Source organism: Proteus sp. GOKU (genome assembly GCF_015475555.1).
Lineage (GTDB): Bacteria > Pseudomonadota > Gammaproteobacteria > Enterobacterales > Enterobacteriaceae > Proteus > Proteus mirabilis_B.
In genome coordinates this window covers 2,249,187-2,364,529 of the sequence record NZ_CP034105.1, presented here as the reverse complement: position 1 = coordinate 2,364,529, position 115,343 = coordinate 2,249,187, and the positions used below count along the sequence as shown (strand labels likewise).

The following is a 115,343-nucleotide window of genomic DNA, read 5'->3' as shown; positions in this document are numbered from 1 at the left end:
AAAAAACCCTGCTAGTGCAGGGCATCGTTTCAAATTTTTTTTGCTCTTTTTTTTGCTTTCATTATTAACCTTTCATAACAATAATTCATAACAAAAAAACTAATTAATGAGAAAATTGCAATTAAAAAACTGAAATATGATATTAGAAAAAACATCCCAAGAAAAGGAAATATAAATGATAACAACTTAAACAATCCAAAAACTCTATACTTAAAAATTATTATTTTTATTTTGTCAAGTTCATCACCAGAAGATATAAATAATGAAAAAATAAAAAATGAGTTTAATGAAAGAGACATGGAAAAGAAGAATATTGATAAATATATTTCCACTAACTCAATCATACTGGCTGTTTTAAAATTAAAACTAAGCATTCCTATAAAAAAAGTTGCTGAAATTATTGATAAGGATGCTGATGATATAAAATAAAAATTATACTCCTTGTTTCTATAGTGCTCATCGGATAGCAGATCGATATCTTCTCGCACGGAAGGCGTATGTGAAAATAGCTTTCGATAAAGTTTTATACATTTATTTTTCATACTGTTGATAAATATTTTTCAGAATTACATTACTATGACTTTACTTCTTTATATAGTAAAACTCAATCACCCATACCCATTCGTTATTTACCCAGCTATCAATTCCATATATTGCAATCCATTCCACAGCAAAGTAAGAAGTATGTGCATTTAATTTCCCGTTAAATCCCTCGGCTTCTGCATCACTTTCGCTGATATTGTTTACTTGCTGAACCCAAACATCAGTAATTTCAATTTTTCCTTTGATATTACCGTCCTTGTTTGCAATGTTGATAATGTCGCCAATCTCACCATACGGGCAATCAACATCAACAAATCCATGCCGCCATGCTGCGCATACTTGCTCTGATAGTGTGTAACCATCTTGCCATGCACTAAGATAGCGTAACCCATCTTCGGTTACTTTTGGTTGTGGTTTAATTGGCCTGCGTGTCTGTGTTTTTCTGCCATCTATGACAGCCTTTAGCATTACATCGTTAAACTTGATTCTGTCTTTCATATTCATTCTTCCGCATTGCATCCTTACCAATAAACCATGACAGCCGTTGCTAAAAATGCACTTTTAACATCTTTGCTTGATTCATGGTAATACGCTGAATAACCAGGCTTGGGAACTGCTTTGAAATAACAAATATCTACCTTGTTGTGTTTTTCCCAAAATTGGCGGTCACTCTCATCTATTTCTCCAGACTCAATGGCTGAATTAATCACCTCGTTGGCGGTATGCTCCCCTTTCATTAGTAGCGTTTGAATACTATCGTTGCTAATTTGTATAATTGATGGATGTTTCATCGTCATTCCTCTTCATTGCATCCTTACACTGAGTTCTTTGGTTAACGGGTAGGGGTTAGGCGTTACTCACAAACTGACCAGCTTCATTACGCTTACGTTCGGTGTAACACTTAGGTGTCTCTCTTGATTGAGAACGTTTTTTCAACCACTCATCTACTTCTTCCGCTTCCCAAGCAACACAGCGCACCGACAAATACATACGCTTTGGAAAATCACCTTTCTTCTCTAAAGTGCGAATAGTTGAGCGAGAAAGTCCTGTTAGCTTTAAAACAGCAGGCATACGAATAGGGTTGATAGGTAATTTAATATTCATATTTAAACTCCTTGCGGAGCTGTATCGCTCCGCTTTAAATAGGATCACTGGTATTCAGGGCGCATATCATCAAGTGTGATAGAGAAAGACTCGTATAATTCATCACCAAGTTTTCTTTTGCTTGATTTTAGTAGCTTGTCTACTTTTTCAAATGCTTCTGTGGCTTCTGGTGAGCCAGATTCAGGAAGTGAGTTGATAGAAGCTTCTAAGGCATTACGTGCATCAATGCGGTGGTATGCCTGTACTGCTTTATTTTTTAATTCAGTAAACAGGTTGATCCCCATTTCATTTTTTAAGTTCTCAATTTCTGCACGAATATTTTTAGCTTCTTCGACAGTTTGAACATCATCAATAGCTAATCTAAATGCTTGCGCATCGAACTTAGGTATAAACTCGCCTTGAGCTTCTTTTACAGGTTCAGCATTATTTGATTGTTTCTGGGTAGTGATTTCATTAATGCTTACACGTTCTTTCGGTGGGGTGATGTCTTTAATCGGACGATCTTCAAGTTCTTCTGGTGTATACACACCTAGGATAACTTCAGGGCAATAAAGACGGGCCCAATATTTTACAGCGAGATACGCGATTTGTTGCTTAGGCATTGTTTTCCAAAGTGGTGAGTTTCTCGTCTGTACGTCAGCAAGGTAAACAGGCTCACCCCATGTAATTTCTTCTTCACCTCTTAAAATTGCACCGACTTCAATAAATAAACCCGATTCATCACGTTTATCTTTCATGCCTACAATCTTTTCCCAGTCGCCACCGTATTTGTAATGGAATCGACCTACAACAGCATTTGAACTGGTAATAACTGCATTTACTAATTGGGCTTCATAACCAAGCACACCATTGATGACATGAGTTTTTTGACCGACAACGAAAGGATCCATTCCCCAACGTGCGGACTGCATTGTGATAGCAAGACAATCAGATGGTTTACCTTGCAGATGTCTTGGCACCGTTGCTGTACCTGATGCCATTAGCTCCGCAAATTTGACAATACGGTCTAATGATTCAGGATTAAAAAGTAATGATGTGTTATTCATTACTGATTGATTTCTTTCGAGAGTTGCTACTTCTGACATAATATTTACTCCAAACGTGCGCCTGATTGTTCAAGCGCAGTTTTATTAAGCGACTTCGTTTTGCAGTTCTTCTAACTTTCTCTGCTCAAAGTCAGTGATATCGATAGTGAGAGTAGTGGTGATAGGCGCTGGCCAATATCCTGTATCCATAGCTTCACGGATATCACGCAGTGTCTTTTTGTACTCAGCACGACCCAGTTCAAGTAATTCAGGAGAGGCTTCAACGATAGCAACCCAGTGGTAATGCTCATCTTTGTTAACGAATATCCAGAAGAACTGATCCAGCATTGCTACATCACAATACATAGCTGCACTGATGTGATAATCGCGATTAATGATTTCTCTGCGGATCATGGATTCAATGGCATCTTGTTTAAATCGACCAAGTGCTACTGATTTGAGGTCAAAACCTAATCGGTTATTTTCTGTTTGAATTTCGATATCAGGACGAACACGAATTTCAAGACCAGTATCTTCATCAATGCCGTAGTAGCTCACTTCTGATACGCGGTTAGGGTGGTTTAATAAACTGGATGCTTCTTTGTGGTTCATAACAGCGCTACGCATGTTATTTGCCATTTCATAGTCAACGGTTTGAACATGAATTTTTGAATCATCACTAAGCCATTGGCTAATGATTTCATCTTCAAATACAGCATCAGGGTTCACTTCTTTAATAACCTGCATGAGGTCATCTTTTTTGACGGGTTTTCTAAGTGGCTCAGGCTTACTTACTTCTGACAAATATAATTCGGGGTTGATGTGGTGGTATATCTGCTCAAGTAATGCGTCGGTATTACCTGAGGTTTTCAATGGTGTTGGCAAAGTATCGTTATAGGCTTTGATACAGGCTTTCATTGCTGCACCTGTGAATTTCCCATCCTCTGGAATGGCTTTAAATTCATCGGGTAACTGCATGTATATCTGACCTAGCTCTTCGGCTTTTCCGCTGGTGGAAAGTTGCGGTGTCAGAGTGGCATTATGTTCTTCAATAATTGCTTTTAACTCATCTTGTGAGAGCTTCTTAGGCAACTTATTGTTGTATTCGTCAATCCATGACTTCATTGTTTCCGTTGTTGTAAAGGCACCCTCTGGAATAATTGGCTTAACACTGAATTCAGTATCAAACTTTTCAGGTTCCATTGTTAACGTGTGAAATGCGCTACCTAAGTCGAAACAACGCTTATTTTCACGCTCAATAACTTTTGTTACATGGCGTAACTCGTAATACATCAAACTAATACGAGCATCTTTTAACATCGAACTACTGATACCGTTTGAACTGTGATACACCTCGTTAGGAATATCGGGATAACGACCAGGTTCAAAATAAGCAGGTTGGTCATTTTCTTCCTGTGGAATATCTTCCGTTTCTTTGTGTTGACCGTTTTGGTTATTATTGCTGACATGAAAAATCACCTCGTCCTGAGGTACTTCCTTTTTTTCTACCTCAATTGAGGCGGTTTTTGGATTTATTAATGAGTTAAAGTGATTAACTCTATGACGAACGCTACGCATATCAGGGTTATCAATAAATGACATAATAGCGTTAACGATTTGCTCTTCACTGAGTTCACTGCTGATATTAGGAACCAATGAAAGTGCAAGTAGCGTGATATTAATAAAGTGGTCATATTGCTTAAACTCTTCTTTTTCAATATCACCATTGATATGAGCTGTTAGCGCATCTACTTGTTCGCTATCACTAATATCTTGGTTAAGTAAAAGAGCTTTTGCAATCAACACATTTAAGTGCTTAGTGTCTGACATTTTGTTTACCTACTAATTGTTCTGTTTGTAATGCGAGCTTTCTTACATAAGCCCACTCAATACCGGCTTTAAAATTGTCAAATGACTGTGACTCATTTAAGCCAGATAAGGTAAATACATGCTTACCGTCTTTGATATAAAAGATCATGACTAATCACCAAATTGGTTATGTCTGAGCGCATTAAAAAATCAGTCTCTTTTATCCATATTGTTAAAGAACAAATTAACCGTATTGGTTAACTTATGCTTTTAATAATAACCACAAATTAACCATTGTCAACCATGAAAAACAAATAAATCACCAATATGGTTATGTTTGTTTTTATCACTATGAAATTTAATGATTTATTAAGAGTAAAAAGAAGCCAAGATATGACTTCTTTTTAATGGAGAGGGTTAGTCGTGGGAGATAGGCTGGTTTTTATTAATGATAAATTCAATGAAGTTTTCAATAGCAGCTTGTTCGCTGGCGGGAAGTTTTGAATAGGCTCTTCTATCATAGTTAATAGTGCCTTTATCATTTTTAGGGATTAGTAATTCATAGGCTTGGCGACCCATTGCTTTTGCAATAGCATCAATGCTTTCAGCGGTGGCGCTGGCTTCACAATTGATAATGCGGTTAACCGTTGATTGTGCTAGCCCTGAATCGACAGAAAGCTTAACTCTTGATTTTATTCCATCATTTAACATGAATGTTGTGATGTTATCTGAGAGTATCTTGCCAATTTCAGTCGGAATATATTCTTCTTTTTCTGACTCCGCATGACCTTCTTTTAAGTGGTCTACATCCATCCAATATTTGCTAATTCTAGTCACATATTCAATTTTGCGTGACATTGGATCGGTGAGTTCACGATGACTTTTTAAATCTTTTGGTGATAGGTAACGAGAGATCATACTTGGTGCTACGCCTAACGCATCAGCCAGTAATTTTTGTTTGCCGTTGTAGTAGCGTTCAATAATATAAATCAGGTTATCTTTTCTAATTTCAGCAATGCTTTTCATTTCTCCAAGTCCTTTGGTGTCTATTCTTTATACAAATTTGATTAAGTTATGGTGTATTAAACAAACAAATAACCCTTTTGGTAAAGTACCTAAACGGTTACTATTATTTATTGGTTAATCAAATTGGTGAAATTATGGAAGTTTTCGACTTTAAAAAATTTTGGAATAGCTTAACGATTAAGCAAAGAGAAGCATTTTCTCAAAGAACGGGATATAGCCAATTGTATCTATCACATCAGCTACGCTATGCAAAACGTAAGCCTTCACTAAGTAAACTCAATAAGTTATATGATATTTGTGTTGAGTTCGGTGCAGATACAACCAGAGAGCAATTAATCAATTTCTTTATTCGATAATAATTCAAAGGCTGTTTATAGATAAGGATCACTTCGGTGGTCCTTAATTTTTTTATTGATAACCAATAAATCTTTTTAGGTTGATCTATTTTAAAATAATGGATAATCTTATTGCTAACTAATCATAGAAAAAGAGGTGATGATGAAAATTGTGACTAGAAAGCAAGCCATTGAAAATGGTCTAAGTCGTTTCTATACGGGAAAATTATGTAGACATGGTCATGATTCTGAGCGTTTTACCAGTAATGGTGTTTGTGTTGAATGTTCCGCAATTAATTCATCCAACTACAGAAAAGAAGTCAGCCGATTATTAAAGATGGCTCGTAATAGAAATATTGCTTATGAAGACAATATCAGGGGGTGATATGGCCCGTATCAGGACTATTAAGCCAACATTTTGGACTGATGAGGATATGGCTGAAATATCTGAGTCAGCGTGTTTATTGGCAATAGGGTTATTAAATTACGCTGACGATGAAGGCTATTTCAATGCTAATCCAAAGCTAATAAAAGCGGCTGTTTTTCCAATACGTGAAACCTCCCGTAGTATTCCGGTACTACTACAGGAGCTTTCCAACTGTGGCTATATCAGCTTATTTTCTGCCCAAAATGGGAAGCACTTTGGATTAATAAATAATTTCACAAAACATCAAGTCGTAAACAAGAAAACGCCAAGTAAAATCAAAGAGATGAACCTACTACCGTATGACTACGGTAGCGATACGGTAGGACTACCTTTAGGAAAGGAAGGGAAAGGAAGTATTAAAACAACTCTCTGTAACACGCGCGAAGGAAATTTGCCTGATGTGGATAATGCCATTTTAAATGACAGAGTTCCTGCTGGTGGTTTTAGCGTTGACGGTAAATTTGTGATGTTTGATGAATGGGAACCTGATAGCGATTTTTTACGTAAATCTGCTTTTTGGGGATGCACTTTAACAGAGCCAGTTAAACCAACTGAACTTGCCGAATTTATTACGTACTGGAAATCCGAGGGGAAAGCTAAACATCACGAACAATGGGAAATGGCATTGGCAAAAAGTATTAAATTCCAACGTGCTAAAGCGAATAACAGCAATACTGGAGTAAATAATAATGGCAAATCAGAATTTAAATTCGATCCAAACAGTGGCAAATCAAGAGCCGTACAACTCGTGGAACACAAAATCAGAGAAAAACATGGGCAAGAGTATCTCGACTCTTTGGCTACAAATGACGGAGTTCTATGGGGAGAAATGGACAAACAAGAACGGGACGGAACCCTCATTGATGTGGAAACGAGCACTCAGCGGATTGAATAACGATCAATTCGATTTGATATTTAAATTCTGCATTGAGCGTTGTAGCAATGGTAATCCGTGGCCACCAGAGTTATCTGATGTCATTTCAATGCTTTCTGACAAGCTGGTAGACACTAATGCTTTTGGAATTCCATTTGATGAAATGCTGAGAGATTTCAATAAATACCTAGCAAGACGATGCAATTACCATAGTGCTGAGATGTACCCATTTAGACATCCGGTACAGTATTGGATCTTCACTGACCTTAGGCAAAAGGTATACGACCTTAGGTTGACAGAAGCGGAGGTTGAGAAGCGATTAAATAAAATGATCCGTATGTGGTCTGAGCGAGTACAACGAGGAGAGGTAATACCTAAACCCACGTTAAGACTTGAAGATAAAACCAGACCGAGACCTGCATGGATGGATTTATTAGAAAATGCTGAAAAACGTAAACATAAATCGGCATGAGGTTTATTGGATATCAAAATTCTTAGCGTAATAAACACTGGTGAGTTTTATTTGTTATAGGTATGCGATTGGGTGTCTGAGTAGTGAAAACAGCGTATAGACGATTTGAGAGCGTTTTAAGTGGGTATGAGTTTAATTAAAAACTCTGTTTTTTTATACTTGAAAACATGACCAAATTGGATATATTAAGCGTAATGATTAATCTATTAAGGGTTATCGTATATGAAATTTATGCAGGATTTAGTTGTTGAAATATTACATGACAAGAAAAAACCGCTATCAGTTAACGAAATAACCGAGATTGCCTCAGAGCTTGATGGTAAGAAAAATCGCTCAACGACCAATTATGCGTTGATCAAGTTGATTGAATGCGCCGTTGTTGAGCGCAGAGCGGTAGTCGGAATTGGTTATGTATACACGCTAGCGCCTGATTACATGGAGCGTCTACGTGATTTAGATATCAAAAAAGAAGCCTCTCTAATGACCAAGAAGCCAGCAAAACCTACGGATAAGTATGTTATCTGTCAGAAAGGTTCACTAACCTACGTCAGAAAGAGCTTACCACCGTTACAGCATGGAAAGATTGCTGATATTCATAACCGTATGAACGCAATGCTGGTGGCGGTACGTGCATGAAACAGCAAATTTATTATATCAATCCTGTACCAAAGCCACGTATGACACAGCGTGACGCATGGAAGAAAAGACCCGTTGTCGTTAAGTACCACGCTTTTTGTGACGAGATGAGAGCTAACCATTTTACGTTACCGGAAAGCGGTGCTCACCTAACGTTTGTTATCCCTATGCCTAAATCATGGAGTAAGAAAAAACGCATTGAGATGAATGGAAAACCCCACCAGCAACGTCCTGATGTCGATAACCTGATTAAAGCCGTTATGGACGCCATCTTTGATGAAGATTGCAGGGTGTGGAATATCAGCGCGTCAAAGCTTTGGGGTGAGCAGGGAAAGATAGGGGTAACGTTACCTGAAAATACAGAAAATCATGAACTTATTACCATTCGTTAAGTTCGTGACTGAGTTAATTAATCGTTGAATGAGTTTGGGAAGAAATTATGAGTCAAGAAATTGATGCTATTAGACTTATTCAACAAATCAAACAATCGTGACATGTCACGCAAAGGCAAATGATGAAAATTAAAACCTCAAAACTAAAAGGATTAGCGCTTGATTGGGCGGTAGGTAAAGCCGTTGGCGTTGATGTTCGTATTTATAAAGAGTTTATTGTTGATGCTAATAACTGCGTATATAGCCCATCTAGCGACTGGTTAAAGTGTGGTGAGTTTATTGAGACTTACGCTATCGAACTTATCAATGAGATGTTGAGTAACGATTTCGGACATTATCAAATTGCATGGTCTGCTATCTGTAATTACTTACAAGATGATTATTACGATGGTGATACACCTCAAGAGGCAATTTGTCGTGCTACTGTCGCTGTGGTGTTAGGTGGTGAAGTCGATGTGCCAAAGGAGTTAGTAAATGGCTAAATCACCTGCTGAACGTAAGGCACTACAACGTAAGCGCCAAAAGGAGCTTGGTGTAACAAAGATTGAATTGCTGGTGGATAATCAAGAGCTGGAGATGTTACAGCGTAATTGTGTTCTGCGTAGGCCTGGTCGTGAACCGTATGATGTTGTTGAATACTTGCAGATGCTTATTCGTAAAGATGATGCCGAGTATAAACGACAAGCTGAGGAGCTATCTAAGCGCAAGTGTGAGCGTTGTGGTGAACAATTACCCGTTCAGCAATGCTGTTTATCTGGTGATGCTAAATGTTGGGTAACAAAGGGCTGGCGTGAAATGATGTTGAAGGTAGAATAAACTGATTACTATCAGATTAAGGTTTACTATGGAAAATATATATTGCATTTCAAATTTTTTTTCCGACCTGATGCTGGATGTGACTACTATGAGTAGCGATATTGATTGGGCAATCATTATTGCTATTATCTCACTGTGTTTCACTACAGTTATTGGTGTTATATCTATTTTTTATACTCGGGCATCACTTAGAACAACGCAAGAATCAATAGAGAAATCAGAAAAATCAACGATAGAATCTAATAATATAGCCAATAATACATTTAGAGAGATAGGTAAAATTACCGAGGTATCAGTAAGCCAGTTTGAAACTAAAATTAAAAATGAAATGAAAATCAAACTGGAGAATAAGAATAATACCATATTGGCGGTTAGAGATATAGCAAGTAATGTGGCTTTCAATCTACTTCAGCAATTATATTATATAACTGATTTATATGAAAAAAATGAAATGATTCACAGCGTGAATATAGAGAAATCAAAAGAAGGAAATTGGAAAACTGTAGTGTTTAATAGTAAGGACGGAACTGAAGTTTATACTATTCATAGACCTGAGATGCCAGAAATGTTTAATTATTCAGTATTAATTGAGGCGTCTAAAGTTGATAAGACTTTAACTGATTTATTGTTTGACTTAAATATGCAAATCTACGCCTTAAGAGATGTTATGAATAGTATTGTTTCTATTATAAAAAAGGATGATGTTGATGAATTAAAAGAAATGGTTACCACATTGTTAATTGCAAAACCTACTCAAGAAATAATACCATTATCGCTACATATAATTGATTCGTTAGATCTTGAAATGAAGAATAATTATAAATTTGGGTATCTCCGTGTAAAAAATGAGGTTCATAAATTTTATACGCGAGACAATGGTGGATTTTTTGTGAGCAATGTTAGTGGATCATCATTATGACTATCAAAAGACCAAGAAAGAAACCTGCACGACAGCCAACGCCTATCAACGACAAGATGGAACGTTTCTGTCAGGAATATATCAAATCCCCCGATAATCAAACTGATGCTGCAATCTCTGCTGGATATGCTTCTGGCAGTGCTTGCAAGCGCGCATCACAGCTAATGGCTGATCCCCGTATTCAAGAGCGTATCGCACAACTTATGCAACAGCGTAATAAGCGCACCAAGATGAGTGCTGACAATGTTCTCAAGCGCTTGGTCGATATGCTTGATGCGGATATTGCTGATATTCTCAATGAGAAAGGCGATATTAAACCAATATCTGAATGGTCACCTATTTGGCGTAAAAGTGTTGCTGCATTCGATATCATTGATATTGACGGTGATACACGCATTAAAAAAGTAAAGTTACTGGATAAAATCAAGGTGCTTGAACTGATTGGTAAGCATGTTGATATCAATGCTTTTAGAGACAGAGTACAGGTCGATGTAAATGTATCATTGGCTGATAAGTTGGCATCTGCTCGTAAACGTGCTCAGCAAGGGAGCGTTGAGTAATGTCAGAAGCTTTACAGAAGTCACCAGAAGAACAACTCATAGAAGATATCGCATCATTTACGCATGATCCATTAGGTTATGCGTATTACGCGTTTCCGTGGGGTGAAGCTGGTGGAGAGCTTGAAGAATACAATGGTCCTCGTCAGTGGCAAGCCGAAGCATTAAATGAAATCGGTGAACATCTACGCAATCCAAAGACACGCCACCAGCCATTGTTACTTGCTCGTGCTTCTGGTCACGGTATCGGTAAATCGGCATTTATTTCAATGATCATCAAGTGGGGTATGGATACCTGCGAAGATTGTAAGGTCGTCGTCACTGCCAACACTGAAAATCAGCTACGCACTAAAACGTGGCCAGAAATAGCGAAGTGGCAACGTCTATCACTTACCAATAATTGGTTTACTTGCACTAAGACAGCTATCTATTCAAACGATCCTAATCATGCTAATGCTTGGCGTGCTGATGCGGTACCTTGGTCAGAGAACAACACGGAGGCATTTGCAGGGCTTCACAACAAAGGCAAGCGTATTATCCTCGTGTTTGATGAAGCGTCTAACATTGCTGATCTGGTATGGGAAGTTGCAGAAGGGGCGTTAACGGATGAAGGTACCGAAATCATTTGGATAGCATTTGGTAACCCAACCCGTAACACAGGGCGCTTTCGTGAGTGCTTTCGTAAGTTTAAACATCGTTGGAACACCAAGCAGATTGATAGCCGTACCGTTGAAGGTAGCAACAAAGAGCAGATTAAAAATTGGGAAGAGGACTACGGCGAAGATAGCGACTTCTTTAAAGTTCGTGTTCGTGGTGTGTTCCCGTCAGCATCAGAACTACAGTTTATTCCAACAGGTTTAACCGATGAAGCCATGAAACGCATTGTCACACAAGCTGAAGTTGCTCATGCGCCCGTAATTATTGGTGTTGACCCTGCCTATTCTGGTATTGATGATGCAGTCATTTATCTACGCCAAGGTTTATTTAGTAAGTGCTTGTGGACGGGCTTTAAAACAACTGACGATGTTGTTATGGCAAAGCGTATTGCTGACTTTGAAGATCAATACAAGGCTGACGCTGTTCATATCGACTTTGGGTATGGTACCGGCATTCACTCTATTGGAACAAGTTGGGGACGCGTGTGGCGTTTAGTTAAGTTTGGTGGTGCATCAACAGATCCACAAATGCTGAACAAACGCGGTGAAATGCATAACAGCGTTAAGACATGGTTAAAAATTGGTGGGGCTATTGATGATCAGGAAACCGCAGATGATTTGTCATGTGGTGAATACAAGGTTCGTGTTATCGATAGCAAGATTGTACTAGAAGATAAAACAGAAATTAAAAAGCGTCTTGGTCGTTCACCGGGTAAAGGTGATGCACTAGCACTGACGTTCGCGTATCCAGTCACCAAAATAGATAGAAATTACTCCTCACCTCATTCTGGCGTTAATGTCAGCAATTCAGATTACGATCCATTCGCATAAAAAAAGCCCTCTGGAGTAGAGGGCAAACAGTCCTAAGGTAAAGCACGCTGTCGTGGTAACAATACCGAGAAAAAATGCAGTGGCATTGCATAACCAAAGTGGTAGTTATAATTTTCAATATTGTCAAATAACATGTATTATTAATTTAATATGCAATATTGGTTAATTATAAAGGTGTGTCGATATGTGTAATCCATTTGGCAATACTCCAAAAATTACAACTCCTCCTGCTGTTCAGGCAGCACCTCAAGAACAAGATGCGGCAGTAACGGGTAGTCGTGATGATGAAATGCGTCGTCGCCGTGCAGCCGCAGGTCGTAAGTCTACGTTACTAACAGGTGCGCAGGGTGCGACAAGTTCAGCATCCACCAGCGGTAAAACCTTACTTGGTCAATAAGGGGTGACTATGTCAACGCCATTGAAACAACAGCTACTGCAACAACTTAATCAGTTGGATACAGAGCGTAGCTCATTTGAACCGCATTGGCGTGAATTGTCAGATTTCACTCGTCCTCGTAGTACGCGTTTTACTGCGTCTGATGTTAATCGAGGTGATCGCCGTAATAGTAAGATCATTGACCCTACGGCATCTTTAGCTTCATCGGTGCTTTCCAGTGGCATGATGTCAGGCATTACAAGTCCTGCTCGTCCTTGGTTTCGTTTAGCGACACCTGATCCTGATTTAATGGATTATGGCCCTGTAAAACTTTGGCTAGAAACCACAGAACAACGCATGAACGAAGTGTTCAATCGTTCTAATCTCTATCAGTCATTACCGTTGATGTATGGTGATTTAGGTACTTTCGGCACTGCTGCAATGGCGGTTGTTGAAGATAGTCAGCGTATTATTCGTACCGTTCATTTCCCCCTTGGCAGTTATTACATTGCGAATAGCCCGAGCCTGAGTGTTGATGTTTGTTATCGCAAATTTACGATGACCGTTCGCCAGTTGGTAATGGAGTTCGGGATTGATAGCGTTAGCGACACTGTTAAATCAATGTGGAATTCAAGCCAGTACAGCCAATGGGTTGAAGTGGTTCATGCCGTATATCCAAACCTTGAACGACAATCAGGAAAGTTAGAGGCGAAGCACAAGCCTTTTAAATCCGTTTATCTTGAAGTGGCGGGTGATCACGAGAAAGTGTTACGTGAGTCTGGCTATGATGAATTTCCTATTATGGCGCCACGTTGGGAAGTGAATGGTGAAGATGTTTACGGCTCATCTTGTCCTGGTATGTTGGCGTTAGGTGGCACTAAAGCACTTCAATTAATGCAAAAACGTAAAGCGCAGATGATTGATAAGCTGACCAACCCACCTTTACAAGTACCAGCCTCATTAAAAAACCAACGGGTAAATACCATACCCGGAGGCATTAACTATCTTGATGAGGCCAATCCTACTAATAAAATTCAAACGATTTTTGATGTTCAACCCGTAGCATTGAAAGCACTACTTGAAGATGTTCAAGATACCCGTCAACTGATTGATACAGCTTACTTTGTCGATTTATTCCGCATGATGCAAATGGTGAATACGCGCTCTATGCCGATTGAAGCCGTTGTTGAGATGCGAGAAGAGAAGCTATTGCAATTAGGGCCTGTTCTGCAACGCCTTGATTCTGAGTTACTCGACAAGCTGATTAATCGCACTTTCTCAATCTTGGTAAACAAAAACTTACTTCCCGTTGCGCCTGATGAAATGCAAGGAATGGATCTAAAGGTTGAGTACATTTCTGTAATGGCTCAGGCACAGAAATCGATTGGCGTTGGCAGTATCGAACGCTTTGCTGGCTTTGTTGGCAATCTGGCAAGAGTTAAACCAGAAGCTCTCGACAAGCTTAATGCTGATGATGCTATTGATAATTATGCGTCGGCTATTGGTGTTTCTCCAACAATCGTTGCAACCAATGAGCAGGTACAAGCCATACGTCAACAACGACAAACACAGCAACAACAAATGGCACAGATGCAAATGGCACAGTCTGCTATTGATGGTGCTAAAACGCTCAGTGATACCAATCTTGATAATGATAGTGCCTTGTCAGTTATGGCTGGTGGAGGTGCTCAATGACACATCCATTTGATGCGTATGAAGACGAGAGAATTGCTCGCACTGAATACGATATTCAACAAAAAAATAGGCAAGAGAAAGAAGAACAGCAGCTAAAAGAAGTTATGTCCACAGAGGCTGGGCGTGCTGTTATTTGGCGTTTGATTTCTGACTCTGGCGTATTTCGTAGCTCTTTTTCTAACGATCCCTATGCAACTGCCTTTAGAGAAGGCGAGCGTAACTATGGGTTAAAAGTTTTCAATCAATTACACCAAGTTTGCCCTGAGCTTTATGCGCAAATGGCAAATGAAGCAGCTACACCAAGCGTTTAACAACGGGAGAAACAGTCATGAATTTATGGCAGAAACTAATCATGCGTCGCTTGTATAACGAGCAACACAGCGAGGGAGGTGAAGGCGGTGGCGGTACAGCAACAGAACCTACTCAAGAAACATCAGCAACAGATAAAAATGAGCCACCAGCAAACAGTGCTGATCCTAATAAAAGCACTGAAAAAGAGAATGGTGGAGAGCGAGGCAAGCCGGCTGATAAGAAAAATGATGCCAATAAATCAGATGTAGGTGCGCCTGAAAAGTATGAATTTAAAGCACCAGAAGAAGGTCAAGAGCTTGATAAAGGTGCATTGGAAGTCTTTGAGCCTATTGCTCGTGAGCTGAATTTAAACAACGAACAAGCGCAAAAACTGGTTGATGTTTATGGTTCTAAAATCATGCCAGCGATTAATAAGCAACTTGCTGAAGGTTGGCAAAAACAGACAGAGCAATGGGCTGAAACTGTTAAAGCAGATAAAGAGCTTGGTTCCGCTGAATCTATCGGTGCGGCACAAAAAGCAATGGATAAGTTTGGTTCACCTGAGCTGAAACAGTATTTAGAAGAGTCAGGACTAGGTAACCATCCTGAGCTTATTCGTATCTTTGCCAGTGTTGGCAAAGCAATGTCAGAGGACGGTCTTGTCACTGGCAACAGTAACGGCAGTAAAAGTGCTGCTGATGTTTTATTTGGATAACAAAGAGGAAATAACATGCCTGCTTTAACTCTCGTTGATTGGGCTAAACGACAAGGCCCTGACAGCAAGCAAGCGAAGATCGTCGAATTGCTGAATCAGTCTAATGAAATCCTTGATGATATGGTTTTCGTTGAAGGTAACTTACCAACGGGTCACCGTACAACCGTTCGTACTGGTTTACCATCTGCAACATGGCGCTTACTTAACTATGGTGTACCACCAAGCAAATCAACCACAGCACAGGTTACTGATGCGATTGGTATGCTTGAAACCTATTCTGAAGTTGATAAAGACCTTGCTAATTTGAACGGGCAAAAGAATGAATTTCTATTGTCTGAATCAATTGCATTCTTAGAGTCAATGAACCAGCAAATGGCTGAAACAGTTATTTATGGTGATGCTACGGTTCATCCTCAGCGCTTTACGGGTTTAGCTGCACGCTTTAACGATATGAAAGCAAAGAATGCAGTCAACATCATTGATGCTGGTGGTACTGGCAGTAACTTAACTTCTGTGTGGTTAGTCGTATGGGGTGAAAACACTGTTCACGGTATTTTCCCTAAAGGTTCTAAAGCAGGTTTAGAACAAAACCATTTAGGTGAAGTTACTTTAGAAGATGAGAACAAAGGTAAATACCAAGGCTTTCGTACTCACTTCCAATGGAAAAATGGTATCTCAGTTCGTGACTGGCGTTATGTTGTCCGTATCGCCAATATTGATTTATCCAAAATTGGTAAAGATCCAGAAAAAGCGGACACACTCGATTTACCAGACTTGTTTATTCAAGCAATTGAGAAGATCCCTAACCTCTCTATGGGGCGTCCTGTTTTTTATTGTAACCAGCAAATTCGTAGCTGGATGCGTCGTCAAATTAAAAACAGCAAAAACGTCAATATTTCCATGGCAGAAGTTGCCGGTAAGAAAGTTGTTTCATTCGATGAAATTCCTGTTCGCCGTGTTGATGCCATCTTAACGACTGAAGATCAGGTGAAATAAGTTATTGCGGTGTCGTTTAACGGCTCCGCTAACTTTCATTTATTTGGAGATAGTCAAAATGATTTTAGATAAAGAAACGCTTTTTTCACTGGATCAGGCGGTTACTGCATCTGCTGTAAGTAAGCAAATTATCGACTTAACGCCAGTGCATGGTGCATTTCGTGATATCGGTATTGGTGAGCCATTAGAGCTGTTTGAACAAGTGACTGAACAGGCTAAAGCAGCAGGTGAAGCGACTGTTCAAATCAAGTTAGAAACCGCTACAGACGATAAATTCTCTGATGCTAAATCTATCTTTGAATCTGTTGCTATACCAATTGCCGATTTAAATGCAGGTAAACGTATTGTGGCGAAAGTACCTCAAGGCGTTCTGAAGTATCTGCGCCTGCAATATGTTGTTGCAGAAGGGCCATTAACAGCGGGTAAGTTCACTGCGGGTATCAACCTAACTGTTGATGCTCATCCTATTTACGATGCTGCAACTCAATAAGGTGTGACATGTCACGATATAAGGTTTTAAAAAAATCATTTATCGCTGGGCGTCTACTTGAAATCGGTGAAGAGGTTGAGTACGACGGTATAGCTGGCAATAACTTAGCGTTAATTGGTGGCGCTGATGCTCGACTTAATACTCATAGTGTGGCTGATGGGGCTGGTGATAATACTGGTGAAGGCATAAGTAATATTGCTGTAAGCGGTTCAGGTGTGGCAATTGATTCAAGCCTTGATGCGCTTCGTGAGCAATATACCCAGCTATTTGGTAAAGCACCTCATCACAATATGGGCGCAGATAAAATGCGCACCGCAATAGATGAAAAGCGGAAAGAACTTGGGGTTTAACCCCCGATGATAAAGGGGGGCGAAAGCCCCTTTTTTATTGGAGATAAATGATATGGCCTCAGAAATTGAAATTTGCAATATTGCATTAAGTCGCATTGGTAATAGTCGTTCAATTAATAGCATGACTGAAGCCAGCAAAGAAGCCGTTCAATGCAACCTTCATTATGCGCAATGCCGTGATAGTGTATTGGCCGATTTTCCTTGGAACTTTGCAACTAAAAAGGTGGCATTAGCCAATACAAATAATCCTCCACCTAATTGGGCGTATGCCTATCGCTATCCTAATGATTGTCTAAAAGCCATTGGTATTGTCGAACCTCATCAAAAGTACCGTAGACCAGATACAGCAATCCATTTTCATGTTGGTTCAGATGAAAACGGGACTGGTCGATTAATTTTTACTGATCATCCAAGTGCATGGCTTGAATATGTTGCACGTATTACTGACGTCAATATGTTTGATGCGTTATTTAAAGATGCGCTTGCATGGCGTTTAGCGGCTGAATTGGCTCGTCCATTGGCATCAAATGCGGGTATTGGTGGTGAGGCATTACAAATTTACCAAGGTGTTATTAAAAGTGCGGCAGCACATTCATTAAGTGAGTCAGCAGAGCCAACTGATTATATTGATGAATTCACACTAGCGAGGTTGTCATAATGCCATTTAGTCTTATTCAACCTAGTTTTTCAGGCGGTGAAATTGCACCAAGCCTATATGGTCGTGTTGATCTTGCGAAGTATTCAACTGCACTGCGCAAGTGCCATAACTTTATTGTTCGTCAATATGGTGGCGTTGAGAATAGACCAGGCACACGATTTATTGCTGAAACAAAGTATCAAAATAAGAAGTCTCGCCTTATTCCTTTCCAATTCAGCACCGTACAAACCTATGCGTTAGAGTTTGGTGATCGTTATATTCGCGTATTTAAAGATGGTGGGCAGGTTCTCTATGCTGATGGTGAACATAAAGGCGAAGTGTTTGAATTAGCGACACTTTATAAAGAAGCTGATTTATTTGATTTGAAGTATACGCAATCAGCAGATGTTATGACGATTGTTCATACTGATTATCCACCAATGGAGTTACAGCGTTACGATCATGATGATTGGAAGTTAGTCTCCGTTGAAACCAAGAACGGTCCCTTTGAAGATATCAATACCGATAAGGCAATGAAAGTTTATGCCAGTGCAAGCACGGGGCAAATTACGTTAACGTCTACGCATGATATTTTTGGTACCGAGCAAATAGGTAAGCAGTTCTATTTAGAGCAACGTGATATTGATGCGGTTCCTGTATGGGAAACAGATAAAACAACCAACCTTAATGATCAACGCCGTGCTGACAGTAACTACTATCGTGCCAATAGTGGCGGTAAAACAGGAACACTAAGACCGTCTCATACTGAAGGAATGAGCTGGGATGGTTGGGGTGGTGATACAGGGATCCAGTGGGAATATTTGCATAGTGGTTTTGGTATCGTAAAAATTGAAACTGTTAGTGAAGATGGCAAAACAGCCACAGGAAAGGTGATCTCTTATATTCCATCCAATGCCGTTGGTGAAGATAATGCAAGCCATAAATGGGCGCGTGCAGTGTGGAATAATGTTGATGGTTATCCAAGCACCGTTGTTTATTATCAACAACGTTTATTCTTTGCCGGATCTCGTGCCTACCCACAAACGATATGGGCCAGTCGTAGCGGTGACTATAAAGACTTTGGGCGCAACAATCCTATTCAAGATGATGATCGCATTATCTACACGTATGCAGGTCGTCAAGTTAATGAAATTCGCCATTTGATTGATGTCGGTTCGCTGGTGGCATTGACCTCAGGCGGTGAATATCAAATCACAGGCGATCAGAACAAAGTACTTACACCTTCCAGTTTTTCAATGTCATCACAAGGTGCTAACGGCTCAAGTGATTTACCTCCAATCTCTGTTGCGAATATTGCGCTTTATATACAAGAGAAAGGTAGTGCCGTGCGTGATTTATCGTACTCCTTTGATGTGGATGGGTATCAAGGCACTGACTTAACTATGTTGGCAAATCACCTATTTCAACGTCACCGCATTGTTGATTGGTCATTTACTACGGTTCCATATTCTATTGCATGGTGCATACGTGACGATGGGTTAATGTTGGCTTTAACCTATTTACGAGAACAACAAGTTTTTGCATGGGCGCCACAATCGACAGAAGGGAAATTTGAGTCCACATGTTCCATCAGTGAAGGCAATGAAGATTCAGCTTATTTTATTGTTCAGCGCACAGTAAACGGTAAACAGGTTCGGTATGTAGAACGATTAGCCAGCCGTTTATTTACTCGTACAGAAGATGCTTTCTTTGTGGATTCTGGCTTAAGTTATGACGGTAGAAATACTGATATATCAAAAACAGCAACCATCACTGGTGGAGCGGGTGAGTGGAACTATCAAGAAAACTATCCATTAGTGATTTCAGGTGATCCTGTCTTTAGTGCTTCTGATATTGGTAGTGCCGTCAATATTCCTTATTTTGAAGATAATGAACATAAAGAGCTTCGCTGTAAGATTGTTCAGTATGTATCTGAAAATCAAGTGGTTATTTCTGCTAATCGCAATATTCCACCAGTATTACAAAATACGCCCACTACTGAATGGAGCATAGCCCGCTATCGCTTTGCTGGCTTAAATCATCTTGAAGGTAAGACAGTTAATATTCTTTCCGATGCTAATGTTTCACCGCAGGCCATTGTCACCAATGGTACAGTGGAAATTGATACGCCATCAGCCGTAGTACATATCGGATTACCTATTACCAGCGAATTAGAAACGCTTGATATCCATATCAATGGGCAAGAAACATTACTTGATAAGAAGAAGCTTATTAAGGTTGCCAGCTTAATTGTAAATAGTAGTCGGGGTATTTGGGCCGGTACTGAAAAAGAACGGCTATATGAGTATCCTCAACGTCAATTCGAGTTTTACGACAATCCTGTTGATGATGCCACAGGCATTGTTGAAATTAATTTAGATGCAGATTGGAGCAAAAACGGACGTGTCTTTATTAGACAGGTTGATCCTTTACCGTTAGCGGTGCTCTCTGTTATTCCGCGTATTGATGCTGGTGGTTTCTAATATGAAAAAACATCATGTACAAATCATTCCTGCTACTCATGAACATATTGTTCGTTTATTACCACATGTAAGACAAGCTGATGTTGATGAGTTCTACGCTATGTCAATGCAAACACCTGAGCAGGTATTACGACATGGCTTATCTGTTTCTACTAAAGCCTATGCCGGCATTATTAATAATGAGGTGGTGACTATTTTTGGTGTTGCTTCTGGCTCATTACTGACTGGCTTAGGTGTTCCTTGGTTGGTGGGTTCTAACTTATTAGAGCAACATCAGAAAACCTTTCTACGGCGCTGTAAACCCATCTTAAAACAGATGTTAGGGCAATACCCAACACTGATGAATTATGTCGATGAACGTAATCATATTGCTAAGGCGTGGCTCCATTGGTTGGGGTTTCAGATTGAAGAAGCAAAGCCAGCAGGTTTACTTCAGTTACCTTTCCATCGTTTTACATTGAGGGCTAAATAATGTGTGAACCAACAACATTAGCGGCTGCAGTGATTGGTACTTCTGCGTTGCAAGCATACGGACAATATACCGATGGTAAATTTCAAGCATCAGTGGCTAATCAAAACGCCAAAATTAATGAAGATGCTGCACTTGATGCAATTAATAAAGGAAACGCTCAGGCACAAGAACAGCGTAGACGTACTCGCCAATTAGCCGGCACACAGGCGGCAACAATGTCAGCCAGTGGCATTGATTTAAGTACTGCGGGTGCTTTAGATATTTTGGGTGATACTGCCGCAATGGGTGAGCTTGATGCGTTAACTATGGTAAATAACGCTTCTCGTGAAGCGTATGGCTATCGTATGCAAGCTGAGAATGATCGCCTTAATGCAAAAATGGCAAGACGTTCAGGCAACATGGGCGCAATGACAACGTTATTAACAGCTCCTATTCAAGCTTATGGCGCGTATCAGTTGGCTGGTGGTACATGGAGTCCGTTCGGTGGTGGTGGCTCAGGTGCTGCGAAAGCGGGTAAGACATTTGCTAAAGCACCAAAAGGATTTTAATCATGCCCAAGGTTCCTACATACGATAATAGAACGGTTATGCCTGAGCAGTTACCAAATAATGGGTTTTCTGTTCAATCATCACCTGATGCTTTTGGCGCTGGATTTGGTCGTGTTGGTGAGCAATATGTCGGTTTATTTGCAGAAGCAAAACAAAGAGCCAATGTTGCACTAGCGCAAGATGCATTATTGCAACTCCAAGACCATGCAGATGATCTGTTTAATAATCCTCAAACGGGTTTATACACGAAGCAAGGTAAAAATGCAGTTGGTCAATCTGATGAAATAATTTTCAATATAGAATCAAAAGGGCAAGAGTTAATGTCACAATTGCCTGAAGGTTCACAAGAAGATTTTCTTAAACAATTTAATGTGATTAAAAGACAGTATGCTAATCAGACTAAATCTTATGAATTAAAAGAAGTTCAATCATTTGAAACTAGTCGGAATGATGGGATTGTCGCTGGCTATGCAAAAAATGCTTCTGATAGTTTCAATAATCCTCAAGCTTTTATTAGTTTTATGACATTGGGGCAACATAGTATTGTTGAATTCAATCGTGCTCGTGGTATTAGCGAGGAAGAAATTTCAGCAAAAGTAGATAATTTTAACAATCAAGTTGCTTGGACTGCTGCACAGAATGCAATGGCAACTGATGCTATGGGAACATTTAATGTAATAGGTGAACCATCAGATATTGGTGGTGTTATTCGTGTTCCAAGTAATACATCAAATAGTTCTTCTGATCCTGATGATAGAAATGGAAGAAATAATAATCCGGGTAATATCAGAGTTTCTGATAACAAATGGGAAGGGCAAATAGGAGATGATGGTGAATTTGTTCGTTTTGCCACACCAGAGCATGGTGTACGTGCTTTAGGTAAAAATCTACTTACTTATCGCAATAACGGTATTGTTACGATAAACCAGATAATTAGCCGTTATGCGCCAGAAAAAGATGGCAATAAAACAGATAAATATATTGCTTTCGTCTCAGATAAATTAGGTGTTGATCCGAATATACCGATTGATGTTAGCAATATCGAAACGTTGAAGAATATCACAACAGCTATTATGCAAATGGAAGGAAAGCATAGTGTTACAGACGATCAAGTAAACACAGGTCTTCAAGCTGCACTAGGGTTTACTAGGTTACCACAACCAGAGGCGTCACAATACCAAACGCAAAGTAGGCAAATTACTAATACTAATAGCCCATGGTGGAATCTACTAACACCTATGCAGCAATACCGAATCAGAAAACAAGGTGAAGCTGCGCAAAGTGAAAGAAGAAAGCAGTATTCTGATGAAATATCTTTAATTAATAAAAATATTTATGCTGCTACAGATGAAGGGTTGCAGCCTACAAATGTTCCTAGTGAAGCTGCTTATACCAGAGCGTATGGGGAATATAAAGGTCTTAAAGCCTATGCGGAAGTGCAAGAACAATTGAAATATGGAAGCATAATTGCTGCAGCAAGAGAGGTTAGCCCTGATAGCCGCTCTGATATTTTAGAACAGAATAGACCTAAAGACCCTAACGCTCCTAACTTTGCTGCTCAACAGCAGAGATATGAAAAGATGCGTATTAAGTTCAATGAGTTTGATAAAGCATGGGAGGCTAATCAAGGTGCTCAAATGGTTTCAAATGCAATTAATTATGGCATTCCTCTTGATCCAAGTAGCAAAAGTAATAAAGCAGCCACCGATAGTTATTATGCATCTCATTTTGCTAACCTTAATTTAAGCAATGAAGAACAGGTAACAGGTGTTCTTAAGCTAGTTGGAAATACAGGGATTATTCCTACGCAATTATTATCCCATCTTAACGCTGCCGCTGTTACCCAAGATGCAAAAACAGTGTTGCCTGCCGCTGACTTTGTTAGTCGATTATATGAAACAAACCCAACAGCAATAACAGGTATGTCAAAAGAAAAGCAGGCATTTTATTTACAAGTAAATCAACTTAGAAGCGTAGGTGTAGATGATACAAAATCTGTAGAACATGCTTATAACTTAACATATAAACAAACAGATGATGTAAAAGAGCAGTTATCAAAAGATCAATCTTCTACTGATTATAAAAATAATCGATTGAAGTCAGCAAAAGGCTTTGTGAGTGATCTAGGGCAGATTTTTCGTATTGATCCATCTGCTACTGATAAGACTAATGAAGCAGCCTTATTTAGAAATGATTATGAATCTTTATATGACCTTAATTATCGAATTGCTGGTGGTAATGATGAAATCACCAAAAAGATGACCAATCAGCAAATATCAAGAAAATGGTCTATCACTGAAATAAACGGCAAAGCAGAATTAATGAAATATGCCCCAGAAGCATTATATAAAGGAGGGCCTGATGGATGGCAAGCAAAACAATGGGAAGAGGAGAAATGGAAATTAAAATATGGTGAAGAGCGTAAAAGCAATCAAGATATAGGATTCAGAGTAAATAACACAACAGGAGGAATTGATACTTCAGAGAATAAACCTAAACCCATAGTTGATGGTGAAATTATCTTAGTTGTCGATCATCTCACACCTAGGAATGGTGATTACGCCATATTTATTTCCAAAGAAGATAAGAATGGAATACCAACTTTACAGCCTTATCATGATGAATCAGGTTCTAAAATAAGATATAAGCCTGAATTAGAGAGTTATAAGCCATATCAAGATTTACTTGCAGAAGCCGCTGAATATGAAATTAAGCAAGATGCTAAAGGTCAAGCAAGGAGAGCATTCTATGATCGTCATGATGAGTTTGATAAGCAGTATGAACAAGCTCATGAACAACGTATTGAAAGGCAGAAAGAGCAATTAAGTAGCTATTTTTCTTGGGGAGGTAATGAATAATGCCAATTTATCCAGAAACAGAAGGACCTGCTAATAACTTTACGCTTCCATATACTAAAGGCTGGGATACGCCGTATGAAGTTGGAATTAACCCAAAACCTCAAGAAGAAGGCCCGTCAGTGATGGGCGCTGCATTTAGGAAGTATAATATACTTTCAGGGTTATTTAATCCTGCGCCTGATTTTGAAAGAGAGGATGATTATAACCCTTACAATGATCCTAATGAGTTAGATGGTTACAGAATGTGGGCTACAAAATTCGCAGACTCACGTTCTCCTCAAGAAACAGCATGGATAAAACAACAAATAGATAATGAAAATCAGGATAGACAGCATTTAGCTGAATCAGGTTGGCAAGGTACTCTAGCTTCTTTCACTGCGGGGTTATTGGATCCTATAACACTAGGAAGCCTGTTGATTCCAGGTGCGCAAGGAGGGCTTATTGCAAAAGCATCTACTACCGCAGCAACGGTTGGTCTAAGCACTGCAGCTAGTGAGTTTATATTACATCAGCAACAATACACTAGAACATTTGAAGAAAGCGTAATACATACAACTGCAGGTGCTATTTTGGGCGGTATGGTTGGTAGTGCTGGTCACTTGATAAGCGCAGAGGTAAAAAAGAGAGCTACTAATGAAATTAGTAACTCATTGGCTCAATCGCTCTCTGGTGGTAGTGTTGGCGCTCAAAGGGTAGCAGAAACAACATTAGCTCAAGAAGCAATGAAAGGACCGAATTGGGCTAATTCTGTCATGAAAATGACACCGATCGGGCGTTTAATGGATTCACCAGCCGTTACCTCTCGTAGAACAGCTCAGTTATTAGCTGAAAATAATTTCACAACAGCAAAGAATCTTGAAGGAATTGCGACACCTGCAGCTGTTGAAACTAAAATTAGAATGTGGTCACGTAATGAAGCTGCAGTCATTATAACTACCAATAGTGGCTATGCTAAATATCGTGCTGCTGGTGGAACAGGCAGACGTTTTAATTTTGCTGTTGAAGTGACAAAAGCAATGCGTAGAAATGATACAAGTGCAAACCCTGTTGTTCAGGAAACAGCTCGTGCACTGCGACCGGCTTTAGATAATGTGAGGGCTGAATTACAAGCTGTGGGTCTTTTACCAAGTGATTTAAAGCTTGTAGGTGGCATGAGCTACTTTCCTCGCTTGTATCGTGTAGGTGAAATACTTTCTAGACGAAGCGAATTTAAAAAAATATTAACGGACTACTGGTCAAGAAGCGAAAAGGCAGTTTTGGAAGACTTGGAAGTTGCTGCTGATGAAGTAATTAACAAAATTACTGGAGCCATGAGACCACAAGACTATGCCAATGCTTTTTCAGTTAAGCTACCTGGCTCAACTAAATCTCGAACTTTAGCGATACCTGATGAATTAATTGAAGAATTTTTGGAGAATGATGTCCGCTATGTTTTGCAACATCATATACGAGATGCTGCTCCTAATGTTGAGTTAACGCGTGCTTTTGGTGAATCTTCGATGGAGCGAACAATACGCAGCATCGAGGATGAATATGACGAACTCATGAAAGGTAATCCTTCGGTACTAAGAAAAGAACTTGAAACTAAATATGCTGATAAGAAAAATAACATGTCAGAAAAGGAGTATTTTAAATTTATTAATCAAGAGCTTGATGCAGCACAAAAAGAAGCTATTCAAGCGCTAGAAAAATCAGGTGAAATTAGACGCTTAAGTAAGTTGAAGCTACGTGATGTAGAAGACATCATGGCGATGAGAGATAGGGCTTTAGGTGTCTATAAACGTCCTGATAACCCTTCAAATGCATTTATTCGAGCTGGTAATGTTCTGCGTAATCTCAACTTCTTAACTATGCTTGGTGGGATGACTGTTTCAGCAATCCCTGATGTTGCTCGTGCCGTTATGGTCAATGGCTTTAGTAAAACATTTAACGTTTATGGTAAATGGTTATCTCGTAGTGATGTGTGGAAAGCTGGTAAGGAAGAGCTAAGAAAAATGGGCGTTGGTCTAGATGTATACTTATCAGACCGTAGTCGAGCAATAGCTGATTTGACAGATGGATATGCTCAACGTAGTGCCTTAGAGTCTGGTTTAGATTATATGACTGGTAAATTTGGAAATTTGACTCTAATGAATCAATGGAACTCTTTCCATAAGACAATAAATGGTATAAATACTGCGGATATTATTCTAGGGTCTCAGGCTTCTAATGCTAGGCTAGCCAAGCTAGGTATTGATGAAGGCATGCTGGGCCGTATTCAACAACAATTTGCTAAACATGGTGAAACAGTTGATGGACTGCGTATAGGTAATAGCAGTAAATGGGATGATCCTGTTGTTCGCGGTGCTTTTGAATCTGCCGTCATGAAAGACGTTAATAATACAGTTATAACTCCTGGTATTGGTGATACTCCATTATGGTCTAGTGGTCTGTTTGGAAAACATATATTCCAATTTAAATCGTTTATTTTTGGCTCATTTAATCGTGCAACAATAAGCGGAATACAGGCTGGAGATGCTCATTTTTATTACGGAATGGCTCTGCAAATTATGCTAGGTTCATTAACTTATGCGATTAAAAATACATTAGCTGGCAGGGATATCGATTGGTCACCCGAGAAACTTATTATTGAGGGTGTTGATCGCTCAGGTATATTAGGTCCATTAATGGAATTTAATAACATATTAGAGAAAGCCAGTGAAGGAACGGTTGGATTAGGTCCTATGATAGGAACAGGAACGCAATCACGCTATGCTAGTAGAGGCGTATTGAGTTCGATTGCTGGCCCTACATTTGGTACATTAGAAAACTTACGTGAGATATCGAGTGGCATTCTAAGTGGTAACTTTGATGATGGCCCGATCAGAGCAGCAAGACAAATAATACCAGGGCAGAATCTGCCTTACTTTACTCCGATACTTAATAAAGTTGAAGAAAATCTGAAATAAATTTATTAGAAAGCCGATATGTATCGGCTTTTATATACAATTTAATGGGGATATACCAAATCCAAAAATAAGCGTTTCACCTGATTTATCATAATAATTAAGTATTATATTTTTATTTTTCTCTCTTGCGGTTATGAATGGATACAGTGTTGAGTCTGGAAATAGAGGTTCACCATTTAGTTTTTTACAATACATTTCACGTAATGAATCCTTCATTAAGGAAGGTTTGTTAGCGATAAACTCTAAAAAATTAGTTGTTTCATCATGAGTAAACATTTTTAGTTTAATATTTAATTCTATTTTAGAATCATCACTATAAGCGATGAAAACATCGTAATTGTTATTCGGTTTTTCATCTTCTGGAAGTGGTATTACATATTCCTTAAAGAAATTAGCATTTGAATCAGTTAGAAAGATGCTTTCATCCTTTTTTATCTGTTCCCAGCCCATGTTTACAAGTGGGTAGCTAATTGCGCCTAATGCAAATACAAGTGAGTAAATTAAAAATTTTTTTGTTTTCATTTAGATTGACCCATGTAGTTTTTACACCACAATGTTAACCCATTTTTACTCAAACTATTACCTTTCCAAAACTTGTTTTATTTGTCACCATTATTGAATCAGGTTGAGGAGCAGATGAAATGAAAATAATACAATTAATTCTATGCTTGTTGTTAACAATGCCAATATATACGTTTGCATATGAAAAAGGCGAGCTATATGAAGTAAACGAACTAGGATGGGAAGTCGCAAGAACACCTGTTGCAGATTTATATGTATGTAAGCAATGTTCATCAATAGTTGAAGTCCAAATATCTTATGGACAGAAAATTGAAGGTAGTGATTTTTTTAAATCAAATACTGAATTTATTCAAGCTATGAAGACCCCGTCTGTTGCTGAAAAATTTATAAAAATAATGATAAAAGGAAGTGCACCAAAAATAGTTGATAGTGATATTGTTATGGTTAAAATAAATCCTAATTCACTAATAAATGGAAATAACTTTCTGAATTATTCTTTTTTTGTTAAAAATAAAATGCAATACCCTATTTTTGAAAATACTTATACTGGAATTTTCAATGGGAGAATATTAAGAATTAGTGCTAATTACTTGCTAGGAAAAGCCAGTGAAACAGATTTAGAGATATTGGAAAAATTTATATCTTCATTTAAACCAATTTAACAAAAGCACCAGCCTAAACTGGTGCTTACTTGTCACTATAATCGGCTAATCAAACTTTCTACATATTGATGGTGTGTGCGTATTTCTTGCATTGCACCATTCATTTCTAACAGCGATTCACGAACCCAACGCAGTGTTCTTTCAGCTTCATCAACGTTGTGACCGTCTTTTTTTAGATAGGTGAGGAGATTGTGTAAAACATCTTTCTTTGGGTTACGCATAAAATCATCCAGTAATTCGATGCGATTTTTACGAGTGCGAGGAAAGCTATATTCTTTGGCAACTTGCCCAGCAGGAATAAACTCACCTTCATGGATGGTGCGTTGTAACTGATCGACAAGTGCTATGAGGCCTTTTTTATCTGTTGAATTACCAATTGATAAATAACGTTCTTCTGCAAGTTCGGCTTCCATTCTATCGAATTCGGAAATATAAGCCTCTTTAAATTGAGCTGCTTTCTTTCCAGTAAAACCCATAACTAAAAATACAAATCCATTTTTAGTCATTTGAAAGAATGGTGTTTTCCTCATGGCTCCATTGCCTATTTTTAGGTTAATGGACATCTCCGCAAAATTGCGGTTATGAAATTCTGGTGAGCAATCAAGGTTGCGTATTTTCTTTAGAACATCATCATGGCGCTTGATAAAAAATGCGGCCACAGATTGAGAAGAGGTAACGGCTTGACCTTTGTTGTTAACAACGATTTCAGGATTTAAATTGATAGGAAACTGATTAGTCATAATGATTACTCCGTTTAGTTTGGGTAATCACCACTAGCAACGCCAATTACTGGTGGTGAACTGTATGGGGTTGGCGTACCAGCCTAAACGGATACTGGCGCATCTTTCGATGCCCCCACACAGCCCACCATTGAATAGGTGTAACTGTATTTCACATACAAAAAAACCGCTTGCGCGGTGTATGCGCCGTTTAGATAGATTCAGGACGCCAATCCCGACATCAGATTTTGCTGATGTAATATCACTATGGCGCATAAATAAGGAGTTGTAAATTACCAAAATGGTTATGTTATTGCAATTTTTTATTTAGTTATTGACCATAATGGGAGTGTGAAATGAGAATAGGGCGGATTAGTATGTAAGAAATATTAATGATATGAGATGGTGATATGTCAGCAGATAATGAACAAAAGAAAAAAGAGCTAATTGAATTCTTCAAAAAAGAAAAAGAGAAAAAAAATAGTAATTTTTTATCCAAAACAAGGTGGGTAGGGCTATCATTTATACCTGGAGTTAAGCAAGTAATACAATTTAAAAGTGATTTGATTGAATACCTAGATGGGAATGAGGTCTTAAGACTAGTTGAGTTCTTTTATGGCATAAATTATAAAGATAATCCCAATAAGTTACAGGCTCTTGGTCCTGAATATGCAGAGCAGATCATAGATTATGTAATGAAAGACACTGAGAATGATAAGTTAGAGTATTATATCAATCTTACTTTAAATATCTCCAATTCTGATTTTGACATTAAAGAAAGAAGAGAGATAACTAGAATTTTAAAATCTTTGAGTGTATATGATGTTCAATTAGCAAGGAAATATTATATATATAATAAATTTGAGATATCTGGATATCAAAATAAAAATGATAAACTAATTGAGATATCCTCTTCTACTGATGGTTTTGTGTTGAAATCAATTAATAATCTAGCATATAACGGATTGCTATATGAAGCAGCTAAAGGTAGAGCAGGTCAACAGTTTTATTCGATAACAGATGTGATGATTAAGTTTTTAGAGTTAATTTTTAAAAATAATGAATTATTGCCATCAGCTATTAATGAAATAGAAAAAGAAAAATATGATGTGTTAATAGTAAAAGAAAGAATATTGCAACCGATGACGAATGAGTATCGTGAAAATATTGAAATTAAAGAATTTTGTGATTGTTTTATAGGGAGATTTAGTAGTGATGATGTTAGAATATCAAGCATCTATTGGGATGAATGGGAAAAATATGAAGTAACAACAAGGCAGTTTTTATTTATTATTCCTGATGGTGATAACTTTAGAATCTATTCTTCAAGTGATGTAAATACACTTTATAGTTTTATTAAAGGAGATGGCATAAAATTAACAGCTTGTATGCTTTTGAATAAAAAAGATTATTTTAATACCTCATTAATTAAAGAGATCAAAGAGAATTTAAAATTTATTGGTAAAGACAAATACATATAATATGTAAATAGCACCGTCTAAGCGGTGCTTTACCTTACTTCTTAAGCTCAAACAAAATACATTCCACTAACGGTATTATATTTTTATTGCCTCTCATCTTTTGAACTATAAAGTTTCTCATTGCAATCAGTTCTACAAGTGGAGCTGATACATCATGACCATCTTCTCCCATCCTTGTTAAAAGTGCTTCAAGGTTTGATTTCGTAATTAATTTTTCAATCCCTTCATCGGTATTCACTACATCTGGATAGTTAGCTGGTGCAGGGTATTCATACTTCTTTTCCATTGCTAAAGTCCTCACTAATGAAAACGGTCACGCAAACTATAATAACGTAAATGCATTAAAATGTTTATCTAAATGGTTAATCTAATCATCCATTTGATAACCATTATTGCAAATATGGATATATTTTATAGTTAAACGTATCATATCCTCATTAACACCAGAGGAGATGGGCAATGACTGTATCTACTGAACTAAGCCATGAAGAGTATGTGGGCAATGGAGTAACAACGGATTTTGATTTCCGCTTCCGTATCTTTGAAAGCAGACATTTGATTGTTGTCGTTGCTGACAGTGATGGTAATGAAACAACATTAAAGGATGGTACTGATTACACTATTGTGGGAGCTGGTTCTTATCATGGCGGTAAGGTGGTTTTAAATAAACCATTAGCCAAAGACTGGAAGATATTATTAGAACGTGATTTACCTGTTGTACAAGAAACTGACTTACGTAATCAGGGGAAATTCTTTGCTGAAGTACATGAAGATGCTTTTGATTATCTAACAATGTTAATTCAAAAGGCATTGGTTTTTTTATCATTATGTCTGCGTAAGCCCAGTTATTTATCTAAATATTATGATGCTAAAAATAACAGGATTGAAAATTTAGGAGATCCTAAAAAAGAAGGTGATGCTACAAATAAAAAATATGTAGATGCTATTGTTAGTAATTCCTATGGAAAAACTTTACGGGTACGCGATAAAATAATAAATACAATTCCAGATACAAAACAAAGGTCAAATAAGATTTTAGCATTTGATGATAATGGCCAGCCAATAACTATATTGCCTGAAAAAGGAACAGCAAGTGATGTTTTGCTTGAATTAGCAAAAGATTCTGGTTCTAGTTTAATTGGTGATGTTAATTTTGATAATTTAAGTGAAGCTTCTGGTTTGCTAATAAATCAATATTTTAATCATGGAGATATATATGATGTATTTGTTGTGTATGGACAATCAAATGCGGTTGGGTACGCTCAAGATACTTATGGATTTCCAGATGTTATCGATGGTGCAATGTATTATGACTATAAAGATAATACTATAAAAAAAATAATTAAAGCTCTCCCTTATTCTTCAGGAAATGTAAGTACTGGTCACGCGTGGGCTGCGTTTGCTAATAAGTACATAAGGAAAACAGGAAGAAAGGTTCTAATTATTCCCTGTGCTAGAGGTGAATCATCTATTGTTGAACTATCAAAGCCATTAACCCCATCAAATACCGTCTATGATAAGATGATTAGCTCATTTAACTCCGCAATGTTTGTCGCAAATAGAGATGGTATATCAATAGGATATAAGTCATGTCTGTTTCACCAAGGTGAAACAGACATGACGCTAGGAACTAAAAAGCAGGAATATCAAGATACATTAGATCAACTAATTAGAGATATGCGCTCAGATATGGGGCTGAATAAGTGTTTTTTATATCGAGTTGGATGCCCTCAGAATAGAAAAGAAACATCTTGGTATGGTATACAAGCCGCTCAAGATTACCTATGCCAGTCTTACGACTGGATGGTGATGGCTTATTCTGGGTGCGGGACATTTACCATTGGCAATGGGTTATTACGAGAAGGAGTGCATTACACTCAAAATGGCTATAATATTATGGGGAATGAATCAGCCAGTGTTATTGTTGATTCTCTATTTAATAAAAACTCTTCCTCAGAATTTGAAACTGAAATGTATGGAACTCCACTGCTACCACAAGACCAAATATGGAGATATACGTATGGTAGGTTATTAGTTGGTTCTGACGGAAATTTAACGCTATTTGACAAGTCGAACACTGGTTACTCATATAGAACGATAAATATTTCTAGAATAGAAATGCTTGAAGATAAAGTTAGACTTTACTTACAAAGCAGAGCTAACTGGATACTTGGTCTTGATGTTGAAATGAATGAGGGAGGTAAGGTTTTTGGTGTTCAATGTTTCCCTACAGTTGCTTCTGTTGGGAATAATGAATTTGCTATAGATTTGTCTTTTTTAATGGATGTTTCATTTGCAGTTTCAAAAGATGGTGATTTGATGAGAGCACCAGATTTGAGCTCATCAAGCATTCCACCATTTGTCTCTGAAAATATAACAATAGACAAATCAAATGGTATCCTGATAACCCACGGAGGGATAACTGGATTTCCTGTGCTATTTGGGGTAAATGGCGGAACGGTGTCCATTTCTAATATTTCAGGAAAATCATTTGTTATTAGTAGTTCTTCTGGTGCTTTAATAACCCTGAATAGGATGAAAGTAAAACCAACATCACTACCGCGCTCTATGCAGGTTGCAATTAAAGCAATTATTTGTGAGAAGAAAGAATAATAGGTTCCATAACGAATCCTATTATTCTTAATGTTTTATACCACCTTCATTAAAGGTGGTTTTTTTATTTGTAATTTATCTTATTCATAATAAATTTAGTGAATTTTTCCGCACCGAACTTTGTGAGATGAGGTTTTATAATTATAGGATTATCATTTTCTATAATTGTACAGCTGAATTTATTACATTGTTCATCTCTCATAGAAATGAATTCAATGTTATCATATTGCAATGTTAATAATTTAAAAATTCCTTCAATATCAACATCTGTCCTTAAGCTATCTTTATCTTTACTCTCCATCTTTTCACATCTTTCAGAGTGAAGTAAATCAGATAAAAAATTGCTTTGCATTGTTTGTGAGTTTAACAAACAACTGTATGGATTATAACTAGGTTGATGATAATCACCTAAAATATAGAATTTTCTATTTTGGCCTTTGTTTTTTAAATTATCTAAAAATAATTTTATTTTATTTTCTGTTTGTACTTTATCTAATCCTTTTAAATACAAATCCCACCGTTGTGATATAATTACAGGCGAATCATCATTTTTAGCTATTCTTTCTAAGAATTTATTTTTCATTGTAATGCAATTTCTACTACCTTTATATGAATCATTGATCATTGTAGTGTTGCATGATTCATTAGAATATAATTCAAAATTAACACCATATTCTTTCATTGCTTCAACATACATTAAAGCAAAACTATCACCTGACAATATTATTTTTTTAGATGGTAAATTCTCGTTAAAATATAATATATCATTTTGCTTATCTCTATATAAAACCCATGGGTTATAGTAAAATTTATAATTCTTACTATATTCTTGTGTTTTTTTATCTATCCTTTGTGTTACTCCATCTTTAGCAATATATTGGCAAGCAATAAGAATAATAATATAGAATGGAATAATAAATACTATTTTTAGTCTTCTTTTCTCTATCAAATAATATGAAGAAATAGCTAAGATAAAAGTGATTGTTAAGTATATTATCAAACTTAGTTCTAAGTTTAATTTTTTAGTTATGACAAGTAAAGGCCAATGGAATAGATAAATAGAATAAGACCATAAACCAATTTTTTGAAAAATAGGATTACTTAATATGAAATTTTTTTCATAATTTATAGCTAATATTATAGCTGTTGCTACTACAGGAATTGATGCATAAAAACTAGGCCAAGGTGTATTGCTATCAAAAAAATATGAAGCAAATATAATTATAATTAGGCATAAAAAGAATAATATTTTTTTATTCTTTTCTGAAACCTTTGCTACAGGATATGCAAATGCTAATCCACCAGCCATCATTTCCCATGCTCTTGTGTGTATCATGTAATATGCTTGGCTTGGATCTATTTTTGTTATGACTGAAGACAATATTAGTGAAACAAAAAAAAGAAACACTAAAGACTTTCTAGTATTACTTGATGTCGTTATCTTACTGATTGCTAATATTATTAATGGATATATTAAATAAAATTGCCACTCAACAGATAATGACCATGTATGGAGTAAGAACTTCTCCATCGATTCAACATCAAAATACCCAGACTCATTGAAATATGTAATATTTGATATGAATAATAATGAGTCACGAGCATGAATACCTATTTTCTTATAATCATTTGGTTCTATCAAAAAATAAGATAGAAACACTAATATAAATATTAAAAGCATTAATGCTGGAATTATTCTTTTACATCGTGCTGAATAGAATTTAATAATGGAAAAATTGTTATTTTCAATACCTGTCAAAATAATAGAGGTCATTAAATATCCAGATATAACGAAGAAAATATCAACGCCAATGAAACCAGCAGGAGCTAGTGAATTGTCAAAGTGAAATAAGATAACTAGTAGGACAGCAATTGCTCTCATTCCATTGATATCTGTTCTAAATTTCTTTTTTTGCATAGTAATCTAAGGGTTAATTTGATATTTATGCAATTTTACCACTAATGTAAAAATAGGTCAGTAGTATATATTCATGATTTTTATGTGTTATGGGGTAAACTTCAATTTATTAACTTTTTTTGCATTTTTGTTTATCTCATTGGTTATGTATTATCATGACTATTCATTAATCACTGGTACTACACTCATGCAAGAAGATGTCTACACAAAAGCTGGGATCGGCACAACTGCTTTTCTTGGTTACTTCGCAGGGCTTCCAGCAGAAGTTGTTATGGGTTCACTGTTGGGGGCCATCTTCTTTACCACTGCAGCTACTGAATATAACTTTAAGCGTAGGTCTTTATTGGCCTTTCTAAGCTTCGTTTGTGGTCTTATATTCTTTAGCCCCGCAGCAACTATCTTTATTTCTGTTACTGGCCTTTTCGGTGTGAAACCGGAGCAATACGAAATCGAACATATCGATGCCGTAGGTGCTTTTGTTTCCGCTTTGCTTGTGGTTAAGTTAAGCGTAAAAGCATACGGAAGGGCTGATATACCGAAACAAGGAGGGCAACAATGAAATGCGAAACATTGCTCACTATTGTTAATGCCATCATCTGTACCGTCATATTTCTACGTGTGTTCTATTTTAAACGTGACGGCAGACAACACTGTAAAAAAGGTGGATGGTTAGCTTTCCTCATTCTTGCTTACTCTTCAAGCGTACCTATTCGCGCTTACTTCGATCCTAATTATCACGCTGATATCTACAACATCTTTGCCAATATCCTGATCTGCACAACGTTGTTGGTCAGTAAGGGCAATGTCATCAAGTTTATAAAGGGGTGAATATGTCATTAGTCGATAAACAGAATACGTTTACAGGTATGGTTGCAAAGCTGATCACCTTTGCTCAGCAGAACGGATATAAGCTGACGTTTGGTGAAGCTTATCGAACACCAGAACAAGCACAGCTTAATGCAAAGAAAGGATCGGGTATTAGCAACAGTTTGCATACTCAACGTTTAGCAGTCGATTTCAACCTATTTGATGCTAACGGAAAATACCTTACAGCCACCAGCGACTATAAAGAACTGGGTGAGTATTGGGAGTCATTAGGTGGAAGTTGGGGCGGACGTTTTAAAACTCGTCCTGACGGTAATCATTTTTCATTAGAGCATAATGGGGTTCGTTAATGAATAAAACCGTCATAGCGTTAATTGCTTTGGCTGTTTCCTTTACCGCTGGCTTTGTTGCTGGCGGTATTTATTTTGATAACCGAGCAATGAATAAACAGATTGCAGGTAATCAATTAGATGAAAAGGATGTGGCCACAAATATTGAACTGCGTAAACACGCAGACAATGAACAGCAAAATAGGTTGGAGATATATCATGAAGCACAACAGCATGATACGATACGCACAGATGCTTTGCTTGATCGTGTTCTTAATCACTTTGACAGGGTGCAGTTCTCAACCAGTACCACGAAAACAGAAGTTGCAAGTACCGATAACACCAATACCTGCCGAATTGAGAAAGCCAAAGCCAGTGAACTTTCTCGACAATTACGAGAAACACTTGAACGATATGGGCGTGAAGCTCAGCGTGCAGATGAAAACACCAGAACACTCAACCTTTGTATTTCAGAGCTGGAAGCAAAGGAAAAACTCCTCAATTCTTACCGATGAAAAAGTAGACAGATTTTATAATGACGGTATCGGTGACGGTGTTAGTGATATCTAATTTAATTATAATTTATATTTATCAGTGGGTTAAGTTACTAGAATATAATTGAGTGGGAATAAAATACCGTTTATCAGCAATAGTTGATAAAGGTTAAAAAACTAATAGCCATCAGTAAGTTACTGGTGGCTTTTTTGTATGCAACTGTACAATTTTAAAGTCAGTAATCACTATGGTGAAGTAGTTATATATTTATCAATACACAAATCTTTATTAATAAAAAAATCAAGACGAGGTACACTTAATCATTCTGACTCGACATGAATTACTCAATAACTTTTTAAGATAATGAATCTGACCTTGTTTTGAAGGTTGTTCCAATGATTTTTTTATTAACGCTTGCTCTGACTCAACAAAATTTTGCAAAACAACGTGTATTGCATCATCAATTTGCCGCCTTAATAAAAGAATATTCTCCTCATTATTGTTTTTAACAACGAGATTATTTAAATCAATAATATCTAAATTGATATTTCTACTTTTAAGTTCTTGTGCTAATTTATATGTAAGTTTTCGTTCTATCTTTAAACGAGAATGTAATTTCTTTGTAGATTGCAACATCGCGTAAAAAGCAATTGCAGTACCTAATAAACTTAGTATAGCAGGAAGAATGGTGATTAAATTCATTAACGTGAACTCCCATTATTAAAGTTCCAATAAGGTATACATTCAACAACATGTTTGTTATAGCGTTCACAAGTATGAATGCAGAATATTAGGACAATAGTAGTAATTGAACTTATTTTTACTAAAGGTAAAGTCTCTGTTGTATTACTAAGAATAAAACCAAAGGCCATAGAAAAAAGTATACTAATAAAAAAGCACAGGGAAAAAATAGCTTTATTTCTAGAAGATAAGCCAATAGATATCGAGTACATTGAAGCTGTAATAGTCAGAGTGGCGTCTGATGGATATCCTTGCATTTTCCATGTTTCCAAGAAAAGAGGTAACAAAGGAATTAACATGTGAAGAATAATACATGTAAGAAATTCTGTGTTCTCCTCACTTAATCCTTTAATTGCTTTTAATTCTTTCTTTTTCATAATATTTAACCAAGACTATTTGGTTGAATATTACAGTAAATTTCCACATGAAAAAATACTAGAAAAAGTAAAAATACATTTTTTAGCAGGATACAAGCATAATAATTTATTATAAATATAATTAAACCATCAAACTAAAATAACCTTCCTTAATTCTTTTCTTATATCCTCTTCAAACCATGTACTATTATCGATAATAACTATACTTTTAGTGTTATCTGCTAAAATAATTTTTGTCTTAATATCTCTCTTATTTAATAATATCTGTATATGTTGTAAATGGCGGCGTTTACCAGTAAACCAATGTCTATTAATGGTGAGTAAATTAATGGTGTCGGTATATCCGCATCCTAGCCATTGTTTTAAATTAAGTAATGCAATTTTGTTTTCTTTAGAAAAAGTAGGGTGAAGAAGATAAAACTGACTGCCAGCAGTTTGGGCATCATAGATATCTTGCAGAAAATCCTCGACACTTTCCCCACTGCCAACGATATCAATTTTACCCGTAAAGGTACCCACTAAATAGGCATTCACACCAACATAACAATGCTCTAGTTGATTATAAATAACATAACGCTCAGAGTTACAACGAATTATCCAAAAATCTTGTTTAGGCGATAACTCACAAGAATAAATAGCAAATCGCTCACCACAAGGTGATGAATGACAGTGATTAAGAACGATATCTTGTGCTTGTTGTGAGGTTATCATTTTAATTTGTAAACCACCTAATTACACATGGATAAAATGAGAATTTGACTAAGTTTGTATTGGCTTATGTCTGTGTTATAACCATAGAATATTAGTGTTAAGAAGTAAATTAGTGAAAAAGTCACAAATAAGGAGATAAGGATATCATGCATAATGAGATATTAAAAAAATTACCGCAAATAGAACAAGATCATCAAGTTAAACTACTTTATGTTGCAGAAAGTGGTAGCCGAGCTTGGGGATTTGCTTCAACAGATAGTGATTATGATGTGAGAGGTATTTTTATACACCCTCGCAATGCTTATCTTTCTATCGATAAACCTAAAGAAACCTTTGAATGGATAGAAAACAGTTGGTTTGATGTCGGCGCTTGGGATATTACCAAAGCACTGCATTTATTACGTAAATCGAACTGTATATTATTAGAATGGCTTCAATCACCGATAATTTATCAAGAATATCCTAATGTTCAAAAAGAGTTATTTGAGCTTGCAAAACTCTTTTATCAACCCAAAGTGATTGTTCATCATTATCGAGGAATTGCTAAAGTTGTGAGTGGATATTCTCCTGAAAATAACTCAAAGAATGAGATTAGTGTAGAGTCAATAAAATTAAAAAAATGGTTCTATCTATTACGTTCTCTTTTATCCGCTTATTGGACAGTAAAAACGGGTGACATTCCGCCTATGGAGTTGGATAAGCTGATAAAAATCTTAACTGTTGAAGAACAAAAAGCCATCGAAGAGCTAGTAGAATTTAAATCAGACAAAGATGAGCATTTTACTTGGGTTCCAACAGAAGCGATGCAACATCTAGTGATTTTTTTATGGCAAGAGACAAATGTTCAATTAGCAAAAAGAACAGTACCAGATAATGATATTTTAAATAATTGGTTTAGGAAGAAATTAGATGAAGCTGACCATTGAAGATATAAAACCTTATCTTTTATTTGAAAGTATCGCTGGAAGTCGTTCACATAACCTTGCGACGGAAACATCGGATACAGATATTAAAGGTGTATTTTATCTCCCTAGAGATCTTTTTTATGGGTTGGAATACACGACGCAAGTCAGTAATGAAACCAATGATATCGTTTATTATGAACTAGGACGATTTATAGAACTATTGTGTGCATCTAATCCTAATATTTTAGAACTACTTAATTCACCTGAACATGTGGTTATTTATCGGCACCCTTTAATATCATTAATAAAACCAGAATGGTTTTTATCTAAAACTTGTGTTCAAACATTTGTGCATTATGCACAAGGTCAGATTAAAAAAGCTCAAGGATTAAACAAAAAAATAGTAAATCCAGTCGAAAAAAAATTAAAAACTATTCTCGACTTTTGTTATGTGATTGAAGACGGAAAAACAATTTTAATCAATACTTGGTTAGAAAATCGACATTGGAAACAAGAACATATTGGATTAACAAAACTCGCCCATGCTCAAGATATTTATGCAATTTTTTATGATGATAAAGCGACTTATCAAGGAATAATAAAAAAAGAAAGTGCAAATGATGTATTGCTAAGCAGTATTTCTAAAACAGCAAAACTAGAAGGTTATCTTAGTTTTAATAAAGAAGGTTATAGCGCATATCGCAAACAATATCATGAATATTGGCAGTGGGTTGAACAACGTAATGATGTCCGTTATCAACAAAACATTGATCATGGACGAAGTTACGATAGTAAAAATATGATGCATACCTTTAGATTGCTTTATATCGCATTAGGGATCGCACAAGAAGGGAAAGTGAAGGTTTGGTGTGATAATCGAGATGAATTATTGGCAATTAAAACTGGTCAGTTTAGTTATAATGAATTATTAGAGCGTAGTGAAACACTTATCAAGAATATTGAGAATGCATTTCAACTAAGTACATTGCCTGATGAAATTGAGCCTTCAATCGCAGAAGTTGCACTTATAAATATAAGAAAAGAGCTTTATAAATAGTAAAAAAATAAACTGGCCTAGAAAACTAATATCCCTTACGTAATGTAAGGGATATGCTATTTTTAATATTTTAAGTATACAAACTGAATACAAAAATATTTATTAAATAGCGTTGGCGTATAACCATATTAATTGGTTGCAAGATACTCTGGATAAGCATCAGTTAACTTCATATAGATACGCTTATGCTCTGCTTTCTTTCTGAGATCCTGTTTTAAACAGACTTTAGCTGTGTTTTTTAACTCAGCAGGTACATTTTCAGCGTTTGTAGAGGCAATAATGGAAAAACGCACTTTCTTTTTAGACCGACTTAAATTATAAGGTAAACCTAAAATACGTCTTGCGACTCTGTTTGTTTTCACAACTCACTCCTTTTTTCATGTAATTTAGAGAAAGCCTGTTTATTATAACAGAAAATAAAAAGAATAAACTGTTGGTAAGTTTATTAATTTAGCATTAAAGGCTATTTTACCTATATATTTAAAATATATTCATGCCAATAAAATAAATATTTATATATTCCTTATTTAATTAACCATCTATATTGTTATTAGTTGAAATTAAAAATTTCTTTATTATAAAGTATATTTAAAATACCTGTATTAATTTAGAATAAGAAATTTAATTTAACATTAACAATAAGTTACTTGTCTAATAATTGAGATGATGTAAGGGGGTTTTATTTACAATTTATTATCATTTTTTGGAAAAAATATTAGAAAAGATGTCTCACTAAAAATTTAACATTGTTTTAATTTAAGGATGTATGGATCCAATTAAGATAACCTTTAAAACCATTTTCAATCGGTATTATAATTACTTCAGGAGTATCGTAAGGATGTATTTCGACAAGAGTATCAATTAAGTTTTGTTGTTTACTCTTTTCGGATTTTATCATCATAAGTATTTCATTATCTTCAATAATTTTATTATTCCAACAATAAATAGATTTGACTTGAGGGATTAAATTTACACAAGCAGCAAGTTTCGCATTGATGAGGTAGTGAGCAATTTCATTAGCGATGGTTTCATTTGGTGCTGTTGAGTATGCAATTATCATTGTTTTTCCTTTTTAAATTAATTTGATTTTTCATAGCAACAATAAAGGTTAGGTGATTTTAATTTTATCAAAATAAAACTTTTTAAAACTTAAAGCTAATATTTTTATTTTTAGCGAAATAAAACAGTATTTTCAAAAAAAACTTTCTCGATATGAACTGTTTACGGCATTATTAAGGGCTTTTTACGTATTATAAGGTTCTTGTAGTAAAGAAAAATATCAGGGTGCCGATATTATTAGTAGATTAATGAAATGTATCTATTTGTGTTATAAGGCTTAATTTTGCCAAAGGCATTTTTATCTTCAATAATATCTCTAATATAAAATAAACTAATTAGTCATAAGATTTATAAAAATTTGTGGGGTTTAAAATGGATAATAATTCGCTAAAAAACGCGAGTTTATTTGATAATGATCCCGTTCTCTATGCTGCATGGCTTTACTATCAGGACGGGCTCAGCCAAAGTGAAGTTGCAAATATAATGGGTGTTTCTCGTGTCACAGTAGTGAAATATTTGCATCTAGCTAGAGAAAAAGGATTCGTAAATATTAACTTGGATTCATCAGTATTTTCTACGATTGATTATGCCATAAGAATAAAAGCAAAATTCGATCTTAATAATGTGCTTATTTTACCTGATGAAGAAAAGAATAAATCGCAACACACTTTAAATATGAACAGAGAAAGATTAGCGAAGGCAGGAGCGATGTATCTTTCTCAGATAATTAATGACGATGATATTTTAGGTGTTGCTTGGGGACGAACAATTTATAAATTGGGTAATTATCTTCCACCCAAATCATTAAAAAACATCACAGTACTGCAAATGATAGGTGCAGTGGCACCACAGCCTGATTTTAAAACAACAGAAGCCGCCGCGTTAATCGCAAACAAGTTATCAGGGTGCAGTATTAATTTGCATGTACCTGCGGTGGTGTCTAGCGCACGTCTAGCAATGGAACTTCAAGCGGAGCCTATTATTAGACGTAATTTTTCAGCGCTGAATCAGTGTAATAAAGCTCTGTTTGTTGTGGGTAATACACGAGATGACAATCCTCTGGTAACAACGGGGGTTTTAACGAGCAGTGAAATGGCTCAATATCGTGATTTGGGTGCTGTGGGCGTAATTTGTGGGCGTTTTTATGATGCGCAAGGCAATCCTTTGGTTTCTGATATTGATCTTAGGATTATGGGAATAAGCCTTGCTCAATTAAGACAAATAACACAGCGACTTTTTATTGCAGGTGGCGTGGAAAATATTCAGGCAACAATAGGGGCGATAAAAGGAGGTTACGCCACTGATATTGTGATTGATGAAGTGACTGCGTTGGCATTATTAGAGTTAGATAATTAGTCATAAAATCCTCGTGAAAGCGAGGATTTGTCGGCAAACCACTATTTTAAGATCTACTTATCTCTGATAAAAATAAATATTTGAAGCATTTATTTTGATCAGTCTCTTTTGTAGAGCTTGCACATAAAGAAAAAGATAAAAATGATAAGTTGTTAACATTTTTCTCTTTTTTTATATGCGCCTCTTGCCTTAAACAGTTATATCATTCATTATATAAAAAATTATATAACGATAGTCAGGATCACCATTTTATGAAACGCCAATTGCTTGCTGGTTTAGGACTAGCATTAGGATTAATTTGTCATAATACATTTGCCGCTGAGCTTCATCTTTATGCAGGAGCTGGGTTAAAACAACCCGTAGAGCAAGTTGTAAGTGTATTTGAAAAAGAGACAGGAAATAAAGTCACTATTGAATATGGCGGTTCAGGTCAAATATTAACACGCTTTAATTTAACTAAGCAGGGGGATTTATTCTTTCCTGGTTCACAAGATTATGTGGAAAAGTTAGATAAAGAAGGGCAAGTCGTTAATCAGTATTCTATTGTTCGTCATATTCCAGTTATTGCTGTGCGTAAAGATAAAGTGGGTGATATTAAAACACTAGAAGATCTGGCGAATAGCTCATTAAAACTAGGAATGGGTGATGCTAAAGCTATCGCATTAGGCAAAAGTGGCGAGCAACTGATTGATGCGTCAGGTCAAGGCGATAAATTACGTGATAAAGTTGTTGTGCGCACTGCAACGATTAAACAATTGCTTATGTATTTATTAAATGGGGAAGTGGATGCCGCCATTATTGGATATGCAGATGCAATGAAAAACCAAGATAAACTTGTTTTACTTCCAGTTCCTGAAGGCAGCCCAGAAGAAGTGGCAACACTTGCTGTTTTAAAAACATCAGCAAATCCAAAAGAAGCACAATTACTTGCTGATTATTTTACGCGTGCTGAAGGGATAAAGGCTTTTACTGATTATGGTTTTCTTCCTGTAATTTCGAAACCATAGATTTTTTTCTCACATAAATTGTGTTTTTTCGCCACCAACTCACTGGTGGCTTTTTTCATTATTACAGCAAAATAAATATCTATCTTAAAAAGGAAATAACGTGTTTCGATGGGCATTAATTCCACTTTTTTTGTTGTTATTTCTGATCTTAGGATCGCTAATTGCACTAATATGCCAGCTTTCTTATGTTGAATTGAGGCAAGTCATTACTGATCCTGAATTCCATTTTGCTATTGGTATGTCACTTAGTACAGCGTTAACTTCTTTATGTCTGGCTATGATCCTAGGTGTACCAGCCGCATGGGCGATGGCAAGGATCCCTTTTAAAGGACATCGTTTTATTGATGCATTATTAGATTTACCCTTGGTGACTCCTCCATTAGTTATCGGTATCGGATTATTATTATTGTTAGGAAATCAGGGGCCTTTAACAGGAGTTTTTCCTGAGTTATCTCGCTCTCTCTTTTCACCATTGGGTATTATTATTGCTCAAACTTATGTCGCTAGCGCGATTATTATGAGAAATAGCCTCTCTGCTTTTAAATCTGTTGATCCTGCTTATATTCAAACTGCACAAAATCTAGGATTAACGCCAACAAAAACATTCTTCCTTATTGAGATCCCACTGTGTTGGCCCGCTTTGATGAGTGGAAGCATCATTGCATTTTCTAGAGCCTTAGGCGAATTTGGCGCTACGTTAATGTTAGCTGGTGCAACAAGATTAAAAACAGAAACGTTACCTATGGCAATTTATTTAAATATCGCCAGCGGAGACTTCACTCTGGCAATAGGTTGTGCACTTGTTCTTATCGCTATCGCGATTACTTTACTATTTGCGTTACATCGTTTGCAGCGAGAAAGGAAAATATCATGCTAGAAATTCGTTCATTAACAACGGGTATATTAAAAGATGTTTCGCTGAACGTAGAGAAAGGAACATGCTTAGGAATAAGTGGTACATCTGGAAGTGGAAAAACAACGCTTTTAAATGCGATTGCTGGATATACTTCATATACTGGTGATATCTACCTTGCAGATAAAAATATAAATAAACAACCAGTGTGGTTACGTTCTTGTCGATATTTAAATCAACGGCTTTATTTATTTCCGTTTATGACGGTGACACAAAATTTATGGTTAGCACAGTATGGTGCAAAGCAGAAACGAAGTAAGGAGAGAGAAACGGCGATATTAGAGCAAATGGGAATTGCACATCTCGCAGCACGTTATCCTCATCAAATTTCAGGAGGGGAGCAGCAACGCGTCGCATTGGCGAGAGCTCTTATTAGCCAACCCAAACTTTTACTACTGGATGAACCTTTTTCGAGTTTGGATTGGGAAACACGTTATCAGCTTTGGGATTTAATCGATTCCTTAAAATCTAAGGACATAACGATGATCATGGTTACTCATGAACCTCGTGAAATTAGGGCCTTAGCGGATAAAACGGTTTTATTGTCTAAAGGACAAGTTGTTACTGAAAACTCAATACTATGAAATTATTATCTTACTTATTGATTACCATGCCATTACTGACCAATGAATAATGCGACCCATAATTTTTACAGAGTCTGTTTCTGCTGATTCATCAGGAAATTCGTCTTTGTTATAGCTACGTATAATCAACTTACCGCCTGGTTGACGATAGAGTAGTTTTATTCTGAATAAGGCATCTTGTTCGATAGCATAAATGCCACCATCAACAATACGTGTGTTGCCTGTATCAACAGTGACCGTTGAGCCATTTGGAATAACAGGTGACATACTATCGCCATAAACAGAAAAGCAAATAACGTTCTGAGAAGATGCGCCATAACGGCGTAATGTGCTTTTTGAAAATCTCAATTTATATCCATTATGATCTTCGTTAGTACAACAACCGTCACCCGCTGCGAGTTCGATACTTTTAAAATAGGGAATTTCCACTTCATCAGCACCTAAAGGGGTATTACTATCCCATTCACTCACTGGTTGCCATTCATTCTCTGGTGGAATTTCAGAATTCGCATTGGTTGGTTCTTCACCTTCAAGTAGCCAAGCTAAATCACAATTTAGTGCTTTTGCTAATTCAGGTAAAAAACGGGGACGTTTAGTTTTACCACTTTCTAGCTGTTCTATGGATTGCTGTGTTGTACTCGCTAAAGTAGCAAGTTCTGATTGTGTTAAACCTAACGCAATGCGTTTATCTTTGGTACGTTTCGCAATAGACATTAGTGACTCCTAATACGTGTCCTTACATATTCAAGTACAAAGAGTATATCGTAAAAAGAAAACAAATTAAATTGTATTTTATCTTAATCATAAAATTAAGAATAAATTAATTACTTAATTTTGAAAACGTCATCTGCACTATCTGGTGGGGTGAGATAAGGGTTTTCATCAGTAACTTCAGGATCTCTCAAGACTTCTCCACAGAAAATAATAAGGTCCGGTCTTTTTTGTTTTAAGTAGTTAAGTCGTGTTGTGCATTCATCTTTAGTATAAATTGTTTCTGTAACAGGAACTGCATCACAAGAATCATTTCCACAAGGACTTACCAACAACACATAACCGACCAGCATGAGCTGTGAAGTAAACATAAAATATCCTTTTAACTATTCATGTTTGGTCATCGAAATCAGACCGCTAGATTACCTATTTGTTGATAAAAAAGCAGTTTCTATTTGTCTTAAATAGCATTAATGATGCAAAAAGGTGTATGTGATCACAATTTTTCTAGTGTTTATTTGTATTTTTTTGCAATGTGTTATAGGCAAATCACCTAAATATTAGGCAATAATACGCGATGACATATTGTGAAAACAAATAGAATTGTTTTTTAGTCTGTTTGATTGTTGTAATATTGTTATTTGTAATATTAAATTGATACTTTCTATGAAATATTAATTTAAATGATATTTGTTAATTAGATAAATTAAGGTGAAATGCATTATATTTAGCAAAAATTAAAGTGGTTACAGCAATAAATAGAGAATAATTTTATTTTAGGGTTATTACAAAAGTAATAAAATTTATTCTTATTAATGCTTGCTCTTAATTATCTTCTTAAAAAGAAAGTTAGAGATAAAAAAATAGATGATTTTTTCTTTATCTATTGATTATAAAGGGTAAAAAATAAATTATTTTCATTGTGTAACTAGTAAGGATCTTGTGATAATTAGAGTTACTCTTTTTATGATACGTTGCAAAACTAATTAAACATCATTTAATCTCTACCTGTAAATAACGAGTGATATAAAAATATGCCGAAATTTATTTTTATCACGTATAATTTATCGATAGGAAAGGCTAAGTTAGCTCTCTTTATTGAATTAATTTTAAATAATGTATTTGCTATCTTATATTTTAATATAGGAAATATTTTATATAAGATTTTTTTGGTCAAAATAACTTTTTATGGTGATGGTGAATTATGTTAAAGAAAATTGTGGGTTCTCTGTTTTTAATATTTACAGTTATGGCATTATCAGCTTGTGGTGATAAAACAGATGATCCAGGGCAAGCTGCTGTTGCATTTGTCGAAGCAATTGCAGAAGGAAATGGGGATAAAGCTGTAGCATTAATCCATTTGGGTGAAATGGAAAAAGATCCAAGAGTTGAGCAATTTAATAGCAAATTTAAAATGATTGTTGCGGAAACAGGGAAACAAGTTAAAGAGCAAGGCGGTTTAAGCAAGGTAGAAATTGTTAGCGTTGAATATAGCGAAGATAAAAAGAGCGCAATTGTGACATTAAAAACAGTCTTAAAAGATGGTGTTGAAAAAACAAAAGCACAAGAAATGATTAATGTAGATGGTAAATGGAAAGTTGCCTTCAAGTGATTGTTCGCACATTTAATATTGTAGCTTTATTCTTAGCGGGTGCATTTTATGCACTCGCTTTGCCTCATGACTTAAAAAATGGTGATTTAGTTTTTCGTGATGGGGATGAAGTTATTAGTGAGATAATTAAACAAGTCGATAAAAGCGGGTTTAGCCACGTAGGTATGCTGTGGATCTCTGATAATGGTATTCAAGTGATCCATTCTACACCCAGTGAACATAGTAATATAAAAGATGGTGTTACTGTGGATAGTCTTGAATTTTTCATTAGTCGAGCAAAGCCTAATTCAGTTCGCTTTTACCAAGTGAAAGGAAGTGAAGAAGCAAGAAAGATTGCGGTGCAAACTGCATTAGAACGAGTAGGTGAAAATTTTAGTATTCAACCGGGGCAAGGTGTTTATTGCACTGAACTAGTTGCTACTGCATGGTTAAAAGCAGGGGTTTCTATTTCTACTGGTACTCGAAAATTAGATATGCCATTTATTTCAGATAACCCACTTATTTTTCCTGAAAATCTGATTAATTCTGAAAATATTATCCAATATCCCCAGTAACACTTATTTTTGTCATCTTTTAATAAGTTTTAACCAAAAAAATAAATAACATTAATTTTCTAGCTCTTTGGAAAACTTACAGGTAGTATCTGTCTAAATTTATTTTCCTCTCTCTTTTGATTATTTAGGTCGTTGTTATGTAATACGCATTGAGGCACTGAAGGATATAGTGCAAATACAGAAAAATTAACTTACCGAATTTCTTTTTAAATTTGGTAGACCTTCTGTTACTTAATGAGTATTAAATAATGAATAATCAATCACAAAAATATGATAGAACCTATCACTATCCTTTTTCACCAGGCACAACAAATGACGATCGTATCAATGCGCAATGGTGGCGGGATATTTGCCAAATAAAACAACTTATCCATACAGAAAAACTGGATGGAGAAAATAATTGCCTAAATAAAATGGGAGTTTTTGCTCGCTCGCATGCAACCCCGACTCAATCAGCGTGGACATCTCAACTGCGTCAACGTTGGCAAATGATGAAAAACGATTTGGGTGAGTTAGATATTTTCGGTGAAAATCTATATGCCATTCATTCTATTGAATATGCACACTTAGAAGAATATTTCTATGTGTTTGCGGTTCGTTATAAAGATAAATGGCTAAGTTGGGAAGAAGTGCAGTTTTATGCTTCTCTCTTTGATCTGCCAACGGTGCCAGAAATTAAGCTGCCGGAATGTCAGGATAAAACTGATTTTGAAAATATGATTGTTTCACAAGCCAAGCAGGCAAGTTTTTTTCAATCGCAAGATGTTTTAACGCAAAAACCAAGCCCAATGGAAGGCATTGTTACACGAGATGCTCAGTCGTTTTCTTTAGATGATTTTTCACATCGTGTTTTTAAATATGTTAGAAAAGATCATGTTAAAACAGATGTTCATTGGAAAAAAAATTGGCGACGAGCCCCTTTAATTTGGGAAAAAACACAGGAGTCTCAATGATGCTTCATAAGAAATTACACACTGAAATGTCATGGGAACACCTTTGTGAACTGTATGATGAAATTAGTGATATGGTAGGTGTTATGCAAGATCCTATTCATCATGCAGAAGGTGATGTGGCAATACATACACAAAGAGTAATCAATTCAGTTAAATCATTGCCAGAATATAAAACGTTAACTGAAAGAGAACAGCAAATTTTATGGATCTCGGCACTTCTTCATGATGTGGAAAAACGTTCTACAACACGAGAAGAAGAGGGGAGAATTGTCTCACCGGGTCATGCTCGTAAAGGTGAATTAACGACACGTCTTTTTCTATATGAAAAAGTACCTTTGAGTTTTGCCGATAGAGAGCAGATCGCGGCTTTAGTTCGCTTTCATGGATTACCGCTGTGGGTGATGGATAAACCTGATCCTAAAAAAGCACTGCTTGCTGCATCATTAAGAGTAGATTGCTATTTACTGGCATTATTGGCTAAAGCTGATGTTTTAGGGCGAGATTGTGAAGATGAGCAGGCTCTTTTTGATAAAATTGCGTTATTTACGCTTTATTGTGAAGAGCTAAATTGCTGGCGTAGAGCTGCGCCATTTCCTTCAGATGATGCTCGTTTTCACTATTTTTATACAGAAAATAGTACTGATTGCAATTATGAGCCTTATCCTGAAAAAGGAAGTGAAGTTACGGTGTTATGTGGATTACCGGGTATGGGAAAAGATACCTTTATTCGCCAACATTGTGCAGATATTCCGATTGTGAGTTTAGATGATCTCCGTCGCCAGCATAATATTAAACCTGATAATAGGGATGCTAATGGTTGGATAGCACAGCAAGCAAAAGAGCAAGCCCGTATTTATTTACGAGAGCATAAACCTTTTGTTTGGAATGCCACCAATATTACGCGAAAAATGCGAGATCAACTTATCTCTTTGTTTTATCGTTATAATGCAAAAGTCACCTTGGTTTATATTGAAGTTCCTTATGCACAATGGCTGAGGCAAAATAATGCAAGAAATGAAGCTGTGCCGGCTAAAGTAATGGAACGTATGTTGAGTAAATTGGAAGTACCTACACCAGAAGAAGCGCATAAAGTGATTTATTGGATTGAAGGGCAATCTCAGAGCATACTTTAATTATCTGACGGAAGTTGGTGAAATGATAAGTCAGTTATAAAAATAAAGTGAGGGTTACTTATCTTTATAAGTAACCCTTTTTATTTGTTTATTGAGTAGGGCTAATTTGCAGGTAAAAACAACGTGTTAAATTTACTTTTTAACGTGATGAATAATATCGAAATAGGTATTACGATCATCAGCATTTGGATAAATACGATAGGTATACTCGTCATTTTTAACTGTGATATTTTCTACATCTCGGGTGAATAGTGTTTTACCTTCAGTATCTTTGGCAACTAAGGTACGTAATTTACCATCATCTGACATTGACCAGTCGCCCTGCATTTTTTGTTTACCTTCTGGTGTAAACATAATAAATGTGCCATTCGGGTAGTATTCAGCAATGCCAAAATAATTGCTTACTTGTGTATTATCTGAACTTATTTTATTACCTTTTTCATCGACCGCATCTGTAGTTACCCAGACTTTTTCTATCATGATTTTCTCATAGTCATTCAGCTCTTTTTGAGCCTGAATAACGCTTTGAGCTTGAATATTGGTAGATGATGTTGAACTCTCTGCGGCAAAAAGAGAAAAGCTAGCGCTTAATAATGAGATTGCGATAAGTGATTTTATTTTCATTGATATATCCTTATTTTTCGTTGTGTTTTTTGTCAGGAGTTTATGTTGTGTCTGACGATATGAATAAACTTAAATATAAAATAGGCAAAGTGCGAGGAAAGAAGTATGTCTAAATGTTTCTGATGAAAAGACTTTCTGACAAAAATAAAAGGTTTAAAATATCGATATATTTATTTTTATTGAAGTTATTATCTGCGTTTATTCTTATTCTAGATGTAATTACTGTGAATGAAGTGGTTAAAAAAACAAATCATATTTATAGATAGTATAGAAAATAGATAAAAACCATTCTTGATTTACAATATGAACTCAAAGATTGACTTACAGATGAACTAAATAGACAAAGTTGATGGTATTTTTATCTAACTAAATGTTACTTGGATCACAAAAATGAAAGATGAAAACTGAGCGTGTTTTAAGCATTGCTTTTGCATTACTTAAGTAATTTGCGTTATTTTGTAAAGGGGTATCGTTTTCCTTGGTATTTAATGATTAGAATTTCTTTATTGTAAATATGGGCTAAAAATTAAAGATGATAAAAATAATTAATGCATTGCTCGATTCAATTAGATTGTATTTTATTTAAGCATTATTACGGTTATTTTACAGAAATATAAAATGTTTTTTTTGTAATGTCTTATTTATAAAAGTAAATTTTATTCTTGCATGTAAAATTTTAATATTATTCTCTTTGGATAGCTAAAAACTAATATTAAATTTATTTATACTAAATAAGTTAACGTTACGTTATTTAATGATTCTATTTTTTATAAAAAAAGAATAAGCCTCAAATTTATTTATTAAATAATCTTACGATTATCATTGTTTATTTCTGTTTATTTTTGTTTTTTATTTTTGTATTTCTGCTTTTTTTTGCTTTTAATAAATAACATATGATTGTAATCACAATCCCATAACAACTAATAAACTAAAGTTGTTGCCATAGAGGTAACATTAAATGAAAGCAGAACGTCATAAGAAAATAATTAATCTGATCAAGGGTAATGGTGCAGTAAAAGTTTCTGTTTTGGCTAAAGAACTTGATGTTACCAAAGAAACAATACGATCAGATTTAAATACACTAGCAGAAAAAGGAATTATAAAAAGATGCCATGGTGGCGCTTTTATAGAATTTGAAACATTAGACAAAGTAGCTAAGAAAGAAATTATACAATTTTTGGAATGTAATGATCAAATTGATAAAAACGATTTAGCAAACAAGACAGCAATAAATAAGGTGTGCGTACTGGGTTCATTTAATGTTGATATGATTAGCTATCTTCCTAGATTGCCAGAAGCCGGGGAATCCTTATTATCGAATAAATTTATCTTCTCACCGGGAGGTAAAGGCTGTAACCAAGCACTGGCTGCGAGTTATGCCGATGCGCAGGTCCATTTTATTACTAAGATAGGCACTGATCAATTTAGTGATTATGCAGTTAATTTTATATCGTCATCAAGAATAAAAACATCAACGATATATCAAACTGAAAATTACCAAACAGGAACAGCTTCTATTTTTGTTTCGGAAGAGAGTGGGGAGAATATTATTTCTATTTACTCTGGTTCTAATATGGATATTTCTGCTGATGAAGTAAAAATACAGAAAGATAAAATTATTGATGCAGATATCATTTTACTACAATTAGAAACGAATATTGAAGCATTAAAAGAAATTATTGCTATTGGAAACGAGAATAATATTCCTATTATTCTTAATCCAGCACCGTATAACAAAATAGTTAATGAATTACTTCCAATGATAGATGTATTAACACCTAATGAAACGGAAGCAAGTTTATTATCTGGAATAGAAGTGCTCGATTTAGAATCTGCAAAAAATGCTGCAGTTTCTATTTATCAACAAGGCGTAAATAAGGTGGTTATTACGCTAGGTAGTAAAGGTTCGTTAGCTTATGACGGATATAAGTATATTTACTCGCCGGCATATCCGGCAGTGGTAAAAAATACAGCAGGGGCAGGTGATGCTTTTAATGGTGCGCTCGCTGCCTCGTTGGCAAAAGGAAAGCAGTTTTCTTATGCGTTACGCTATGCATCAGCTTTTTCATCATTAGCTGTTGAGACGAGTAATGCTTCAGAAATGCCTGAAGATATTAATGTCATACATCGCATCAATCAAACAACATATTCACAGATTGTCACCCAATCCCCTGAATAAATAATCTTTTTTGAAAGAGGAATAAAAATGAAAATCTTATTTATTGGTGAGTCATGGCACATTCATATGATCCACTCTAAAGGCTACGATAGTTTCACTTCCAGCAAATATGAAGAAGGTTCAACGTTCTTATTAAGTTGCTTAAGAGAAAAGGGTGTTGAAGTTGATTATATGCCTGCTCATACCGTTCAGGTTGCATTCCCACAAACAGCCGAAGCATTGGCTAAATACGATGTCATTGTTATTAGTGACATTGGTGCAAATACGTTCCTTCTGCAAAACGATACTTTCTATAACATGAAAGTTATTCCTAACGCACTAGGGTTAATTAAAGAGTTTGTAGTGAATGGCGGTGGCTTATTAATGATTGGTGGTTACCTGTCATTTATGGGTATTGAAGCTAAAGCAAACTACAAAAACACATTACTTGCAGAAGTTCTGCCTGTCGAAATGCTGGATGGTGACGATCGTGTTGAAGCGCCTGAAGGTGTATTTGCAAGTGCAGTGAATGCTCAGCATGCATCAGTAAAAGGTTTTGGTGAATGGCCAATGTTCCTTGGCTATAACAAAGTTTCAGCTAAAGAGAATACAGAGACTGTATTAAATATTGGTGAAGATCCATTACTGGTATTTGGTCAGTTCGAAAAAGGAAAAACAGGCTGCTTTATGAGTGACTGTTCTCCTCACTGGGGTAGCAAAGAGTTTTTAGCATGGCCTCATTATGCCGATATGTGGGTCAACATTCTTAAACAAATCGCCCGTTAATTTGAATTAAGAATAACTGTCATAAAAAGTAAAAAAGCGCAGAGTTGCCGCTCTGCGCTAATAAAAAACCGATTACTTGAAAAATAAAAAAAGAAATCACTCATAGCCAATAATCCAAAAGGAACATCTTATGAGTACAAAAAATTTATCAACACCATTGCTGATGTTAGCAACTGTGTTAGCAGGTATGCTATCACCAATGCAGTCTGCGGTGAATGGGCAGTTAGGGCATGTTTTAAAAGATGGTAACGCCAGCGCAGTTATCTCTTTTGCTAGTGGTTTAGTGGTGATGTTTTTTATCATCATGTCGAAAAAACAGTATCGCCAGCAATTTGCTTCAATTCCAAGTTTAATTAAAACGCGCAAAATTCCATTATGGAACTGGTTTGCGGGTCTTTGTGGTGCAATGGTTGTTTTCTCTGAAGGGGCTTCTGCGAGCGCATTAGGGATTGCAACATTCCAAACAGCATTAATCTCAGCACTCTTATTATCAGGTCTATTATGTGACCGCTTTGGTGTTGGCGTAGATGAGAAAAAATACTTCACGCCATATCGTGTATTAGGTGCAGTGTTAGCCGTTGTTGCAACTTTATTTGTGGTTTCTCCACAATGGCACTCAACCTCATTTATTTATTTAGCAATCTTACCTTTCCTTGCAGGTTTATTAGCCGGTTGGCAGCCAGCAGGTAACTCTAAAGTTGCAGAAGCAACAGGTTCTATGATGGTGTCTATCACTTGGAACTTTATCGTTGGCTTCACCGTTTTAACCATTGCTCTTATTGTTCGTATGGCATTAGGTCATATCACTCTTGAATTACCAGGTACTTGGTGGATGTATTTAGGCGGTCCTTTAGGACTCATGTCTATCGCATTAATGGCTATTTTAGTTCGTGGTTTAGGCTTACTGATGTTAGGTGTTGCTTCAACAGCGGGTCAATTATTAGGTTCTGTATTAATTGACTTATTATTACCTTCATTAGGCAATACTGTTTATTTAGTGACAATCATCGGTACATTATTTGCGCTAGTAGGTGCGATTGTAACCACAATCCCTGAATTCAGAGCCACTAAGTCAGCAAAAGCGTAGGAGTATCGTAATGAAAGGTTATATTCAAACCGTAACTGGCCCCGTGAAAAAAGAAGATATGGGGTTAACATTGCCCCATGAACACCTCTTTAATGATCTCTCTGGTGTTGTTGATGAACCTTTTTATGAATTCTCGCATGTGTTAGTTGATAAAAAAGTGAGTGCAGATATTCAGTGGGGACTTAAATACGATCCATATTGCTGTTGCGATAATATGGATAAAAAACCAATCGAAGATGTTATTTTTGAATTAAATAACTTCAAAGAGTTAGGTGGAAGAACAATTGTTGATGCAACTGGCTCTTCATCTATTGGACGTGATATTAGAAAACTAAGACAAGTTGCAGAAATAACAGGTATTAACGTTGTAGCTTCTTCCGGGCTTTATATTGAGAAGTTTGAAGGGGAGCGACTGGCTGATGATATTGATGCAATGGCAAAAATCATTGATGATGAATTAAATGTAGGTATCGATGGCACTGATATTCGTGCAGGTATGATTGGTGAAATTGGTGTTTCTCCCTTCTTTACAGATGGCGAGAAAAATAGCTTAAGAGCGGCTGCTATTGCACAAAATAGTAATCCTCATGCATCGATGAATATTCATATGCCGGGTTGGCAACGTCGTGGTGATGAAGTTTTAGATATTCTATTAACTGAAATGGGATGCAATCCCGCTAAGATTTCATTGGCACACTCTGATCCATCAGGTAAAGATTTTGATTATCAATGCAAAATGCTAGATCGTGGTGTTTGGCTTGAGTTCGATATGATTGGTCTTGATATCTCTTTTCCTAAAGAAGGGGCAGCACCAAGTGTTATGGATACCGTAGAAGCTGTCGCAACCTTAATTGAAAGAGGCTATGGTAGCCAAATCGTATTAAGCCATGATGTGTTTTTAAAACAGATGTGGGCAAAAAATGGAGGTAATGGCTGGGGCTTTGTTCCTAATGTATTCCTTTCATTATTGGCTCAACGTGGCATTGATAAATCTATTATCAAGAAATTATGTGTTGAGAATCCAGCCAATTTATTGGCTTAAATCTGAAGTGAATAAATAACAATAAATATACCCCTTGAAATAAATTTAGCGGCACTTTAATCGAGTGCCGCTTTTTTTATGTCTCAAGGAAAGAAAGACAAATTGAGGTATTAACGTAAATGGTAATTCTCAATATAACGTAATGAATGTGTTGAACCATTAATTACTAAAGAGTGTGTTTGTAGGTATTGGGTTTGTTGATTAACACCCGATAAGAAATCACCGGCAGTAATTGCGGTTGCTGCAAACATAACATCTTGGTTACGTACTAATGTGTCTAGTGATAGTTTGATATTTACATCAGTACCCATTTTATGACAACGAGCAATTTCAGAAATGGCATATTCTCTATTTTCTGCACTATTTCCTTTGGCAATATCACGAGTAATTAAGCGTGCTTGCATATCTCCGCCCAATGCCTTAGCAATAGCGGCACTAATAACACCTTCAGGTGCTCCACCAATACCGTACATAACATCAATACTGTTATTAGGCATTGTGGCATATAAAGAGGCTAAAACATCACCGTCAGGAAGTGTAATAACATTAATGCCTTTAGCGCGTAGATCTTTAATAATATCGTGGTGACGCGGTTTATCTAAAATAGCGAGCGTTAATTGCTCAATAGATTTATTTAATGTTTGTGCAATAGCATCAAGGTTATATTCGAGACAATGGTTAAGGTCAATCACACCCGCAGCTTGCTTCCCAACAATTAATTTTTCCATATACATATCGGGAGCTTGTAAAAAACTACCCTCAAAGCCAGCGGCTAAAATTGCTAGGGAATTATTTTCGCCCGTTGCTACCATACGAGTACCGTCAATTGGGTCAACTGCGATTTCTATTTTATCACCTTTCCCATTACCGACTTTCTCACCAATATAGAGCATAGGTGCTTCATCTATTTCACCTTCACCAATGACAATTTCACCATTGATATTTAGGCTATTTAAACGTTCACGCATGGCACTGACTGCTGCATCGTCTGCTGCGTTCTTATTTTGTTTTCCAATCCAAGGCATTGCTGCAATAGCTGCGGCTTCTGTGACAGAAGCGATAGCATTAGTTAGTTCGTCATTTAATTTCATATTATGAGTGTGTTTTGCGATATAAATGGAAGATTAAGATAGGTTATCGATCATACCTTTTTTTCGAAATTATGTGCTAGGTTTAAATCAAGAGTTCTCGAAATAGGTTATTTAGGAATAAACTAAGATAAATCTGTGAAAATTAAAGTATAACTAAGGTTAAGAGATCAAAATCATGTGATGCTTAATGCAAAAGGATTAGGTTTATGGACGACTTTTTGGCGCTCATTGTTACAATATTTGTCGTAGTATCTTTGTATTGGCAATACCACGCTTATACAAATAGCAACTCATTGTTGCATCGAATTAAACAGCTTGAAGAAAAGTTTACTGAGCAACAAGAGAAATTATTTAAGTTATTAAATAAAGACAAAACTGTGGATATTCGCACAGAGCTTGACGCTCAGGAAAGCGAAGTTAAGGATTTATCTCGTGATATAAAAAGAGAGCCTCAACCAACAGTTTCAGCCGCTTCAACTTATCAACCCAAAACGGTTGCCCCTAAAACAGTTGAACCTATTAATACAACAGAACATGTGCAAAATAAGGTGCAGAATAAAGAAACGCCTGTATATCAACATGCACAAACATCACAAGAAACGACATTTAATAAAGTTTCTCCTAAAGAAGAAAATCCAGTTACTCAATCTTCTATGGTTAATGATATTAACCTTGAAAACAAACAACCTAATAAGCCAGAAATATCAACAGTCCCTACACCTAAAGAGCCTGAGTCTTATCAACCTAAGGTAGCAACAAGCCGTTTTGCTCGTCATTATCAAAAAGAGGCGAAGCAAACATATACTGAATCAACATCAGAGTCGCTTGTGGAGAATAACGCGAATGTGGTAAGTGCTAGCCTTACGGGATCTGAAACAGGTCATTTAGGAAATGCCACACCTCAAGTAAATAGACCTGCATCGCAATATAGACCTAATTTAAATCCTCGACCAAAACGTCAACAAAAATCGATTTTGGGGCTTATTTGGAATTGGGTAGTAACAGGAAATCCGCTGGCAAAAATAGGGATGTTATTGCTCTTTTTTGGCCTGTCTTATTTACTTAAATACAGTATTGAGAATGAGCTTGTCTCAGCGTCAACACGTTTAATGATGGCTGGAATAGGGTGTTTTGCCTTATTAGGTATTGGCTGGTGGCTTAGAAAGAAAAACCTGATATATGCATTAATTTTACAAGGTGGCGGTATTGGTGGGCTTTATATTACTATTTTTGCTGCGACTAAAATTTATGACTTTATTCCTATTGGCATCGCTCTCGCTATTATGGTGTTTATCTGCTTGGTCAGTGTGAGTTTGGCGGTTATTCATCGAGCTATTAGTTTAGCGGTATTAGCTTCATTAGGTGGTTATTTAGCACCTGTTCTATTGTCTACGGGCAGTGGCAATTATATTGCATTGTTTAGCTATTATCTTATTCTTTCAATTGGTATTCTTATTATCAGCCATTGGCAAGTTTGGCGTTTATTAAATCTTATTGGTTTTGCTTTTACTTTTGGTATTGGTTTTATATGGGCAATACCAAATTACACTCATGTCGATTATTTACCTTGCCAGCTATTTTTAATTGCAAATTGGTTGATTTTTGGTGTCGCAACAGAACTTTCAACATTAAAAAATAAACTGAAACTTAATATTCCTTTTGATGCCACATTACTATTTGGTACGCCGTTAATTGGTTTTATCTTCCAACATCGATTAGCCTCAGAATGGCCATATGGTGTTGCTATTGCTTCATCACTTTATGGATTAGCTTATTTTGCACTAAGTTGGTTTGCACTTAAACGTTATCGCGAAGAGGGTAAATTGCTGGCAATTGCCTTCTTTATGCTCTCTGTCACCTTTGCCACTTTAGCCGTACCATTTGCATTCTCTGCTGAATGGACATCAATTGTATGGGCAATTGAAGGGGTAATGATCCTTGCATTTTCTGTTTTACAGCAACAAAAGAAACCTGCTATTGCGGGGACTATTTTAGTTGCGGTTTCCTTTGTTCTATCATTTAACATGCCTGTTATTTTGTTAGGCGATTGGCTAATGATTGTAACACAAGTGATTGTTGTATTTGCCGTCACAGTACTGTGGTATCGAGCTAAATTTACTAATATTGATAGTCAAACTATTGGATATGTAACACTATTTATCTCGGTTGTAAGTTGGGGATATAGCGTTTTACTTTTACAAGAATATGGCGAGTATTGGCTCTACCCAGAGGTAAAATCCATTACCTTTGCATTTATTCTTATTAGCTGTTGGGGCATGTTCTTTGCGGGTAAGAAAACCCAATTTTCTGAGTTGGCAAGTTGCTCTATTTTATTATGGCCGATGTCAGCACTTATTATGTTGGTGTACATCTATCTTGCAGGTTCGCTAATTGATAATTGGTTCAGTGCAATTATCTGGGTTGCAATTTTTGCGAGTGGTTTCTATTTGCTTAAAGCAAATACGTTATTGCCGAAGCAAAGGATCAAAAAAGCATTGATCCATGGTATGCATCTTGTCTTTATTGGTATTTTCTTATTAACTGAAATTATTTGGTTAATGGATGTTACGTATCTTTATGTGAGCTTACATTTTGCTAGCGTCATTTTTGCTATAAGTTTATTTATCGCAATAAGCTATATGCTAGCAATGAGAGTTAATTGGATTAAAGAGTATCAAAATACCTATTGGCTAGTTACTTCACCTGTTTTAGGCTTACTGGCACTTTCTTTAATCTTTGCAAACTTTAATAACGGTACTGAAAGTGGAATTAAATTTATTCCATTATTTAATTTGATGGATCTAATGGGTGTTATTGGAGTATGGGTTGGCTATAAATTTATTTCAGTAATAAAACAGTCACCTAAGTATCAAGCATTATTACAAAATAACTTACCTCTATTAAATTACATTATTCCCGCAATGATTTTTTGGTGGGCAAACGGTATTTTATTAAGAGGGTTAGTCTTTGCAACAGATATTGATTGGTCGAGTTATGCAATCATTAATTCCAAAGTGATCCAAACAGTATTAGCCATTATTTGGGCGATTACAGCATTAGTGACTATGGTAATGGCGACACGTCAGAAATCACGCTCACAATGGTTTATTGGTGGTGTACTGTTGGCTGTGGTTATTGCTAAACTCTTTCTAATTGATACATCATTAAGTAGTGGATTGCTAAGAGCATTGGCCTTTATTGGAGTTGCAATACTGATTTTATTAATCGGGTATTTCTCACCATTACCACCGAAAAAACAAACTAACAATACAAGTGTGTAAGTAATATTTTAGTTTACTATGTGTTTATTTTAGTAATTAAATCATGCATATAATCTTAAATGGTTAGTGCATGATTTAACGAAAAGGAGAACCATAATGCATCAAGGTCAATGTTTATGCGGTAAAGTTAAACTATCAACAGCACAAGATATATCTGCGCTCAGTGTTTGTCATTGCAGTATGTGTTTGCGTTGGAATGGTGGTCCAGGTTTTTCAATTGATTGCAAATCAGATTTGAAGATTGAAGGCGAAGAAAATATAACACGCTATGATTCATCTTTATGGGGAGAACGGGCATTTTGTAAGCATTGTGGTTCTCATCTTTTTTACCATCTAAAAGAAACCAATACTTACTATGTATCAGCAGGATTATTCCCTGATGCAAAAGAAAGCAAACTAACAATGCAAATTTATATAGATAGTAAACCTCCTTATTATAATTTTGTAGAAAAAACACCAATGCTAACAGAACAAGATATTATGAATATGTTCAATAAATAATATTTTATTTATTGGTTTTTTGTATTTTTAAATTTTAAAAGACTCTTTTATATATGAGTCTTTTTTTATAAATGGATTTTATTAAATAAATATTAATTAATGCTAAGAAAGAGGTAGGTTGCTGTTTTTTATTATAGTATGATGTTTTCTTTAGAATTTATGATAAGTTACCTAATGTTTTTTTGTTATGTCTTGATTTAAAAGGAGCGTGTTATTGATAAATACATTGATAATAAGTCAAGTTGAAATATTTAGCTTGGGAATAAAAACACTTCTTAGTCAGATTAAAAAAATCAATGTCCGAAAGGTGATGAATGATGAAAGTGATGCATTTCGTTATTGTCGACAATTTTCGGTTAATCTTATTATTATTTATTCAGTACCATCACTCTCATTAATTGATTCTATAAAAAGAATAAAGCGATCATCTTTATCAATTAAAATCATTGTTATTTCACCAAAAATAGACTCTATATTATCAATAACACTTCTTCAATTGGGTATTGAAGGTTTTATTGTTATTGATACTTCTTGTGAAAATATTCTACAAGCTATCCGACAAGTTTGTATCGGTCAACGGTATATAAGCCAAGAGTTAGCGATGGAAATCGCACTAACAAAATTACAGCAAGAATTAAATCCGTTACATCACCTTTCAGAAAGAGAATTGCAGATTATGTCGATGATCATTAGAGGAAAAAAAATCTCACAAATCGCAAGTGAGCTGAATATTAATACAAAAACGGTAAATAGCTATCGTTACCGAATGTTTAGTAAACTTAAAATCTCAGGTGATGTAGAATTAACACATATAGCAATACGCTATGGGTTAATTGAGATAGAGAGTCATTTACAAAGTGGAAGACAAATTTGACGCCAAAGCATTCTTAAGCCGAGTCACTGATAAACCGGGTGTTTATCGGATGTACGATGCGACAGACACAGTAATCTATGTTGGCAAAGCTAAAGATCTGAAAAAAAGGCTTTCAAGCTATTTCCGTACACAAGTAAATAGCCGTAAGACTGAAGCTTTAGTGAAGTGCATCGCAAATATTGATGTCACGATCACCCATACAGAAACGGAAGCTTTATTGCTTGAACATAGCTACATCCAACGTTATCAACCTCGCTATAATGTGTTGTTACGCGATGATAAATCCTATCCTTATATTTATTTAAGTGGTGATAAACACCCTAGACTTGCTAGTTACCGTGGTGCAAAACATGCCAAAGGGGAATATTTTGGACCTTTCCCTAACTCTTTTGCAGTAAGAGAAACATTGGCATTAATGCAAAAATTGTTTCCTATTCGTCAATGCGAAGATAGTGTTTATCGCAATCGTTCAAGACCTTGTTTGCAATATCAAATTGGCCGTTGTCTTGCACCTTGTGTAAAAGGCTACGTTTCTGATGAAGAATATGCCCAACAAGTTAATTATGTGCGACTTTTCCTTTCAGGTGATGATACGCAAGTTATTGACGGATTGGTTAAACGTATGGAAGAAGCCAGCCAAGAATTACGTTTTGAAGAGGCCGCTCGCATTCGTGATCAAATCCAAGCCGTAAGACAAGTGACCGAAAAACAATTTGTCGCCAATATTGGTGATGATCTTGATGTGATCAGTGTTGCTTTTAATGGTGCTATTGCTTGTGTTTATGTCCTCTTTTTCCGTCAAGGTAAAGTGTTAGGAAGTCGGAGTTATTTTCCTAAAGTCCCTGCAAATACCTCAATCGATGAAGTTGTTCAAACTTTTATTGGTCAGTTTTATTTACAAGGTAGTGCAATTCGAACTTTACCGACTGAAATCTTGCTCGATTTTGATTTAGAAGATAAAGCCATTCTTTCTGAGTCTATTTCTTCAATAGCGGGGCGAAAAATTCAAATTCAAACAAAACCGCGCGGTGATAGAGCTCGTTATTTAAAATTGGCGAGAACAAACGCAGCAACAGCATTGGCTTCAAAACAAGTCGAGCAATCGACAATTTCACAACGTTATACCTCGTTGATGTCTCTTCTTGATATGAAAGAGATAAAACGAATGGAATGTTTTGATATTAGTCACACTATGGGAGAGCAAACTGTGGCTTCATGTGTAGTATTTGACATGAACGGCCCATTAAAATCTGAATATAGGCGCTATAATATCAGTGGTATTACTCCTGGTGATGATTATGCGGCGATGAATCAAGTGCTCACTCGACGTTATGGTAAATCATTAGAAGAGACTAAGGTTCCAGATATTATCTTTATCGATGGTGGTAAAGGGCAATTAGCACAAGCAATAGAGGTATTTGATTCTCTTGATGTTGATTGGGACAAATCACACCCGAAATTAATAGGTGTCGCAAAAGGGAGTGATCGTAAAGCAGGGCTTGAAACCTTGTTTTTTGTGCCTGAAGGTGAAGGGATGGCATTACCTTCTGATTCACCTGCGTTGCATTTGATCCAACATATTCGTGACGAATCGCATCGTCATGCAATAACAGGGCACCGTCAACGTAGAGCAAAAGTTAAAAATACCAGCTCGTTAGAGTCTATTGAAGGTGTAGGGCCTAAGCGCCGTCAAATGTTGTTGAAATATATGGGAGGGCTACAAGCTTTGCGAGACGCAAGTGTTGAAGAAATTGCGAAAGTCCCCACAATTTCGACTGCATTAGCAGAAAAAATTTTTAATGCGTTGAAACACTAAGTGTATTGATGCACCATATTAATAACTCTCACTTTTCTAGGTCGTGTAGAACGCTATGCAACTAAATATCCCAACTTGGCTAACTCTATTTCGTGTCGCACTAATCCCATTCTTTGTTTTGGTGTTTTATTTACCATTCAAAGATGCTCCATTAGTCTGCGCTATTATTTTTATGGTAGCAGCTGCAACTGACTGGTTTGATGGTTTTTTAGCTCGTAGATGGAAACAAACTACTCGCTTCGGGGCTTTTCTTGACCCAGTAGCAGATAAAGTAATGGTTGCAACAGCACTTGTTTTAATTACTGAATACTATCATGAGTGGTGGATAACCTTACCCGCAGCAACCATGATTGCTCGTGAAATTATCATCTCTTCACTAAGAGAATGGATGGCTGAATTAGGAAAGCGTAATAGTGTTGCAGTTTCTTGGATAGGAAAAGTGAAGACGACCGCACAAATGGGATCGCTGGTTGTGTTATTATGGCGTCCTACTGTTGAAGCAGAGTGGTTTGGATTCGCTTTATTATATATCGCAACAGTGCTGACTTTCTGGTCAATGTTTCAATATTTGAGCGCTGCGTGGTCAGATTTGCGCGAAGGTTGATCGAAATGACTGAAAATTCACCGAACAGTCAAAAAGATGCAAATATAGTGTTGACTAGATTCAGGAAATCAGTAGAATGCAACGCATCGAAAGGCACAACGGTTTACGGAAATAAATAAGTAAATCAGCAGGTTCGGTAAAGCGGGAATAGCTCAGTTGGTAGAGCACAACCTTGCCAAGGTTGGGGTCGCGAGTTCGAGTCTCGTTTCCCGCTCCAATCTCTAATGAGATTGAGCAGTTGAGGCGCGTTGGCAGAGTGGTCATGCAGCGGATTGCAAATCCGTGTACCTCGGTTCGATTCCGGGACGCGCCTCCATTAATGCCCAGGTGGTGAAATCGGTAGACACAAGGGATTTAAAATCCCTCGGCTGTAAGGCTGTGCGGGTTCAAGTCCCGCCCTGGGCACCATCTCTTTTAGGTAAAGAGTTTGGTGCAAAAAAGAAAGTCCATTGTAAATGGCATTGGGAAGTAAGTAATAAGTCGTCCATACCAGTATCTCTCTTAGTAATAAGAATTTACGGGCGCACCACAGAATTTAGCCCAGGTGGTGAAATCGGTAGACACAAGGGATTTAAAATCCCTCGGCTGTAAGGCTGTGCGGGTTCAAGTCCCGCCCTGGGCACCATATAAATACGGACCTTAACTTAGGTCCGTTTTTTCTTCCACTAGCAACCAAGTTGGTGAGAGAAGAGTAAAAAACTAAAGTTAGCTTAGAAGTAAATGCTTTAAATTTATTTGTTATCTATCTTGTTTGATAAATGGATGTTAAGCGTAACAAGTAAATACAATTTAGCCCAGGTGGTGAAATCGGTAGACACAAGGGATTTAAAATCCCTCGGCTGTAAGGCTGTGCGGGTTCAAGTCCCGCCCTGGGCACCATATAAAGAAGCGGACCTCATTGAGGTCCGTTTTTTTATCTACTTAATACTAGAATGGTATTAAAAACATGCTTCCAAAATATCGAGCACATCTTTAGTTGTTATCTTTTTATAGCCTCTACCAATAATTGTGGTTGATTGTGCAATCTCAGGAAGCATCTCTCTTGTTGCACCTAAGTCTTCTAATGAAGTCACAATACCGGACTCTTTTGTGAAATGTTCCAGTGCATCAATACCTTCAAGTGCAATTTGATCTTGTGTTTTACCTTCAGTGGAAATTCCCCATACTTGAGTGGCAAAGCGTACAAATTTCTCGATACCAAATTTATAGATAAAACGATAATAAGGTAGAGAAATTGCAGCAAGTCCCATTCCATGAGCACAGTCTGTATAAGCTCCTAATTGATGCTCAATCATGTGAACTTGCCAATCTTGCGTTTTTGATAATCCTGTGAGGGTATTTAATGCAAGTGTTGCATTCCACATAAGATTACTTCTTGCTTCGTAATCACTTGGATTTTTAAGTGCAACACGTAAATTATCAATCGAAGATTTTAATAAACTTTCAATTAAATAATCCGTTGTATTTGCACCTTGATCAGAAAAGTATTGCTCCATCAAATGAGACATCGTGTCAAAAACACCACTCACCATCTGATATTGAGAAACTGTAAAGGTATATTCTGGATTTAAAATTGAAAATTTAGGGGATATATTGGCAGGAAAAACACGCCCAATTTTATATTTAGTCTCTTCATGGGTAATGACTGAGCCACCATTCATTTCAGAGCCTGTGCCTACCATGGTAAGAATTGATGCGACAGGAACAATTTTATTTGTCACATCTTGATATTCAACCCAGTATTTTTGAAAAGGATCTTCATTTTCACAATAAGCAGAAACAGAGATGCCTTTTGCACAATCAATAACAGAGCCACCACCGACCGCTAATATTAAGCTGACATTATGTTCACGTACTAATTGAGCACCTTCCATCATTTTCGCATAGGTTGGATTGGGCATAACGCCAGATAACTCAACTACCTTTTTTCCTGCATGTTTAAGTATTGCCATGACTTCGTCATAAAGGCCATTAGATTTGATAGCGTTACGGCCATACATCAGCATGATGGTTTCGCCATAATGTGATAATTCATCATTTAATTTAGCAAGAGAGTTCTTACCAAAATGAATGGTGGTTGGATTATAGTAAGAGAAATCGAGTTGCATTTTGAGATCCTATTGCCAGATTAAAGATTATCTAATTGAAGTCGATTGTATTTTTTAACTTCAAATAAGATAGGAATGGATTATTTGTTGAGGAGAATGCTATCGCTTTCCCATTTAGAAATGAATGTCTGATCTTCTTAGTCTCTTGCCTATTTTTCCAAAAAACTAAAATGATGATTGTGAATAATATAAGTTAGATAAGAGAGAGAATAAGAGAGTTTATAACGGTTAAATACGATCTGTTTCTTTAAGCATCTTAATATCGGTTGCTGGTGGAGCCCCGAATAATCGGCTATATTCACGACTAAATTGAGAAGGGCTTTCATAACCAACTCGGAAAGTGGTTGTCATTGCTCCTAAATTTTCAGTTAACATCAATCGACGGGCTTCACTGAGTCGTAATTTTTTTTGGAATTGAAGTGGAGTCATTGATGTCATCGTTTTAAAATGAGTATAAAAAGCAGATTTACTCATTCCTGAACATGAAGCCAATTCATTGATGTTTAATGGTTTTATATAATTACTTTTTAGCCAATCAATGGCTTTAGCTATTTGATGACTATGGCTACCCGCAGTAACGATTTGATTCAAACGTTCACCTTGTTCTGTAATCAGTAGACGATAGAAAATTTCACGTTTGATCCCTGGAGCAAGGATTTTAATGCTATCAGGTTCATCAAGAAGAGTGAGCAAGCGAATAAATGCATTGACTAAAGGCTCTGATAATTCACCGATTGCAATGCCTTTTTGGGCATTTGAATCTGGATTAAATGTTAATTCACTATCAACGATGAGTTGGGATATTTCTTGCAGATCTAACTCCATAACTAGCCCTAAAAACGGTTTCTCGTTGCTGGCTTTCATAATATTTGCCATAACAGGGAGTTCTATTGAAGAAATTAAAAAATGGTTGGCATCGTAAATAAAGCTCTCTTCTCCTAAGATCACTCTTTTTTCACCTTGGGCAATTAAACAGATCCCCGATTTGTGAGTATGGCTGGTAATTGGTGTAGGAGATGTCCAGTGTGTTAGCGTTAATCCCGGAATTTGAGTTTCAAATTGATTAGTATCGTGAGTCCATTTTTCAATCTGCATGGCGAGTTTTTGAGTTAATAACGCCATGTTTTCTAATTTATTCATATGGACTCCATACGGGATAAAGTGATTAATGTTGTGGTAATTGTAAAATTATAATGTATGAGATGAAGATTAGAAAATTATTTGATTTATCTTTAATAAGAATTTGGAAGGGAAAAATTAAAAATGAGGTAGGCTGTGCCTAATAAATCACAGCCTTATAAATTTATTATTTATTGGTTCTATTTTTTTCTAACCATTTTTGCATTTGTTCTATTTCAGGGCCTTGCGCATCAATAATAGCTTGAGCTAGTTTACGCATTTCAGGATCAGTACCATATTTCAACTCAATTTTAGCCATATCAATAGCGCCTAAATGGTGGGCAATCATGCCATCAGCAAAAGCAACATCTGCATTATCAGTGTTCATTCCTTTTGCCATATCAGCATGCATTTTATTCATAGATTCATTGAGCTCTTTTTGCATAGGAGAGCTATTGTGTGATGCATCCATATTCATATGTGTATTGTTTGCCATTGCACCAAAAGAGATAGCGCTCATTAAAATAACAGCAGCAGGTAAAATCTTTTTCATAACAGTTTCCTTGGATTTATCGTGAAATTGTTATCACTCTAAAGATTCCCCCTAGGGGAAGGTCAATGTTGTTATTCAAAGTTTAATGTTCTTTACCTTTAATGACGTAATTACAGAATAGCTTTTTAACCTATTTTGTTTCAATTGGTTATATACCAATATCTAATTTTATACCTCTTTGTATGCTCGGAATTTCTTTATAAAAAAAGAAAATTAATGATAACTATTCCCATTAAATCTATTTTACTATAAAGTTGTATTAATAATGCAACTTAAAGGTGGCTATATGGATAATCAAACTACAACGCAATCTATGTCTCAAGGATCGTCAAAAGCAGGGCATACCTTCTTAGCGAGTTTAGGGAAAACACGTTTAAGACCGGGCGGCGTAGAGGCATCTGATTGGTTAATTAATAATGCACAGTTTACATCCTCAAGCCATGTTCTTGAGATTGCTTGCAATATGGCGACAACATCAATCGAGATTGCCAAGAAATACGGTTGTCATATTATTGCTATCGATATGGATGATAATGCTTTGTCTCACGCGCAAAAAAATGTTGATAATGCACAGTTATCACATTTGATCCAATTAACAAAAGCAAATGCATTATCTTTACCTTTTCCTGATAATACTTTTGATATTGTTATAAATGAAGCAATGTTGACAATGTATGCAGATAAAGCCAAAGCAAAGTTAGTAAAAGAGTATTACCGTGTTTTAAAACCCGGTGGTTTGTTATTAACTCACGATATTATGAAAAAAAATGATGATGTTAATAGAGATAAATTAATCGGTGTAGTGAAATCAAATGTAGCACCCATGTTTAAGCAAGAGTGGCATGACTTATTTATTAATATTGGTTTTTCAGAAGTAAAAATAAAATCGGGTAACATGAGTTTAATGTCACCTGTTGGTTTAATTCGTGATGAAGGCTTATTTAGAACCGCAAAGATAATTAAGAATGGATTGGTAAATAAGCAAAACAGACCACGATTCTTATCAATGTTCCATTTTTTTAGAGAGAATCGACATGTGTTAAATTATATTGCATGTTGCTCTAAAAAATAATTTAATCAAGAAAAATTTATGTATTATTTAATGGCACCTAAGTAGAACTAGGTGCTTATTTTTTTATAAATAAGAATAAATAGAACTGTATACCACCGTAATAAAATGTAAAAAATAAAAAGAATCGTAATCCAGATTGAACCTGATTTATTTTAACTATATATATTAAAAAGAAATATTAAAACAGATGTGATTTATATGTGGGGTTTAATATGAAACAGATACTTATTATTGCAGGAGGGATATTATCGCTAACTATTATGCTGGCTATTCTTGCCGCTATTTTAATAGTGTCTGTCGTTAAAGATAATACTGCTGAGTTTTGGAATGAAAGTCGCGAAGTGATTGAAAGTTCGTCATCAACAGTACGTGAAACCCTTTCTAGCGTAGAAGCAAAACGCGATACGCTTATGGCTATTTATCAATCTAAAGATAACAATGGAAGTTGTCAGCAGTTAGCTGAAAAGCTAAATAATGTTGAAAAAGCACTTTCTAATGGAAATTTAATATTACCACGACCTGCAAAAGAACAAATTTCAACTATTAAAAATGCTTTTGATGGTTCAACATCACCCACGAAAAACATTGCTTGCGAGCAGGCACTTCAAGTTATTAATGACTTGAGTCAGTAATCTTAAGATTTTTTCTATTTTCATTTATCTTTTGTCCAACAGTAAGATTATTTCCAGCTATTAAATTAATATCTCTTAACTTAATTCAATGAATCTACAATATATTTCTCTTGAAAAGAGTATATTCTTATTCTTCAACATAAAGTAGTGATAGGTCATTTATATCTACAATCTCTCTATTGGAAGATTATGTTAACGTTAAAAAGAAGTTGCCAAGGGGATTTAAAATCGCGATATGAATATGCTAAAATTGATAGCTGATTCGCTTTAGCAATGAAGTTTAGTGATAATTTGGTTTATTTTTTGTTTCTAACGAAATGCATTTTTATCTTTATGCCATTTTTTTACTTTCAACCTAATAAATCTATTTTTAGCACAAGTGAGAAAAGCAAATCAGACAAAAGCTTCTATAAAAAAGCATGGCATATATATCAATATAATTTAAGAAAACATCAATTAATTATGAATATCGCAGCATCAAACGTAAATGAAGTTAGCCGTCAAACTGCATGGATCAGAGTAATAATATTATCATTCGCGGCTTTCGTTTTTAATACAACAGAATTTGTTCCTGTTGCACTGTTAAGTGATATTTCTGAAAGCTTCGGTATGATCCCTGCTCAAACAGGTTTAATGATCACAATATATGCTTGGGTTGTGGCTTTAATGTCTTTGCCTTTAATGATAATGACAAGCAAAGTTGAGCGACGTAAGTTACTTATTATTTTATTTATTATCTTTATTTTAAGTCATATTTTATCTGGCGTAGCATGGGATTTTAAATCACTGATAGCTGGTCGTATTGGCGTTGCTTTCTCTCATGCAGTGTTTTGGTCGATTACCGCATCACTGGCTATTAGAGTGGCACCTCCTGGTAAACGAGCTCAGGCATTAGGATTATTAGCAACAGGAACTGCATTAGCTACGGTTCTTGGCTTACCTATTGGGCGTGTCGTTGGACAATGGTTAGGATGGCGTGCAACCTTTATGGGAATTGGTGTTTTAGCTTTAATTACCATGTTTGCATTAATGCGTTATTTACCTTTATTACCGAGTGAGCATTCGGGATCATTAAAAAGTGTGCCTGTGTTATTAAAACGTGGCCCATTAATGGGGATTTTTCTGTTAACCGTCATCGCTGTTACTGCACATTTTACTGCTTATAGTTATATAGAGCCTTTTGTTATTGATATTGCAAAATTAGATCAAAACTTTGCTACGTTAGTTTTACTTATTTTTGGTGGTGCTGGCATTATTGGTAGTGTGTTATTTAGTCGTTACAGTGCCAGGATGCCAACATCATTTTTATTCTTTGCACTAATTTTACTTACTGCTTGCTTAAGTTTATTAATGATAAGTAGCCAAAATTTAACGACATTCATTGTGTTGATTATATTTTGGGGAATTGGCTTTATGTGTATCGGCCTTGGTATGCAAGTTAAAGTGATTGATTTAGCTCCCGATGCAACAGATATTGCGATGTCTATTTACTCCGGTATTTTTAATATCGGTATTGGCGCAGGAGCATTGATTGGTAATCAAGTTATCTTACATGCTGGCATGACAAACCTTGGCTATGCAGGAACAATATTAAGTGTTATCGCAGTTATTTGGTGTGGTTTTATCTTTAATCGCTATCGTGTTTCGATGGGTGGAGAGCCGCGTCAAAAGAATCAACTTCATCAACACTAAATAAGTATTTCCACGATATAAAGGCATCTATTCAATATGAAAGATGCCTTTTTTATTTGTTGTGGTGAATATCCTTAATCTCGCTTGTGATAGAATTCACAAAATTGACTTTGTATAGGATTAAGGCGAAAAAATGAATGGATTAACTTACCTAATGTTGGCAATTATATCGGAAGTGATTGCGACAACAATGCTAAAAGCTTCTGATGGTTTTAGCCGATTGTATCCATCTATTGTGGTCGTCATTGGTTACTGTTTTTCTTTTTGGGCACTTTCTCAAGTGGTAAGAGTTATGCCATTAGGTATTGCTTATGCAATATGGAGTGGATTAGGGATAGTTTTGGTTTCTGTTGCGGCTGTATTTCTCTATCAACAAAAACTTGATTTACCTGCCATTATTGGTATGGCTTTAATTATTGCTGGTGTTTTAGTTATAAATCTACTTTCAAAAAGTGCTTCACACTAATAGGAATAACTGGAAGAAATTAGGGTGTCTTTGATGCAAAAGAAATTTAAAACAGCTTGTTATCTATTTATGTTAACTAGCTTTGCTTTTATTGCAGGATGCAGTAATTCAGCGCAGACACAATATTCATCTACACAAGTGGTTAGTAAAAGTCGAACAATACCGACAACCAGTCTTGATATACCCTTAGATGAATCAGCCAAGGCAACCTGTGTCTTTTCAGGTGGTGTGCCTTCTTTAAACTATGAATTACATGGTGGTCAGACACCAGTGTGCCAATTTGCTAATGGCAAGCGTTGTAGTGAACAAGCTTTAATTGAAGGGGCTTGTATTCCAGGTTAAAGCTTATTGTTGGTTGAAAATTTAATCACCAATTTTTTATTATAAAAATAGCCCTTAGTTTATCGCTAAGGGCTATTTTCTTTTTTATTCTTTTGTTTTAAAAGAACTTGTTATTTGGCTCATTAATACTAATAAACCTACAACAAAATAAGCAGAGAAAATAATAAGCATCCATTGTGGCATTTCTAAAGTTAAAAATTGCCATTGGCTGACAGAGCAATCACCCGTTGCTTGGAATACAGCCGGGAACCAATCTTGCAGAGCAAACCAAGAGGGTAAAGTGACAAAAAAGTCACAGGTTGCAAAAGGGGATGGATTCAGAATAAGTTGTGTATGTTCCCAAGAGAGTTCTATTCCTCGGTATGCGGAATAAATCCATAAGAAACCACCCGCCATACGCATAAGCGCCATTTTAGGTGCGGTAGCCCCAATCAATGCAGCAACTAATATACCCAATACTGCGATGCGTTGATAAACACACATTACACAAGGCATTAATTCCATTCCGTACTGAAAATACAATGCAGCACCTTCAAGACCTATTGCTGTTAATGCAAGCAATAGCCATGAAAAACGGCTTTGTGACCAGTGACGAAGAGAAGTCAGCATAATAATATCCATTTAAATATTAAATAAAATAAGTGTATATTCTGCCCAAAAATTAAGCGCAAAAAAAGTTAAAACCCGTTATTTCACAAATATTTACATTCAAGCTTCTTTTAAAGAAGAAAATAGGACTTTTATCAAATAAAAGTCCTATTAATGTGGTGTAACTGTGGATCTATTGTTATGGAATAGCAACTAAACCAATTTCATAGAACCAATGTGTTGCAGGAACAAGCCAAAATTCAACAGCCAGTAAACCAAGTAATGTCATTACAATCGTGTATGGCAGAGCCATTATCACCATACGACCATACGATAAACGAATGAGTGGTGATAGTGCCGATGTTAATAAGAACAGGAATGCAGCTTGACCATTTGGAGTGGCAACAGAAGGTAAGTTTGTACCTGTATTAATAGCAACACCAATATGCTCATATTGTGATTGGCTAATTAATCCATCTTGCAATGCAGTTAAAGCTTCACTGATATAAACCGTACCCACAAACACGTTATCTGAAATAGCAGATAGTAGACCATTAAAGAGGTAAAAAAGAGACAGTTGTGAGGATTCTGAAGCTTGAAGAACAAACTGAATAATAGGGCCAAATAATTGCTGGTCAATAATAACAGCAACAATAGAGAAGAATACGGTCAATAATGCAGTGAAAGGTAAGGCTTCTTCAAATGCTTTACCAAGAGCATGTTCTTCTGTGATCCCACAAAATGCAGTGGCAAGAATAATAACAGATAACCCGATAATACCAACTTCTGCTAAATGGAGCGCTAAAGCAACAATCAACCAAATACCAATTAATGCTTGGATCATCAGTTGAGCTTTTTCTTGAGAAGTACGTTTTTCACTGTTTTTCTTGTCGTATTCAGTGAGAACTTTACGAACTAAATCAGGTAATTCGGCACCATAACCAAAGAGCTTAAAGCGTTCTACAAAGTAGCACACTGCAAGGCCCGCGAAGAAAACAGGAATAGTGACCGGTGACATCCTGATAAAGAAAGTCACAAAATCCCATTCTAAATGTTTTGCAATAATCAGGTTTTGTGGTTCACCCACCATGGTCATTACGCCACCTAACGCAGTGCCGACACCAGCATGCATCATTAAGCTACGTAAAAAGGCACGGAATTGTTCTAAAGTTTGTTTTTTTTCTGCGGTATCAATAAATCCATCATTACTTAATTCTGCACCTGATTGATTAGAGGCAAAATTATGATAAATAGAGTAGAAACCGAGAGAGACACTGATTACAACTGCGATTACGGTTAAAGCATCTAAAAAGGCAGATAAAAATGCACTTGCGAAGCAAAAGGCAATAGATAACATTCGTTTAGAACGAATGGATAACAGCAGTTTAGTAAATGCAAACAGTAATAATTGCTTCATAAAATAGATACCTGCAACCATAAAGACAAGAAGTAAAATCACTTCAAGGTTGTTGGCAATTTCATGACCAATCTGTTTTGGGCTAGTCATACCAATGATGACGGCCTCAATAGCAAGTAATCCTCCGGGTTGTAACGGGTAACACTTTAGCGCCATAGCCAGCGTAAAAATAAATTCTACAACTAATAGCCAGCCGGCGACAAAAGGGTCAACAAAGAAAAAAATCAGTGGGTTGATAATTAAAAAAGTAAGAATAGCAAGCTTATACCAATCTGGGGAATTCCCCATAAAGTTCTTTAGTAGTGCTTGTCTTATACTCATATCCATTAGGTTTCTCATCCTCCAAATAGAGATTTTAAGCGCAATGATGCGCAATTTAACCATAGTACGCGCTAATCGCTGTGAAATTAAGCGCCTTAGTAATAATAAATTGATAAAACTACATCAAGTTTTATGATGCCATTCACTATTTAATGATGGTTGAGCTATATCAAAATTACGCATTCTGATATTATCTTTTCCATTATTAGCAGAAAAATCGCTTCGGAAGAAATAAAAATATGGTTATTAAGGCTCAAAGCCCCGCAGGTTTTGCGGAAGAGTATATTGTTGAAAGCATCTGGAATAATCGTTTTCCTCCTGGATCTATTCTTCCAGCGGAACGTGAGCTCTCTGAATTAATCGGTGTCACAAGAACCACATTAAGAGAAGTGTTACAACGTCTAGCTCGTGATGGTTGGCTGACTATTCAACACGGAAAGCCAACGAAGGTAAACAATTTCTGGGAAACATCTGGCCTTAATATCCTTGAAACAGTTGCTCGTCTTGATCATGATCGAGTACCACAGTTAATAGATAATTTATTGGCGGTTAGAACCAATATCTCAGCTATTTTTATACGTACCGCATTTAGAAATAGTCCTGAAAAATGTATTGAAGTTTTAAACCATGAGCTTACCACTGAAAATAGTGCTGATGAGTTTAGTGAACTGGATTACAACATTTTCCGTGGATTGGCGTTTGCGTCAGGTAATCCAATTTATGGTCTTATCTTAAACGGCTTAAAAGGGCTTTATACACGCGTAGGCCGTTATTATTTCTCAAATATCCAAGCCAAAGAACTCGCGTTAGCATTCTATAAAAAACTGGCTACATTATGTGAGCAAAAAGATGTCGAGCATGTCATGGAATGCGTCCGCCAATATGGTAAAGACAGTGGTATTATCTGGCAAAGTTTACAGTCACCACTACCTAGTGATCTAGAAGAAGTAAAACGCTAATTACGTTTACTGCTTTATCACAATAGAAAAAAACCAGTATTCATATAATTTGTGATACTGGTTTTTTTATACTTTTAAAAAGCTAGAAAGTGTCATTTTTTAGGCAATGCTTTAAATTGGTTATTTTTAGTAAAAAGAGCAACCAAAGTGAGTTAATTAAAGAATTATCATCTTAATTGGTGTATATTTTTGGATTTTAATAAAACATCAATTTTCTTTTCTTACGCCTTAAACTCTCTTCAATTTTAAATAATTTACTAATCAATATTATTATAATTTATGGTTAAAATTATATCTTGTTGATTTTATGCGTTAATTTAATAATTATTTTTGAAAATCACTTGTTGAATAGCAATCAAATGTGACTCAACTCTAAAATTTGCTTTTTTATTAGTCTAGATGATTATTCTATATTGGCTTTTTGTGTATGGAATATTATTCTTATGTTATATCAATGTGAATTATTGGAGTCTTGCCATGAAAGTGATCATCTTAGGTGGCGGCGTTATTGGTGTAACAAGTGCGTGGTATCTTGTACAACAAGGCCATGAAGTCATTGTTGTTGATAGACAAAACAGTGCAGCAGAAGAGACTAGCGCTGGTAATGCAGGTCAAATATCTCCGGGATATGCAACGCCTTGGGGAGCGCCAGGTATTCCATTAAAAGCCGTTAAATGGATGTTCCAAAAGCATGCACCCTTAGCGATTAAACCTGATGGCTCACTTTTCCAGTTACGTTGGATGTGGCAAATGTTACGTAATTGTGATGCTTCACATTACACCATGAATAAAAGCCGTATGGTGCGTATTGCTGAATATAGCCGTGATTGCATTCGTCAGTTGCGCCAAGATACCGGTATTGAATATGAAGGGCGTCAAGGTGGAACGCTGCAACTTTTTCGCGATCAAAAGCAATTTGATAATGCAGCCAATGATATTGCTGTCTTAAAGCAAGAGGGCGTTGCTTATGAATTGTTAACTGCGGAACAATTAAAATTAGCAGAGCCAGCGCTTGAGCATGTTAGCCACAAATTAACGGGTGGCTTACGTTTACCGAATGATGAAACGGGTGATTGCCAAACTTTTACGAAAAAACTCGCTAAAATGGCTGAAGATGCGGGTGTTACGTTCCTATTTAACAAAGAAATCAAACATTTGTTATTTGATGGTGATAAAGTAGCGGGCGTTCAATGCCATGATGGATTATTAACAGCCGATCACTATGTTGTTGCCATGGGCTCTTACTCAACAGAGTTTTTGAAAAGCAAAGTCGCTATTCCGGTTTATCCTCTTAAAGGTTATTCACTTACGATGCCGATTATTGATGCTTCAAGAGCACCAATGTCCACGATTTTAGATGAAACCTATAAAATTGCGGTAACGCGTTTTGATGAGCGAATTCGTGTCGGAGGAATGGCAGAAGTTGTTGGTTTTAATCTGGATATTTTAAAATCACGCTGTGAAACATTAAAAATGGTTGTACAAGATCTCTATCAAGGTGGTGGTGATATTGAGAAAGCCACATTTTGGACGGGTTTAAGACCTATGACACCTGATGGTACACCTATTGTAGGGCCTACGGCTTATCGCAATTTATCATTAAATACAGGGCATGGCACATTAGGTTGGACAATGGCTTGTGGCTCTGGGCAACTATTAGCTGATTTAATTTCAGGAAATAAACCTGCTATTGCTGCCGATGATTTATCTGTGTTTCGCTATATCGATGGTTTTAATACTAAATTGCTCTTACCGGGGCAGAAACTTGATGCAGCTTATTAATTGAGGAAGATCCATGTCCAGACCCACAAAAGTAACCATTAACCTCGATGCATTAAGCCATAATCTGTCTGTTATTAAAGAGAGAGTCAAAGGCAGTAAAGTGTGGTCTGTTGTGAAAGCAGATGCTTATGGACATGGATTATCCTGTGTTTGGCCAGCATTAAGTCATACTGATGGCTTTGCATTAATTGAGTTAGACAAAGCTGTTATGTTAAGAGAGCAGGGATGGGTAGGGCCTATCCTTTTGCTGGAAGGTTTTTTTAAGCCAGATGATGTTTATTTATTAGAACGTTATTCCCTAACGACAGCGATTCATTCTGATTGGCAATTTGACGCTATAGAAAATGCAAAACTAGAAAGGCCCATTAACATCTATCTTAAGCTTAATAGTGGAATGAATCGTCTGGGCTACCGACCAGACGCTTATAAGCAAGCAATTGCTCGTGCAAAAAGTATCAAAAATATTGGTTCTATTATTCAAATGTCGCATTTTGCTAATGCAGATACGGGACTGAATATGGATGCACAAAAAAATACCATTAATCAAGCTATGGTAAACGAATTACCTCGATGTTTGGCAAATTCAGCCGCAACATTGTTTGAGCCTGAAACTTATCAAGATTGGGTGCGTCCGGGCATTATTTTATATGGTGTTTCGCCTTCAGGTGTTTGGCAAGATATTGCCGATTTCGATTTACAACCCGTAATGACATTTAATAGCGAGATATTAGCTATTCAACAAGTCAAAAAAGGCGAGCAAATAGGCTATGGTAGCCGATATACTGCTGAGCGTGATATGCAGATCGGTGTTGTTGCTTGTGGTTATGCTGATGGCTATCCAAGACATGCGCCAGACGGTACGCCAGTGATTGTTAATGGGCATAAAACACAGTTGGTCGGGCGTATTTCTATGGATATGCTAACCGTTGATGTCACGGATTTTCCCGATGTAAGTTACGGTAGTCCGGTTGAATTATGGGGAGAGCAACTCCCTGTTGATGATGTAGCAACAGCATGTGGCACTATTGGTTATGAATTACTGTGTGCAATTGCACCAAGAGTGACTGTTGAAGTAATGATAAATCTACCTAATTCCACTTTTTCTGATCTAAATGAAAGTTGTTGATAATCACTAAACTAGAATAAGCTTAAATTTATTTTGATTTGGTGATCCTATGAGTAACGGCATTGCATTGCGTGTGAAAGGAAAGGTTCAAGGCGTTGGGTTTCGCCCATTTGTTTGGCAACTAGCTCATCGTTTTGGTTTATTAGGGCAAGTAAGCAATGATAGTTTAGGTGTATTGGTGCATTTAACCCCTTCACCTAAAAATGCGCTCTTTATCGAAGCATTAAAAGCAGAATGTCCACCACTAGCACGCATTGAACGAATAGAAGAATCACCCTATCAATGGGAACAGCTACCCACAGACTTTATTATTGTAAAAAGTGGTGGTGGCGAAATGGATACACAAGTTGTTCCTGATGCAACAACTTGCCAAGCTTGTGTTAATGAATTATTTGATCCGCAAAATCGTCGTTATCATTATCCTTTTATCAACTGCACACATTGCGGTCCTCGTTTTACTATCATAAAAAAAATGCCTTATGATAGGCCTTTTACTTCAATGTCTGAGTTTCCATTCTGCCCTGAATGTAAACATGAATATGAAGATCCCGCAGATAGACGGTTTCATGCTCAGCCTAATGCATGTCCTGTCTGTGGGCCTCATATCTGGCTTGCAGATAATCAGGGTAAAGAGTTAGCAATAAAAGAGCTTGCATTAACTCAAGCTTGTGATGCGTTACTTGCTGGAAAGATTGTTGCAGTTAAAGGTATTGGTGGTTTTCATTTAGTATGTGATGCACGCAATAATGAGAGTATTGCATTATTACGAGAACGAAAATACCGACCTGCGAAGCCACTCGCAGTGATGATCACAGGAATTGATCTAATTAAAGCAGATAAGCAAGATCCAGATTTTCTTCCAACGGCTATCCAAACCTTGCAAAGCACCGCAGCCCCGATTGTGTTAGTTCCTAAAACGGTTGTAGCTGAATTATCTGAGCTTATTGCGCCGGGATTAACGGAAATTGGCGTTATGTTGCCCGCCAACCCATTGCAACATCTATTAGCGCGTGGCACAAATATTCCACTTGTTATGACATCAGGAAATGCGTCAGGTCATACGCCGGCATTAAGTAACGAAGATGCCTTAATGCAATTGAAAGATATTGCAGATTTATTCTTAATGCACAATAGAAAGATCATACAAAGAGCTGATGACTCACTTGTTCGCATTGAGGGTAAACAGAGTGTGACGATCAGACGCTCTCGTGGCTATGTCCCAGACGCGATTTCATTACCTGACGATTTTGGAGAGCAACCCTCAGTACTTGCTATGGGAGGTGATCTTAAAAATGTATTTTGCTTATTACGTCAACATCAAGCCATTATGGGGCCTCATTTAGGGGATCTTGATGATTTAAGTGTGCGACAGCAGTTGGTTAAATCGTTGGCGCTCTTTCAGCAAATTTATCGTTTTACACCTAAAGCGATTGCGATAGATGCACATCCTAACTACATTAGCCATCAGTTGGGTAAGCAGTTTGCTCAAGAGCAAAATATTCCTGTTATTGAAGTCTCTCATCACCATGCACATATTGTTTCCTGTCTTGCTGAACATGGTCATACACATCAACAAGGTGCTGTCATTGGTATTGCGCTTGATGGATTAGGCTTTGGACAAGATGGCACGTTATGGGGCGGGGAGTGTCTGCTGGTGGACTATCAAAAATCAGAGCGGATTGGTGGACTTCCGGCTGTTGCAATGCCCGGTGGTAATCTTGCCTCGATTCAACCTTGGCGAAACTGGTTCGCACATTTAGCTACTTTTTCTGAAGATTGGCAAGGTAGTGTTATCGCCCAAATGGTGCCTAGCAATGATTTGCAGATATTAAGTAAGGCCGTAGAGCGTGGCTTAAATTCACCTAAAGCCTCTTCTTGTGGGCGTTTTTTTGATGCAGTTTCAGCATCATTGGGATTAGCGCCTAAAGAGATAAGTTGGGAAGGTGAAGCGGCTTGCTATCTACAAACAGCCGCATTAGCGTGCCATCAAGAAAAACAGGCAGAAATCATTAAGCAATATGGGCATTTAATGCCGGTAAAAAACAGTGTGCTTGATTTGTCGGTTTTTTGGTCGCAGTGGGAAAGTGTAGCGCTGAATGTCAGTGAAAAAGCATGGTTATTTCATTATCTATTAGCTGAAGGTTTAGGCGATATTGCATTGCAATATGCAGATAAATATCAGATTGACACCATTGTACTTACGGGGGGTGTATTAAATAATACATTACTCAAACATATGTTTAAGAAAAAATTAAACAATAAAAAAGTACTCGCCCCTATGATGTTACCAGCCGGAGACGGTGGTATTGCATTAGGGCAAGCACTGATTGCTACACATTTAATGCAAAACTAAAATGATTATAGGTAAAATAATACCAGTTTTAGTTATTTGTGACTGAAATAGGTTTTTGGTTGCTACTTTATTAATGACAATATGGAAAATCATCGTGAGTAATAAGAAGATTATCATTTCTTTAGCCGTTATCGCAGGGCTTAGCACACCAGCAGCATTTGCTGGCGAATGGTCAATTGGTGGTTCAGTTTTAGCGCAAGTTACTCCTTATAAAGGGGCTAAATCAAAAGATTATTTATTACCAGTACCACAAGTTAACTACCAGTCAGAAAACTTCTATTTCGCAACGTTAGCTGCGGGATATTACCTGTGGAATACACCTAAAGATCAACTTTCTGTCGATTTGCACTATTATCCTCAGGCTTATAAACCAAGCGACAGTGACGATGAGCAAATGAAAAAACTGAATCGTCGTCGTGACACCATGATGGGTGGCTTTACTTATAAACACCACGAATCATGGGGTAGTTTAAGAGCAATCGTATCGGGTGATCTGCTAGGCAAAAGTAACGGTATTATCGCTGACGCGGCTTATTTATATCCTTTCGAATTCGGTAACTGGTCTTTACAGCCGGGTGCGGGTGTTGTTTGGGAAAACAAAAAGCAAAACCGTTATGCTTATGGAATTACTCATGCAGAATCACAACGCAGTGGTTTAGCAGAATATACGCCAAATGATAGCTGGAGACCTTATGTTGAACTCTCTGCTAACTATAAATTTGCTGAAAAATGGAATTTCTTTGCAATGGGACGTGTTGACCATTTACCAAGTGAAGTGAAAGACAGCCCAATGGTGAATAAATCTGTTACTGCGATTGTGTGGACAGGTGTGACTTACACATTCTAATTAACAAAAATCTGATTAGAATTCAGTGAAATCAGTGATGATAAAAAAGCTTCGATTCAAATTCGAAGCTTTTTTATTGTGTAAGATGCGAGTAATGCTTTATTTTTCAGCAATATTCTTACGAACGCGGACTACCAAAGATAAACGGCCGGGATGAACGTTATCTGGTTTTAATGGCTGGTGGATACGAGCAGTTTCTACACAAGCCATCTTACGATAGCCACCTGCACTCATATCTTTCATTGAGCTTGCAAGCTCTGCACCCGGATTCCAACACACGACATCACTATGATGGTAATGGTGAACTTCAATGGTCCGATCCCAACCATCATCATGAATGAGATTAAAATCGTCAGGCTCTGTATAAAGCCTGTCAGTGCGCCCATCAAAGCGTAATGAGGTTTCATCAGTGTAAACCTCTTTATCTGCCACGGTGTCAATGTAGTGGCCTCCTAGGCCGGTTACAGAGACATTATCGATATCACTCACATTAAAATAAGAGTGAAGGGCAGCTGTTGCTTCATAATCACCGTAAGATTCTAATTCAACCTCACAGGTTGCTCCTAATTTAAAACGAGCAATAACAGTAAAGGGATGAGGCCAATATTTTTGCGTTTGTTGACTCTCTTTTAATGTCATGGTGATGAGAACACCGTCATCTTGTTCTGTATGGGCACTAAATTCCCAAGGAAGAATACGTGCAAATCCATGACTTGGTGTACCAGCTGAAGCAAACCAAGGCCAGCAAATAGGAATACCGCCACGAATGGCAACACCCGGCGTGAAGAGAGAGGCTTCGCTTACCCAAAATACAGGATGCTCTTGTGCGGGCTGCCAAGCGATTAAATGTGCGCCTTGAAGGCTGATAGCTGCGCGTACTTTAGGATGCGAAATAACAAGGATAGGAAGTTCGCCTAATTGCCGACGACTTAAGTAAGGTGATATTTGTTCAATAATCGGCAAAGAAAAAATTTTCTCATTCATTATCTTATGACCTTATGTCACTGACTATTTCAATACAATAAACTGACTGGCTAGAAAATAAAAGAGCCACCGAAAAGGTGGCTCTAAAAGAAATCGTGACTTTCTAAACTCTAATTATTTAGAGATATGAGAAATCAGATCCAGAACTTTGTTTGAATAACCAACTTCGTTATCGTACCAAGCAACTAATTTAACAAAGTTGTCGTTCAGAGCGATACCTGCTTTAGCATCAAATACTGAAGTCAGAACTTCGCCATTGAAGTCAGTTGAAACAACTGCATCTTCAGTGTAACCCAGAACGCCTTTCAGTTCGCCTTCAGCTGCTGCTTTGATAGCGTCACAGATTTGAGCGTAAGTTGCTGGTTTTTCCAGACGTGCAGTCAGGTCAACAACAGAAACGTTAGGAGTAGGAACACGGAAAGACATACCAGTCAGTTTGCCGTTCAGTTCAGGGATAACTTTACCTACAGCTTTAGCAGCACCAGTTGATGATGGGATGATGTTTTGAGAAGCACCACGACCACCACGCCAGTCTTTTGCAGATGGACCATCAACAGTACGTTGAGTTGCAGTTGTTGCGTGAACAGTAGTCATCAGACCTTCAACGATACCGAAGTTGTCGTTGATAACTTTAGCTAAAGGCGCTAAGCAGTTAGTAGTACAAGATGCGTTAGAAACGATATCTTGGCCTGCGTATGATTTATGGTTTACGCCCATTACGAACATTGGAGTGCTGTCTTTTGAAGGACCAGTCAGAACAACTTTTTTCGCGCCAGCTTGGATGTGTTTACGAGCAGTTTCGTCAGTTAAGAACAGACCAGTTGCTTCTGCAACAACGTCAGCACCGACTTCGTTCCATTTCAGATTTGCTGGATCTCTTTCTGAAGTTACGCGGATGGTTTTACCATTAACAACGAGGTGGCCATCTTTTACTTCAACAGTACCGTTGAAACGGCCATGAGTTGAATCGTATTTCAGCATGTATGCCATGTAGTCTGCGTCTAACAGATCGTTAATACCTACGATTTCGATATCTGAACGTTCTTGAGCAGCACGGAAAACGATGCGGCCGATACGACCAAAACCATTAATACCTACTTTGATAGTCATATGTATTCCACCAGCTTTAATTTAGTGAATTAAAAAGTTGCTTCTAAAGTTACCAAAACCGCGCCAATCGTCAAGCGGAATCGTGTCAATAATTGCAAAAAATCAATTAAAAAAACACTTTTCGCTTAAAGATTGGTCGTTTTAGCCAAATGTTACGCTGTGTATTATCGGGATCAACGCCGATAAATGAAGTTACCTTTGCTCCGTTATGTGAAATTCATCACATTTCAAAAACTAAAGATTACTCTTGATGATTTTAGACTATATTTTTCAGATTTGTTGTTAAATCTTTGTTATTATTCACTGTTGTTTTAAAAAGCATTTTTCTGGGCAAGAGGTCGATATGGCAGATAATGAAAAGAAAGTGAATATTTCAAGTAATAACAATCACCTTGATTTATCAACACTCAACGAAATGCAACGTTATGTGACGCAACAGCAAGGTACAGAACCTCCGTTTAGTGGTAAATTATTACACAATCGTCAAACAGGGATTTATCACTGTTTATGTTGTTCTGCTCCTTTGTTTTATTCAGAGACGAAATTTGATGCAGGATGTGGTTGGCCTAGCTTTTATCAACCCGTTAGTGATAATGCAATTCGCTATATTGATGATTTTTCTCACAATATGAAAAGAACTGAAATACGCTGCCAGCAATGTGACGCACATTTAGGTCATGTTTTTAATGATGGTCCTGCCCCAACAGGGGAGCGTTATTGTGTTAATTCAGCATCTCTTTCGTTTACGAATAGTGAAACAGGCGAAAAACAAGTCGGTTAATTCAGTTAAATTAACAAAATAATAACAATGGAAAAAACGATTCAGCCATTTCAAATGATTATTTAGCTTATGGAGCAATCAATGGAAGTTAATGAACTTATTTCTATGGTAACCCCTGAAATTTATCAACGTATTTCAACCGCAGTTGAACTAGGTAAATGGCCTGATGGCGTTGCATTGACCGATGAGCAAAAAGAACATTGCATGCAGATTGTTTTATTATGGCAGGCGAAAAATAACCATACACCTGAGCATATGACAGTGGGAACTAATGGGCAAATTACCATGAAGAGCAAACAAGAATTAAAAGCTCAGTTTCAATCTGAACGTTTAGCAACACTAACACCAATGGATGATGACTAAAACGTATGTTGAATGGATAGAATAGAAATAAAAAAGGGGCATTTATTAACCGAACTGGTTAAATATAGCCCCTTTTTCATTTTATGAAGATAAAGAAAATAACGAACCTATTGATTGTTACGATTAAGCCAATGTGCTGAATCAATTAATACCGCACCTTTTGCTTGCATCTCTTCTAGTGCTTTTTCGCTATCATCATCTTGAATATTTACACCACGACAACCGTCTGTAATGACAGTCACTTGATAACCTAACTGCAAAGCATCCAGTACCGTATATTTAACGCAGTAATCCGTAGCAATTCCTAAAATATAAAGATGTTTTATATTCAGAGTCTGCAAAAGAGTATGCAAGCCGGTCTGATATTCATGGTCGTTATCAAAAAAAGCACTATAACTATCAATAAGGCGATTTTGCCCTTTGTAAATAATATGATTAATCAGAGCTTGGTTTAATTCAGGGTGAAATGCAGCACCATAAGAATTTTGTACACAATGCACAGGCCACCACACTTGTGGTAATCCATTAAGCGTTCCAATTTCCCCAACAACCGAGCCTGAATTTTCAGCAAAGCTAAGATGATCGGCAGGGTGCCAATCTAAACTAGCAATAATGGGATTTTTAGATTGCTTAAAATCAGAAATAAGTTGGTTGGCTGTTTGTATCACTATATCGCTTTCATTAACAGCTAATGCACCACCAGTACAAAAATCGTTTTGTATATCAACCAATAACAGTGCGGAATTTTTCACCAAATTTACCTTTAGATTAAACTTAGTCGTTATCGTCTAATGTCATTTCACCACGAAGGTTTTGTTGCATTAGTCGGCAGATCTCAGTGTAATTATATTGTTGGCTAAGGAGATAATGCAGTTTAGTTAATGTTGCTTCAAATGTCATATCAAAGCCACTGATCACACCCACTTCCGCTAGTGCTTGACCTGTTGCATAACCTTCCATATTCACTCGACCAGAAATACATTGCGTAAGATTGATAACAACAATACCACGCTCTGTTGCTTCACGCAGGGTTGAAAGTAGAGCAGGATGCGAGGGCGCATTACCAACACCATAAGAGCGTAATATTAAGGCTTTTACAGGTTGCATCAGGATATTTTTAACAACTTCATCTGAAAGACCCGGGTAAATGGTGACAACACCAATCGGCTGAGGCGTAATATTATGCGCAGTAAATTCCCCATTTCCTTTCGGAAATGAATTAATTTTAAATTGTTTAATATTAATACCCGCTTCTAACAGTGGGGCGCTATTGGGTGATGCAAAGGCATTAAAACCATCTGCATGCGCTTTTACTGTGCGGTTTCCACGATATAGCGTGTTATTAAAAAATAGTGCCACTTCATTAATTGGATGATGTGCGGCGAGGTAAAGCGCATTTAATAGGTTTGTTTGCCCATCAGAACGTAAGGCTTCTAAAGGAATTTGAGAGCCAGTAACGATAATCGGTTTGCTAAGATTCTCAAACATAAAAGAGAGTGCTGATGCGGTAAATGCCATGGTATCTGTACCATGAAGAATAACGAACCCATCATAATTGTGATAATTTTCATTAATATCATCAGCAATAGATTGCCAATCTTCAGGTGTGATATTTGAAGAATCAATTAAAGGCAGGTGCTCTTTGATTGTGAAATCGGGCATCTCCTCACGGTGGAATTCTGGCATTTTAGCTAATTGGCGTTGTAAATGTCCTGATACAGGAATATAGCCATGTTCAGAATGTTGCATACCAATAGTACCGCCAGTATAAACAACGTAGATTGATTTCTTTTGCATCAGACAAAGCACTCTTATTAAGCTGTGAGAAATACCTGATTATAGGGAGTTTGCAGAATAAAAAAAGGAAAGGATGCTAAAAAAAGAAAATAGAGACTGACTAATATCTGCTTTAAATCATTGTGTTAAAAATAGCTTAAATATAAACGAACAAAAATCACTCATCAGAATATCATTCTATCAAAAGTCAGAAAAAAGAGAGAAATACACCTGCTCAGTGTGAACAGGTGTATCAGTGGAAAGATTATTGAATATCACCACAAGATAAACAATACGCATAGCGATTTAGCGGATCGTTCATATTGCGATAAAACTCTGTCTGTGTTTTAACTTCTTTTAAAACAGGCGCAGGAATATAAGCTTGTAACGGATCAGGAAGAAGTGCTTTTGCGTTAGACGACAAGCTCATTATGATCTGCTCTGACAGGCTTAGCTCTGGTTTCATCCAATCAATAACAGGTTGGTCAATTTTTGCCATTTTAGCAACGGCATCAATAGCATCATCAAAATCACCAAACTCATCGACTAAACCCACATTCTTTGCATCTATTCCTACCCACACTCGACCTTGAGCAATACGATCAATTTGAGCAGGTGTTTTTTTACGAGATTCTGCCACTAAATTAAGAAACGTTTTATAACCACTTTCGATATTGAGCTGTAAAAGCTCTGCAAATTCTTCAGGTAGTTTATTTGTGACAGATAATCCGGCTAATGGCGAAGTTGTGACGCCATCGGTATAAACACCAATAGACTCTAAGCTGTTTTCGAAAGTATTAATAACGCCAAAAATACCAATCGAGCCTGTTAATGTTGATGGGCTAGCAATAATCTTACTTGCAGGGGTTGAGATCCAATATCCACCTGATGCAGCTAAACCCCCCATTGAAACAACCACATATTTTTTCTGTTGCTTAAAGGCGGCAACTTCACTTCGTATTTGTTCTGACGCAGAAACACTACCACCAGGACTATTTACACGTAATACAAGTGCCTTAATATTTGGATCTAAACGTGCTTGACGAATTTGATTTGCAATAGTTGAACCGCCCGCAGAGCCGGGGATACTTTCACCATCAATAATCGCGCCTTGAACAACGACTACGGCAATATTACCTTCATCACTGGCAGGTAAAGATGAGGTTAGCGTATCGGCATAATCATAAATGCTGATATTGTTAAATTGCTTGTTCTCTTTGTCCCATTGGAAGGTTTCTGTCATATCAGCTTCAAATTGAGCGTATGAGCTTACAGAATCCACTAATTTACGATTTAGCGCATACGTTGCGTTATCCCCATCTGCGTTGCGTAGTTGTGCAATCATCTCTTTTGCACCCGGGAAAACATCTTCAGTGGTAATGCTACGGTTTTCTGCAACTTGGGTTAAATATGTAGACCATAGTGCATTAACTAAACGTAATGAAGCTTCTCGAGATTCCGCAGACATGTCATTACGCATTAATGGCTCAACCGCAGATTTATACGTTCCGACGCGGAAAATATGAGTGCTGACTTTTAAGTTTTCTAACAGTGTTTTGTAATAGAGATTTTGAAAGCCATAACCATAAACACCCACAGCACCTTGAGGAGTGAGATAAATTTTATCTGCATAAGAGGCGAGGTAATATTGTGGTTGGCTGTAATAGCCACTCACTGCAAAAATAGGTTTACCTGTCTTTTTAAACTCATTAAGTGCTTTACCAATATAATTTAACGAAGGCTGATCTGCGCCTGCAAATTCATCAAGTTTGAGCACCATACCTTTAATTTTCGGATCTTGAGAGGCAAGGCGTAGCGTATCGACAACTTCAAATAATGAATTTTCTTGAAGCTGGCTACTTGAAACACCTAAAAGCTCACGTCCAACTTCGCCTAAAGGATTTTGTGTAGCAGTTTGGTCAACAATCACACCTTTAAGATCAACAAGAAGGGCACCTTCATAATCCACTGGTTTTTGTGCTTCTTTGCTAATTAAGAAAATACCAATGACCATAAAGAGAAGGAAAAAGAAAATAACGTTTAAGATTAATTTCCTGATAAAGTTAATGGCTTGCCAACTAAATTTTAATATTGCGCCGATTAACTCCATAATTTTATTCATATTATCTCCACATCATGTAAAGCTAAATTTTAATCCTAAACAGTCATGCTAGAATTATTGGTAAGCAGGCTACATCCACATAATCTCATACTATTAAAACAAAAAATGTTGTTAGCAATAGAGAGAATAGCAATAACAATGAAGGAATATTCTAATATAGCTCTTATTGAATGTCTGTTATTGATTTTTAGGAAGCCACTAATGATAACTTTTGCTTAAGGTGTTATTAAGTAAACATTTATCTTACGTGAAAATAGCTAAATAATTTCACACAAAAAGGCATAAAAGTAATATAGGAATTCGTCGAATTAAAAAGAAAAGTAAGATCAAAATAAGCTTAAATTAACTTAGTAAGCTAAGATTAATCATTTTGTGAACAATAAATTACGATTAAATAACCACACAGCTGATTTTTAGAAAAATTCCCGCCTAAATCTGTGGATGGTGGTAATATAACAGTTTGTTATACTGCGAATTGATAAGAACTGTCCATCCCCATAAGAATGGGATCTTGCTAAAATAAAATGCTGACAGGAGAATAAAAATGGATGCATTAACACTGCTTTTGAACCGCCGTTCAGCTTCCCGACTGACTACTCCAGCCCCTGATAGTGAAGCCCTCAATACTATTTTACAAGCCGGCATGCGCGCGCCTGATCATGGTGCACTTAAACCTTGGCACTTTGTTGTGATGCAAAATGAAGGTATTGAGCGTTTTAGCCAATTACTGCATAAAGCGGCGGTGGTGGGTAATTTAGGGCCAGAAGTTGAAGAAAAAGCAAAAAATGCACCTTTTCGTGCCCCATTGATCATCACTGTTATTGCGAAAGTGAAAGATCATCCAAAGGTTCCTGAATGGGAGCAAGTTGTCGCTGCTGGTTGTAGTGTTCAAGCAATGCAAATGGCGGCTGTTGCTCAAGGATTTGGGGGGATTTGGCGTTCAGGCTCTTGGACTCACGATGCAGTGGTAAGAGAAGGACTTGGCTGTGGTGAACATGACCAGATTATTGGTTTTCTTTATTTAGGCACGCCAGCCCTGAAAGCGCCAATGACGGTTTCTCCTGCTGACTTAACTGATTTTGTGACTTATTTTTAAAAAGGATGGCATGTTATGTCTGAAGCAATTCGTTTAACACAATACAGTCATGGTGCAGGTTGTGGCTGTAAAATCTCACCAAAAGTTTTAGAAACCATTTTACATAGCGAACAAGCTAAATTTCATGATCCTCATTTACTCGTCGGTAATGAAACCAAAGATGATGCCGCTGTTTATGATTTAGGAAATGGTACAGGTATTATCAGCACTACTGATTTCTTTATGCCAATTGTTGATAACCCTTATGATTTTGGGCGTATCGCTGCGACAAATGCAATCAGTGATATCTTTGCAATGGGTGGAAAACCTATTATGGCGATTGCTATTTTAGGCTGGCCTATTAATAAATTAGCACCTGAAATCGCGCGTGAAGTGATTGAAGGTGGTCGAGCCGCTTGCCAAGAAGCAGGAATTTCGCTGGCTGGTGGTCACTCAATCGATGCGCCAGAGCCTATTTTTGGTCTTGCTGTTACAGGTGTCGTACCTGTGAGCAAAGTGAAGAAAAACAGTGAAGCTAAAGCAGGGTGCCAGCTCTTTTTAACGAAGCCTTTGGGGATCGGTGTATTAACAACAGCTGAGAAGAAAGGTCTGTTAAAACCAGAGCACCAAGGTTTAGCGACAGAAATTATGTGTCGTATGAATAAAGCGGGTTCTGATTTTTCTGATATCGAAGGCGTCACTGCAATGACTGACGTTACAGGATTCGGTTTATTAGGGCATTTAAGCGAGATCTGTGACGGCTCTGGTGTACAAGCTACGATTCATTTCTCACAAGTACCAAGATTACCAGAAGTAGAGTCTTATATTGAACAAGGCTGTGTTCCGGGTGGTACAGGTCGTAACTTTGAAAGTTATGGTCATTTAATTGGTGAGATCACTGAAATGCAACGTAAATTACTTTGTGATCCGCAAACATCAGGTGGCTTATTATTAGCCGTATTGCCTGAAGCCGTTGAACAAGTGAAAGAAGTTGCTTCACGTTTTGATATCGAATTAACGTCTATTGGCGAGCTAACTGCACCAGTAGCTGGAAAAGCGTTGATTGAAGTGACTAACTAACGTAATGAGATTATTTATTGCAGAAAAACCCAGCCTTGCTCGCGCTATTGCTGATGTATTGCCAAAGCCTCATAAAAGGGGCGATGGCTTTATTCTTTGTGGTGATAACCAGTATGTGACGTGGTGTGTTGGTCACTTACTTGAACAAGCTGAGCCGGATGCATACGACCCGCGGTACGCCCGCTGGTCGTTAGATGATTTGCCTATTATTCCTGAAAAATGGCAACTCAAGCCCCGAGCTGATGTTAAAAAACAGCTAGAAACCATCAAAACACTACTTAAGCAAGCAAAAGAAGTGATCCACGCGGGAGACCCCGATCGTGAAGGTCAGCTTTTAGTTGATGAAGTGCTTAACTATTTAAATATCAGCGAAGATCAAAGGAAACAGGCGCGTCGTTGCTTAATTAATGACTTAAACCCAGCGGCAGTGACGCGTGCTATTGATAAACTACGTTATAACCATGAGTTTGTACCATTGTGTGTATCTGCTTTGGCACGAGCAAGAGCAGACTGGCTTTATGGTATTAATATGACTCGAGCCTATACGCTTTTAGGTCAACGCAATGGTTATCAAGGTGTATTGTCCGTGGGGCGAGTACAAACACCCGTATTAGGCTTAGTGGTTCGTCGTGATGAAGAAATTGAAAATTTTGTGCCTAAAGATTTCTTTGAAGTTAAAGCTCATGTTGTAACACCTGCTGATGAACGCTTTACTGCGATTTGGCAGCCAAGCGAGCACTGTGAACCTTGGCAAGATGAAGAAGGGCGATTATTAAATCGTAAGCTTGCAGAGCATGTTGTTGAGCGAATTAAAGACAAACCTGCCAATGTAACGGATTATCAAGATAAGCAAGAATCTGAAATAGCACCGCTTCCTTTTTCGCTTTCCGCGTTACAAATTGAAGCGGCAAAACGCTTTGGTTTAAGCGCACAGCAAGTCTTAGATACATGCCAACGACTCTATGAAACGCATAAACTAATCACTTATCCGCGTTCTGACAGTCGTTATTTACCTGATGAACATTTTGCGGGTCGTCATGCTGTTATTAATGCGATTAGCACACATGATGCAAGCCTATTACCGCAAGATACCTTAGATATTGATAAAAAGAATCGTTGCTGGGATGACAAAAAAGTTGATGCTCACCATGCGATTATTCCAACGGCAAAAACGGGTAATATCTCATTAAGTGAAAATGAGAAGAATATTTATTATCTTGTGGCTCGCCAATATCTAATGCAATTTATGCCTGATGCTGTTTATCGTAAATGCGTTATTGAACTTGATATTGAGAATGGTAAGTTTATCGCTAAAGCACGTTTTTTGGCGCAAGCAGGATGGCGAGTATTATTAGGTGCGAAAGAGCAGGATGCTGAAAATGATGGTTCTGCATTGCCAGTAGTGGCTAAAGGTGATGAGTTGCTGTGTGAAAAAGGGGAGATTGTTGAAAAACAAACGCAGCCTCCAAGACCTTTTACGGATGCAACATTGCTTTCTGCGATGACAGGAATTGCACGCTTTGTTCAAGATAAAGAACTTAAGAAAATCCTAAGAGCGACGGATGGATTAGGTACGGAAGCGACAAGAGCGGGAATTATTGAGCTGTTATTTAAGCGTGGTTTTTTGCAAAAGAAAGGGCGAGCCATTAACTCAACCCCAGCAGGTAGAGCATTAATTCATGTATTGCCAGATATGGCAACTTTACCGGACATGACTGCACATTGGGAATCGATACTGACGCAAATTAGTGAGAAGCAATTTAAATATCAAGATTTTATGATGCCATTAAATAACACCTTGATGGAGTTGATTACTCAAGCGAAACGTCGTCCGAATATTCAAGCTTTCAGAAATCTTCCTGCACCCGCGCATAATAAAAAGCGTAAGGCAGCGACTAAAGGAAATAACAAAGCAAGCGCGGCAAAAAATAAAGCGCAGAGTAAAGAAACAACAACGGATAAGTAAGTACAAATAAAAAGCACTTCCTTTGTTATCTCGGGGAAGTGCTTTTATTGAATTAAGGTTTAATTTAATTAGATTTTAAATTCAGCCCAAACGGGTGCGTGATCAGAGGGCTTTTCCATTCCTCGGATCTCGTAATCAATTCCTGTTGAAATACAATTATCCGCTAGGCAGCGACTTGCTAGAAGTAAGTCAATACGTAAGCCTCGGTTATCATCGAATCCTTTAGAACGATAATCAAACCACGAGAATTTATCATCAGCTTCAGGATGTTGCTGGCGGAATGTATCTGTTAATCCCCAACCCATTAATGTTGCCAGCCATTCACGCTCTTCTGGTAAGAAAGAACATTTGCCTGTTTTTAACCAGCGCTTCATATTATTTTCGCCAATACCGATATCTTTATCTGTTGGGCTAATATTTAAATCACCCATAATAAGTACTGGAGAGGTTGGTTTTAAGCTGGTGGTTAGGTAATTTTGCAGATCAGCATAGAACTTTTCTTTTGCTGGGAATTTAGTCTCATGATCACGGCTTTCACCTTGAGGAAAATAACCGTTCATGACTGTTAATAAACCCGCTGGTGTTTCGATATCAGCCATGATCATTCGGCGCTGAGCATCGTCATCATCACCCGGAAAGCCTTTACGCACTGCAACTGGCTTTTCTTTTGTGAGTAAAGCAACGCCATAATGCCCTTTTTGACCATGATAGAAAACGTGATAACCCAAAGCACCCACCGTATCTAATGGAAACATATCATCATGAACTTTCGTTTCTTGAAGTCCAATAACATCCGGCTGATGTTTTTCTATGATAGCTTCAAGCTGGTGAGGGCGAGCACGTAAACCATTAATGTTGAAAGAGACAAATTTCATGTGACTGTAACCATTTATATATTGAATAATAGGATGTCTTATACTAGCAGGATCATAAAATGAATGTAAGCCAATCACTGAAATGATGGCACGGCTTATCAAGAGAAAGATAAAATTAGATAAAAATAAAAGCCATTAAATAGAGTGTGCTAATTTAATAAAAATAATTAATTGCATAACAAAAAATATTAATTAAACAAACTAGAAACATAAACTAATCTTTGATAGAAGAATATAAGTATTATTATTCTTTATATGTGAGGAATGATGACATAATAAAAATAATATTGTAGTTATAAATTGTATTCATTAAAAGGAGGTAAAGGAATATTTATATAAAACTGCTTTTATATAAAATTAAATTTTAAATTAATTAATCACTATTTTATTTACATTAAATGAATTGATGAAATTATTTTATTCTACACAGCAAAGGAATGGTGAATTATGTTTTTTTCTCGTAAGTTAGAAGCCTTTATGGCTGTAGTCGAAAATGGCTCGTTAAGTAAAGCCGCGCGTGTGATGAATCGCACGACACCTCCTATCGCTAAATCTATCAAAGACTTTGAAGCCGTGTTAGGAAAGCGTTTATTTAAGCGAGAAAAGTTTGGTATGAGTTTAACCCAAGAAGGACTTGAGCTTTATAATGATTTGAAATCGCTTTATCTTCAGGAAAAAGAGATAACTAAAAAACATATCTCGGGGATCATAAACAATAGCATTCATGTTTATTATGATTGGGGAAAAAGCCAGTATTTAACTCAGTTTTATCAAGCGGCAAATAAAAATTATTCCCATATAAATATCATGCGATTTTCAAAAGAAAATTTTGAAGAAATACCCGACTATGATGGTAATACATTAATATTAAGCTCTGATAAAATTATTAGTGAAAAATTTAGCCTTCTTCATAAAATAGAAAATAAATACTTAGGTATTTGTTGTCAAAAAATACTCGCGAATAGTATGAATAATAATATTGATAGGCTTTTAAGTGAAAATATATGGTTATGTGATCCCGCATTATACAAGACAGCTAAGATAAAAAAATTAGAGAGTGAAATCGGGAATAGAGGAAAAACCGTGTGTGTCAGAATAATGGATGATCTTAATTGCTGTTTACGTTTTATTCAAACGCATCATTCTCTTTTATTAACTGACGAAAACCCATTGAAAAATGAATTTGAGGCAGACTTATGCTTTATACCATTAATTCAACCTGAAATACGGTATAGCTGTTATATCTATAAATCTAAGTATCACTCAAGTGTATTGAATCGATTTTTGGATTTAATTGATAAAATGGAATAAAAAGAATTTTTAGAGAGTAAAGCTAAGAGGAGATGGTGGTGGGAGAAGGATTCGAACCTTCGAAGTCTGTGACGGCAGATTTACAGTCTGCTCCCTTTGGCCGCTTGGGTATCCCACCAACATTAAATTGTTTTGCTGTCCGTGACAGCGGGCGCAATAATACCAAATACCTGAGATCTGTAAAGCGCTATTTTGCTAAAAATCGACTGACTGCTGTAAAAATGTGCGTACTGTTCAAGCTTTATGCGCTATCGTATTGATTTTAAGCAATATGATCCATATTAATAAGGGATAAAAAATAAACCGCGATATGCTTTATATCGCGGTTTACATTTAGATAGCCGTACTGTGTGCGTTATTAGTGACAGAAAACTTATAAAATGATGGTTCTGTTACCGTAAACGAAAACGCGTTGTGAAAGTACCCAATATAAAGCATGGCTAAGAACATTTTTTTCAACATCTCGACCCGCTCTCATCATATCTTCAGCAGAAAACGTATGGTCAACATTAATCACGTTTTGAGTGATGATTGGGCCTTCATCTAAATTATCATTTACGTAGTGTGCTGTTGCACCAATGATTTTAACACCGCGCTCATAAGCCTGATGGTAAGGACGTGCACCAATAAAGGCAGGTAAGAAGGAGTGGTGAATATTAATAATTTGATTTGGGAAGTTTTGTACAAATGCCGGTGTTAATACACGCATATATTTTGCGAGCACAACATAATCAGGTTTGTATTGATTAATTTGTGCAATTAACTTCTCATCATGTTGATCACGAGTTAAGCCTTCATGGCTAACAAGATGGAAAGGAATACCAAATTGTTCTACTAAATGTTTTAACGTGTCGTGGTTACCAATGACAGCGGCAATTTCAACATCCAAATCACCAAATGCACTTTTCATTAATAAGTCACCCAAGCAGTGTGCTTCTTTTGTCACCATAATGACAATGCGACGACGGCCTGCGGTATTTAATTCGCGTTTTGAACCTTGTGGTAAAGCATCATCTAAATCCGCAAGAAAGGTTTCATCATTAAAGATACCTTCCAGCTCGGTGCGCATAAAAAAGCGACCTGTACGATGATCAACAAATTCACTATTTTGAACAATATTTAATTGATGTTTGTAGCAAATATTCGTGATTTTAGCGATAAGTCCTTTTGCATCAGGGCAAATAGTACGCAGTATTTTTTTTTGAGTATTTTGGTGTTGCATGTATGGATAAATCCTTTCTTTTACTTCTGTGTTTGCAGTTATTTGATGTTATTTTCACAACATTTTTTGTATTTACGTCCTGAGCCACAAGGGCAGGGATCGTTTCGTCCCACTTTCGGTTTCACACCGTCAATATAAAACCAACAGTCATCTATTTTTAGAAAACGAGAGCGTTCATGTAAGTACTGTTTATCATCGGCATTTCTTTCAATAAAGCAAGCCGAGAATTCAACATATGCCTCATTTTTATTTGTGCTCGCTTGTGATGAGATAATATTAAGTCCAAGCCATTGTGTATTTGGAAAACCTGAAACTAATTCATCATGCAAGGATGCAACACGGCAAGAAGGATGCCACGACTTTATTAAGTAATCAGCATCATGTTTAACAAACGCGCTATAACGCGAACGCATCAATGCTTCTGCTGTTGGGGCGTTTTTTTGACCTAAATGGTAAGGCTCACAGCAATCAGAGTAGAATAATTGGCTATTACAGGGGCATAAACTCGACAAAATAATGTCCTAACTCACGTTATCAGTATGACGATTTCCCATAGATTGAAAAAAGTAACGATTGGGAATAATTAACGTCAATGTTGAACTAAACTAATAATGTAGCGCTAATTAATCAGCATGTGAAACGATAGTTACCGGAGTCACCAATGAACAAAGCCTTAGTGGGTAAAAAAATCTTAATAATTGATGATGAGGTCGTTTTTCGTACCATGTTGACGGAATATTTCTCACATGAGAAGGCTTGTGTCTATACAACTGATAATGGCAGCCAAGCATTATCTTTATTAGAGGGAGGATTGCTCCCTGATCTTATTTTATGTGATATCCGTATGCCAGTAATGAATGGACCCACTTTTTTGTGTCATCTTGAACAACGAAAATTGGCTATTCCTGTTATTGCTATTTCATGTACAGATAATATGGCTGAGATAGATGATATGTTGCGTTTAGGGGCACAAGAGATTTTCCTTAAGCCAATAACACATCTTGATAAATTAAAACAAAAAGTCATTGAAGTATTATGCCCTGGATTTTTTGAATCAGTATTAATAGAAGGTATACATTTAGAACCACTTTGGAATAGCTTACGAAAAGATACCCATTATATTCAGTCGTTCATAAAACAGATGCAACCTCAGGTTAAGCAAGTTGTTGCGGGATATTGCGTTAATTATCGCCAATTAAATGATATCGCTAAAATGGGTTTATTATTTGATATTGCGGCTTTATCAGAAGATCAAATTATTTTCTATTGTGTCGATATATCAAGAGATGATGAAAATGGGCTTTTGGTTGCTTTACTCTTACGGGTTGTTTTTAATGATGTATTAAAGTCATCAGAAAAAGTGCGATCTTTGCCAAGTATGTATAATATGTTGAATAAACTAAATAAAATGCTTAATGAGATTGGAGTAAAAGGGCAATTTCCTATTACACTCGGTTATTATCATACTCAGAAAAAAAATATACTATTAGCATCAGCAGGTTTAAAAGCTGAAATAAAAACAGAAAGTAAAAAATTCGAATTAAATAGTGGTGTCCCTTTAGGTACGTTGCAACTTTTATATATTAATCAAGTAAAATGCGAGGGAACAAATTGGCAATGTAAAATTTGGGATAACACAAATCAGATTAAATTAATGTTTTCCCCTATCTATAAAAGTTAAATTTAGATTAAATAAAAACAGAATATCGTGCATATATTAAACATAAATGAAGAACTATCTCAATTAACGGGTAGGGCTCTGTTTATCCTTAGATATTAGCTGGTATACTCTGGCGATTATTTTTAATTGTACCCATTCACATTTGAAAGTAGAACGGTACGAATTGCAGGAGAAGTATAATGTCATCAGCAGTGCGTAAAGTTAGAAAAGCGGTGATCCCTGTTGCTGGATTAGGCACAAGAATGCTACCTGCAACCAAGGCAATTCCAAAAGAGATGTTGCCTGTGGTTGATAAGCCTCTTATTCAATATGTAGTGAATGAATGTATTGCAGCAGGTATTAATGAAATTGTGCTTGTTACACATTCATCTAAAAATTCAATTGAAAACCATTTTGATACGAGTTTTGAATTAGAAGCGATTTTAGAAAAACGAGTAAAACGTCAGTTATTAGAAGAAGTACAAGGCATTTGTCCAAGCCATGTCACTATTATGCAAACTCGTCAGGGAATAGCAAAAGGATTAGGTCATGCCATTTTATGTGCTAAGCCACTAATTGGTGATGAACCTTTCGCTGTTATCCTGCCTGATGTTATTTTAGATAGATACAGTGCGGATTTAACAAAAGTTAACTTAAGAGAGATGCTTTCTCATTTTGAACGTTCAGGCGCAAGTCAAATCCTTGTTGAACCTGTTCCTGAAGATGAAGTCTCTAATTATGGTATTGTTGATTGCATGGGCGAAAATTTATGTCCAGGTGATAGTAAACCAATTACTCGTGTTGTTGAAAAGCCTAAGAAAGAAGAAGCTCCTTCGAATTTATCTATCGTAGGGCGTTATGTGTTATCTGAAAGTATTTGGCCATTATTAGCGAAAACCGCACCGGGTGCCGGAGATGAAATTCAGTTAACTGATGCGATCGCAATGCTGATTGAAAAAGAACCTGTTGAAGCTTATCACCTACAAGGGAAAAGCCACGATTGTGGTAATAAACTAGGATATATGAAAGCCTTCGTAGAGTACGGAATACAGCACGAAGAGTTTGGCGAAGATTTTGCACAATGGCTAAAATCATTAAAGATACAGTGATATAAAGTTTATTAATAATCATTTATATGGTTAATCTCATTGTATAATTCCTGTAAATGCACGCTGCGTAATAAGCTGATTATTTTATGGGAAAAGCTAGATAAAGCGATTGTAAGAGATTAAGGTATGGCTCAATGCATTTAGTATTGAGCCATGTTGATTTCTGTAATGTATGACGATGTTAAGCGTTATGATGTTTAATCAAGGTGATATTAAGCATGATAGCGTTGACATAAAAATAAATTATTGGGTTATTTGAGTGATAATATGAAAATATTGGTAACAGGTGCTGCGGGTTTTATTGGCTATCATATGAGTCAGCGTTTAATCGAAATGGGTTATCATGTTGTCGGAATAGATAACCTTAATGATTATTATGATGTGCGCTTAAAAGAAGCTCGATTAGCTAAATTACAACAGCTAGAAAATTTCCATTTTGAGAAACTTGATATTGTTGACTCAGTAAAAGTGGCTCAATTATTTGCATCACACCAATTTGACCGAGTTATTCATTTAGCGGCTCAACCGGGTGTTCGCTACTCGATTGAAAATCCAATGGCATATATTGATGCGAATATCGTTGGTCATATTAATATATTAGAAGGATGTCGCCATAATAAAGTTGGACATCTTATCTACTCATCTTCAAGCTCTGTTTATGGTTTAAATCAGAAACAGCCTTTCTCAACAGAAGATAGTGTTGATCATCCAGTTTCATTATATGCAGCAACAAAGAAAGCTAATGAGTTAATGTCTCATAGTTATTCACATCTATATCAATTACCGACAACTGGATTACGTTTCTTCACGGTATATGGCCCTTGGGGTCGCCCTGACATGGCATTATTTAAGTTCACTAAAGCAATGTTAGCTGGTGAACCTATTGATGTTTATAACGGTGGCAATATGACACGTGATTTCACTTATGTTGATGATATTGTGGGATCAGTAGTTCGATTAGTTAATGTTATACCTGAAGCAGATGAAAACTGGACAGTAGAAAAAGGTGAAACATCGTCAAGTTCTGCACCTTATAAAATCTATAATGTGGGTAATGGGCAACCGACTAAATTGATGGCATTTATTGAAGCGATAGAAAAATCACTCAATATTAAAGCTAAATTGAATTTAATGCCGATGCAAGACGGTGATGTTCTTTCTACTTGTGCTGATTGCCAAGATTTGTCTGAGACAATTGGTTTTTCGCCGAATACAGAAGTAGAATATGGCGTAAAACAGTTTGTTGATTGGTATTTAAGTTATTATAAAAATTAATAATATTAGTTTAATTAAATCAAAGAAAAAAGGAGCTATAAAAGCTCCTTTTTCATTATAAATAAAAATAAATAACGTAGTTATTACATTTTTTATTTTTGCTTACCTACATCTAATACAAACAACATCAGCACTATTAAAATTAAACGCTTGTTTAAATTAAATGAGGTAAACAAGAAAATACCCTTTTAAATAATTAAAAGGGTATTTCAAATAGAGTATTGACTTAAATTACAGCAGGAAATCGTCTAATGATTTGCCTTCTTCATCAATAGCACGTTTGATTACAGCTGGTGTACGACCTTGGCCTGTCCAAGTTTTAGTTTCACCATTTTCATCAACGTAAGAGTATTTAGCTGGGCGAGCTGCGCGTTTAGCACGGCCAGTTTTATTAACAGCACTTGCTTCAAGTAAGTCTGTTGGATCAATACCGGCTTCTTCTAACATTTCACGGTATTTTTGTAATTTCTGAACACGTTCTTCTTCAGCTGCTTTTTCTAATGAGAATTCTTCACGACGCTCATTAACGACAACTTCGAGTTTCTCCAGCATTTCTTCTAAAGTTTCTAAAGAAGTTTCTCTTGCTTGTGCGCGGAGAGTACGGATGTTATTTAATATTTTTAAAGATTCGCTCATTTTCCTGGTCTCAAATAAATGTTGTTGGCTGATGTAATACTAATAATAGATTGCTATTTAAATTTCTGCAATACCTAAATACAAACCTTACGTAAAATTTCTTTTTTTTAAACTAATATCTCAACGAAAAAAATAATAAAAGTTGAGGCATCTTTAGTCAATAAAGGAAATATTAGTAAGGAAATGCATCTTTTAACTGATGATAGCGCTAATGCTAAAGAATAGAAAGCTTTGTTCATTTTTTTATAATAACGGACTTTTTTCTAAAAATGGAATCGGACTAACTTTCATACTTTAATAAAGGTATATCAAGGTGTGTTTTAATATGTTAAGTACTTATTAAAGCTATTTATTTTTTAAGCAAAAATTAGCATTAACAACGAACTTCATCTTTCGGCGGTATATCTAGAATAGAAATAAAGGTAATAAATATTTGTTATGGATAACTTGTAGATTGTTTATGTTAGACTGTCGCTCGTGAAAATAAACGCTATTTAAGGAGAGAGCTGATGGCTCAGCTTTACTTTTATTATTCAGCCATGAATGCTGGAAAATCAACATCTTTATTGCAATCCTCTTATAACTATAATGAACGAGGAATGCGCACATTGATTTTTACTGCGGCTATTGATACACGCTTTGCAAAGGGAAAGATTAGCTCAAGAATAGGATTAAGTGCGGATGCATTACTCTTTAGTGATGATATGAATATTCGTGACGTTATTGTTGCTGAGCATAACAAACAGCCTATTCACTGTGTATTGATTGATGAGTGCCAATTTTTAAGTAAGGCACATGTTGAACAACTTTGCGAAATAACGGATACCTATGATATTCCCGTTCTCACATATGGGCTAAGAACGGATTTTAGAGGTGAGTTATTTACTGGTAGTGCTTATTTATTAGCATGGGCTGATAAACTCGTAGAACTTAAAACAGTATGTTACTGCGGTAGAAAGGCGAATAAAGTATTACGCTTAGATGATAAAGGAAATGTACTGAGTGATGGTGCTCAAGTTGAAATTGGTGGAAATGAAAAATATGTTTCAGTCTGCCGTAAGCATTATACACAGGCAACACTAAAAGGGTGTATTGAACAAGAGTAACCTTTTCATTTTCCCTCTTTTACTAATTTGTCAGAGTGAAAGAGGGGGATGAAATAAGAATTCAAATAAAGTGTTATATTACATAATACTAAAAAATGTTTATATATTTTTAAATTTTAGCCAATTTATTGGCTTTTTTTATATCAAATTGCAGTGCGGTTGATTTTCTTCTGTGAAGATATGTTATTTTTTATGGGAAAATTTATTTATTTCATCGATTTCATTATCATTAATCAAAAAAGACATAATCAAATATACGTAAGGTGTTTGTTTTGTGATGTCGATATTGTTTTTTACAAATGATAAGAGAAAGAGACATTTGATGCATTTATATTATTCATAGTTTAATAAAATTGAATAAAGATAGTCATAAAATACTAAGAAATATTTCTTTTATCTATGGTTGGTATAATGAAACATTTATATCGGGTTTTATAGATGCTGATTATGGGATGCTCAAGTTGTTATTGAATAAATAAAACACTTCGCTGTATGCCAGTTAATACGGATAAACAGGCTCCTTTCATACTCCTAAAGGAGTAATTTCTAAGTGGAATGCACAAATAGCGACCTTTATTACGCTATTACTTTAGCAGACTCAAGATAACAAACCTCATTTTGATAATATTTTATTGAAACTATGTTTCTTATAAATCCAAGATAACTAGAGATATAAAATATTTAGATTTCTATATTTTGATCACTAATTAATAATCAATGTGATTAAGTCTATTTATTTTTTATCAGATAAGAATAAAAGTACGATTGCAAATCGTAACGCAAACACAATGGTTTCAAATAACATTTCGTTATAGTCATTTTATGAAGGGAATAAGGTAAGAGTGAAATAATTATACCAACTAATGAAAGAGGAGAGGAGTTTGACAAGCCCTGTAATCGCTCACAAGACACTTTTTATAATGTGGTAATGCAATGATGTAACTTAAGAGATAAGTAGCTCAACGCCTTTTTTAGAGCCAATTATAAACATATAAAGGCAGGCACTATTTTTATAGTAAAAATTGAACCTATCAACTAAGTGTAAATACTTATTATTTGTGACTAAATAGTGACTTACCTCGCCATATTCCTCAATCTTAAAAATCAGTAGCGAAATGTATATAGATAAATAATAAGCCATAAGAAAACCCAGCCATAGGACTGGGTTTTTATTTAAGAACAAATAATCGAAATATTGAGGATCACACTAACACAGCGTGTTTCGATTATTTTTTACTGCTTTTTTTAGCAGGTTTTGTCTCTTCTTTCACTTCAACAACGGGATGTTCATTAAATTCACGACCGTAGTAAGAATCTAATAACAGTTGTTTTAGTTCAGAGATCAGTGGGTAACGTGGGTTAGCACCAGTACACTGATCGTCAAATGCATCTTCAGATAATTTATCAACTCTTTCTAAGAAATCACTTTCTTGGACGCCTGCTTCACGAATAGAAGATGGAATACCTAATGAAGATTTCATTTCTTCTAACCAAGCTAATAATTTCTCAATTTTAGCAGCAGTACGGTCACCCGGTGCTGAAAGTTCTAAGTGGTCAGCAATTTCTGCATAACGACGACGTGCTTGAGGACGGTCGTATTGGCTAAATGCAGTTTGTTTTGTTGGGTTGTCATTAGCGTTGTAACGAATAACGTTTGAAATTAATAACGCATTAGCTAAACCGTGAGGAATATGGAACTCAGAGCCTAATTTATGCGCCATTGAGTGACAAACACCCAAGAATGCGTTAGCAAAAGCGATACCTGCAATAGTTGCAGCATTATGAACACGCTCACGAGCAACAGGGTTTTTAGCACCTTCATGATAACTTGCAGGCAGATATTCTTTCAGTAATTTTAATGCTTGCAGTGCTTGTCCATCAGAATATTCGTTCGCTAATACAGAAACGTAAGCTTCTAATGCGTGAGTTACAGCATCTAAACCACCAAATGCACACAGAGATTTAGGCATATTCATAACAAGGTTTGCATCAACGATAGCCATATCTGGTGTTAATGCATAGTCTGCTAATGGATATTTCTGACCTGTTTCATCATCAGTTACTACTGCAAATGGTGTTACTTCAGAGCCTGTACCTGATGTTGTTGTGATAGCAACCATTTGTGCTTTCACACCCATTTTCGGGAATTTGTAAATACGTTTACGGATATCCATAAAGCGTAATGCTAATTCTTCGAAATGAGTTTCTGGGTGCTCATACATAACCCACATGATTTTTGCAGCATCCATTGGTGAACCACCACCTAATGCGATGATCACGTCAGGTTTAAAGCTGTTCATCTGTTCTGCGCCTTTACGCACAACGCTTAATGTTGGATCTGCTTCAACTTCAAAGAAGACTTCTGTTTCAACACCGAATTTTTTCAGTACACGAGTGACTTCATCAACATAACCATTGTTGAATAAGAAACCATCGGTCACGATAAAGGCACGTTTTTTACCATCAGTCGCAATCTCTTCCAGTGCGATAGGTAAACAACCACGGCGGAAGTAAATAGATTTAGGAAGTTTATGCCACAACATATTCTCTGCTCTTTTCGCCACGGTTTTAGTGTTGATAAGGTGTTTTGGCCCTACGTTTTCAGATATGGAGTTACCACCCCATGAACCACAACCTAATGTTAGAGAAGGAGCAAGTTTAAAGTTGTATAAGTCACCAATACCACCTTGAGATGCTGGAGTATTGATTAAAATACGAGATGTTTTCATCTTGTCGCCGAAGTAGGCAACATGTTCAGGGCAGTTATCTTGGTCTGTATATAAGCAAGAAGTATGACCGATACCACCCATCTCAACTAATTTTTCAGCTTTTAGCACGGCATCTTCAAATGATTGAGCATGATACATTGCTAATAGTGGAGATAATTTTTCGTGAGCAAACGGCTCAGCTTCTGTTGTTTCTTTTACTTCACCAATTAAAATTTTGGTATTTACGGGTACTTCAATGCCAGCCATTTCAGCAATTTTTGTTGCAGGTTGACCCACAATGGCTGCGTTTAAGTTACCGTCTTTTAAAATGATATCTTGAACAGCTTTTAATTCTTTACCTGTCAGCATGTAACCGCCGTGAGTAGAGAAACGCTCACGAACTTGTTTATAAATGCTGTCAACAACGATAACAGATTGCTCTGATGCACAAATTACACCGTTATCGAAAGTTTTAGACATTAAGATTGAAGCTACTGCACGTTTGATATCAGCAGAGTCATCAATAACAACTGGCGTATTACCTGCACCAACACCGATAGCGGGTTTACCCGAACTATACGCGGCTTTAACCATGCCTGGACCACCTGTCGCTAAGATCAGGTTAATATCATCATGGTGCATTAATGCGTTAGATAGAGCGACTGAAGGCTCATCAATCCAACCGATAATATCTTTTGGTGCGCCTGCTGCGATAGCTGCATTTAAGACGATTTCAGCAGCACGGTTTGTTGCTTCTTTTGCACGAGGGTGTGGAGAGAAGATAATACCATTACGTGTTTTTAAGCTAATTAATGCTTTAAAAATCGCAGTAGAAGTTGGGTTAGTTGTTGGTACGATACCACAGATGATCCCAATAGGTTCAGCGATGGTCATTGTGCCATAAGTCAGATCTTCAGATAAGATCCCGCAGGTTTTTTCGTCTTTATACGCATTGTAGATATACTCAGAAGCGAAGTGGTTTTTAATCACTTTATCTTCAATGATACCCATACCAGACTCTTTAACAGCCAATTTTGCAAGAGGAATACGAGCATCAGCGGCAGCTAATGCAGCAGCACGGAAAATGGCATCAACTTGTTCTTGAGAGAAGTTAGCAAATTCACGTTGAGCTTTTTTTACACGAGCAACCAAATCATTGAGTTCAGTAACGTTAGTTACAGACATAAAGAGACTCCTGATAAAATGTTAAATTTTTTAAGCAAATTAGCCGTTTTCATCATAACTAATAAGAATAGCCTAGATAGATGATAGTGTGCTTATTTCAGTAATAATTATTAGAGGGCATAATTTGCTTAAAAAACTTAAAAAAAACAATAATAAAGACAAATATATTTTCGAAGTAACCCTCTTTCTTCGAATGATAACAGCTTACCATCTTTCTAATTAATTAACGTGATTTATATCACAAAATTGGCAAGCTGACACCTTTCAGCAAAGCTATTTATGAGAATGATTCTTATATGTAATAAATGTTCAACGATTTTTTTGTCGTACAGTTTATTTCGATATAAAATTAAACCACTAGGTTTTGATCGGTTTACAAGAGAATATTTTAGGTAAAAACTTGTTAACTAATAGAATTAACTGGTTTATTGATTTAAAGTAACGCGCATTTTTTGGAGTTACTCTATCTTTTATAGAATAATTCGCATGTTTATTAGCCAAGAAGGGGCTTTTCATGGGGTCACTGCTGGATTTATCCGGTTATATTAAATTTTTTGTCGGTCTTTTTGCGATTGTAAACCCAATTGGTATTTTGCCTGTTTTTATCAGTATGACGAGTTATCAAACTGATGCAGGGCGTAACAAAACAAACTTAATTGCGAATGGCTCCGTTGCAATTATTTTAGTTTCTTCTCTGCTAATCGGTGATTCTATACTGAGCATTTTCGGTATTTCTATCGACTCGTTTCGTATAGCAGGGGGAATGCTGATTGTTACTATTGCAATGACCATGATAAATGGGCGTTTAGGAGAAGATAAACAAAACAATCAAGAACGAAACGAATCCGCAGTACGTAATAGTGTTGCTGTTGTGCCTTTAGCATTACCATTAATGGCAGGACCCGGAGCAATCAGTTCTTGTATTGTGTGGAGTTCTCGTTGGGAAGGTTTTACTAACTTCTTAGGATTAGCTGCAACCAGTATCTTTTTTGCATTTTGTTGTTGGTTGCTGTTTCGCAGCGCAACACTTTTAGTGAAATATTTAGGGCAAACTGGCATTAACGTGGTTACGCGTATAATGGGCTTATTATTAATGTCGTTAGGTATTGAATTTATTGTGACCGGATTACGTTCTATTTTCCCGGGCTTATTAGTTTAAACACAGCGCAGAATACTTAAAAAACGGTACGACTAAACAGTACTATTAAAAAGAGCAGTATTAATAACGTAATACTGCTCGGTTCCTTTCTTTTATTTATTCTCTTTTATCTCAATCGAGACGATGTATTCCTTTTGATAACGCATCTCGATCATAATGTTGTGTCAATTCACCATTTTCCATTAATGCCGCTCTATCCGACATATGTGCGATAACATCAGCATCATGGCTGACAAGTAAATAAGTCATATTATGTTGTTTTTTCAGCGTGTTAAGCAGGTTTAAGATCTCGGCTTGCACTGACATATCTAGCGCTGAAGTTGGTTCATCTAACAGTAATAGTTGAGGTTGCAATAAAAGGGCTCTTGCAATGGCGACGCGTTGACGTTGTCCACCCGAAAGTTGATGAGGATAACGACTCGTCACATCGGCAGGCAAACCAACTTGGGCTAATGCTTGCTCAATTGTCTCTTTATCAAAAGGAATTTGGTGAATTTTTAAAGGTTCAGAAAACGCACGTTCAATACGGTGTTGAGGGTGTAAAGAGGCGTAGGGATCTTGAAATACCATTTGTATATTACGGCGTAATGTTCCATGAAAACGTTGTTGAGGTTTAATTGTTTGCCCTAGAAGCGATATATCACCTTGCCAATTTGGCAATAATCCTGCTATCACGCGCAAAACAGTCGATTTTCCACAACCAGAACGACCAATTAAACTGAAGGTTTCGCCTTGTTGAACATGTAGATTGATCCCTTTTACAACGTGCTTTGCTTGTTTGCCTTGTTCGAATTGAACATGTAAATCATGAATATCAATTAGCATAATGTAGCCCCTTAAAATTAAGCGTTCTATCTAATACGGGCAATTGAGTGCCATAAGTGCTTGCATTAGGTCTACATGTCCAAAGAGTACGAGTATAAGGATGTGTGGCAGTCGGTAACGCTTTAGCATCGAGTTCATCAACTTGCTCGCCTTGATACATCACCATTACGCGCTCGCAATACTCAGCAACAAGGGGTAAGTCATGGCTAATCAGTAATAAGCCCATGTTACGTTGTTCACATTGAGTGGTGATCAGTTCAAGAATTTGATGGCGAAGCTGAGCATCAAGTGCAGATGTCGGTTCATCAGCAATTAAAATAGTAGGGTTATTAATTAGCGCAATAGCTATCATCGCTCGTTGCCCCATACCACCTGATAATTCACCGGGATAACGATAAATATTTTGTTCAGGTAATCCGACAGACAGCAGAGTATCGATGATAAGTTGACGCCTGTCTTGGCGTGAAAGCTTTTGATGTTGTTTTACGGTCTCTTCTACTTGCTGATAAATGGTTTTTACAGGATTTAATGCATAGCGAGGATCTTGTAATACCATTGAAATCGTATTACCACGAATGTTATTCCATTGGCGAGACGAAAAATCTAATAGATTATTTCCCTGTAAATTGAGTGTCTCTGCACTGACTTTTCCCGGTTGACGAACAAGCCCCATTAATGCGCGAGCGGTCATTGATTTGCCAGAGCCAGATTCACCAACAACCGCCAAACGTTCTTGCCCCAAAGTAAAAGAGACATTATTGACAACTCTCGCCTTTGGAAAGTCGATACAGAGGTTGTTTACCTCAATTAACGGTGTTTTATTCATGGGTATCTCCCAATACATCACGTAATCCATCACCCAATAAATTAAATGCCAAACTGCTGATTAAAATTGCCGTGCCCGGAATAGCCGCAACCCACCATTGATCAAAAATAACGGGCATACCTTCTGCGATCATCGCTCCCCATTCCGCCATCGGTGGGCGTGCACCTAATCCAAGGAAGCCCAATCCGGCTGCTGCGAGAATAATCACGGCTAAGTTCAGCGCTAAACGTACAATGGCTGACGGTAAACATAGTGGTAAGATATGTCCCCATAACAGTCGAATACCTTTAATTCCCATCATTTCGGCAGCAGCAAGATAATCACTATTGCGTAAATGCTGAATTTCACTACGAGATTGTCGTGCATAAGCCGGCCATGCCGTTAAAGCCAGTGCTAATGCACCATTTAGCAGACCGGGCCCCAACATTGCGACAAAGGCGAAGGCGAGAATAAGAGAAGGCATCGACATCACAATATCAGTGAATCGCATTAAAATACGCTCAGTCCAACCACCGTAATACCCAGATAAAATCCCAATTAATAATCCTAAAGGTAGCGTAATAAGCGCCACCAGCCCCACTAAACCCAGCATTGGGCGAGTACCATAGATAAGACGAGAAAGAATATCGCGTCCGTAATTATCTGTGCCTAACCAATGTTCAGCATTAGGTGCTAATAAACGTTGGGCAGCATGTTGCCAATTCGGATCGTAAGGAGCTAACCAAGGTGCAAAAATAGCAATAATTAACAGGGCAATAAGCAACGATAAACCGATAAATGCGGAAGGCGAACGCGCTATTTTTCTTAAAAATGGAAATGACATTAGCGGAGCCTCGGATCAGTCAAACGAATAACGATATCGGTCATATTATTAATAAAGACAAAGCATAAACCGATAATTAAAGTACCGCCCATAATGGCTGTGGTATCACCCGCAAAAAGCGCTGTTGTGAGATATCGACCAATTCCCGGCCAAGAAAAGACAGTTTCTGTTAATACGGCACCTTCTAACATGCCAGTGTAAGACAAGGCGATAATGGTCATTAAGACACCACGAATATTAGGCAGTACGTGATAAAAAAGAATACGCAACTCACCAATACCTTTTGCTCTTGCTAACGTGACATACTCTTTATTCATTTCGTTTAAACAGGCTGAACGAGTTAAGCGAGTAATAGAAGCAAGGGCAAAATAAGCTAATAAAGAAACCGGTAAAATAAGGTGAGATATCGCATTAAAAAAAGCATCTTTATCGCCAGCTAATAACGTATCAATTAGTGCAAAACCTGTTACAGGTTCGATGGTGAATTGATAAATATCGTCTAATCGTCCGGGGCCTGCCGTCCATTGTAATGTGGCATAGAAAAGCAATAGCAGAATCAAACCTAGCCAGAAAATAGGGACTGAGCTGCCTAATAGCGTCAGAATTCGCAAAATAAAATCGAGAGGTGTTCCCACAAAACGCGCACATAAAACACCGAAGAAAATACCAAGACTGGCACCAATCAGTAATGCAACAGTGGCTAATTCTAATGTAGCGGGAAAAGTTGCTAATAAATCATCGAGAACAGGTTGGCCTGTTGATGTTGCTGTACCTAAATGCCCTTGTAACAGCGCTTCTACATAATGAAAAAACTGCATGTAGATAGGTAAATCTAGCCCTAATTCATGTTTTACTTGGTTATAGGTTTCGAGGCTTGCGTGATCACCAACAATTTGTAAGACGGGATCAACCGGTGAAAGAGCAGAAAGCGTAAAAGTGATGACAAGAAGCCCTAAAAGAGTCAGCACCAGAGTCAATATTCCTTGAGCAAAGGTAATTAACTGACCTTTTAGACGAATAGGTAACGTCATAGCAGTATTCATACAGCAATAGCCTAGTGAAATGGCAAAAATTAGACCACCCACAGTAACATGACTGTGGGTGGTTTCAGGAAAAATATTACTTAGTTACTTTGTCATAATAGACCATATCTGCATTTAGGCCTTGCGCATAACCGTTGACGTTATCACGCATGACTATCTGGTTTTTACCTTGGTCAATAAACACATAAGGTGAACTACGCTGTAACTCTTTTTGCATTTCAGTATAGAGCGATTGGCGTTTTGTTTTGTCCGCTTCATTAAGTGCAGACAATGTCTGCTGGCTTAATTCCGGAATTTTCCAGCCATTTAACCAAGCCACAGTATTGGATTGTCCATCATTATAAGCGAAGGCACTGGCATTTGAGTGCGCATCAAAATAATCAGGGATCCAAAAACGAATGGCTGCTTGATGTTGTTTAGCGCGTACACGGCTATACACTTGGCTACCAGCCGCAGGTAATAAATCAACTTGTACACCCGCTTGAGCGAAGCTTGCTTGAATAGATTGCGCCACAGTGATGTAAGGAACTTTGTTCTCAACATCTAATGTAAAGCGTGCATTAGTAATACCCGCTTTAGCTAAAATTGCTTTGGCTTTTTCGGGATCAAAAGTGAATGGATTATCTTTTAATGCACCCGGTAAACCTACAGGTAAAAAGCTTTGGTGAATAAAGTACTGACCACGCATTAAATCTTCAGTAATGCCTTTGTAGTCAATTAAATAGCGAGATGCTTCCCAAAATGCGGGATTACTCAGCGCTGGGTTTCCACTGGCGGTATTAAAAGCCATATAAACTTGTTCAGCAGAAGGAATATCTAAAATTTTGATACCAGTTTTACCCGCTAAAGCCGCTGTTTGGTCGGTACCTAAGTCACGCGCAATATCCGCATCACCTTTTTCAATTAATAAACGTCGTGATGCCGGATCAGGTACGTTTTTAATAATAATATTTGCGATTTTAGGTGCGCCAGTTGGCGAAAGTGGATTAGCTTCTAACACAATAGCTTGACGTGGTTGATAAGCACGCATTTTATATGCGCCACTTCCTGCTGAATTCATCTTCAGCCAGCTATTCCCAAAGTCATTATTTTTAACATGAGCGGAAACCAGTTTTTCATCAACAATAGAAGCAATTGGCGTTGAAAGGATATTTAGCACAACATCGGGGCTGACATCAGCAGTCCAACGTACTTCTAATTCATTATCACTGACTTTTTTCAGCAGTGAATGAATGTTATCCGTTTTCCAACCCAACACATTTAGAATAAAAGCAGGTGATTTGTTCATGGTGATCGCACGCTGATAAGAGAAGATAATATCTTCAGGACGTACAGCGTTACCTGATGCAAATTTTGCATCTGGCTTAGTTTTAAATACGATTGTTTTTTGTTCAGGGTTCGCTTGCCAGCTTTCAACTAAAATCGGTTCATTAATTTCTGGATTATCACGATTAGGTTGAACAATGCGTTGATATAAACTAGGTACAGTTTGAATACTGGATAGTTCATTACTTTCAGCAGGATCAAGGCTGACAATATCATCAAGCCCTTGTACCACAATTAATGTATTAGCAGGTGTTGCTGCAAATGCCGGTACGGAAAGGGCACCCACAACGAATAATGATAATAATTTTGCTTTCATGAGACGCTCCCTGAAACGGTGTAGCTAAAATCGTTATGTCAATAACTTATTAGAGCGTGTTAGCCTTTTATGGTCAATTTTTATTCGAATTAAAAGCATTTTAGGCAAGGCGATAAACACTAGCCTAGTGAACTAAGCTAGTGTTTATCAACGCAGAATAAAATGAGTAAAACGTCTTTTAATCGAACCTGTAAGGCAGCTTTCAACCAACATTTGTTTTTATCTTAAGTGGACATTGTTAATGGCAATCAATGTCCATACTCGTTGAGTCGTTTGCTTTACTCGGTTTTCTTGCTGTAAAAATAAGCAAAAAAGGTTAACACGCTCTAATTATTATTACTTTGTGAAATTAACTTAGGCAAAACGTGACCAATGCGCAAAGTTTTAATTACGCTTACATATAACTCTTCGTTATAAGTAGCTAAAATTAATTATGGTAGAAGAATAATTAACCGCAAGAACATGATGATGAAATACTCCTTTAGTAGTAACCTATTGACTATTAAGTTGTAGTAGCTGAATTGATTGAGCTGTATTTGATATCCATCAATATCTCTTATGAGTAGTTTCGTATTTTAGCCTTAGAAATCTTTAAATCTGAGGCAAAAATGAGCAAGAAAACACTCGCAATCATCGGTAACGGTATGGTCGGACACCGTTATATCGAAGAGCTGATTGATAAAGGTGGCAATGAAGAATTTAATATTGTCGTCTTTTGTGAAGAATCTCGCGTTGCATATGATAGAGTCCATCTCTCTTCTTATTTCTCACATCACACCGCTGAAGAACTCTCCTTAGTTAAACAAGGTTATTACGAAAAACACCAAATAGACGTATTAATTGGTGAGCGCGTGATAACCATTAATCGTGACGAAAAAGTGGTACACACTAATACAGGGCGTTGTGTCAGTTACGATAAATTAGTGATGGCAACAGGCTCTTATCCGTGGGTTCCTCCAATTAAGGGAAATAACTCACCGGATTGTTTTGTCTATCGGACCATTGAAGATTTAAACGCTATCGAATCTTGCGCACGTATTAGCCGTAAAGGGGCGGTAATTGGGGGTGGACTGTTAGGCCTAGAAGCTGCTGGCGCGTTAAAAAGCTTAGGTATTGAAACTCACGTTATCGAATTTGCGCCAACATTAATGGCTGAACAGCTTGATACATTAGGTGGTGAACAACTTAAGCGAAAAATAGAGCGTATGGGTGTCAAAGTGCATACCTCTAAAAACACACAAGAAATATTATCAACTGGGGAAAATGCACGTAAAACACTGCAATTTGCAGATGGTACATCTCTTGAAGTTGATTTTATTGTGTTCTCCACAGGTATTCGCCCAAAAGATAAGTTAGCTCGTCAGTGTGATTTAGATATTGCTCCACGAGGCGGCATTGTTATTAATGATTATTGCCAAACAACAGATCCTGATATTTATGCCATTGGTGAATGTGCATCTTGGCAAAATAAAACCTTCGGTTTAGTAGCGCCGGGCTACAAAATGGCACAAGTTGCTGTTGATAATTTATTAGGGCATCACTCTGTCTTTCAGGGTGCCGATTTAAGTGCAAAATTAAAACTTCTTGGTGTCGATGTGGGCGGTATCGGTGATGCTCATGGAAATCAAGCAGGATGTCGTAGCTATATCTATCTGGATGAAGGCAAAGAAATTTATAAACGCCTGATTGTTAGCGAAGATAATAAATACCTATTAGGTGCTGTCTTAGTGGGTGATACCGAAGATTACGGCAATCTCTTACAACTATCACTTAATACCATTGAGTTACCAGAGCACCCAGACTCTTTGATTTTACCGGCACATGCTGGAAGTAAGCCGGCAATCGGTGTTGATTCACTACCTGAAACGGCACAAATCTGCTCATGTTTTGATGTTACAAAGGGCGACATTATTCAAGCAATTGAACGAGGGTGTCATACAGTTGCTGCCATTAAAGCGGAAACTAAAGCAGGTACAGGTTGTGGTGGTTGTATTCCTCTGGTGACTCAAGTCTTAAATGCAGAATTAGCCAAACAAGGTATTGAAGTTAATCACCATCTTTGTGAGCATTTCCACTATTCTCGCCAAGAGCTTTATCATCTTATTCGTGTAGAAGGGCTAAAAAGCTTTGATGAGTTATTGAAAAAACATGGTCAAGGTTATGGCTGTGAAGTGTGTAAACCAACAGTCGGTTCATTGCTTGCCTCATGTTGGAATGAGTATATCTTGCGTGATGATTTAGTTTCTCTGCAAGATACTAACGATAACTTTCTCGCGAATATGCAAAAAGATGGGACTTATTCCATTATTCCTCGCTCTCCTGGTGGTGAAATTACCCCAGCAGGTATTATCGCTATTGGGCAAATCGCTCAAGAATACAATTTGTATACCAAAATTACGGGTTCGCAAAGAATGGCGATGTTCGGTGCGCACAAACAGGATTTGCCCGCTATTTGGGAAAAACTGATTGCCGCAGGTTTTGAAACAGGTCATGCCTATGCGAAAGCACTGCGTATGGTAAAAACATGTGTAGGCAGCAGTTGGTGCCGTTTCGGTGTTGGTGACAGTGTAGGTTTGGGCGTTGCGTTAGAACATCGCTATAAAGGTATTAGAACACCTCATAAGATGAAATTTGGCGTATCAGGCTGTACTCGTGAATGTTCTGAAGCACAAGGCAAAGATGTTGGTATTATCGCCACAGATAAAGGCTGGAACCTCTATTTCGGTGGAAATGGTGGTATGAAACCACGCCACGGAGATCTCTTTGCTTCTGATCTCGATGAGGAAACGTTAGTGCATTATATCGACCGCTTTATGATGTTTTATATTCGCACCGCCGATAAACTGCAACGCACTTCAGTGTGGTTAGATAATTTAGAAGGCGGCATTGAATATTTACGTGATGTCATTATTAACGACAAAT

Annotated in this window: 113 protein-coding genes and 6 tRNA genes (1 of these 119 only partly in view); 78 read left to right on the top strand and 41 right to left on the bottom strand. The window is 36.8% G+C overall.

Features of this window, described 5'->3' with window-relative positions; translation table 11 throughout:
- The first annotated feature begins 297 nt into the window (after positions 1–297).
- Positions 298–429 carry a hypothetical protein gene (locus tag EHE21_RS18990; RefSeq protein WP_258165033.1) on the top strand — a complete coding sequence of 44 codons (132 nt, stop codon included), beginning with the start codon at positions 298–300 and terminating at the stop codon, positions 427–429.
- Positions 430–582: 153 nt separating this feature from the next.
- On the opposite strand, the gene EHE21_RS11070 is transcribed toward EHE21_RS18990, so the two are convergent.
- The 7 genes from EHE21_RS11070 to EHE21_RS11040 form a co-directional block, all read right to left on the bottom strand.
- Positions 583–1,041 carry an ASCH domain-containing protein gene (locus EHE21_RS11070; protein ID WP_194950706.1) on the bottom strand — a complete coding sequence of 153 codons (459 nt, stop codon included), beginning with the start codon at positions 1,039–1,041 and terminating at the stop codon, positions 583–585.
- A gap of 23 nt (positions 1,042–1,064) precedes the next feature.
- Positions 1,065–1,334: a hypothetical protein gene (locus tag EHE21_RS11065; protein WP_194950705.1), complete on the bottom strand. Its 270-nt coding sequence runs from the start codon at positions 1,332–1,334 to the stop codon at positions 1,065–1,067.
- 55 nt (positions 1,335–1,389) lie between these two features.
- Positions 1,390–1,647 (bottom strand): helix-turn-helix transcriptional regulator, encoded by a 258-nt coding sequence (locus EHE21_RS11060; protein ID WP_194950704.1) that lies wholly within the window; start codon positions 1,645–1,647, stop codon positions 1,390–1,392.
- Positions 1,648–1,691: 44 nt separating this feature from the next.
- Entirely contained in the window at positions 1,692–2,732 is a 1,041-nt protein-coding gene (locus tag EHE21_RS11055) for a RecT family recombinase (RefSeq protein WP_194950703.1), read from the bottom strand.
- Between the two features lie 45 nt (positions 2,733–2,777).
- A complete protein-coding gene (locus EHE21_RS11050; protein ID WP_194950702.1) occupies positions 2,778–4,502 on the bottom strand; it encodes a PD-(D/E)XK nuclease-like domain-containing protein in 1,725 nt (574 codons plus the stop codon).
- Positions 4,489–4,650 (bottom strand): hypothetical protein, encoded by a 162-nt coding sequence (locus EHE21_RS11045; protein WP_004243375.1) that lies wholly within the window; start codon positions 4,648–4,650, stop codon positions 4,489–4,491. Before EHE21_RS11045 ends, EHE21_RS11050 begins: the two co-directional genes overlap by 14 nt.
- Positions 4,651–4,898: 248 nt before the next feature.
- Entirely contained in the window at positions 4,899–5,507 is a 609-nt protein-coding gene (locus tag EHE21_RS11040) for a hypothetical protein (RefSeq protein ID WP_004243373.1), read from the bottom strand.
- Between the two features lie 134 nt (positions 5,508–5,641).
- On the opposite strand from EHE21_RS11040, the gene EHE21_RS11035 reads away from it, so the two are divergent.
- The 24 genes from EHE21_RS11035 to EHE21_RS10920 all read left to right on the top strand — a co-directional run bounded on the left by EHE21_RS11035 (position 5,642) and on the right by EHE21_RS10920 (position 27,281).
- Complete coding sequence (locus EHE21_RS11035; RefSeq protein ID WP_228766670.1) at positions 5,642–5,863, top strand: hypothetical protein; 222 nt, start codon at positions 5,642–5,644, stop codon at positions 5,861–5,863.
- Between the two features lie 142 nt (positions 5,864–6,005).
- On the top strand, positions 6,006–6,227 hold the full coding sequence (locus EHE21_RS11030; protein ID WP_004250866.1) for a hypothetical protein: 222 nt from the start codon (positions 6,006–6,008) through the stop codon (positions 6,225–6,227).
- 1 nt (position 6,228) lies between these two features.
- Positions 6,229–7,164 carry a DnaT-like ssDNA-binding domain-containing protein gene (locus EHE21_RS11025; protein WP_194950701.1) on the top strand — a complete coding sequence of 312 codons (936 nt, stop codon included), beginning with the start codon at positions 6,229–6,231 and terminating at the stop codon, positions 7,162–7,164.
- Complete coding sequence (locus EHE21_RS11020) at positions 7,133–7,615, top strand: replication protein P (protein WP_194950700.1); 483 nt, start codon at positions 7,133–7,135, stop codon at positions 7,613–7,615. The genes EHE21_RS11025 and EHE21_RS11020 overlap by 32 nt, the downstream gene beginning before the upstream one ends.
- Before the next feature lie 222 nt (positions 7,616–7,837).
- Positions 7,838–8,251: a hypothetical protein gene (locus EHE21_RS11015; RefSeq protein ID WP_194950699.1), complete on the top strand. Its 414-nt coding sequence runs from the start codon at positions 7,838–7,840 to the stop codon at positions 8,249–8,251.
- The gene (locus EHE21_RS11010) at positions 8,248–8,643 is read left to right on the top strand and encodes a RusA family crossover junction endodeoxyribonuclease (RefSeq protein WP_063073783.1); all 396 of its coding nucleotides are present in this window, start codon (positions 8,248–8,250) and stop codon (positions 8,641–8,643) included. Before EHE21_RS11015 ends, EHE21_RS11010 begins: the two co-directional genes overlap by 4 nt.
- A 119-nt stretch (positions 8,644–8,762) precedes the next feature.
- Entirely contained in the window at positions 8,763–9,125 is a 363-nt protein-coding gene (locus tag EHE21_RS11005; RefSeq protein WP_194950698.1) for a phage protein NinX family protein, read from the top strand.
- Positions 9,118–9,459, top strand: coding sequence for a hypothetical protein (locus tag EHE21_RS11000; protein WP_194950697.1), 342 nt, complete (start codon positions 9,118–9,120; stop codon positions 9,457–9,459). The genes EHE21_RS11005 and EHE21_RS11000 overlap by 8 nt, the downstream gene beginning before the upstream one ends.
- 88 nt (positions 9,460–9,547) lie before the next feature.
- Positions 9,548–10,378: a hypothetical protein gene (locus EHE21_RS10995; RefSeq protein ID WP_194950696.1), complete on the top strand. Its 831-nt coding sequence runs from the start codon at positions 9,548–9,550 to the stop codon at positions 10,376–10,378.
- On the top strand, positions 10,375–10,938 hold the full coding sequence (locus tag EHE21_RS10990; protein ID WP_080047821.1) for a terminase small subunit: 564 nt from the start codon (positions 10,375–10,377) through the stop codon (positions 10,936–10,938). The genes EHE21_RS10995 and EHE21_RS10990 overlap by 4 nt, the downstream gene beginning before the upstream one ends.
- Positions 10,938–12,422 carry a terminase gene (locus EHE21_RS10985; protein WP_194950695.1) on the top strand — a complete coding sequence of 495 codons (1,485 nt, stop codon included), beginning with the start codon at positions 10,938–10,940 and terminating at the stop codon, positions 12,420–12,422. Before EHE21_RS10990 ends, EHE21_RS10985 begins: the two co-directional genes overlap by 1 nt.
- Before the next feature lie 184 nt (positions 12,423–12,606).
- Positions 12,607–12,819 carry a hypothetical protein gene (locus EHE21_RS10980; RefSeq protein ID WP_004243356.1) on the top strand — a complete coding sequence of 71 codons (213 nt, stop codon included), beginning with the start codon at positions 12,607–12,609 and terminating at the stop codon, positions 12,817–12,819.
- Positions 12,820–12,828: 9 nt separating this feature from the next.
- Positions 12,829–14,493: a portal protein gene (locus tag EHE21_RS10975; protein ID WP_194950694.1), complete on the top strand. Its 1,665-nt coding sequence runs from the start codon at positions 12,829–12,831 to the stop codon at positions 14,491–14,493.
- Entirely contained in the window at positions 14,490–14,804 is a 315-nt protein-coding gene (locus EHE21_RS10970; protein ID WP_194950693.1) for a hypothetical protein, read from the top strand. Before EHE21_RS10975 ends, EHE21_RS10970 begins: the two co-directional genes overlap by 4 nt.
- A gap of 17 nt (positions 14,805–14,821) precedes the next feature.
- Positions 14,822–15,499 carry a peptidase gene (locus EHE21_RS10965; protein WP_194950692.1) on the top strand — a complete coding sequence of 226 codons (678 nt, stop codon included), beginning with the start codon at positions 14,822–14,824 and terminating at the stop codon, positions 15,497–15,499.
- 15 nt (positions 15,500–15,514) lie between these two features.
- Positions 15,515–16,495, top strand: coding sequence for a major capsid protein (locus EHE21_RS10960; RefSeq protein WP_004243350.1), 981 nt, complete (start codon positions 15,515–15,517; stop codon positions 16,493–16,495).
- A gap of 58 nt (positions 16,496–16,553) precedes the next feature.
- Positions 16,554–16,985, top strand: coding sequence for a Bbp16 family capsid cement protein (locus EHE21_RS10955; protein ID WP_194950691.1), 432 nt, complete (start codon positions 16,554–16,556; stop codon positions 16,983–16,985).
- An 8-nt stretch (positions 16,986–16,993) separates the two neighbouring features.
- Positions 16,994–17,335: a hypothetical protein gene (locus EHE21_RS10950; protein WP_194950690.1), complete on the top strand. Its 342-nt coding sequence runs from the start codon at positions 16,994–16,996 to the stop codon at positions 17,333–17,335.
- Between the two features lie 52 nt (positions 17,336–17,387).
- Positions 17,388–17,993, top strand: a complete 606-nt coding sequence (locus EHE21_RS10945) for a hypothetical protein (RefSeq protein ID WP_194950689.1) — start codon at positions 17,388–17,390, stop codon at positions 17,991–17,993.
- Positions 17,993–20,455 (top strand): hypothetical protein, encoded by a 2,463-nt coding sequence (locus EHE21_RS10940; protein ID WP_194950688.1) that lies wholly within the window; start codon positions 17,993–17,995, stop codon positions 20,453–20,455. The genes EHE21_RS10945 and EHE21_RS10940 overlap by 1 nt, the downstream gene beginning before the upstream one ends.
- Before the next feature lies 1 nt (position 20,456).
- Complete coding sequence (locus EHE21_RS10935; protein ID WP_228766669.1) at positions 20,457–20,927, top strand: hypothetical protein; 471 nt, start codon at positions 20,457–20,459, stop codon at positions 20,925–20,927.
- Entirely contained in the window at positions 20,927–21,475 is a 549-nt protein-coding gene (locus EHE21_RS10930; RefSeq protein WP_004243338.1) for a hypothetical protein, read from the top strand. Before EHE21_RS10935 ends, EHE21_RS10930 begins: the two co-directional genes overlap by 1 nt.
- Before the next feature lie 2 nt (positions 21,476–21,477).
- Positions 21,478–24,333, top strand: a complete 2,856-nt coding sequence (locus tag EHE21_RS10925) for a hypothetical protein (RefSeq protein ID WP_194950686.1) — start codon at positions 21,478–21,480, stop codon at positions 24,331–24,333.
- 242 nt (positions 24,334–24,575) lie between these two features.
- A complete protein-coding gene (locus EHE21_RS10920) occupies positions 24,576–27,281 on the top strand; it encodes a hypothetical protein (protein WP_228766668.1) in 2,706 nt (901 codons plus the stop codon).
- 30 nt (positions 27,282–27,311) lie between these two features.
- On the opposite strand, the gene EHE21_RS10915 is transcribed toward EHE21_RS10920, so the two are convergent.
- Positions 27,312–27,803 (bottom strand): hypothetical protein, encoded by a 492-nt coding sequence (locus EHE21_RS10915; protein ID WP_194950684.1) that lies wholly within the window; start codon positions 27,801–27,803, stop codon positions 27,312–27,314.
- Positions 27,804–27,922: 119 nt separating this feature from the next.
- Here EHE21_RS10915 and EHE21_RS10910 point away from each other — a divergent pair, with 119 nt between their 5' ends.
- Entirely contained in the window at positions 27,923–28,465 is a 543-nt protein-coding gene (locus EHE21_RS10910) for a hypothetical protein (protein ID WP_194950683.1), read from the top strand.
- Between the two features lie 35 nt (positions 28,466–28,500).
- On the opposite strand, the gene EHE21_RS10905 is transcribed toward EHE21_RS10910, so the two are convergent.
- Positions 28,501–29,205, bottom strand: a complete 705-nt coding sequence (locus tag EHE21_RS10905) for a Rha family transcriptional regulator (RefSeq protein WP_194950682.1) — start codon at positions 29,203–29,205, stop codon at positions 28,501–28,503.
- Positions 29,206–29,594: 389 nt separating this feature from the next.
- Here EHE21_RS10905 and EHE21_RS10900 point away from each other — a divergent pair, with 389 nt between their 5' ends.
- Positions 29,595–30,665 carry a hypothetical protein gene (locus EHE21_RS10900; RefSeq protein WP_194950681.1) on the top strand — a complete coding sequence of 357 codons (1,071 nt, stop codon included), beginning with the start codon at positions 29,595–29,597 and terminating at the stop codon, positions 30,663–30,665.
- A 34-nt stretch (positions 30,666–30,699) separates the two neighbouring features.
- Here EHE21_RS10900 and EHE21_RS10895 read toward each other — a convergent pair whose 3' ends face one another.
- Positions 30,700–30,951, bottom strand: a complete 252-nt coding sequence (locus EHE21_RS10895; protein ID WP_194950680.1) for a hypothetical protein — start codon at positions 30,949–30,951, stop codon at positions 30,700–30,702.
- 173 nt (positions 30,952–31,124) lie between these two features.
- Here EHE21_RS10895 and EHE21_RS10890 point away from each other — a divergent pair, with 173 nt between their 5' ends.
- The gene (locus EHE21_RS10890) at positions 31,125–33,278 is read left to right on the top strand and encodes a sialate O-acetylesterase (RefSeq protein ID WP_194950679.1); all 2,154 of its coding nucleotides are present in this window, start codon (positions 31,125–31,127) and stop codon (positions 33,276–33,278) included.
- A 64-nt stretch (positions 33,279–33,342) separates the two neighbouring features.
- Here the strand turns inward: EHE21_RS10890 and EHE21_RS10885 are convergent, their stop codons facing one another.
- Entirely contained in the window at positions 33,343–35,196 is a 1,854-nt protein-coding gene (locus EHE21_RS10885) for an acyltransferase family protein (protein ID WP_194950678.1), read from the bottom strand.
- Between the two features lie 187 nt (positions 35,197–35,383).
- Here EHE21_RS10885 and EHE21_RS10880 point away from each other — a divergent pair, with 187 nt between their 5' ends.
- The 4 genes from EHE21_RS10880 to EHE21_RS10865 are packed head-to-tail and all read left to right on the top strand — an operon-like array spanning position 35,384 to position 36,865.
- On the top strand, positions 35,384–35,755 hold the full coding sequence (locus EHE21_RS10880) for a putative holin (protein ID WP_194950677.1): 372 nt from the start codon (positions 35,384–35,386) through the stop codon (positions 35,753–35,755).
- The gene (locus tag EHE21_RS10875) at positions 35,752–36,024 is read left to right on the top strand and encodes a phage holin family protein (protein WP_004243326.1); all 273 of its coding nucleotides are present in this window, start codon (positions 35,752–35,754) and stop codon (positions 36,022–36,024) included. The genes EHE21_RS10880 and EHE21_RS10875 overlap by 4 nt, the downstream gene beginning before the upstream one ends.
- Before the next feature lie 2 nt (positions 36,025–36,026).
- The gene (locus tag EHE21_RS10870) at positions 36,027–36,371 is read left to right on the top strand and encodes a M15 family metallopeptidase (protein WP_115349912.1); all 345 of its coding nucleotides are present in this window, start codon (positions 36,027–36,029) and stop codon (positions 36,369–36,371) included.
- A complete protein-coding gene (locus EHE21_RS10865) occupies positions 36,371–36,865 on the top strand; it encodes a hypothetical protein (RefSeq protein ID WP_194950676.1) in 495 nt (164 codons plus the stop codon). The genes EHE21_RS10870 and EHE21_RS10865 overlap by 1 nt, the downstream gene beginning before the upstream one ends.
- Positions 36,866–37,145: 280 nt before the next feature.
- On the opposite strand, the gene EHE21_RS10860 is transcribed toward EHE21_RS10865, so the two are convergent.
- The 3 genes from EHE21_RS10860 to EHE21_RS10850 form a co-directional block, all read right to left on the bottom strand.
- Entirely contained in the window at positions 37,146–37,547 is a 402-nt protein-coding gene (locus tag EHE21_RS10860) for a hypothetical protein (protein WP_194950675.1), read from the bottom strand.
- Positions 37,547–37,963, bottom strand: coding sequence for a hypothetical protein (locus EHE21_RS10855; RefSeq protein ID WP_194950674.1), 417 nt, complete (start codon positions 37,961–37,963; stop codon positions 37,547–37,549). Before EHE21_RS10855 ends, EHE21_RS10860 begins: the two co-directional genes overlap by 1 nt.
- Positions 37,964–38,092: 129 nt before the next feature.
- Entirely contained in the window at positions 38,093–38,674 is a 582-nt protein-coding gene (locus EHE21_RS10850; protein WP_194950673.1) for a hypothetical protein, read from the bottom strand.
- Positions 38,675–38,820: 146 nt separating this feature from the next.
- Here EHE21_RS10850 and EHE21_RS10845 point away from each other — a divergent pair, with 146 nt between their 5' ends.
- Both EHE21_RS10845 and EHE21_RS10840 read left to right on the top strand, forming a co-directional pair.
- Positions 38,821–39,600 carry a DNA polymerase beta superfamily protein gene (locus EHE21_RS10845; protein ID WP_194950672.1) on the top strand — a complete coding sequence of 260 codons (780 nt, stop codon included), beginning with the start codon at positions 38,821–38,823 and terminating at the stop codon, positions 39,598–39,600.
- Positions 39,584–40,636 (top strand): DNA polymerase beta superfamily protein, encoded by a 1,053-nt coding sequence (locus tag EHE21_RS10840; RefSeq protein ID WP_194950671.1) that lies wholly within the window; start codon positions 39,584–39,586, stop codon positions 40,634–40,636. The genes EHE21_RS10845 and EHE21_RS10840 overlap by 17 nt, the downstream gene beginning before the upstream one ends.
- Before the next feature lie 128 nt (positions 40,637–40,764).
- Here the strand turns inward: EHE21_RS10840 and sra are convergent, their stop codons facing one another.
- Entirely contained in the window at positions 40,765–40,998 is a 234-nt protein-coding gene (sra, locus tag EHE21_RS10835; RefSeq protein WP_194950670.1) for a stationary-phase-induced ribosome-associated protein, read from the bottom strand.
- A gap of 389 nt (positions 40,999–41,387) precedes the next feature.
- The gene (gene cutA, locus EHE21_RS10830; protein ID WP_194950669.1) at positions 41,388–41,696 is read right to left on the bottom strand and encodes a divalent-cation tolerance protein CutA; all 309 of its coding nucleotides are present in this window, start codon (positions 41,694–41,696) and stop codon (positions 41,388–41,390) included.
- 371 nt (positions 41,697–42,067) lie between these two features.
- Here cutA and EHE21_RS10825 point away from each other — a divergent pair, with 371 nt between their 5' ends.
- The 4 genes from EHE21_RS10825 to EHE21_RS10810 all read left to right on the top strand — a co-directional run bounded on the left by EHE21_RS10825 (position 42,068) and on the right by EHE21_RS10810 (position 45,555).
- Positions 42,068–43,051, top strand: coding sequence for a sugar-binding transcriptional regulator (locus EHE21_RS10825; RefSeq protein ID WP_109849640.1), 984 nt, complete (start codon positions 42,068–42,070; stop codon positions 43,049–43,051).
- 251 nt (positions 43,052–43,302) lie between these two features.
- On the top strand, positions 43,303–44,058 hold the full coding sequence (modA, locus tag EHE21_RS10820; RefSeq protein WP_088495328.1) for a molybdate ABC transporter substrate-binding protein: 756 nt from the start codon (positions 43,303–43,305) through the stop codon (positions 44,056–44,058).
- A gap of 100 nt (positions 44,059–44,158) precedes the next feature.
- Positions 44,159–44,935, top strand: a complete 777-nt coding sequence (locus EHE21_RS10815; protein WP_194950668.1) for an ABC transporter permease — start codon at positions 44,159–44,161, stop codon at positions 44,933–44,935.
- On the top strand, positions 44,929–45,555 hold the full coding sequence (locus EHE21_RS10810; RefSeq protein WP_194950667.1) for an ABC transporter ATP-binding protein: 627 nt from the start codon (positions 44,929–44,931) through the stop codon (positions 45,553–45,555). The genes EHE21_RS10815 and EHE21_RS10810 overlap by 7 nt, the downstream gene beginning before the upstream one ends.
- A gap of 21 nt (positions 45,556–45,576) precedes the next feature.
- On the opposite strand, the gene EHE21_RS10805 is transcribed toward EHE21_RS10810, so the two are convergent.
- Together EHE21_RS10805 and EHE21_RS10800 are read right to left on the bottom strand one after the other, a co-directional pair.
- Complete coding sequence (locus EHE21_RS10805) at positions 45,577–46,269, bottom strand: XRE family transcriptional regulator (protein WP_194950666.1); 693 nt, start codon at positions 46,267–46,269, stop codon at positions 45,577–45,579.
- A gap of 110 nt (positions 46,270–46,379) precedes the next feature.
- Positions 46,380–46,637: a hypothetical protein gene (locus EHE21_RS10800; RefSeq protein ID WP_006532995.1), complete on the bottom strand. Its 258-nt coding sequence runs from the start codon at positions 46,635–46,637 to the stop codon at positions 46,380–46,382.
- Positions 46,638–47,470: 833 nt separating this feature from the next.
- On the opposite strand from EHE21_RS10800, the gene EHE21_RS10795 reads away from it, so the two are divergent.
- From EHE21_RS10795 to EHE21_RS10780, 4 genes are all read left to right on the top strand, one after another.
- A complete protein-coding gene (locus EHE21_RS10795) occupies positions 47,471–47,878 on the top strand; it encodes a DUF4878 domain-containing protein (RefSeq protein ID WP_194950665.1) in 408 nt (135 codons plus the stop codon).
- A complete protein-coding gene (locus tag EHE21_RS10790; RefSeq protein ID WP_228766667.1) occupies positions 47,857–48,432 on the top strand; it encodes a YiiX/YebB-like N1pC/P60 family cysteine hydrolase in 576 nt (191 codons plus the stop codon). Before EHE21_RS10795 ends, EHE21_RS10790 begins: the two co-directional genes overlap by 22 nt.
- A gap of 248 nt (positions 48,433–48,680) precedes the next feature.
- Entirely contained in the window at positions 48,681–49,385 is a 705-nt protein-coding gene (locus tag EHE21_RS10785) for an RNA ligase family protein (protein WP_194950664.1), read from the top strand.
- The gene (locus EHE21_RS10780; RefSeq protein ID WP_194950663.1) at positions 49,382–50,518 is read left to right on the top strand and encodes an AAA family ATPase; all 1,137 of its coding nucleotides are present in this window, start codon (positions 49,382–49,384) and stop codon (positions 50,516–50,518) included. Before EHE21_RS10785 ends, EHE21_RS10780 begins: the two co-directional genes overlap by 4 nt.
- A 132-nt stretch (positions 50,519–50,650) precedes the next feature.
- Here the strand turns inward: EHE21_RS10780 and EHE21_RS10775 are convergent, their stop codons facing one another.
- Entirely contained in the window at positions 50,651–51,142 is a 492-nt protein-coding gene (locus tag EHE21_RS10775; protein ID WP_194950662.1) for a DUF4822 domain-containing protein, read from the bottom strand.
- 958 nt (positions 51,143–52,100) lie between these two features.
- Here EHE21_RS10775 and EHE21_RS10770 point away from each other — a divergent pair.
- The 4 genes from EHE21_RS10770 (at position 52,101) to EHE21_RS10755 (ending at position 56,215) form a co-directional block, all read left to right on the top strand.
- On the top strand, positions 52,101–53,321 hold the full coding sequence (locus EHE21_RS10770; RefSeq protein WP_194950661.1) for a PfkB family carbohydrate kinase: 1,221 nt from the start codon (positions 52,101–52,103) through the stop codon (positions 53,319–53,321).
- A gap of 27 nt (positions 53,322–53,348) precedes the next feature.
- Positions 53,349–54,086 (top strand): glutamine amidotransferase, encoded by a 738-nt coding sequence (locus tag EHE21_RS10765; RefSeq protein WP_109393946.1) that lies wholly within the window; start codon positions 53,349–53,351, stop codon positions 54,084–54,086.
- A gap of 130 nt (positions 54,087–54,216) precedes the next feature.
- Positions 54,217–55,173, top strand: a complete 957-nt coding sequence (locus tag EHE21_RS10760) for a DMT family transporter (protein ID WP_075674018.1) — start codon at positions 54,217–54,219, stop codon at positions 55,171–55,173.
- 10 nt (positions 55,174–55,183) lie between these two features.
- On the top strand, positions 55,184–56,215 hold the full coding sequence (locus EHE21_RS10755; RefSeq protein WP_194950660.1) for a methylphosphonate esterase: 1,032 nt from the start codon (positions 55,184–55,186) through the stop codon (positions 56,213–56,215).
- Positions 56,216–56,325: 110 nt separating this feature from the next.
- Here the strand turns inward: EHE21_RS10755 and glpX are convergent, their stop codons facing one another.
- Positions 56,326–57,306 (bottom strand): class II fructose-bisphosphatase, encoded by a 981-nt coding sequence (gene glpX, locus EHE21_RS10750; protein ID WP_075674020.1) that lies wholly within the window; start codon positions 57,304–57,306, stop codon positions 56,326–56,328.
- Between the two features lie 206 nt (positions 57,307–57,512).
- On the opposite strand from glpX, the gene EHE21_RS10745 reads away from it, so the two are divergent.
- From EHE21_RS10745 to EHE21_RS10700, 10 genes are all read left to right on the top strand, one after another.
- On the top strand, positions 57,513–60,587 hold the full coding sequence (locus EHE21_RS10745; protein ID WP_194950659.1) for a DUF2339 domain-containing protein: 3,075 nt from the start codon (positions 57,513–57,515) through the stop codon (positions 60,585–60,587).
- A 96-nt stretch (positions 60,588–60,683) separates the two neighbouring features.
- Positions 60,684–61,088, top strand: coding sequence for a GFA family protein (locus EHE21_RS10740; protein WP_088495338.1), 405 nt, complete (start codon positions 60,684–60,686; stop codon positions 61,086–61,088).
- A 214-nt stretch (positions 61,089–61,302) separates the two neighbouring features.
- Positions 61,303–61,962 (top strand): LuxR C-terminal-related transcriptional regulator, encoded by a 660-nt coding sequence (locus EHE21_RS10735; protein WP_194950658.1) that lies wholly within the window; start codon positions 61,303–61,305, stop codon positions 61,960–61,962.
- Complete coding sequence (uvrC, locus tag EHE21_RS10730) at positions 61,946–63,778, top strand: excinuclease ABC subunit UvrC (RefSeq protein ID WP_088495340.1); 1,833 nt, start codon at positions 61,946–61,948, stop codon at positions 63,776–63,778. The genes EHE21_RS10735 and uvrC overlap by 17 nt, the downstream gene beginning before the upstream one ends.
- Before the next feature lie 55 nt (positions 63,779–63,833).
- Positions 63,834–64,382: a CDP-diacylglycerol--glycerol-3-phosphate 3-phosphatidyltransferase gene (pgsA, locus tag EHE21_RS10725; RefSeq protein ID WP_075674025.1), complete on the top strand. Its 549-nt coding sequence runs from the start codon at positions 63,834–63,836 to the stop codon at positions 64,380–64,382.
- A 141-nt stretch (positions 64,383–64,523) separates the two neighbouring features.
- Positions 64,524–64,599, top strand: a tRNA-Gly gene (locus EHE21_RS10720).
- Between the two features lie 25 nt (positions 64,600–64,624).
- Positions 64,625–64,698 (top strand) — tRNA-Cys (locus EHE21_RS10715).
- A 5-nt stretch (positions 64,699–64,703) separates the two neighbouring features.
- Positions 64,704–64,790 (top strand) — tRNA-Leu (locus EHE21_RS10710).
- A 130-nt stretch (positions 64,791–64,920) separates the two neighbouring features.
- A tRNA-Leu gene (locus EHE21_RS10705) sits at positions 64,921–65,007 on the top strand.
- A gap of 167 nt (positions 65,008–65,174) precedes the next feature.
- Positions 65,175–65,261: transfer RNA gene (locus EHE21_RS10700), tRNA-Leu, on the top strand.
- Between the two features lie 59 nt (positions 65,262–65,320).
- Here EHE21_RS10700 and EHE21_RS10695 read toward each other — a convergent pair.
- The 3 genes from EHE21_RS10695 to EHE21_RS10685 form a co-directional block, all read right to left on the bottom strand.
- Positions 65,321–66,490 carry an iron-containing alcohol dehydrogenase gene (locus EHE21_RS10695; RefSeq protein WP_194950657.1) on the bottom strand — a complete coding sequence of 390 codons (1,170 nt, stop codon included), beginning with the start codon at positions 66,488–66,490 and terminating at the stop codon, positions 65,321–65,323.
- 228 nt (positions 66,491–66,718) lie between these two features.
- A complete protein-coding gene (locus EHE21_RS10690) occupies positions 66,719–67,630 on the bottom strand; it encodes an AraC family transcriptional regulator (RefSeq protein WP_194950656.1) in 912 nt (303 codons plus the stop codon).
- Positions 67,631–67,796: 166 nt separating this feature from the next.
- On the bottom strand, positions 67,797–68,162 hold the full coding sequence (locus EHE21_RS10685; protein WP_088495343.1) for a DUF305 domain-containing protein: 366 nt from the start codon (positions 68,160–68,162) through the stop codon (positions 67,797–67,799).
- Between the two features lie 286 nt (positions 68,163–68,448).
- Between EHE21_RS10685 and EHE21_RS10680 the strand changes: the two genes are divergently transcribed.
- From EHE21_RS10680 to EHE21_RS10660, 5 genes are all read left to right on the top strand, one after another.
- Entirely contained in the window at positions 68,449–69,234 is a 786-nt protein-coding gene (locus EHE21_RS10680; RefSeq protein ID WP_228766666.1) for a class I SAM-dependent methyltransferase, read from the top strand.
- A 212-nt stretch (positions 69,235–69,446) separates the two neighbouring features.
- The gene (locus EHE21_RS10675) at positions 69,447–69,866 is read left to right on the top strand and encodes a hypothetical protein (RefSeq protein ID WP_194950655.1); all 420 of its coding nucleotides are present in this window, start codon (positions 69,447–69,449) and stop codon (positions 69,864–69,866) included.
- Positions 69,867–70,328: 462 nt separating this feature from the next.
- Positions 70,329–71,558 carry a sugar transporter gene (locus tag EHE21_RS10670; RefSeq protein ID WP_194950654.1) on the top strand — a complete coding sequence of 410 codons (1,230 nt, stop codon included), beginning with the start codon at positions 70,329–70,331 and terminating at the stop codon, positions 71,556–71,558.
- A 133-nt stretch (positions 71,559–71,691) separates the two neighbouring features.
- The gene (locus EHE21_RS10665; protein WP_194950653.1) at positions 71,692–72,024 is read left to right on the top strand and encodes an SMR family transporter; all 333 of its coding nucleotides are present in this window, start codon (positions 71,692–71,694) and stop codon (positions 72,022–72,024) included.
- Between the two features lie 33 nt (positions 72,025–72,057).
- Complete coding sequence (locus EHE21_RS10660; protein ID WP_098942547.1) at positions 72,058–72,366, top strand: DUF333 domain-containing protein; 309 nt, start codon at positions 72,058–72,060, stop codon at positions 72,364–72,366.
- An 84-nt stretch (positions 72,367–72,450) separates the two neighbouring features.
- Here EHE21_RS10660 and dsbB read toward each other — a convergent pair whose 3' ends face one another.
- Both dsbB and nhaB read right to left on the bottom strand, forming a co-directional pair.
- Positions 72,451–72,975: a disulfide bond formation protein DsbB gene (dsbB, locus tag EHE21_RS10655; protein ID WP_088495347.1), complete on the bottom strand. Its 525-nt coding sequence runs from the start codon at positions 72,973–72,975 to the stop codon at positions 72,451–72,453.
- A gap of 178 nt (positions 72,976–73,153) precedes the next feature.
- On the bottom strand, positions 73,154–74,698 hold the full coding sequence (gene nhaB, locus EHE21_RS10650; protein ID WP_194950652.1) for a sodium/proton antiporter NhaB: 1,545 nt from the start codon (positions 74,696–74,698) through the stop codon (positions 73,154–73,156).
- A gap of 233 nt (positions 74,699–74,931) precedes the next feature.
- Between nhaB and fadR the strand changes: the two genes are divergently transcribed.
- From fadR to EHE21_RS10625, 5 genes are all read left to right on the top strand, one after another.
- A complete protein-coding gene (gene fadR, locus EHE21_RS10645; protein ID WP_109393930.1) occupies positions 74,932–75,651 on the top strand; it encodes a fatty acid metabolism transcriptional regulator FadR in 720 nt (239 codons plus the stop codon).
- Between the two features lie 477 nt (positions 75,652–76,128).
- On the top strand, positions 76,129–77,433 hold the full coding sequence (locus tag EHE21_RS10640; protein ID WP_194950651.1) for a D-amino acid dehydrogenase: 1,305 nt from the start codon (positions 76,129–76,131) through the stop codon (positions 77,431–77,433).
- Positions 77,434–77,446: 13 nt separating this feature from the next.
- Positions 77,447–78,559 carry an alanine racemase gene (gene alr, locus EHE21_RS10635; protein ID WP_194950650.1) on the top strand — a complete coding sequence of 371 codons (1,113 nt, stop codon included), beginning with the start codon at positions 77,447–77,449 and terminating at the stop codon, positions 78,557–78,559.
- A 49-nt stretch (positions 78,560–78,608) separates the two neighbouring features.
- Positions 78,609–80,912, top strand: a complete 2,304-nt coding sequence (gene hypF, locus EHE21_RS10630) for a carbamoyltransferase HypF (protein ID WP_194950649.1) — start codon at positions 78,609–78,611, stop codon at positions 80,910–80,912.
- A gap of 94 nt (positions 80,913–81,006) precedes the next feature.
- Positions 81,007–81,759, top strand: a complete 753-nt coding sequence (locus EHE21_RS10625; protein WP_194950648.1) for a MipA/OmpV family protein — start codon at positions 81,007–81,009, stop codon at positions 81,757–81,759.
- A 99-nt stretch (positions 81,760–81,858) separates the two neighbouring features.
- Here EHE21_RS10625 and EHE21_RS10620 read toward each other — a convergent pair whose 3' ends face one another.
- Together EHE21_RS10620 and gapA are read right to left on the bottom strand one after the other, a co-directional pair.
- Positions 81,859–82,743, bottom strand: coding sequence for a D-hexose-6-phosphate mutarotase (locus tag EHE21_RS10620; protein WP_088495354.1), 885 nt, complete (start codon positions 82,741–82,743; stop codon positions 81,859–81,861).
- Positions 82,744–82,857: 114 nt separating this feature from the next.
- Positions 82,858–83,853, bottom strand: coding sequence for a glyceraldehyde-3-phosphate dehydrogenase (gene gapA / locus EHE21_RS10615; protein ID WP_023581959.1), 996 nt, complete (start codon positions 83,851–83,853; stop codon positions 82,858–82,860).
- A 343-nt stretch (positions 83,854–84,196) separates the two neighbouring features.
- On the opposite strand from gapA, the gene msrB reads away from it, so the two are divergent.
- Positions 84,197–84,634, top strand: a complete 438-nt coding sequence (msrB, locus tag EHE21_RS10610; protein WP_109393925.1) for a peptide-methionine (R)-S-oxide reductase MsrB — start codon at positions 84,197–84,199, stop codon at positions 84,632–84,634.
- 81 nt (positions 84,635–84,715) lie between these two features.
- Positions 84,716–84,997 (top strand): YeaC family protein, encoded by a 282-nt coding sequence (locus EHE21_RS10605; RefSeq protein WP_036912841.1) that lies wholly within the window; start codon positions 84,716–84,718, stop codon positions 84,995–84,997.
- A 107-nt stretch (positions 84,998–85,104) separates the two neighbouring features.
- Here EHE21_RS10605 and pncA read toward each other — a convergent pair whose 3' ends face one another.
- From pncA to sppA, 3 genes are all read right to left on the bottom strand, one after another.
- Complete coding sequence (pncA, locus tag EHE21_RS10600; RefSeq protein WP_194950647.1) at positions 85,105–85,749, bottom strand: bifunctional nicotinamidase/pyrazinamidase; 645 nt, start codon at positions 85,747–85,749, stop codon at positions 85,105–85,107.
- 22 nt (positions 85,750–85,771) lie between these two features.
- Complete coding sequence (ansA, locus tag EHE21_RS10595) at positions 85,772–86,794, bottom strand: asparaginase (protein WP_088495357.1); 1,023 nt, start codon at positions 86,792–86,794, stop codon at positions 85,772–85,774.
- Between the two features lie 244 nt (positions 86,795–87,038).
- Positions 87,039–88,895, bottom strand: a complete 1,857-nt coding sequence (sppA, locus tag EHE21_RS10590; protein WP_194950646.1) for a signal peptide peptidase SppA — start codon at positions 88,893–88,895, stop codon at positions 87,039–87,041.
- Positions 88,896–89,439: 544 nt separating this feature from the next.
- On the opposite strand from sppA, the gene EHE21_RS10585 reads away from it, so the two are divergent.
- From EHE21_RS10585 to EHE21_RS10575, 3 genes are read left to right on the top strand one after another with little or no spacing between them, the layout of a single operon-like run.
- Positions 89,440–89,991 (top strand): NAD(P)H nitroreductase, encoded by a 552-nt coding sequence (locus EHE21_RS10585; RefSeq protein ID WP_023581966.1) that lies wholly within the window; start codon positions 89,440–89,442, stop codon positions 89,989–89,991.
- Between the two features lie 15 nt (positions 89,992–90,006).
- Entirely contained in the window at positions 90,007–91,050 is a 1,044-nt protein-coding gene (selD, locus tag EHE21_RS10580; RefSeq protein WP_088495360.1) for a selenide, water dikinase SelD, read from the top strand.
- A 4-nt stretch (positions 91,051–91,054) separates the two neighbouring features.
- Positions 91,055–93,016, top strand: a complete 1,962-nt coding sequence (locus EHE21_RS10575) for a DNA topoisomerase III (protein WP_194950645.1) — start codon at positions 91,055–91,057, stop codon at positions 93,014–93,016.
- 68 nt (positions 93,017–93,084) lie between these two features.
- Here the strand turns inward: EHE21_RS10575 and xthA are convergent, their stop codons facing one another.
- Complete coding sequence (gene xthA / locus EHE21_RS10570; RefSeq protein ID WP_088495362.1) at positions 93,085–93,891, bottom strand: exodeoxyribonuclease III; 807 nt, start codon at positions 93,889–93,891, stop codon at positions 93,085–93,087.
- A gap of 447 nt (positions 93,892–94,338) precedes the next feature.
- On the opposite strand from xthA, the gene EHE21_RS10565 reads away from it, so the two are divergent.
- A complete protein-coding gene (locus EHE21_RS10565; protein ID WP_194950644.1) occupies positions 94,339–95,202 on the top strand; it encodes a helix-turn-helix domain-containing protein in 864 nt (287 codons plus the stop codon).
- 33 nt (positions 95,203–95,235) lie between these two features.
- Here the strand turns inward: EHE21_RS10565 and EHE21_RS10560 are convergent.
- From EHE21_RS10560 to EHE21_RS10550, 3 genes are all read right to left on the bottom strand, one after another.
- A tRNA-Tyr gene (locus tag EHE21_RS10560) sits at positions 95,236–95,320 on the bottom strand.
- Between the two features lie 255 nt (positions 95,321–95,575).
- Positions 95,576–96,424 carry a formyltetrahydrofolate deformylase gene (gene purU / locus EHE21_RS10555; protein ID WP_069368973.1) on the bottom strand — a complete coding sequence of 283 codons (849 nt, stop codon included), beginning with the start codon at positions 96,422–96,424 and terminating at the stop codon, positions 95,576–95,578.
- A gap of 38 nt (positions 96,425–96,462) precedes the next feature.
- Complete coding sequence (locus tag EHE21_RS10550; RefSeq protein WP_194950643.1) at positions 96,463–96,936, bottom strand: YchJ family protein; 474 nt, start codon at positions 96,934–96,936, stop codon at positions 96,463–96,465.
- Between the two features lie 164 nt (positions 96,937–97,100).
- Between EHE21_RS10550 and rssB the strand changes: the two genes are divergently transcribed.
- The 3 genes from rssB (at position 97,101) to EHE21_RS10535 (ending at position 100,468) form a co-directional block, all read left to right on the top strand.
- Entirely contained in the window at positions 97,101–98,105 is a 1,005-nt protein-coding gene (rssB, locus tag EHE21_RS10545; protein ID WP_228766665.1) for a two-component system response regulator RssB, read from the top strand.
- Between the two features lie 179 nt (positions 98,106–98,284).
- Positions 98,285–99,193: a UTP--glucose-1-phosphate uridylyltransferase GalU gene (gene galU, locus EHE21_RS10540; protein ID WP_194950641.1), complete on the top strand. Its 909-nt coding sequence runs from the start codon at positions 98,285–98,287 to the stop codon at positions 99,191–99,193.
- Between the two features lie 267 nt (positions 99,194–99,460).
- Complete coding sequence (locus tag EHE21_RS10535) at positions 99,461–100,468, top strand: NAD-dependent epimerase (protein ID WP_194950640.1); 1,008 nt, start codon at positions 99,461–99,463, stop codon at positions 100,466–100,468.
- Between the two features lie 231 nt (positions 100,469–100,699).
- Here the strand turns inward: EHE21_RS10535 and hns are convergent, their stop codons facing one another.
- On the bottom strand, positions 100,700–101,104 hold the full coding sequence (hns, locus tag EHE21_RS10530) for a histone-like nucleoid-structuring protein H-NS (protein ID WP_088495367.1): 405 nt from the start codon (positions 101,102–101,104) through the stop codon (positions 100,700–100,702).
- Positions 101,105–101,613: 509 nt separating this feature from the next.
- On the opposite strand from hns, the gene EHE21_RS10525 reads away from it, so the two are divergent.
- Complete coding sequence (locus tag EHE21_RS10525) at positions 101,614–102,210, top strand: thymidine kinase (protein ID WP_023581977.1); 597 nt, start codon at positions 101,614–101,616, stop codon at positions 102,208–102,210.
- Positions 102,211–103,436: 1,226 nt separating this feature from the next.
- Here EHE21_RS10525 and adhE read toward each other — a convergent pair.
- Positions 103,437–106,103 (bottom strand): bifunctional acetaldehyde-CoA/alcohol dehydrogenase, encoded by a 2,667-nt coding sequence (gene adhE / locus EHE21_RS10520; protein ID WP_194950639.1) that lies wholly within the window; start codon positions 106,101–106,103, stop codon positions 103,437–103,439.
- Between the two features lie 514 nt (positions 106,104–106,617).
- On the opposite strand from adhE, the gene EHE21_RS10515 reads away from it, so the two are divergent.
- Positions 106,618–107,262 (top strand): YchE family NAAT transporter, encoded by a 645-nt coding sequence (locus EHE21_RS10515; RefSeq protein WP_088495370.1) that lies wholly within the window; start codon positions 106,618–106,620, stop codon positions 107,260–107,262.
- 111 nt (positions 107,263–107,373) lie between these two features.
- Here the strand turns inward: EHE21_RS10515 and EHE21_RS10510 are convergent, their stop codons facing one another.
- From EHE21_RS10510 to EHE21_RS10490, 5 genes are all read right to left on the bottom strand, one after another.
- Positions 107,374–108,090 (bottom strand): ABC transporter ATP-binding protein, encoded by a 717-nt coding sequence (locus EHE21_RS10510; protein ID WP_194952635.1) that lies wholly within the window; start codon positions 108,088–108,090, stop codon positions 107,374–107,376.
- Complete coding sequence (locus EHE21_RS10505; RefSeq protein WP_194950638.1) at positions 108,077–108,913, bottom strand: ABC transporter ATP-binding protein; 837 nt, start codon at positions 108,911–108,913, stop codon at positions 108,077–108,079. The genes EHE21_RS10510 and EHE21_RS10505 overlap by 14 nt, the downstream gene beginning before the upstream one ends.
- Positions 108,906–109,736, bottom strand: coding sequence for an ABC transporter permease (locus tag EHE21_RS10500; RefSeq protein ID WP_194950637.1), 831 nt, complete (start codon positions 109,734–109,736; stop codon positions 108,906–108,908). The genes EHE21_RS10505 and EHE21_RS10500 overlap by 8 nt, the downstream gene beginning before the upstream one ends.
- Complete coding sequence (locus EHE21_RS10495; protein ID WP_194950636.1) at positions 109,736–110,779, bottom strand: ABC transporter permease; 1,044 nt, start codon at positions 110,777–110,779, stop codon at positions 109,736–109,738. Before EHE21_RS10495 ends, EHE21_RS10500 begins: the two co-directional genes overlap by 1 nt.
- Positions 110,780–110,855: 76 nt before the next feature.
- A complete protein-coding gene (locus EHE21_RS10490) occupies positions 110,856–112,421 on the bottom strand; it encodes an ABC transporter substrate-binding protein (RefSeq protein ID WP_194950635.1) in 1,566 nt (521 codons plus the stop codon).
- Positions 112,422–113,029: 608 nt separating this feature from the next.
- Here EHE21_RS10490 and nirB point away from each other — a divergent pair.
- Positions 113,030–115,343, top strand: the 5' portion of a protein-coding gene (gene nirB / locus EHE21_RS10485) for a nitrite reductase large subunit NirB (RefSeq protein WP_194950634.1). The gene runs 233 nt beyond the window's last position; 2,314 of the gene's 2,547 nt are visible here — the first part of the coding sequence; the start codon lies at positions 113,030–113,032; the stop codon falls past the right edge of the window.

Coding starts and splice junctions, on each gene's coding strand:
- EHE21_RS10660 (WP_098942547.1), top strand. CDS start 72,058: ATGCAAAAGAAATTTAAAACAGCTTGTTATCTATTTATGTTAACTAGC.
- EHE21_RS10850 (WP_194950673.1), bottom strand. CDS start 38,674: ATGATAACCTCACAACAAGCACAAGATATCGTTCTTAATCACTGTCAT.
- EHE21_RS10575 (WP_194950645.1), top strand. CDS start 91,055: ATGAGATTATTTATTGCAGAAAAACCCAGCCTTGCTCGCGCTATTGCT.
- hypF (WP_194950649.1), top strand. CDS start 78,609: ATGAGTAACGGCATTGCATTGCGTGTGAAAGGAAAGGTTCAAGGCGTT.
- EHE21_RS10790 (WP_228766667.1), top strand. CDS start 47,857: ATGGAAAGTTGCCTTCAAGTGATTGTTCGCACATTTAATATTGTAGCT.
- fadR (WP_109393930.1), top strand. CDS start 74,932: ATGGTTATTAAGGCTCAAAGCCCCGCAGGTTTTGCGGAAGAGTATATT.
- modA (WP_088495328.1), top strand. CDS start 43,303: ATGAAACGCCAATTGCTTGCTGGTTTAGGACTAGCATTAGGATTAATT.
- EHE21_RS10775 (WP_194950662.1), bottom strand. CDS start 51,142: ATGAAAATAAAATCACTTATCGCAATCTCATTATTAAGCGCTAGCTTT.
- EHE21_RS10525 (WP_023581977.1), top strand. CDS start 101,614: ATGGCTCAGCTTTACTTTTATTATTCAGCCATGAATGCTGGAAAATCA.
- EHE21_RS10755 (WP_194950660.1), top strand. CDS start 55,184: ATGAAAGGTTATATTCAAACCGTAACTGGCCCCGTGAAAAAAGAAGAT.
- EHE21_RS10785 (WP_194950664.1), top strand. CDS start 48,681: ATGAATAATCAATCACAAAAATATGATAGAACCTATCACTATCCTTTT.
- EHE21_RS10810 (WP_194950667.1), top strand. CDS start 44,929: ATGCTAGAAATTCGTTCATTAACAACGGGTATATTAAAAGATGTTTCG.
- EHE21_RS10565 (WP_194950644.1), top strand. CDS start 94,339: ATGTTTTTTTCTCGTAAGTTAGAAGCCTTTATGGCTGTAGTCGAAAAT.
- galU (WP_194950641.1), top strand. CDS start 98,285: ATGTCATCAGCAGTGCGTAAAGTTAGAAAAGCGGTGATCCCTGTTGCT.
- EHE21_RS11025 (WP_194950701.1), top strand. CDS start 6,229: ATGGCCCGTATCAGGACTATTAAGCCAACATTTTGGACTGATGAGGAT.
- selD (WP_088495360.1), top strand. CDS start 90,007: ATGTCTGAAGCAATTCGTTTAACACAATACAGTCATGGTGCAGGTTGT.
- EHE21_RS10910 (WP_194950683.1), top strand. CDS start 27,923: ATGAAAATAATACAATTAATTCTATGCTTGTTGTTAACAATGCCAATA.
- dsbB (WP_088495347.1), bottom strand. CDS start 72,975: ATGCTGACTTCTCTTCGTCACTGGTCACAAAGCCGTTTTTCATGGCTA.
- EHE21_RS10865 (WP_194950676.1), top strand. CDS start 36,371: ATGAATAAAACCGTCATAGCGTTAATTGCTTTGGCTGTTTCCTTTACC.
- EHE21_RS10965 (WP_194950692.1), top strand. CDS start 14,822: ATGAATTTATGGCAGAAACTAATCATGCGTCGCTTGTATAACGAGCAA.
- EHE21_RS10745 (WP_194950659.1), top strand. CDS start 57,513: ATGGACGACTTTTTGGCGCTCATTGTTACAATATTTGTCGTAGTATCT.
- purU (WP_069368973.1), bottom strand. CDS start 96,424: ATGCAACACCAAAATACTCAAAAAAAAATACTGCGTACTATTTGCCCT.
- EHE21_RS10585 (WP_023581966.1), top strand. CDS start 89,440: ATGGATGCATTAACACTGCTTTTGAACCGCCGTTCAGCTTCCCGACTG.
- EHE21_RS10870 (WP_115349912.1), top strand. CDS start 36,027: ATGTCATTAGTCGATAAACAGAATACGTTTACAGGTATGGTTGCAAAG.
- EHE21_RS10515 (WP_088495370.1), top strand. CDS start 106,618: ATGGGGTCACTGCTGGATTTATCCGGTTATATTAAATTTTTTGTCGGT.
- EHE21_RS10855 (WP_194950674.1), bottom strand. CDS start 37,963: ATGAAAAAGAAAGAATTAAAAGCAATTAAAGGATTAAGTGAGGAGAAC.
- EHE21_RS11005 (WP_194950698.1), top strand. CDS start 8,763: ATGATGAAAATTAAAACCTCAAAACTAAAAGGATTAGCGCTTGATTGG.
- EHE21_RS10990 (WP_080047821.1), top strand. CDS start 10,375: ATGACTATCAAAAGACCAAGAAAGAAACCTGCACGACAGCCAACGCCT.
- hns (WP_088495367.1), bottom strand. CDS start 101,104: ATGAGCGAATCTTTAAAAATATTAAATAACATCCGTACTCTCCGCGCA.
- EHE21_RS10800 (WP_006532995.1), bottom strand. CDS start 46,637: ATGTTTACTTCACAGCTCATGCTGGTCGGTTATGTGTTGTTGGTAAGT.
- EHE21_RS10535 (WP_194950640.1), top strand. CDS start 99,461: ATGAAAATATTGGTAACAGGTGCTGCGGGTTTTATTGGCTATCATATG.
- EHE21_RS10925 (WP_194950686.1), top strand. CDS start 21,478: ATGCCCAAGGTTCCTACATACGATAATAGAACGGTTATGCCTGAGCAG.
- EHE21_RS10875 (WP_004243326.1), top strand. CDS start 35,752: ATGAAATGCGAAACATTGCTCACTATTGTTAATGCCATCATCTGTACC.
- EHE21_RS10970 (WP_194950693.1), top strand. CDS start 14,490: ATGACACATCCATTTGATGCGTATGAAGACGAGAGAATTGCTCGCACT.
- EHE21_RS10805 (WP_194950666.1), bottom strand. CDS start 46,269: ATGTCTATTGCGAAACGTACCAAAGATAAACGCATTGCGTTAGGTTTA.
- EHE21_RS11060 (WP_194950704.1), bottom strand. CDS start 1,647: ATGAATATTAAATTACCTATCAACCCTATTCGTATGCCTGCTGTTTTA.
- EHE21_RS10690 (WP_194950656.1), bottom strand. CDS start 67,630: ATGAATAAATTAGAAAACATGGCGTTATTAACTCAAAAACTCGCCATG.
- EHE21_RS10825 (WP_109849640.1), top strand. CDS start 42,068: ATGGATAATAATTCGCTAAAAAACGCGAGTTTATTTGATAATGATCCC.
- EHE21_RS10975 (WP_194950694.1), top strand. CDS start 12,829: ATGTCAACGCCATTGAAACAACAGCTACTGCAACAACTTAATCAGTTG.
- EHE21_RS10950 (WP_194950690.1), top strand. CDS start 16,994: ATGTCACGATATAAGGTTTTAAAAAAATCATTTATCGCTGGGCGTCTA.
- cutA (WP_194950669.1), bottom strand. CDS start 41,696: ATGATAATTGCATACTCAACAGCACCAAATGAAACCATCGCTAATGAA.
- EHE21_RS10760 (WP_075674018.1), top strand. CDS start 54,217: ATGAGTACAAAAAATTTATCAACACCATTGCTGATGTTAGCAACTGTG.
- EHE21_RS10780 (WP_194950663.1), top strand. CDS start 49,382: ATGATGCTTCATAAGAAATTACACACTGAAATGTCATGGGAACACCTT.
- EHE21_RS18990 (WP_258165033.1), top strand. CDS start 298: ATGGAAAAGAAGAATATTGATAAATATATTTCCACTAACTCAATCATA.
- EHE21_RS10985 (WP_194950695.1), top strand. CDS start 10,938: ATGTCAGAAGCTTTACAGAAGTCACCAGAAGAACAACTCATAGAAGAT.
- EHE21_RS11035 (WP_228766670.1), top strand. CDS start 5,642: ATGGAAGTTTTCGACTTTAAAAAATTTTGGAATAGCTTAACGATTAAG.
- gapA (WP_023581959.1), bottom strand. CDS start 83,853: ATGACTATCAAAGTAGGTATTAATGGTTTTGGTCGTATCGGCCGCATC.
- EHE21_RS10890 (WP_194950679.1), top strand. CDS start 31,125: ATGACTGTATCTACTGAACTAAGCCATGAAGAGTATGTGGGCAATGGA.
- EHE21_RS10770 (WP_194950661.1), top strand. CDS start 52,101: ATGAAAGCAGAACGTCATAAGAAAATAATTAATCTGATCAAGGGTAAT.
- sppA (WP_194950646.1), bottom strand. CDS start 88,895: ATGAATAAAATTATGGAGTTAATCGGCGCAATATTAAAATTTAGTTGG.
- EHE21_RS10960 (WP_004243350.1), top strand. CDS start 15,515: ATGCCTGCTTTAACTCTCGTTGATTGGGCTAAACGACAAGGCCCTGAC.
- EHE21_RS10765 (WP_109393946.1), top strand. CDS start 53,349: ATGAAAATCTTATTTATTGGTGAGTCATGGCACATTCATATGATCCAC.
- EHE21_RS11055 (WP_194950703.1), bottom strand. CDS start 2,732: ATGTCAGAAGTAGCAACTCTCGAAAGAAATCAATCAGTAATGAATAAC.
- xthA (WP_088495362.1), bottom strand. CDS start 93,891: ATGAAATTTGTCTCTTTCAACATTAATGGTTTACGTGCTCGCCCTCAC.
- pgsA (WP_075674025.1), top strand. CDS start 63,834: ATGCAACTAAATATCCCAACTTGGCTAACTCTATTTCGTGTCGCACTA.
- EHE21_RS11070 (WP_194950706.1), bottom strand. CDS start 1,041: ATGAAAGACAGAATCAAGTTTAACGATGTAATGCTAAAGGCTGTCATA.
- EHE21_RS10955 (WP_194950691.1), top strand. CDS start 16,554: ATGATTTTAGATAAAGAAACGCTTTTTTCACTGGATCAGGCGGTTACT.
- msrB (WP_109393925.1), top strand. CDS start 84,197: ATGGCAGATAATGAAAAGAAAGTGAATATTTCAAGTAATAACAATCAC.
- alr (WP_194950650.1), top strand. CDS start 77,447: ATGTCCAGACCCACAAAAGTAACCATTAACCTCGATGCATTAAGCCAT.
- EHE21_RS10945 (WP_194950689.1), top strand. CDS start 17,388: ATGGCCTCAGAAATTGAAATTTGCAATATTGCATTAAGTCGCATTGGT.
- EHE21_RS10605 (WP_036912841.1), top strand. CDS start 84,716: ATGGAAGTTAATGAACTTATTTCTATGGTAACCCCTGAAATTTATCAA.
- EHE21_RS10670 (WP_194950654.1), top strand. CDS start 70,329: ATGAATATCGCAGCATCAAACGTAAATGAAGTTAGCCGTCAAACTGCA.
- EHE21_RS10940 (WP_194950688.1), top strand. CDS start 17,993: ATGCCATTTAGTCTTATTCAACCTAGTTTTTCAGGCGGTGAAATTGCA.
- EHE21_RS11050 (WP_194950702.1), bottom strand. CDS start 4,502: ATGTCAGACACTAAGCACTTAAATGTGTTGATTGCAAAAGCTCTTTTA.
- EHE21_RS10930 (WP_004243338.1), top strand. CDS start 20,927: ATGTGTGAACCAACAACATTAGCGGCTGCAGTGATTGGTACTTCTGCG.
- ansA (WP_088495357.1), bottom strand. CDS start 86,794: ATGCAAAAGAAATCAATCTACGTTGTTTATACTGGCGGTACTATTGGT.
- EHE21_RS10935 (WP_228766669.1), top strand. CDS start 20,457: ATGAAAAAACATCATGTACAAATCATTCCTGCTACTCATGAACATATT.
- EHE21_RS10920 (WP_228766668.1), top strand. CDS start 24,576: ATGTGGGCTACAAAATTCGCAGACTCACGTTCTCCTCAAGAAACAGCA.
- EHE21_RS10495 (WP_194950636.1), bottom strand. CDS start 110,779: ATGAATACTGCTATGACGTTACCTATTCGTCTAAAAGGTCAGTTAATT.
- EHE21_RS10490 (WP_194950635.1), bottom strand. CDS start 112,421: ATGAAAGCAAAATTATTATCATTATTCGTTGTGGGTGCCCTTTCCGTA.
- EHE21_RS10885 (WP_194950678.1), bottom strand. CDS start 35,196: ATGCAAAAAAAGAAATTTAGAACAGATATCAATGGAATGAGAGCAATT.
- nhaB (WP_194950652.1), bottom strand. CDS start 74,698: ATGGATATGAGTATAAGACAAGCACTACTAAAGAACTTTATGGGGAAT.
- EHE21_RS10995 (WP_194950696.1), top strand. CDS start 9,548: ATGAGTAGCGATATTGATTGGGCAATCATTATTGCTATTATCTCACTG.
- EHE21_RS11045 (WP_004243375.1), bottom strand. CDS start 4,650: ATGATCTTTTATATCAAAGACGGTAAGCATGTATTTACCTTATCTGGC.
- EHE21_RS10905 (WP_194950682.1), bottom strand. CDS start 29,205: ATGACTAATCAGTTTCCTATCAATTTAAATCCTGAAATCGTTGTTAAC.
- glpX (WP_075674020.1), bottom strand. CDS start 57,306: ATGAAATTAAATGACGAACTAACTAATGCTATCGCTTCTGTCACAGAA.
- EHE21_RS10860 (WP_194950675.1), bottom strand. CDS start 37,547: ATGAATTTAATCACCATTCTTCCTGCTATACTAAGTTTATTAGGTACT.
- EHE21_RS10895 (WP_194950680.1), bottom strand. CDS start 30,951: ATGGAAAAGAAGTATGAATACCCTGCACCAGCTAACTATCCAGATGTA.
- EHE21_RS10675 (WP_194950655.1), top strand. CDS start 69,447: ATGAAACAGATACTTATTATTGCAGGAGGGATATTATCGCTAACTATT.
- EHE21_RS10845 (WP_194950672.1), top strand. CDS start 38,821: ATGCATAATGAGATATTAAAAAAATTACCGCAAATAGAACAAGATCAT.
- adhE (WP_194950639.1), bottom strand. CDS start 106,103: ATGTCTGTAACTAACGTTACTGAACTCAATGATTTGGTTGCTCGTGTA.
- EHE21_RS10840 (WP_194950671.1), top strand. CDS start 39,584: ATGAAGCTGACCATTGAAGATATAAAACCTTATCTTTTATTTGAAAGT.
- EHE21_RS10685 (WP_088495343.1), bottom strand. CDS start 68,162: ATGAAAAAGATTTTACCTGCTGCTGTTATTTTAATGAGCGCTATCTCT.
- EHE21_RS10980 (WP_004243356.1), top strand. CDS start 12,607: ATGTGTAATCCATTTGGCAATACTCCAAAAATTACAACTCCTCCTGCT.
- EHE21_RS11000 (WP_194950697.1), top strand. CDS start 9,118: ATGGCTAAATCACCTGCTGAACGTAAGGCACTACAACGTAAGCGCCAA.
- EHE21_RS10900 (WP_194950681.1), top strand. CDS start 29,595: ATGTCAGCAGATAATGAACAAAAGAAAAAAGAGCTAATTGAATTCTTC.
- EHE21_RS10665 (WP_194950653.1), top strand. CDS start 71,692: ATGAATGGATTAACTTACCTAATGTTGGCAATTATATCGGAAGTGATT.
- EHE21_RS10795 (WP_194950665.1), top strand. CDS start 47,471: ATGTTAAAGAAAATTGTGGGTTCTCTGTTTTTAATATTTACAGTTATG.
- EHE21_RS11020 (WP_194950700.1), top strand. CDS start 7,133: ATGTGGAAACGAGCACTCAGCGGATTGAATAACGATCAATTCGATTTG.
- EHE21_RS11010 (WP_063073783.1), top strand. CDS start 8,248: ATGAAACAGCAAATTTATTATATCAATCCTGTACCAAAGCCACGTATG.
- EHE21_RS11040 (WP_004243373.1), bottom strand. CDS start 5,507: ATGAAAAGCATTGCTGAAATTAGAAAAGATAACCTGATTTATATTATT.
- EHE21_RS11030 (WP_004250866.1), top strand. CDS start 6,006: ATGAAAATTGTGACTAGAAAGCAAGCCATTGAAAATGGTCTAAGTCGT.
- EHE21_RS10505 (WP_194950638.1), bottom strand. CDS start 108,913: ATGAATAAAACACCGTTAATTGAGGTAAACAACCTCTGTATCGACTTT.
- EHE21_RS11015 (WP_194950699.1), top strand. CDS start 7,838: ATGAAATTTATGCAGGATTTAGTTGTTGAAATATTACATGACAAGAAA.
- EHE21_RS10915 (WP_194950684.1), bottom strand. CDS start 27,803: ATGAAAACAAAAAAATTTTTAATTTACTCACTTGTATTTGCATTAGGC.
- EHE21_RS10740 (WP_088495338.1), top strand. CDS start 60,684: ATGCATCAAGGTCAATGTTTATGCGGTAAAGTTAAACTATCAACAGCA.
- EHE21_RS11065 (WP_194950705.1), bottom strand. CDS start 1,334: ATGAAACATCCATCAATTATACAAATTAGCAACGATAGTATTCAAACG.
- EHE21_RS10695 (WP_194950657.1), bottom strand. CDS start 66,490: ATGCAACTCGATTTCTCTTACTATAATCCAACCACCATTCATTTTGGT.
- EHE21_RS10500 (WP_194950637.1), bottom strand. CDS start 109,736: ATGTCATTTCCATTTTTAAGAAAAATAGCGCGTTCGCCTTCCGCATTT.
- EHE21_RS10640 (WP_194950651.1), top strand. CDS start 76,129: ATGAAAGTGATCATCTTAGGTGGCGGCGTTATTGGTGTAACAAGTGCG.
- EHE21_RS10620 (WP_088495354.1), bottom strand. CDS start 82,743: ATGAATGAGAAAATTTTTTCTTTGCCGATTATTGAACAAATATCACCT.
- EHE21_RS10680 (WP_228766666.1), top strand. CDS start 68,449: ATGGATAATCAAACTACAACGCAATCTATGTCTCAAGGATCGTCAAAA.
- EHE21_RS10880 (WP_194950677.1), top strand. CDS start 35,384: ATGCAAGAAGATGTCTACACAAAAGCTGGGATCGGCACAACTGCTTTT.